Below are 115,343 nucleotides of genomic sequence, written 5' to 3' on the forward strand. Positions count from 1 at the left end.
AAGCGACTAAGATCCCAACATTCACACTCAGTTGATATAAAGAAGACATCAAGCCGCGGATATGTTTTGGTGCCAGTTCAGATAAATAGATCAAGCCATACATATTAGCGATTCCGGCGGCAATCCCTAAAACAAAACGGCCGATCATCAAAATGAGTGTATTCGGTGCCAATGCACACCAAATACTGCCGATGATGAAGATCAATCCCCCCAAAATCAAAACATTTCGACGTTCGATTTTTTTCTCAAGCGCGGTAAAAACGACGATCGACGGTAAAGCACCAAACAGCAAGAAACTTACAACAAGTCCCTTTTCAACGGAGTTCAATCCGAAAGCTGTCGTGATCGACGGCAAAGCCAATGAGATCGCACCAGAATCATAACCGTATAACAGACCAGCAAAACCGCCTAAAATCGCAAAGACATACACGATCGGTGCTGTTGCGGGTTTAGCTTCTTCAACATAGCTTTCGCCATTATTCATAATTGTGTCGCTTCCTTCCTCTAACAAGTCTCGGCGATTTTCTCAAAAGCAGCCGTCGTACTTGCGGCCTCCTTGGCAGCAAGCTGCGGTTGAATCGTCTGACTTTCAAATGAATTTTTCAAAACTGCTACGCGGTCTTTCTCTTCTAGTAATTTCAAAGTCATCAGCTGGCTGATAATATTGCCGGTAACACTCGCCTCTACTGGTCCAGTCTGAATCGTTTTTTGTGTATAGTCGGCCGTTAGTTGAACCAAAAGATCATTCTGAATCCCACCGCCGAACATGAAGATTCGCTGCAATATTTTTCCGGTATTTTCTTCCAGCAGACGGATCGTTTGCGTATAGCTGAGGGCTAAGCTTTCATAGATGATTCGCAGCAGTTCTCCGCGGTCTTTTGGCAATGCTTGACCCGTCAACAGCAAGAAGTCCTTGATTTTTTGCTCCATCTCACCGGGGTTCGCAAATGCGGCATAATTCGGGTTGATGTAGCTTTTTGCTGGACCGGCTGCGTCTGCCAATTCAGCCATTTTACCAAAATCCACCATCTCGCCTTGATAGGACCATTCTTTTTGTAATTCTTGGACGATCCAAAGACCTGTAATGTTTTTTAAGAGACGGTTTCCGCCGTCATAACAGCCCTCATTGGTCAAGCCCGCTTCGAAAGCTTTTTTCGTGACGATCGGCAAATCTGTTTGGGTACCAACGATCGACCATGTTCCGCAGCTGATAAAACCGCTTTCGAATTTTTCTTCTTCTTTGATCGGTAACGCCAAAACGGCCGCCGCTGTATCGTGTCCGACCCCTGAGATGACTTCGATCTCAGAATGAAGACCCAACTCTTTGCGGATCTGTGGCAAAAGATTGCCTAATATGCGACCTTTTTTTTGAATCTCACCGAACCAATGTGGTTCAAATGCTAATTTTTCAAAAAACTCCGAACTGAGCTCGCGTGTTTGACCATCTAGTAATCCGCTAGTCGATGCGATCGTGAATTCATTAACTTTTTCGTGGCTAAAAAAATATTCAATCAAATTCGGCATGAACAAGATCGAATCAATCTCATTTTTCAAATAAGGTCGCTCTTTGAAATCTGCGAATAATTGCATAACAGAATCGATAGTATCAGGCTGAACACCTGTTGCAAAGAAAAACTCTTCCGGAGGAAATTGTTGCTCGAATTCTTTTTGGTGACGCGTTGATCGTCCATCGCGATAACTATGAGGAGCATTGATCACCTTGCCAAGGTGATCAATGAATCCATAGTCTACGCCCCAAGTGTCAACACTTAAGCTTTCAATCGTCTGCAGATCTTTTTCAGCGATTGATAAACCATACTTGATCGATTGAAAAAGTTTCAGATGATCCCAGTATAAGGAATCCATTAAGTTGATCGGCTGGTTTGAGAAGCGGAATTGCTCTTTCAAAGCAATTTTTCCACCGTCAAAACTCCCAGAGATCAAGCGACCAGAACTAGCTCCTAGATCAATCGCTATGACATTTTTTTCAGGCATAGTGTTCACTCCTATTAGTTATACAAAGGTCCGAAGATTTTGCAGGCATTGAAGTCGGCCGCTTCAAGGTTTTCAGTTCCCAATGATGCCCAAGCTCGTGGACGGAAGATGTCTTCTTCAGGAACATTATGCATATTGACAGGGATTCGTAAAATTGAAGCTAACGTGATCAAATCCGCACCAATATGTCCATAGCTGATGGCACCATGGTTCGCGCCCCAATTATTCATAACATCATAAACAGATTTGAACGCGCCTTTGCCAGTTAGTTTTGGCACAAAGAAAGTAGATGGCCAACCTGGATCTGTCCGATCGTTGACAATATTGAAGACTTTTTCTGGAAGATCCACTGCATAACCTTCTGCGATCTGTAATTCAGGTCCAACGCCTTTAACTAAGTTCAAACGACACATGGTAACAGGCATTCCTTTTTCGCCACCTTTTGTCCGATAGTTGCTAGAGAAACCACCACCGCGGAAGTAGCCGATATTGGCTGGAATCCAACGTGTATTTTCAAGGTTGGCTTTCGCTTCGTCTTCTGATAATTCGTAGAAAGGTTTGATCACGGGTTGACCATCGACTGTTTCTTCCCCAGTCGCATCTAACGTTTGGGCACCTGAGTTACTCAAATGTAAGAAACCATCTTTCAAAAGACCTTCCATTTTCACACCAGAAGTCCGTTCAACTGCTTTCGCACTCCAAAAAGTTCGAACGTCAGCGAAGATTTGTGGTGTATTCGTTAATAAATGATTGAACAACATAGATGCTCCGTTCAAGGCATCATTCTCTGTTGCTAGGATGTTCGCAGAACGCAAGCCGTTCCAATCATATTGTGAATTCAACATGGCTTCCATGTAGTCGCCGTTAGGAAAATGGTCAGTCCATTGACGTTGTCCTTGGAAACCAGCTGCGATTGCGTAATGACCTTCTGCTTCTTCTTTGAAGCCTAATTCAGCTAATTTTTCGTTGCCTTCCATCAAATCGCGAGCGATCATCGCCATCAAGACACATTTTTTCAATTGTTCTGCTTTTTCTTCATCAGAGAATTTTTCTGGATTGTCTTCGTTATAGATATCTGGGCCCACTGGAGTATATTGTTTTGCCCATTCGTAAGCCTTTTCAAATTCTTCCGGATCGTAAATGCCTTCGTCCCAACGACGAACGATTTCTGTCATATCAACATATTCATTTCGCATACCTAAGTAGTCTTGGAAGAAATCAGAGTCTACGATCGAACCGCCGATTCCCATCGCAACGCTACCGATTGAAAGATAGGCTTTGTTCCGCATGATCCCTGTTGCAAAAGCAGCTTTTGCGTAACGAATGATCTTCACTTTAACATCTTCAGGAATCGAAGTATCGTCCGCATCTTGAACATCTTGACCATAAATTCCAAAAGCCGGAATCCCTTTTTGGGTATGTGCTGCTAAAACAGCTGCTAAGTAAACAGCACCTGGACGTTCTGTTCCATTGAATCCCCAGATTGCATGCGGGATATCCGCCGTCATATCCATTGTTTCACTGCCATAGCACCAGCATGGTGTAACAGTCAACGTACCGCAGACATTTTCTTTATCAAATTTTTCTTTAGCAAGGGCCGCTTCGTGAACGCCGCCGATTGTCGTATCTGCGATCACCGTTTTTACTGGTGTACCATCAGGGTATTTTAAAGTGCTTTCAATTAATGCTGCTGCAGATTTTGCCATTTGCATCGTTTGTTCTTCTAATGATTCGCGGATTCCTCTGCGACGTCCATCGATTGTTGGACGGATACCTAATTTTGGATATTCAAATTTCAACATGTGTAAAACCCTCCATATAATGAATTTTTTGTTCTGTCCTTTACTACACACGAAGTATAGAACGATTTCACAATCAAGTTCAATAGTGTTCAAAGTTGATGAACGATTAACATGTTTCCGCTTTCTTTTGGTTCAAAAAAAACCAATGTTATTCATCTCGCAAAAAAATAAGCTGCTATTAGACTATTAATAAAGAACTTCTACATCTTTCGCTTCTAATACTCGTTGTATCTCTTCCGGCAATGGTGCATTTGTGATTAGTGTATCAATGCTTTCATGCCCACACATTCTAAAATAATCTTTCTTATTGACTTTTGAAGTATCACACAGCAAAACAACATGTTCAGACAGCTCGATCATTTTGCGTTTGATAAAGGTTTGTTCTTCACTGGCCATATAGACGCCATGCTCATCGACTCCTGTACAGGATAAAAAGGTAATATCTGCATGGAAGTTATTTAGATACCCTACTGCTTCGCCGCCTAAGATCGAACCAGATAAACTTTTTACATGACCGCCGCAGATAAATGTCTCGATATTGGGATGTTCCGTTAAAACAGCTGCTAAGTGAATCCCATTGGTGATCACGATCAAATTATTCTGGTTTTGTAGATACGGTGCTAGATGGATACATGTACTGCTGGAGTCAATAAACAACGCTTGACTACTGCCGATGAAATCGCCGGCAATCTCCGCCATTGCTTTTTTAGCGTCTTCATTTTCCCGCAATCGAATATTGTAACCGAACTCAATATTTGTGTCCCTGACAAGCTCAACCTGACCAAAGTGACGAATCAGTTTTTTTTCCTTCTCTAATTGGATCAAATCTCTTCTTAAAGTCGAACGGCTAACGAATGCCAACTGCTCCAACTCTTTGATATCGACGATCTTTTTCTTGCTGATAATCGTCATCAACTTGGATAGTCTTTCTTTTTGATACATAGGATCACGCTCCAAAATGAACTTTTTTAAATAATACTGAACACATTGTAACTTAATCTGTGAAACAGTTTCAATCTTTTTGATAGTGCTTTAATTTAATCGCTAGCTTCGTATAATGTGAAGTGTCAAAACAATTGTCCTGCACTACACAAAATAAGAAATCGAGGTTTTACACTATGAGAATGATGTTCGAGACAGAACGTGCTGATTTAGCACATACCGTCAAAAAAATGTTCGACCGTAAAGACACAAATGTTGCTGGCGGTAATATGTCCGTCAAAGTATTTGATGCAGATGGCCATCCTTATATCCTATTAACACCAAGTTTTATGTCAGAAACTTACTATTCTGAGATTCATCCGGCGCAAATTTTAGTGGTAGATTTTGAAACGCTAGAAAAAGTCGACGGTGTCGGTAAAGTCACTCGCGAAGTGAACATGCATGAACAAGCTTATAAAGCACACCCCGGTATTCGCTGTGTGTACCACTCTCACGCACCAGCTTCGATGTTCTGGGCAACGATTGGGCAAGATATGCCGAATGTAACAGAAGTTACCCGCGAACTAGGCGAAATCAAATGCTTACCCTTCGCTCCTGCTTGTACCCAAGAACTAGCGGATACTGTTTATGACGCATTGCTGAAACTTGGTGATAAAGCGATGGAAAACGTCTTCTTACTAAACAGTCACGGCATCTTAGTCACTGCAACTGATCTGCACATCGCCGTCCGTGTGATGGAAACATTAGAATGGAACGCGCAGATCGCTTATCAACAAACAATCTTCATCAAATTAGGTTTATTAGATGATTACAAATCTTGCGGACAATCTTATAAGAAACCCCTGGGTGCTGGCGTCGTACCGCCAATTGCGCTACCAGAGTTCAATAAGTTCAATGTACCGCAACCTTTCCCGGAAAATATTAAACGTCCAAACGAAGAGTTGTATTAAAGAATAGAAGAGGCTGTGGCATAAGTCATCGTCGTTAATTTGAAAAAGTTGGCTCCCAGAAATCATTTACTGATTTCTGAGAGCCAACTTCTTTATGTATTCAAAGTGCCTATACGTTTCGTTGCAACTAATTTTCTCATATTTAATGCCATGATGAGAATGCCCGTTTCTTTTTTCAATTTTCTTTGTGCGTAGATTTTTCCATTGTCAGTTCTGAAAGCAAGGTACGTTGTTTTGCTTTAAAGTATTCTAATACAAAGAACTGAGTCCTCTATCAATCATAGGACTCAGTTCTCTACTTTTTTGAAAATAATCGTTGCTATTCTTTCCGATAATGCTTCTCCAAAAATTCCTCCATCGTCTCGGGATCGTGTCCGGTAATCTTTCGAAAATCCTCCGACACGTCACTTAACAAGCCCATCGCACCACCACGATACATCGATGAGAGTTCTTCGCTATCGCCATCGGATTCGTAGATTTCGGAGAATTCTTCCAATGTGACGGGTTCATAACCGATTTTTTCACCGGTCACATTCGTCATGAGCTCTCCCAACCGATCCATTGTATAAGGTTCTTTTTGGCTTAGTAGATAGGTTTGACCTTGGTCTCTCAGTGCTGGGTTGAGAGCCAGCTGTACGATTGCTTCGGCGCTATTGTCTAAGGAGATGAAGCTCAGGGCTTCTTTGCCAACGGGATAGATCAGCTTTTCTCGTTGGATCAATTCAGGCAAATAAGGAATCAACGGATCGGCGTACAATGCGTTTTTTACTACGGCATATTCTAAGCCCGACGAAGCCAACCGGCGGGGCGCATAGCCGTAATAAGGCGACATCACAAATGGGTTGTTCTCTTGATCCGCGAAGAAACTGACAAAAATAGTTTTTTTGACCTTGGCTTGTTTGACTGCCTTCAAGGTATTTTCCAGTTCATGAACCCGCTGTTCCACAAGGTAAGTCTTACTAGGTACGTAGATCAGCAGATCGGTTCCTTCCAAAGCAGCGGTCATGCTGGCAACATCTAGATAATCGCCTTGGCGAAGCTCGATCCCTTGTTTTTTTAAAGGGGTGGCTTTGCTGAGAGTATGCACAATCGCGCGCAATTCATCTGTTGCGACTTGTTGGGATAGTTGGGTGATGATCCGACTGCCTAGATTCCCGGTAGCGCCTGTCACAGTGTATTTCATAGATCTTCCTCCATTCACGTTTTACTTACAAAATCAGTCTAATGACCTTTTGCAACAAGCGCAACTATCTGGTTTGCGGAGGAACAACCGTCGGTGGTCTCGTTTCAAATCAGATTATTTCCCTCCCATATACGCTTCTCTCATGAACTTTAATTAACAAAACGCACAAAAAAAAGCAAGGGATTCCTGTTTGGCTCACGCCAGTCCATTGCTTACTTTCGCTTTTTAGGCTGATAATCGAAAGCCTTCACTGTGTGGTGTCTCGAACTCGAAGGGATGTGCTTCGACCAATGAGACTTCATCTTCCGGGCTTTGATAAATTTTGTAGACCGTCAGCACTTCCTCGCCCTTTGTTTCAGGAACTTCAACTCTGCAAAGAATCCAAAAATTGGTTCCGACGACTTCTTCAGTTCCCAATAAAGCCAAAGGAATTGCCTTTCCTTTTCCTAATAAAGTCGCTCGTGCGGCTTCGACTAATTTTTTGTGTTCCGCAGTTATCGTAGGCACTGCTGGAATCGCGATATCTTCCATTCTCATCATAAATGTTCTCCTCCTTAGAATTTAATTGCAAAACGATTAGAATCAATACTATAAGATTATAACAATTCTAAAGAAACATCAATCAAAACGTTAGTTATAAAAAAACATTTTTTATAAGAACATATTTTCTACCTGAAAATAAGGCTATTCCCAATAAAATCCTATCGTTGTTAGTATTTATTAAACATCATGAAACACCTAGATTAATCAAAACCTCAGTTATAAATAACATAAGTGTTTTAACTTCTTACCTTACTGGATACAATTTAGGAAGCAGATTTTGGCAATGATTTAAAGCAAACAATTTTTCCAGTACTAGTAAAAAATGCTGATATTCTTTCTATACATACTTCAAATAGCGAATAGACACAAAATGCCGATCCAACTTATTCAAATTGGATCGGTTAGTACAAGAGAAAGACCATTGCCTCGTCTTTCTTCAATTTGTGAAACTGAAGCTATCGTTATTTATTTTCCATAAGAGCTTTGACCCCTAAAAGAAGTCCATAACAACTATCGCTGCCAGAAGTATGCCCTATCGCTAAAATGGCTTCCACTAACTGATTTAATTCGTTATAAGGGAGCTCCTCCTCTAATCCATTCCGCAACTCAATAAATGGTGAGCTAACATAACCAAGAAGCAACGCTGATAGATAGTTCCAGCTAACATCAGTTGTAAAACGGTTCATTTTATGCAACTGCAATTCTAATACTTGATAACATTTATGCTGGTATAGCTTAAGTATAAACAAATAGCCCATTAATAGATCATCTCCGCTAGGGGTTAAACCCTTGCCTCGTCCTACAAAATATTCTACTAACGCCAGCCACTTCTCGTCGTCCATTTCAGGATTCTGCAAGAAATCAAAATACATTCGTTCTCTATTTCCACCAGGTAAACCTAGTCGCTTCTCTAATTGTTTCGTAGTCAAAATCTCTTTTAGCATCATGACTGTCACCATGTTAGTTTCAATGGCTCCTATGTTTAATGGTACTATTTGGATATCAGAAAATGATAACCGTTTGATTCCCACCTGACTGTATATCACCAGTGATTGTTGAGTGAGTCTTACTACATTTCCTTGCTGACAAAATGGGCGAATTTCTTGAAAAACAGGTGGTGACAACTGTACACCGAAACTAGACAAAAAATTCCCAGATGCTGATAAATTTATCAAATGTTCATTGACCATCAAGTTGAGTGACTGTTTAAAGACACTATGAATTTTTCCCATCTTCCCAAAATGATCCAATGTTGAAAGATAGGAGCTTATTCTGGCTTTTTTTTTGTCCATAAACTTTTCTCCCGATTGTTTCAATCTTTTTACCTAATCTTAAGCAAAGTCAGATTAAATCTGCCTTTATCAAAAATTATTTTAAAATACTCACATGATGGTCTACTTTTACTGTAATCCGGCCATTCTTAATAACATACAAGCGTTCTGGTATATCAATGACAGCATCTGCCTTAACTTTGGTGTCCAATAAAACCAAGTCAGCCTTTTTGCCTACACTGATGCCATAATCAGTTAATCCCAATGCTTTTGCAGGATTTTCTGTAATCATTGGAAGAACCGTCGGCAAATCATCCGCTCCACCTAAATGGCCTACTGGCACAGCTAGCATCGCAATTTGGAACAAATCGCCATTTCCATAGGGTGTGAAGGCATTTCGAATATTATTCGTTGCTAAACAAATATTGACTCCACCATCTCTTAACTTGCGAATCGGTGTAACTGCGCGTCGAACATTATACTCATCGTTGCGGGCACCTAAGTGCAGATCAGTTGCAGGCAGCGGCATCACATTGATTTTTGCTTCTGCCATTTTTTTAATCACACGATCCAATTGTTCTTTTGGCATCGCATGCAATGCGGTCAAATGTCCTACCGATACACGTCCTTGATAGCCTTCTTCAATCGTTTTTTCACATAAATATTCGATTGAAGTATTGTCCGCCTCATCTGCAAAATCTTGATGCAAGTCAATATCTTTGTCATATTTCTTCGCGATTTCGAAAATCAAATCAATATGATCATTCGCCGGCGCGTCATTGTAAGGTATACCGCCAACAACATCGGCACCCATCTCCATCGCCTCATACATCATTTTATCAGTACCAGGTGCTTTAAAAATTCCTTCTTGCGGAAATGCGACCACCTGCATATCAATCAAATCTTTGTATTCTTCTTTTAATTTCATAATCATATTGAAGCCAGTGAAACCTTGTGCCGGATCAAATTCAGAATGGGTTCTTACGGTCGTTGCTCCACGGCGGATAATCATTTCCAAAGCTTGCTTCGCCCGAGTATAGACATCTTCTTCTGTGAAAGTCGGCTTCAGCTTTGCGGTTACTTGAATCGCTTCTTTTAATGTTCCCGACTTGTTCGGTTCACGATCGGCAATCAGTGCTTTATCTAAATGAATATGACTTTCTACCAACCCAGGAATCAATACTCGTCCATTCGCTTCAATCACTTCTTTCGCTGAACCATTGATTTCAGGGGCGATCTCGACAATTTTTCCTTGATCGATTGCGATATCCTGTAAGGCTTCACCATCATTTAATCTTGCTTGTTTGATCAATAAATCCATTCTTTCCACTCCTTATTCAACTTAATGTATTCATTTCTATACTGTATAACAGCAATTTTGACGATTCGTTTATTCAGACTTTAACAGATGTTTACTTAACCAAAGAATAGGCCGATTACTAAAAGTAAAACAGAGGCCAAACTTAACCATTTTACGTTTCCTTTTACTACATCCAAAATTGGAATTTGGAAACCTGATGACAATGCCTGCATTGTAATATTTACGAAGCTCATTTGACTTCCTAAGCCAACGCCCATCGTAACAAAACCTAAAGCTATTGGTGGGAATCCTAGTGAAACAGCTACCGGTAAGACTAAGGTTAGGACTGAGCCGACATAAGCTCCCGCGGGAACGCCAATCAATACGCCGGTTAAAATGGCTACAGGAACAACAACAAATTCAGGCGCATTTTGGGCAACTCCTGCAATAACCGCAAAAGTTCCCGTTTGGGCAATGACATTAATGAAGGCTAAGAAAATCCCTACTTGGAACAAGCGCGTTAGGATATACGTTGAGCCATCTACCATCGCTTCGACGGATTGGTTCATCGTAAAATCGGTACAGATGAAGACCAGCGCCAAAGTTAGGATCATATAGACCAAAGGTGTAAAAAAGGCAAAGCCGATTAAATCATTAATGATCGGTCCAAAGATTACGGCAAAGAGTAAAAAGATTGCTGGTAACGTCAGCTTGAATAATTCCCCATTTGTTTTCTTATCAAACTCATCATCTGTAGTCTCTTTGAAACCAATCTTCCGACGCTTTGTCCCCCAGAATGCCAGAACAATAGCCAAAACAACAAAAATCAACCAATAAGGACGCATGATTGAAACATAGTTGCCAACACTTACATCTCCCAGTTTAGAAACAATACTTGATTCTAATGAAGCCGGAGAAGTCGTAAAAGAGACTGCTGCGGAAAGTGACATAGCCGCAATTAACTCCGGTACTACCCCAACTGCAGCAAAAGCTAATGGTGCAATAACCATGGCACTCCCGCCACCGATTCCTGACATATAAGTTGCCGCCGCTAATAAGATAACAATGAAGGCTGATACATACTCAACCTTCCCTTTTGTTCCTCGCTTTGCCAGAGTTAGAGCAGCCGTATAACTGCCGGCTTTAAAAACTGCCATGGCAACAGCAGAATTAATGATCGGAACGGTAATGCTCAACATAGATGGAATTGTTTCCAACAACTGTGCATTCGCATCCATCAGACTGACACCGCCAATCAGCATCGCTAAAACCCCCGCGACTAATCCGGCGATAATCATATCTACTTTCAAAAATAATAGAACCAACACTAAGATCAGTGGAACAATTACTAATAGTGCTTGAAAACCGGTCGGCGCCGTCACTTTATCTAGTGCCTCTGCGGCATATGCGTTGATTCCTGATGTTGCACCTACCAGCAACATCAGGAAAAAAAGCGTAATTTTTCGTTTCATCATTAGACCCCTCTCTCATTTTTATCAGCAAACAATTCTTGTGCCAAAGCCTTCTACGATATTACTTAAGTTTTCAATTGAGGTAATCACAGCTTCACGTTTGCGACTTTCTTGAACAAAATCAATAGCAGATTCAACTTTTGGCAGCATGCTTCCAGGAGGAAATTGATCCTCCTGAATATATTGCTTCGCTTCACCGATGGTTAACTTTTCTAATTTCTTCTGGTTCGGCTGATTGTAGTTAATGTAAATATTATCAACCCCGGTTAAAATAATTAAACGATCTGCATTAATTTCTTTGGCTAAGTGATTCGCAGATAAATCCTTATCAATCACCGCTTCAACCCCTTCAAATTCTCCTAGTGCATTTTTCGCAACAGGAATCCCGCCACCACCAACACAAATCGTAATAATACCTGCATTCACTAATGAAAGAATCGCTTCTTTTTCAATGATTCGTTTAGGTTTCGGTGAAGCAATCACTTTCCGATATCCTCGGCCAGAATCTTCTTGATAAAGACCATCACCATTAGCCATTTTTCTTTTGGCTTCTTCACTAGTATAGAAGGGGCCGATTGGTTTCGTCGGTGTCTCAAATGACGGATCCTTTGCATCCACTTCTACTTGTGTGATGACACTAACCACATTTTTGTGCATATTTCGTTTTTGTAGTTCATTCTGAATCGCTTGTTGAATCCAGTAGCCAATGCTGCCTTCAGTCATTGCCACATTTGAATCCAGCTTCATCATGGGCGTTTTTTCGGAATCCCCGGCTTTTTGCTGGATCAGCAAATTACCGACCTGAGGCCCATTTCCATGGCAAATGACCACTTGCTCTCCCAAGTCAATAAACTCAATAATGTCTGACGCCACTTTTCGTACGACCTCCTTTTGTCCTTCGTCAGTTGGAATTTTATCTAAAATGGCGTTTCCGCCTAAAGCAATCACATTTAATCCCATTGATTCGATCCTTTCTTAGTTGGTCTCAATACCTAATGATTGGGCATAAGCTTCTAATGCTTTTTCAAAACAAGCTAAAGGAGCTCGCACAGTTCCTGCTCCGATTTGGCCAATACCCGCTTCTTTATGTGCAATTCCGGTGTTAATCAATGGTGTAATCCCCGTCTCTACAACTTTTCGAATATCGATTCCTAAACAAGTTCCTCGGAAATCCCACGTCGGAATCGTCCAAGTTGGATTTTGACCTGCACTGATTTCTGCCATTTCATTCGAAATAGCTAAAGCATCTTGGAATCCCCCTGCGCCAACAAAACGGGTTACTCCAGGAGCAGCTACCATTGCCATTCCGCCAACACCGATTGTTTCGGTAATTGCACTATCGCCCATATCCGGATTACCATCTTCCTCTGAGAACCCAGTAAAATATAACCCTTTAGGAACATTAACTGGTGCGGTATACCACTCATCCGCTGACTCTGCGATACGAACACCAAAATCTACACCATTTCTAGTTAATGTAGTAACGATGGTTCCTTTAGCGTCTTTTCTCGCACCATCAACAATTGATTTTCCGGCGGCCATCATGATATTCAAGAAAAATTGATCTGTATCCGCTAAAAACTTCATAACGTCCTGTTTATCTTGTTCATCCATTGATAGAGGGACTATCAAGGGGGCAATTTCTCTTAGGAAATTCAATGATGCCGCAAAATTGCGTTGATGGAATTCATCGCCCATCGTAATCGAACGTGCAATCAATACGCTCAAATTCAAACCATTTTTATTTTGCTTTAGGGCACCTGATAGAGTCGGACCTAAAATATCTCTCATCCAATTCAACCGATCAATGACCTCTTGCGAGAAAGCACCAAAGCGTAAGACTTTTCCAATCCCTTCATTCATTGTGCAGTATCCTTTTGAGCCATCTAAACGATTTTCAACGACAAAAACCGGCATATTAGCAGAAGTTATTCCTCCCATCGGGCCAACTGCATGGACATGGTGACAAGGAATAAAGCGGATTTGATTGGATTCAATCAATGCGACAACTTCTTTTTCACTAGTTGCCCAGCCTTCAAAGATCGCCGCTCCGACTACTGACCCTTTCATCGGTCCCGTCATTTCTTTCCAAGTAATTGGTGGACCAGCGTGCAGCAAAGTCTTCGTTGATTCATTTAACTCTGGAATCACTCTTTTTGCTGGTACAACATCGGTTAGAAACGGTTGGGCATTTTTGATTTTGTTCATTACTTTTTGATTCTCTGTATCGATCTGTTCTGCGTATTCTTCCAATGCGTTTAAAATCTTGATCATTTTTTTGTTTCCACTAGCTCGCGGTTTCCAATTAAATTGAGTAGATTTTCCATCAAACGCTTGGACTGATTGATTAAAGCTTTGTAATCCAACATTTATAATTCGTGGCTTAGAATTTAATAATTCCATCACTTTAGAACTTGCTTTAGGTACTTCAATTGTTGTTCCCTGATACGGCACAACAACCTTATCTTCTTCAGTCAACGCGATCCCTTTTAAACTTAGTGCCAATTGAACAGCTTTTGCGTTACTCTCGGCAACTAATATTTGATTTTCTTGTAAACGTTGAACCGCCTTCTGATAACTTTGCGGATCTTTGTCCGTTCCAACCACTGTTGCTACGAATTGCAAATCAGGTCTAGATTCACGAACTTTTTTTATCGTTGGCAGCAAAGCTCCCACCATATCTTCATGCGCGCCATAGCCTAATACAATATCTAACAAAATTACACCCGTGGATTCATCGGCGGCACTTTCTTGAATCTTTTTAATTCGAACTTCTGGATCAATCATTGGATGAGGCTTCCCTTGAGTATAGATGTCATCACCCAAATCAATCACATCATAGCCATGCGATTTTAAAACATACCCTTCCTTTTTCACCAATCCTTCTAAGCCTAAAGCTTCTGAGATCAACATTCCTGCTTCTGCAGCTAAAGTGCCACCTGAATAAAGACCTTTGATAACCTTGTCTTCGGAAAGAGTTGTAGTTGATTTAGCCACCGCTTCAAAATAATTCTTTTTAACAGCAGTTTCATTCGCTAAATCCACCGCAATTTTGGCGGTCTCTTCTAGTGTATGTGCCAGATATACTTTACCTTCATGGGCTGTTGGTTTTTCTCCTAGGAAAATAGCGACTACTGGCTTAGTAATGCTTTGTAAAAGTTGAACAACCTCATCACGAACCTCTTTTGCTGGTGGCTTTGAAATCACACAAATCACATCTGTTGGTTCATGATTCTCTAAAGCCACAATGGCATCTTTCATCGTAGTTGCCCCAACTTTATCGCTTAAGTCACGGCCGCCTGTTCCAATGGCATGAACCACACCATTTCCCAAACGATCGATAATCGTTGTTACTTCTTGAATTCCAGTTCCAGAGGCACCTACAACACCAATATTTCCAGGTGCCACAACATTCGTAAAAGCAATCGGGATACTAGAAATAATCCCCGTCCCACAATCAGGGCCCATCATCAGCAAACCTTTTTCATGGGCCATTTGTTTTAATCGCACTTCATCTTCTATCGGAATATTGTCAGTAAAAGAGAAAACATGTAGGCCTTTTTTTAAAGCGGTTTCCATTTCTGCCGCACCATATTCTCCAGGAATACTAAAAAGTGCCATGTTCGCTTCTGGTAAATGATCCAACGCTTCTTTCCATGAAGTTGCCGCTTTTGCTTTTTCTTCGGAGCCTGTTGACGATAGATCCTCCAAAAATTGTTCAATTTCAGGTAAAACTTGATCCATAATATCTGGTTGGTCACTATCGACGACAATCATTAAATCGTTTGGTGAAGCCGCTTTCGCTTCATCCGTTAGAAGTTTTGTATTGTCTAGGATATCCTTATTAGCATTTGTGCCCATCATAATTTGACTCATTGTAACGGCCTGCAGATCATTGATCCGATTTGTCAGCAGCATCAAATTAATAGAGTCTTGATAATTATTTTTTAAAATAACAGTTTTCAACATTTAATTACGCCTTCCTTTCCTCTACAGAAACAGTTTAAAACGAAAAGATGGCGTTTACATCGGATAATATTCTAAAAAAGTGGTATAATTTTTATCCAAATAGAGGAAAAAGGAGAATTCGATGAAATTAAAAGAGTTGTTATCGCTAAGTCAATTAGAAACAAGTAAAATCCTTACAAAAGAAATTGGATTAGAGAATGAAGTAGAGTCAGCGATGGTATTAGAGGCTCTCGATATTGAACACTGGAGTAAAAAAAATCAATTAATTTTAACCTCCTTCTATGCCTTTGATGGACTTACAGAAGTTGATCTAGAAGAGTTCTTCCATAAAATGCAGCAAATTGGTGTGAGTGGATTAGTCATTAAAATGGAACGCTTGATTAAAATCATTCCCGATTGGGTAATCGAACTATCCTTCAAATATCAAATTCCTTTGATTAAAATTGCGCAGGATGTTAGCTATGAAAAAATTTTGCTAGCCATTTACGAACCATTATTGAATCATCAGACTCATATTTTGCGTGCTTATTACGATGTTCGTCAACGTTTTACCAGATTGGAGCGCCAACATCCTTCCTTAAAAGAAATTATGGAAGAATTTTATCATTTGATTGGAGCGCCCTGCAGCTTGAAAATGATCGATCAGCAAGTAGAAATAGCTTTTGGTGCAACGCCTAAGGACTATGTTGTCCTTGAACGAAAAAATTTATCTAGTGGAGAATTTACTAAGAACGACTATAACTTGCTGACACTTTTTTCACAGCAAAATGGTCCAAGCCAGTCTGCTTTGGAAGTAAATTTATTTAATCCTTATTCTAGTCACTGTCTATTGTTGGTTTATTTGAATCAAACGGAGGTTAAAGAAACTGATTTGGTTATTATTGAAAATACGATCGACGTTTTGCAAGAGAGACTGAATACTGAATACTTATTAAAGAAGGAACGCTACGAGCGATTAAACAATTTAGCCGATGCTATTTTGCAAAACACACCGAAGAATCTTGATGAGTTGGAAAGTCTCTTGCAAGAGGCACATATGAATCAGCATGCGTATTACCAAGCGGTAGCCTTCTCAACAAAAACACCTGCGTCAAAATTACTGAAAGACAAAGCAATCACTCTTCTGAAGAGCTTGAAGACTGATTCAATCTTTTTTGACCATCATAACTATTCACTGATTCTTTTTAATTTTAGTCAGAACAAGAGTATTTCAAAATTGCAGATGAAGCATCTGTTAACCGAAGTATTAGAATCAAACCCAACGATGACTTTTGTTATCAGCAGTCTAAAACAACGTGATGATTTAAAGGAGATTTTGATGGAATGTTTGGACATTTTAAGATTTAACGAGGAATTCTATCAAGATAACGTCGTGGAATTAGCAGATATAGGTATTTTTCGACACTTTATTCGCAGCGAACAAGTTCAAGCACTCAATGAACTTGTTCCCGCAAAATTACTGAATCTGTCTCAAACTAATTTTGACCTTTTCGAAACCTTCTACCAATTCTTACGAAATAATCGAAACTATAAACAAACCTCAGAGGCGATGTTTTTACATTCAAAAACCATTCGCTACCGTCTAAATAAGATCGAAAAAATCCTAGCAATCGATCTTGCCGATTCTTTGCAAGTAATGAATCATGAAATTGGTACTTATATTATAAAAATGAGGAGAACCGCTCTTGAAAAAAACAATGACATTAGCAAACCAAGCGAGCTATGATCTATATGGATCAACTCAAAACGATAAATTTGTTCTCTATCTCCATGGCGGAGGTCTGGTCTACGGATCAAAAAACGATCTTCCCCGTGACCTGATAGATTGCTTCTTAAAAAGAGGTTATTCTGTACTGGCCTTGGATTACCGCTTAGCGCCTAACAGTTCTTTGGCTGAAATTATAGATGACTTAGAGACAAGTGTTGAGCTTCTGTATAATACTATTATTAAAGGGGGCCACTTTGGTATCTGTGGGCGATCAGCCGGGGCTTTTCTAATGCTGCAATTGACTAAACGGCTCAAAGAAAAAAATCAGACTCCCGATTTCTTAGTCAACTTCTACGGATACACTGAATTGACATTTATCAATGAGGAACGAACATTACTACCACAGAAAATTTCTTCAAAACAAATTGAAGGAATTGAGTTGAAAAAGCCGATCTGGGATGACCCTCTCATGTCGCGTTACTTACTTTACCATTATGCTGTACAACAAAATTTACTTCCTTCATTTTACGGTGTCGATTTTCCTAGTGAATTCGCCTTATCAAAAGAAATTTTACACTCTTTTCCAAAAACATTTAGTAGCGCTAGCTCCACCGATGAAGAAGTCCCCTTTCGCTATAGCAAAATGATTGGGCGTAGTATCCCAGATAGCCTTTTTGTTCCGGTTTATTATTTACCTCATGACTATTTGAAAGAGAGTAACAAATCAGAAGTTCAAGTTGTTTTAGACAAACTAACAAATTGGTTACCATAGGTTTTCAAGAGTTTGGCACTTTTTAATTTTTCATACTAAAACTTAGTTATTGATGAAAATGAATAAGCGGTGCACAGAAACGCACCGCTTATCGACGAACCTTTATTCAAATTTTTATCCACATCTTTTTAAAGACTTATTTCTTTGCAGACACTCTCTGTTTGATTAAAAAAGTAATAAAGGACAATAGAGCGTCAAATGTCAGGTGATCAAATTGAATCGAGTTGTCTGGCGCTCTCTGATTGGAATTAGTTTTTGGCTTTTTTATAACAAAGACTGCCAACCCATTGAACGATTTGTACAAAGACAATCAGTAAGACAACCGTACTATACATAATCGTATTATCGAAGTTTTGATAGCCGTATGTGATAGCTACGGCACCTAATCCTCCCGCACCTACAGTTCCCGCCATAGCAGTATAGCCTAATACCGAGATGATCGCCAAGGTCAGACTGGATATCATACTTGGAAAAGCTTCTACCAGCATCACTTTGAAAATTATCTGTATATGGGTCGCACCGATTGATTTTGCCGCATCTAAGGTATAAGGATTGATCTCCAATAAATTATTTTCAAATAATCGTGCCACGTAGGGAGTCATAGCAAAAGTTAACGGCACGATAGCCGCTGAGGTACCGATCGTCGTCCCCACCAATGAACGCGTAACGGGCATGAGCGCAACCATCAAAATAATAAAAGGAAAAGATCGAATAATGTTCACCACAAAATCCAATAGGCGATACATCTTTGAATTAGGTGATAGCCCCTTTTTATTCGTAATCACTAAAATAACTGCCAAAGCAAAGCCGATGATTGTTGCGATTAGTGAAGAAACCAATACCATAATTACTGTGCTGACCAAGTTCGGTAACAGCACTTGTGTAATCAACACCGTATTACTCACGATCCTTCACCTCCTGGCAAACAAAGTGACCTTGTTCCGCGAGCGCTAGTAATTTTGTGACATCTTCATTAGGCACAGACAATAGCAACGTGGTCAGACTCTCTTCCTTAAATTGCTCGGTCGTTGCCTTCAACAGATGTGGCGTTTCTACTCCTGATTGGCGCAATAACGCTAAAACGTCCGTTTCTAGCTGCGTCACCAATTTCACTATACGATGACCTATTTTCATTTCACCGAAGTTGGTTTGCTGTTCCCCTGTGATCGTCTGTAATATTTCTGAGTTGTTTAGAAAAACCTGCTGAACCGTATCTTCTTCAACGATTTTTCCTTGTTGTAAAATAGCAACACGGTCACAAATCTTCTTCACCACTTCCATTTGATGAGTGACCACCACGATCGTTAATCCCATTCTTTGATTTAATTTCAACAGAAGTTCCAAAATACCGTTCGTGATATTCGGATCTAGTGCCGAAGTCGCCTCATCACAAAGCAGAATCTCGGGATTCATCGTCAAGGCTCTGGCGATTGCGGCTCGTTGTTTTTGCCCACCCGATAATTGTCGTGGCTTCATGTTCGCCTTATCCGCAATTCCGACCTCTGATAGAAGTTCTTCTACCCGTTCTTTGATTGCTTCTTTAGCATATCCGCTGCACTCTAGCGGCAACGCGACATTTTTATAAATCGTTTTTTGTTCAATCAAAGAATTCCCTTGAAAGATCATCCCGATTTTTTTTTTCATCTCCCGCAATTGCTTTTCTGATAGTTTCTCCAGTGCCTGCGTACCGATTCTGATACTGCCGGATTGGCTTTGTTCCAAACCATTGATACACCGCAGTAACGTTGATTTTCCGGCACCGCTGATTCCTAGGATTCCCATGATAGAACCGGTGGGGATCGTCAAAGAAATATCTTCTAGGATTGTTTGTTCTCCATAACTTTTATTGACCTGATCGATGACTATTTCCATCTACTCAACACCTAACGTTTCACGCCCTGATAAGCGCCTCTAAAATAATTGTCCCGTTTCCGAACATCATAAAAATCCGGTACATCGTCTTCCGCCATTTTCTTGATAACTTTGCGTTTCTTTTCTAATAACTCCATTGGATTTAATGTTTCTTCTAGACCCTCGATCATGACTTCAAACTTCTCATAGGGAATACCAACACAAAGCTCTTCATCTTTCCAACGTGCAACATATCGTGTTCCTGAACACATCATTGAAATATTGATTAAGCCGGTTTCATAAGGATAAGAGGTTCCTTCCTGACAGATCGCTTGCATACCCGTCATCTTGATATTTTTCGCTTGTCCGTTAAAATACGCATTGCCCTGCAAGATTCGCATCGCATTAAACGGCGTTGTAATGATCAAAATAACATCGGGGGCATTTCTCCACGCTTCAATCGGTTCCACCGCAATCCCATAAGAAGATTCCCGACAATAAACCATATCATCCGCGATTGCCTTACTCACTTCGATATCCTTATAAACACCCATTTTTGCATGCTTTTGTCCACTAGCACTATAATCATCGTTTTCAATCAGACCTAGGGCTACGGCAGATGCCGGGCAACCGAAATTATCAATCGACATCTTCACACTGACACCTTCCGTTGCCTGTTGAACAGCACGGCAATAAGGAACCACTTTTTTGGTCGCTGGTGCATCGTAGGCTTCAAAATCCTCTTTATTTCGCAAAAAACTGATTCCTACTACCTTACGCTCCAATTCTAATAAATAGTTCAATCGCCGATTCAGCTCTTGGAATTTACTCATAGAAAGTAAACACTCCCTTGAAGTGATCATTGATGCCTTTTTTGCTCTCTTTTGTAGTAAAAGACTCATTGATTGCTTTCGCCCAATCAGTACCTTTATTCTTATCTTTTACAATCAAGCTGATTGGAAAATCTTTAGCATGCTGGTCACGAATCAAATAGTCTTTGTAATTTTCACCTGAGTTAAACATAAAGGTAAAGAAGCAAGTCGCCGCATCCAAATCTTCCAAACTGCGGACTGTTTGTGCTTGTTCAATTTCAACAAATTTAAAGTTTTTTGGATTATCAACGATATCCAATGCCGTATAACCTGATTTCTTCTCATCGCTTAATTTGATCAAGCCGGCATCTTGCATCATCAATAAAGAATTGTCACGATTCATCGCATCATTCATGATAGCGATCTGCGCACCGTCTGGTAATTCATCGACCTTATCATATTTAGTCGAATACAAACCGATTCCAGTGTAGTAAACATGAGGCGTCATCATTGCTAAGTCACCGCCTTTTTGCTCATTGAAGGATTTCATAAACGGCTCATGTTGCGCAAATGAAGCATCTACATTGCCATCTTGAACCGCTTGTAAAGCTTCGATATTATTTGAAAATACTACAAACTCTGGATTATAGCCTTCCGCTTCCATTGATTCTTTCGCCGCTTTTAACGAATTCTCGGAAACTTGATTACAGGCAATTTTGATATCCTTTTTCTCTTCTTTATCCGCCGAAGCTTCTTTTTTCGATCCGCATGCTCCCAATACTAAAACTACCGCCAATAGTGCAAAAGCTAATTTGAATTTTTTCATCCTGATTCTCCTAATTGTTTTTTTTTTTGATGCAAATTATATGTGTTTAAGCGCACAAAAAAGAAACATACAAACCTGTATGCTCCCCCGATCCATGGTTAATAGACATGACCATCACGTACTAAAGAAAGGAGGGGAATTTTTGTTTACTCGCTGACTTAGATACTCTAAGTCCACATTTAACTCAAACTCATAGTTGATAAGTAAGCAAAATTCCCACCTCCCGAATAATTAAAAACATTATCATTAAGAGTATAGCCGAAAGGGAAAAACTTCACAATGGCTCTTCTAAAAAAGCAAAAAAACGGACAAAAATTAAACGAGCTGGTGTTAGTATCATATCTTAGACAACTTTTCGTAGAGACAAAAATACATTAACCTTATCTACTAGAGGATTAATTCCATAACCAGAATGGATTTACACCCGAAAAAAATTATTAGCTATACATTTTCAAAACGAATAACTGTCGAATGTGTCATTCAAATGTTCAATAGAGCAAAAATACATTATCACATTCCAGAAGGAATGCTTCTACTCACTGATTTGGGCAGCCAGTATATGGCAATCGAAGTATAAAAATAGCCTAAAACCAACAAAATAAGGCATTCCTATAGTCGAAAAGGAACGCCTTATGATAATGCAGGAATCGAATCTTCTCCTGCTTCCTTGAAAAAGGAAGAAGTATATACAACAAATTACTCAGATTTTGAAGAAGCAAATCGGACACTATTTAGCTACATTGAAGGGTTCTATAATCGGAACCGAATTTCATAGCTTGATTAACTATCTAACTCCATGGGAGTTTGAGAACCTATCAAAAAGAAAACGGGGCAACCATCTCTACTAAAATGTGTTCAAGATATTGACTCAAATCAAAAAAAAGAATTTTAAATATTATAGACACTTGATTGACATAATTTATGTTAGTCTGTCGCTTCTATTTTACACAGTGGTCAAGGGGCAACTTATACATCGAAACGATACTGTGAGTTAGTCAAACAAAAAAACGTTACCCAAAGCATGTCCAGTAAAGGAACACCTTCAGATAACGCACCGACAGAATCGTTTCATACCTCACTAAAGTCTGAAACGTTCTACATACTAAAAGAACCAATTGGTTCTAATGACAGAGTAATTGATATTGTAGAAAACTAAATCAATTTTTGTAATAATCAACGAATTTTAGCAAAATTAGACTATTATTCTCCAATTGACTATCGTATTAAACCAACAACTTGAGTTGCTCTTTCTATTTTGTATCAGAAAATAGTTGCACTTACTCCGCCACTAGTACACCTTTTTTTCCAATAAATATTCTGCTAAAACATCAGTCAGCGTGATACAGTTAATTATTTTTGATTCAATAGCGGTAAATAGAACATCTCTTTTCTCATCCTCAAAACAAATCGCGCATACCTTCTCAATATTACGAATATCATGTAAACTTATTCCGATAACATTCTCATTTATTCTGCAATTAACTTCATTCCCATTAATGTCAAAAAATCTTGAGTTCACATCTCCGACTACGTTAACGCTGGCCAAATCATCAATATCTTTTTGATCAATGTATCCAATCTCAGCCATCGTATTGCTTTTTGAAAAGGGCGAAGCAATACCTACTAAAGCAAAATCGACTTTTTTACCATCCTCAAGCACATCTTTGACGGTAACATTTTCAACTAAGTTTTCCTTAATATCCTTACTATCTACCAGTGCAGGAACATACAAGTACTTACATTTTGCTCGCATTTTTCTAGATAGATCATGGGCTATTTGATTTGAATGAACATCCACTTGATCAGAGCCCATTCCACCAATAAGCGGCACAATCGTTGAATCTGGTTGATTGACATACGGGTATTCATCAACTAACCTTCTCAACATCCTTCCCCAAGAAACACCGATTTTATTAGCTTTTGCAATATCCTTTTTAAAAGCTGAGATGGACGTTTGAACAATTAATTGCTCAATTTCTTGTGGTTGCAAGTAACTGGTATCTAGTACAGCCGCCCTTTTAAGACCAAACGTTTTCTGCAATTTTAATTCCAATTGAACAGAATAGGCACTGGAACTATTAATATGAATGTCAACAATCCCCTTGTTTCGAGCATCAACTAAGTATTTGGAGACTAATTGTCTTGATATGCCTAACTGCTTAGCAATATCGGATTGTTTCATATCCTCTTTGTAATACATTGTCGCTACCCTTACCAAGTCGCGATCAGCTTGATCATCCATTTTTACCCTCCTATTAAAAAACCTCCCCTTGAAGGGAGGTTTTTCTGTTAAACAAACTCTATTTCGTCCCCAACTTCAAATGGTGGAAATTCCCCAGGGCTTACAATAATCGCTCCTGGTAAAATTTCGCCAACTTCATTACGGAAATAAATCGAGACGTGGCCTAATTCATCAAAATTAGGATTTGCTTGAGAACCAACTTCTTCTATATTATACACTTTATCGCCGACTTTTAGCTTGCCGCCGACTTTAATTGAATTAGCAGGCTGCTCTTGGACCTCATGAATCACTGAAATATCTCGTAATTCTGGTGTCGCTTTTGGTCCAAACAGAATAATCAATCGTTCTTCTTCAAATGCTGGGACCATGGATCCGATTTCAATAATTTTTGTTTTTACCATTCATTCTCTCTCCTCAATTAAGATACTAGTACATACCAAAGCTGGCAAAGTAAGCCAGAATAACCGCGGTGAAACCCGTAAGCATTCGACTGTATAAAATAGCTGGTACCCCGACCTGAACCGTCTCAGGTTTTGCTTCACCTAGCGACAACCCTACCGGAATAAAATCACAACCTACATGAGCATTAATGGCAAACAACGCGGGCAGTGCATATTGCACTGGAATTGACCCATTTGCAATTTGAGTCCCAATTAAGACACCGATTACTTGAGAGATAACTGCCCCTGGTCCAAGAATCGGAGACAAAATCGGAATACTACAAATTAATGCTAACACAATCATACCTGGAAGGGAACCTGCTAGCGGTGATAATACTTTCGCAATTAGATCACCGATCCCGGTATAGTTGATGATCCCGATCATCATACTGATAAAGGCCATAAATGGGATAATGTTTTTTAGCAGCATATCTACTGCATCTCGACCCGACTGATAGAAAACGCCCATCACGCCGCCGATCCCCCGTGAAAAACGAACCAAGAAACCGTCTTTTTTCGCGTTTTCTTTTGCATGTTCTTCTTTCGCCTTCGCATACTTATCTTCAAATTTTTCTTCTTGATGAGTGACGATTTTCTCTGTTTCTGCCGCAGACTCGGCATCTGCCTTATGTGCATACTCCGCCCCTGCAATCTCTCTTTCACCTAATGATTCAGTAAGTTTAATATTTTCAGGTTTTACTCCAGAAACGAAGATATCTTCTGTAATATGCTTTGATAAAGGTCCTGAAGGAGATGATGGTAAAACATCTACCGTTGGAATTCGTTTCATCGGATACACACCGATCCGGGCAGTTCCGCCGCAATCAATGATAGCACAAAGCATTTCATCTTCCGGAACTTGGTTTTTGAAACCATCCCAAGCCTCAGCGCCGGTGAGATCCGCAATTTTTTGTGCAACAGGATGAATTCCCCCTCCTGTCACTGATACAACTTTATTTTTTTTATCTGATGGCGTAAGTTTTAATCCGACACCCCAACCGCTGCTTCCTGGTTCTACAAAAACTGATTTATACATTTGTTTACCTCCTATTTAGAGTATTCCCATTTCATTTTTAAGCTTTCACTTGTTTTGCTTCCTTCGCAATTAAAAACTTCGTTAATCTTTCAGTCACAATTCCTCTAAATAGAATGACGACTATTCCTACCAAAAAGTAACGAACAGCTAAACTTGATTGGCTATAACCTGCTTTCATCACACCATTTGCGATCCCTAAATAAACAAATAGTTCCCCAGCATTTGCATATGGGAATAATCCGGTAACCGGATGTAGAAACGAAACAACAGAATCATAGAAGGCTGGTTTTTCTTCTTCTTTGACAAATTTTCCAAATGTATAGGCCATCGGATTCGTTAACATCATGACCGATAACATCGGCATAATCGAATAGCGAAGAATCATATATTTTGAACAATAGCGAATTGCCCGGTCGACCCGTTCTTCTCCAATAAATGCAATGACTGAATAAGTGAAAGTCAATAATACAATAAGCAACGGCACGATTCCGGTCATAAAACTCATGAATTGTTCTCCACCGGCTTCAAATAAACCAATAAAGTTTTTACCAAACCACTCAATATACTTCATTTAAAAATCCTCCTAATCCGCGGTAACCGCTTCCAGTTTTCTCGAGTAAACCTTTGCGAGAGTATCTTCTACTTGAGACATCCGATTTTTTTCACCTTTTTTAAGATGGAACGCTTCTAATACCAAACCATGATATTCTTGCGCCTCCTTAAAACGAGCGAATACCGTAAATCCTTTACAGACATGGCAACTGATAATTCTTCCATCTGAATCCACGACTACTGCCACAATTGTTTTTAGTATCTTTCCTTTTGAAACGTCTGTATAGAACTCGTACGATGAATTTCCCTGATATTTATTCGTAATGCCGTTAACAAATTTTTGATAATATTTCACTTGAATAATACTAGTCATACTTTGTGCGATCATCAAAAAGAAAAGAACAATCAGTAGGATCTGCATCTATTACCCTCTTTTCTACCAAAGGTCCAGATAGAGCAACGCTCTATCTGCGACCGCTTATACTTTTTATGCGAATGTTTCATCCTGTAATTTACGCAGTTTGTATACAGTTGTTGATTCATCTAATTCCACATCATCCATGGTTAAGAATGCGCCGTCTTTGATATCTTTCTTTGCCACCGCGCCAGCGATCAACCCAATTGGGATATTGGCATTCTTCACCATGTCTTCATGCGTTTCTAGAACTCCGCGTACGCAGAAGCCACCGATACCGTCAATTTTTTCGCCTGCTTTAATATCCTTCTTAGCTACACAGACTGTTTCTGATACAGGTGCTCCCATTGGAACAATCGCTGTATCTTGTTCTAAAACAGCTCGAGCAATCGTGATTGGTGTTTCTAATGAACATAAGTGGAATGGGCGATAAAGGATATGGTGGTCACGATCGCCTTTCTTCATTAGGTAGTTCATTTCGTGGGCAACACCTTCGTTTTGTCCCTTCACGATACAGAAGATTCCTGGTGCGATGCCATCAACGTATTCAACAACACCGAACTTACTTAGAATCCCGCCATTTTCTTTCAAGTCTAAGTTTTTAACAGTGCCATCTAAATCAGCTGAAATCCCGTGCATTCCTACTACATCTGGAACAAATCCCATGGCATTAGATAGTAAATTCATTTCACCCATTGTCTTCGTTCCATCTTGAAATGAAGCTAGAATTTTAGGACTCATTACTTGCGCTTTGGCTTTCTCAGCCGCGGTATCAGGATTTGCATGAACCATCAACTTATTATTTTTTCCTTTACCAGCAACCAAGACTTCCATCCCCATGCTCTTAGCAAATTCATACATTTGCATCGTTGCCGCAGGCTCGTCACCATCTGAACCTGTATAAATCAAATCAGTCGCATCGTACATTTTTTTCATTAGGGGGCCAATAGTAATGTCGATTTCAACGTTTAGTAGGACTAAATGTTTTTTGGCCATCAATGATTCTAAAGAAATTTGAGCACCTGCTTCTGGAACACCTGTTGCATCAACAATGATTTCAACTTTATCAGAATGAATAATGTCTTTGAAGTTTTGGCTGATTAAAATATCTACCTTCTTGTCAGCGCTTGCATTGTAGGCATCTGCGGCTCGATTTGCAGCATCTAAATTAATATCACTGATTCCTGCGACGATCATACCTGGGATTGTCGAAATTTGAGAAATCATACCAAACCCCATTTGTCCTGCACCAATTACTCCAACCTTGATTGGAGCACCATTTTTTTCTCTTTCTAACAGCTTGCCATATAACGTCATTTTGAACCCTCCATTTATTTTGTCATATGCTAATGTCTTTGGCATATGTTTAACAATTCCTAGTATAGCATCTAAAAGTCTTTTGTCAACGCTTTCTTTTGACTTTTTTTCCACTTTATGAAATATGCTCTTTTTTGATATAACTCAAACGCCAATATATTTTCACTTGATAGTCTTTATTAAATAACAATTGTCAAATGAAATTTTTTTATTCCAAATTCATAATTTATGAAATAAATCAATTTTAAAACTAGACAAAAAAAGAAAGCTCCTGAAAGCAAATTACTTCCAGGAACTTTCTTTTTTATCATTTTTAATTATTCAAAGCTACTTTACAAACGCCATCACGTTTTTGTAATCATTCACCGCATGCAGCATTTCTTCTCTTTTTTCGGTGGTGGTCCGATAGCAATTTATTTCGCCGAAGCCATCCAAGCCCATAATCAAACTATTCAATACTAGGTTACTTGAAATATTCTCCTTCGCCCCGTAGATCAGTGCGATATGGGGATTTTCTTGTTTAAATTCTTTTATAGCATTTTTATGTTCGGTAGTTAAATTTGAAATAGTAAATTCTCCATTTTCATCCTTGATTTTCCACTTAATCAGATCAATATCTTTTAGAACAGCCTTCGGGATCTCAAACGGTTTTTCCGTTCTGACCAGTACCAAATAGCCTAGCTCTTTCACAATATCGAGAATATTTTCGATATTGAAAATTTCTTCAAGGTCATCAAAAATAATGACTTCGGCACCGGCTTCTTTCAAACGCTCTAAATTGTTAGGCTTGGCATCGTTAAAATCAATCGCGATGCGTAAGCGTTTTACAACTTTTCCGATCTTAGCGACATCCTCACTAGCTGCTGTGAAGATCGCATCTAATTCCAATTGATTAATTTTATCATCGACTAAAACAGCATTTTTGACAGCTTCTTCGTCTTTCCAAAGGACTTGAGAATTCACACAATAAAAAGGGGCACGCACTTTCTTTTTCTCCATACTTTTCCATCCTCTCTTAAAAAATAGTGAACAAAATCACAAATAACTTTAAAAAAAAATTCTACTAACTTTCTCTTACCATCACTCGCTCAACCGCTTAATTTAATTCAGTATTATTCCACATTCTATTTTTCAAGTCAAGCTATTTGTGACAAACAAAACAAACAGTTGTTTTTTATCTATTCGTTTACGAGCTCATCATGGATAAATTGAGAAAGTTTTTTTAATTCAATATTTTCAGCTTTAGATTTTTCTTAGGAGATACCATTTATAAATTGAAAACCTTATTAGAACGGTAAATAACTATTAATTTCATTCTTTTGAAATGGATAATCCCTTAGTATCAAAAACGTTTTTTGTTTCTCCCCACAGCACTTATTGTATAACTTGGACGCTTTTGAAATGAATCATTTTAAAAGAAAAGTGGTTTTTTTGCAAAAAATAGTTTACAAATTCACAAGTTAAAGGTATATTGTACTAGAAATATAAAAGTAAAATTTACTACAAAGGAGTTTGTTTATGACAACCGAATTCGATTCTAAAAATTACTTAGACAAAGTAGATGCTTGGTGGAGAGCCGCAAATTATATCTCAGTCGCTCAAATGTATTTGAAGGACAATCCTTTATTGAGACGCCCGCTTCAAAAAGAGCATCTTAAAACGCATCCGATCGGACATTGGGGCACGATTTCAGGACAGAACTTCCTATACGCTCATCTAAATCGTGCAATTAACAAATACGATTTGAATATGTTCTATATCGAAGGTCCTGGTCATGGTGGCCAAGTGATGGTTTCTAACTCATACATTGACGGTAGCTATACTGAAATCTACCCTGAGATTGGCGAAAACGAAGCTGGTTTAAAACAGTTGTGCAAAATGTTTTCATTCCCAGGCGGAATTGCTTCTCATGCGGCCCCAGAAACACCTGGGTCAATTCATGAAGGCGGCGAGCTTGGTTATGCTTTGTCCCATGCTACAGGTGCGATTCTTGATAATCCAGAAGTGATCGCTGCCACCGTGGTTGGAGACGGTGAGGCGGAGACTGGTCCACTAGCAGCTGGCTGGTTTTCGAATGTTTTCATCAATCCGGTTAACGACGGTGCGGTACTCCCTATTCTGTATCTGAATGGCGGTAAAATTTCTAACCCAACGATTTTGGCTCGCAAAAGTAACGAAGAATTGGCTAGTTACTTTGAAGGTTTAGGTTGGAATCCTTATTTTGTTGAAGGAACGGATCCGCAAGAAGTCCATGAAATGATGGCAAAAACCTTGGATGCGGTGATCGAGGAAATCAAAGCGATTCAAGCAGACGCTCGAAAAGGCAATGCTGCTGACGCAACAATGCCAAATTGGCCAGTCATTTTATTCCGTACGCCAAAAGGTTGGACCGGTCCGGAAACGTGGGATGGAGAGCAAATCTCTGGAACGTTCCGGGCACACCAAGTTCCGATCCCAGTGGATTCAGAGCATATGGAACACGTTGACAAACTAACGAACTGGTTAAAATCTTATCGTCCAGAAGAATTATTTGATGAAAATGGAAAAATCGTTGATGAACTAAAAGCGATCTCACCAAAAGGCGACCAGCGTATGGCCAAAAATCCAATCACAAATGGCGGGATTGATCCTAAACCAATCAAGATGCCTGACTGGAAACAGCATGCGATCGATACGTCTACTCCAGGAGCAGTTACCGCTCAGGATATGATTGTCTTCGGTCAGCAAGCTCGTGATATGATTTCCGAAAATCCAACAAATTTCCGTATTTTTGGGCCAGATGAAACAAAATCGAATCGCTTGAACAAGGTCTTTGAAGTGACGGATCGTCAATGGTTAGAAGCGAAAGACAGTACCGACGAGTGGCAATCTTCTGTTGGTCGTGTCATTGATGGGCAACTATCTGAACACCAAGCGGAAGGCTTTTTAGAAGGCTACGTGCTGACTGGTCGTCATGGCTTCTTCGCTAGTTACGAATCATTTTTACGAGTTGTAGACTCCATGTTGACCCAACATTTCAAATGGATGCGCAAGGCCAGTGCACACTCATGGCGCAAAAAATATCCAGCTTTGAATGTCATTGCGACTTCTACTGTTTTCCAACAAGATCATAACGGCTATACGCACCAAGATCCTGGTATCTTGACCCATTTGGCTGAGAAGAAACCTGAATTCATTCGGGAATATTTGCCAGCTGATGCCAATAGTTTGATGGCTGTTATGGATAAGGCGATGCAAGACGAACAAGTGATTAACTTGATCGTTTCCAGCAAGCACCCCCGGCCACAGTTCTATTCAGCAGCCGAAGCAGAAGAATTAGTCGAAAATGGCTTAAAAGTCATTGATTGGGCAAGTACAGACAATGGTGAAGAACCAGATGTCGTGATTGCTGCAGCAGGAACCGAGCCTAACTTGGAAGCCCTAGCGGCGGTCTCCATTTTGAATAAAGATTTCCCAGAATTAAAAATCCGCTTCGTCAACGTGGTTGATATTTTGAAATTACGCCACCCAGAGATTGATCCAAGAGGCTTATCAGATGAAGAATTCGATGCGATCTTCACGGCGGATAAACCAATCGTCTTTGCTTTCCATGGGTATGAAGGCATGGTTCGCGATATCTTCTTTGAACGTCATAACCATAATATCCATATCCACGGCTACCGTGAAAACGGCGATATCACTACCCCATTTGATATGCGTGTATTTAGTGAGATGGACCGTTTCCACTTAGCTCAAGACGCAGCAAACGCGGTCTATGATTTGAAAGCAAAAGAATTTTCAGCTAAAATGGATGAAACCCTTCAGTTCCACCACGACTTTATTCGTTCTGAAGGAACAGATATTCCAGAGGTTGAAAACTGGAAATGGGAAACCCTTAAAAATCTACAACACCAAAGATAGTCCACAGGTAAAAAAAGCTTTCGCGAACTAGCTTTTGTTTATTGCTGATAAAGCTAGTTTGTGAAACCAGACATGGATATGCTTGCTGTAGAGCGATTTATTCATGTGAAAAATTTATAATTTCTTTACAAACCAAAAAGCCTTGATTTTGAGATCAAGGCTTTTTGATTAAAATTTTACGAAGAGGTGAGAAAATTGGAACAAACGTTAGTGATCATCAAACCAGATGGTGTGAAGCGAAAACTCGTAGGAAAGATCATTCAGCGCTTTGAAGAACGCGGACTGATCATTAAAAGGATGCAGCAAAAAACATTGGAACAATCCCTGATTAGGGAACATTATGCCCACTTAAAGGACAAACCCTTCTTTGACGAACTTGTAGACTACATGACTTCCGGACCAGCGATCGTGATCATTCTAGAGCAGAAAAATGTTATCCAAATCGTTCGAAAAATGATTGGTGCCACCAATGCTTCAGAGGCCGAACCTGGCACGATCCGCGGGGATTTTGCGATCGGTACCACTGAGAACGTTGTCCATGCTTCTGATTCTCTTGAATCGGCAGAGATTGAGCTCCGTCGCTTTTTCTCCATTTAAACAAAGAAGGACAATCTGAGCTAGCTCAGATTGTCCTTCTTTTTGTTTTTCACGATTTTGGACCTTATAATAAGTAGCACTGGCCGAAAAGGATACTAGGTAGCTTTCTTGTTGTCTCTAATTTACCAATTAACGATAGTTGCTTTGCCATCAAGATACAACGCCAACTAATCTACTCGTTTTTTTGGAATCGCTAGTCGCAACTGGATCGCCTTTAAGCAAACGACTTTAGCCATGGCTTACTTTTCTGATCTCCGCTAATTTTTCAACATATTGTTGGGCGATCTCAGTGACTTCAGTAAAGTTGCCTTCCGCGGCTGGTGCAACAAGGTTGCCGCCGACACCGACGGCCACTACCCCCGCCTTGAACCAAGTGGCCATATTATCAAGACTGACACCGCCTGTCGGCATCAAATTGATCTGTGGCAACGGTGCTTTAACTGCTGACACCATACTTGGCCCATAAACACTGCCAGGAAACAACTTAATAATATCCGCTCCGCTTTTTAAAGCCGTCTGCATTTCTGTGATCGTCATACAGCCGGGTAAATAAGGAATTTGGTATAAATTACACAGCTCCGCGGTCGCTGGATCAAAGCTAGGACTGACAATAAATTCCGCCCCCGCCATGATCGCCAAGCGTGCAGTTGTCACATCTAAAACCGTTCCGGCTCCAATCACGACAGCTTGATCCGTTGATTGTTCGACTAGGTCTTGAATCACCGCTTGAGCATTTGGAACCGTAAACGTTACTTCGATTCCTTTGATACCACCGGCGATGACTGCTTGGCTCGTCTGCAAGGCTTCGACTTGATCTTTTCCTCTTACTACCGCAATCACGCCGGCTGTTTCTAAGCGTGCCAAAATATTCATTCGTTTCATATTAAACACTCCCGTCTGCTAATTCAAAACGGCTCTTTCTAATAAAGCCCCTACTTGATGACGTCCTTCTAAATCCCGCATACCTGAAAAAGATAACACGCGATCCATATTCGTGATGACCACGATGATCATTGTTTCTTTGGCTTGACTCTGGATATAAGCCAAATCCATTTCTGCGATTTTGGTTTCGGCTGAAACTTTATCGCCAGCTTTGACAAACACTTCGAAGCCCTTACCGTCTAATGAGACCGTATCGATCCCCATATGGACTAGTACTTCTACGCCATTATCAGTCTTGATGCCGATCGCATGTTTAGAAGGAAAAACCGTTGTGACTGTTCCGCTAACTGGCGAAAAGACTTTCCCATCAACGGAATCAATCGCAAAACCGTCACCCATCATTTTACTTGAAAAGACTTCATCCGGTACATCTTCTAATGGCAAATAAGCTCCTTCTGCTACCGCGTGCAAATCAACCTCATTGGTCAATTCATCACTTTCATCCGCCTGTTTTGGTACTAACATATAGCTTAAAACAAACGATAAGACAAGAGCGATAATGATCCCTAAAACAGCAAAGATAAAATACTGACCGATATAAGCCGGCAAACTAAAGATACTTGATAAAATGTAGCCGTAGATCCGAACACCGAAGAAACTGATAAACGCTGAAGCGACAGAACTGCCGACAGTTGCGGCAATAAACGCTTTTTTGTATTTCGATAAAATCCCAAAGAGTGCTGGTTCAGTAATTCCAAGTAAACCTGAAATTGCAGAAGAGATAATGATTGATTTTTCTTCCTTTGTTTTGACCTTCAGATAAATCGCGGCAGTCGCACCAGTGATCGCCATATTCGCCATAAACATCATTGGCATCAGCATATCATAGCCTTGGTTGGCAAAGTTTTGCAGGGCGATTGGTGTCATAGCGTGGTGCAAACCAGTAAAGATCGCAATTGGCCGAATCGCACCTACGACAATCCCCGCTATGACTGGCGAAATCGCGAAGAGCGCTGCCACCCCAGCTGCTAATAAGTTTCCTAAATGGATACTGATTGGACCGATGATGATCAATGTTACTAGTCCTGCTACAAATAACGAAATGGTCGGCGTAAAGACCGTACGCAGGACTTGCGGTAAAACTTTATCTACCCAGCGATAAATATAACTTAACGCTAACACCGCAAAGATGATCGGAATGACTGTGCCGGCATAATTGAAGACTGGTACAGGGATGACGCCGAATAAGTGGAAGGCTGAGATTTTGCCTTCTGCCACTGCGGCAGTCATCGTTGGAAATTGCAGCATCGCTGCGATCGCAATCGCCAAATACTGATTGGTTTTAAAGATTCGTGCTGCTGAAGCTGCTACGAAGAATGGTAAGAAGGTGAAGACTCCGCTGGCGATCATATCGATGATCAAATAGGTGTCTGTTTGGTTAGAGATCACATTTAACGCGACCAGCCCAGCCATTAATCCTTTGATCATTCCAGCTCCGGCAATCGCCGGTACGATTGGACCGAAAACACCAGAAACAGTATCCATAAATAAAGAAACGGCACCCTTCTTTTCACCGCTTTCTGTTTGGCTGTTTTCATCTAAGCCTAGCTCTTTTGCCAAAGGTGCAAAATAATCGGCTACATCTGTGCCGATCACAACTTGCAGCTGATCGCTTTGATACTTTGTGCCCACGACTTTAGGAATTTTATCTAGCGCCGCATAATCGACTTTCTTTTCATCCTTTAAATTGAAACGTAGACGCGTCATGCAATGCCATGCGTTGTTAATGTTTTCCGCACCGCCAACGTCTTTAATAATCTGTTTCACAATATCCTCGTGTTTCATTGTTTTCCCTCCTTATTTTTTACGGATCAGAATTCGTTTTCCAAAAATGATGAATAATGCCAAATTTTTCTGATTCCGTTTTCACACCCACATAGTAGCATGGGTCAGGCAAGTTGTAAAACCAGTCCTTTTACACAAAAATCATTTAAAAACAGCTATAAATAAACGATTATGAATCATTAACGTAAAAATTGGACTGGTTTTTAACTACCTTAACCTATATTTATTAGACCAAATTGACACTGCCGCTGGCGGCATGTTTCAATGAGTGTGGAAATAATTCGCAGAATAAAAATTGGAGTGAACAAAATGACACCAACAATTATTACTAATATAAAAAGCTTCGCTATCAAACCCGATCGCCACAACCTACTCGTAGTGAAGGTGGAAACAAATAAAGGCGTGTCCGGTCTCGGCTGCGGCACCTTTCAATTCCGGCCACTTGCCGTGCAAACAGTCGTGGAAGAATATTTAAAACCACTATTGATTGGCCGTGACGCGAATCAAATCGAAGATATCTGGCAAGTAATGAACGTCAACTCCTATTGGCGCAACGGGCCGATCACCAATAATGCCATCTCCGGCGTCGATATGGCTCTCTGGGATATCAAAGGCAAATTAGCAGACATGCCGCTGTATCAATTGCTAGGGGGCAAAGCCCGAACAGCGATCCCAGCCTACACCCACGCGGTCGCTGATAATATGGAGGAGCTTTATTCTGAGATCGACAAATTCTTAGCAGAGGGCTACCGTCATATTCGTTGTCAGCTGGGGTTTTATGGTGGGAATCCAGAAAATCTTCAGACCCCTGAACAACCGATCAACGGTTCGTATTTTGATCAAAATGATTATATGCAGACAACGCTGAAAATGTTTGATGCGATCCAAACAAAATATGGCCATCAATTCCAAATGCTCCACGATGTTCATGAACGCCTGCATCCTAATCAAGCGATTCAATTTGCCAAGTCCGCGGAACCTTACAATCTATTCTTCTTAGAAGATATCTTACCGCCTAATCAAAATGAATGGTTAGCGCAATTACGCAATCAGTCAGCCACACCGATTGCTACTGGCGAATTGTTCAACAATCCAATGGAATGGAAGGAATTAGTCCGCAATCGTCAAATTGATTTCATGCGGGCTCATGTTTCTCAGCTTGGCGGGATTACTCCTGCACTAAAATTGGCCCATTTTTGCGAAGCTATGGGGGTGCGCATCGCCTGGCATACACCATCCGATATCAGCCCGGTTGGTTTGGCGGTGAATACGCATTTGAATATCCACCTGCATAATGCAGCCATCCAAGAAAATATCGATATTCCCGAAAATACGAAGAACCTCTTTGGTAACATTCCTTCACCTGAAAAAGGCTTCTTCTACCCGATCGAAGAAAGCGGGATCGGCGTGACCTTCGATGAAGAGCTAGCTGAACAATACCCCGTCGTTTATCGCCCTCATGAATGGACCCAAAGCCGAACACCAGATGGTACGATCGTAACACCCTGATAGTTAAATAAATAGCTGAAGCCACTCGTGAAAACGAGTGGCTTCAGCTATTTATATCATTAGAATCGATTAGAGATTACATATAACCGTATTTTGGAGACGGTATCCCCCCTTTAATCAATCCTAGATTGATGGATCTCTCGGTCGAAGGGGCGAATGTAGGTAACCGAATAATCAATCGCGATGATGCTACTGTATTCGTAGACCTGACCATCTTCTAAGATCGCTCGGTTCGAGATCTGCATCGCCGGCGTCCCACGTTTACACAGCAGCACATTGGATTGTTCTTTCGATGTAGTGATAGGATCATAGCTGGTAATATAATGGGAAATACGGTAGCCCTTTTTTTCAACATAATTTTGAATCGAATGTTCTACGATCTCTTGAGACAAATCCGGGAACAACGCCACAGGCATTTTGGATATCTCCAGCTGTTCGATCTTATAATTAACGATCCGCACCCGTTCAAAAGTCCAGACTTCTTCCGACCCACTCATTTGAAAAATCTTCTGCTCCTCCAAAGTTGCGGGAGCTTTTTTCAACTTCAACATCTTTGAATCGATCCGATCATATGGTGTACGGGTCAAAGAATTAAAAATCAGCGGGTTTTTGACCCATTCCTCGTGAACAAAAATTCCCGAACCTTGAACCACCCGAACGATTCCAATTTCTTCCAAATTTTTTATCGCTTGTTGAATCGTAAAACGAGAAACACCATAGATTTTCGCCAGTTCTCGCTGATTTGGCAGCTTGCCAGCTTCAAATTCCTCTTGATAGATTTTGCTCAATAAGTCTTGCACAATGAATTCTCTTTTTTTCATAAAAACTCCTTGATTGAAATCGATACTCTAACTATACACGGATTTCCTTTGAAAGTTAATTGGATTTTTAGTTGAAACCAGATTGAATGCTTATGACTAGCTTTATTCCCCTCACTTCCAATTTTCCAAAAAATTTGCTGCCTTTGGAGTCAAAGTCAAACTTTCAGAAAAATTCACGATTCTTGTCCGTTGAATACAAACTTTTATAGCGTTTACACTTTCTTTACAAAAAAAAGACCTTCATTCAAAAGGTCTTCAATCCTTACAAGTCGTACAACTCATGGTATTTCTGATAATTCACGATTCCTAGCGAGGTGGTGAACAACCGGGATTTGGCCTCCAGTTCGATCCGTAATTTCTCAAATTCTTTGACTGTGTGTTTCTTGGCGTTTTCAGTTCTTTTTGGGTCGAATAGCTCCTTCGTAATAAATTCCTCCTTCAGTATTGCTTCCTGAGAGACGGACAAATGCTGCATTAGTTCTCCGAAAAAACGGGGACTTCCACTGCGGGCAATCCCTTCGTCAGCCAAAGAAATTCGATTTCATGTTTTTTAAAGGCAAACAGCAAACGATGATACTCACGCTTTTGATAAAACCGTTGCGCTGACTTGCGGACAGTTAAAATGATTCGATAATGCCCCTGCTCTTGCGCATATTCTTCGACTCGATTCATTAATTGATCGCCAATACCTTGCCCCTGATGTTCCGGTGAAACTGCTACTTGGCGAATCCGGGCGATACCCAAAGGATAGAGCTGGATCGCCGCGGTCCCAACGACTTCACCAGCTTCAATCGCAACAAAGACCGCGAGCTTTTTTTCGTTGCTTAAATCTAATTTTCCACCTAAGACTTGTTTACGCAATTTTAGTGCGCCAGTGTGTTCTTTACTAAATAATTCAGCCATTTCAATTTTCATTGCCAACGACCTCCACTTCTATTGCAAAATGAATGGATCATTTGTAACACTTTCTTACCAGTTCTCCCAATCGCTGTCCCGAGGACCTTTTCTCCGCGGATCAGCGTCTGGGTCATTCATTTCAGGCCCAAATGGACCCGGTCTAAAGCCACGGCCGCCGAACTGGTTGCGCATCTGTTCTTTCCACGCCCGTTTCATTTGGCGTCGTTCAGCTGGCGTCATTTTCCCAAATTTTTCCATGTGAGGATCAAACTGCATCTTCATCGCCTTTAAGGCTTCGATCGCTTCAAAGGGATCATTAGGAAATTCAGGCCGTCCGCCAAAATCCTCGCTCCAGCCGTCAATGACTTTATTCAGCAACTGATCGAGCGTCTGCTGTTCCTCAGCGGTCAAGCCTGCAAAAAATTCTTCAGAACGTTCTTGCGGTTGACTTTGATTGGCCTTCTTACGCCCAGTTTCCGTAATATAGATTCGTTTGATACGCTTGTCTTGTTCATCTTCTCGCCGCTCGATTTCGCCGCGACTCTCTAACTTATTCAAAATTTCTGTCAGCGAGCTAGGACGCATGTCCAAAATCTCGGCTAAAACCCCCGACGTCACTGCATCCTCTTCCGCTAAGATGTCTAAAACCAACTGTTGCGTAGGCGCGCCCTTTTGACAATTGCCAACATCCATTATTCGACGACTGGCACTACCGACATAAGACAGGCGTTTCAGTAATTCCTTGGTATATTCACTCATATAAATGCCCTCCTTCATAGTTTGCATTTTATTTCGGTACCTATTTTTTAGGTACCTAACATTTATTGATTTCAGTATACTTCGGTACCTAATCATTGTCAACCGATAAAACCAAAGATTTTTTATAAAAAATGATAAAATCCTGATTACTCTCTTTATCAAAAGTCAAAACTAAACGTTCCCAAGCTCCATAGCAGGGTAATTCGGAATCCAATAAACATACAAACAAAAAAAAGAAGCTGGGAATTAATATAATCCCAACTTCTTTTTCTAATCCCCGCTGCCTTCATCTGACCATGGCAGTTCAGTCGATAATAAAGTCGCGAAGCGTTTGTATTCATCCCGCTCTTGCAGGCGTGCAGTCCGACGTTTTTCATAGCCATCGCAAACCATCTTTTCTTCCTGCGTTTCAGGTATTACTTGTGGCACGGTAAATTCCGTTTCTCGATTCATATGAGAAGGCACCGCCACAAAGGTCGTAAAGCAAGTCGCGGCCAAATACCGTTCTCCGGTAGAAAGATTTTCACCAATCACCTTAACGAAGACTTCCATTGATTTATTATGACTGCCAGAAACATAGGACTTCACACAGACAGAATCATTGGCGTGCAAAGGTTTTAAAAAATTCAAGTTGTCTAACGAGGCGGTCACCGCCCCTCTGCGGCAATGACGAGAAATCGAGATCGACGCCGCATCGTCGATCAAAGTCATAAGCTTACCTCCAAATAAATAACCAAAAGGGTTTAAGTCAAAGGGAAAAATCCGGTGTGTCTGGATTACCCGGGAATCGCGACACGTTTTAGAATCAGTCATGAGCATACTCCTTATTCATTTTAATGTATTTATTTTTCTTGCAGAAAAATAAGTTTGATCTTCATGCCGTATACCATTCTACTACTCTTGCTTATGCAAGAAGGAGAACTGGCATCCTTATTCATTTTAATGTATTTATTTTTCTTGTAGAAAAATAAGTTTGATCTTCATGCCGTATACCATTCTACTACTCTTGCTTAGGCAAGAAGAAGAACTGGCATCCTTATTCATTTTAATGTATTTATTTTTTCCAAGCGAAAAAAATTAAGTTGATTCGAAGGGCATAGATTCTTCTGTTACTATCCCCCCATTTATCTTATCCTATCATTTTTTCGCAGAAATTCGCAAAGGTATACAGTCTTACGGACATTCGGTATACTAAAAATATAGCGGGATCTCTCACGGATCAGCTAGCAACACATTTTTTCAGAATGAACGGAAGAAAGAAGGTTCACCCGATGGAAAAAGAAAAACCCTCAAAACTGATTCAGTTTTTTGGCGGTAAAACGTCCTACTACTTGATTGGTCTGGTTATTTTAAGTGCTTTAGCCATTTATTTATTGAATACTGTCTCCTTTATTTTCAGACCTTTGGTAGTCATTATTAGTACCGTACTGCCACCTATGATCTTTGCGCTGCTTTTATATTATTTACTGAATCCGATCGTGAATTTCTTAAGTAAAAAAGGTCTGTCACGGACCATCAGCATCGTTCTGACCTATGTCGTGATCTTCGGCCTGCTGTTTTTCGGCGGTGCCCGGCTCGTGCCCGTGATCCAAGATCAAGCGCAAGATTTGATCAAACAATTTCCGAAATATGTCGATGATTTCCAACAAGCCATCAAAAATCTGTTAAACGCGACACCGTTTGCGGCCTCCTCAGATGAAGCTTTGAACTCATTGGATAAGCTCTCAAAAGATGCCCTTTCGTACCTGGGAGAGAATTGGCAAGATGGCGCGAAAGGCCTCGGCACGCTTTTCTCTGCCGTTTCAAGCACCGCTATCACTTTGTTTACCGGACCGATCATCGCCTTCTTTTTGATCCAGAGTCCCCACAAATTGTACAAAACCTTTATGGATCTTGTTCCACCACGTTTTCGGATGGATGTCAGCTCCTTGGTCAAGATTGCCAATCAACAACTAGGTGCCTTTTTAAAAGGCCAAGTCATCGCGTCATTGTTGCTGGGCTTGATCTATTGGGTCGTTTTCTTGGTTCTTGGGTTACAATTTGCTACCGTCATCGCATTAGCGGCCGGCATCTTGAGCATCATCCCGTATATCGGCTCATTCTTAGCCTTTTTGCCGGGACTTTTCATCGCCTTTCAAGATTCAACCTTCATGGTCGTCAAATTCGTGATTGCTTGGTTCGTGGTGCAATTACTCCATGGCGATCTAGTAGTCCCACGAGTGATGGGGGACAAATTAAAGATCCATCCCATTACGATTTTGGTGGTTTTATTAGTCATGGGCGACTTGTTGGGCTTAGTCGGTGTGATCTTCGGTATTCCGATCTACTCCATGATCAAGCTTTTCGTCGTATTCACCTTCCGCAAATTCAAACAGCGCTACAATAAATTTTTCGCGGACGAAGGTGCCTACCGTAATACTGGCTTTTCCGAAGATGATTATTTATAAGACAAGAAGTTACAGCTAGGATCATTAATGGTCCTAGCTTTTTTAGTAGGGTTAATAATCTTTACAAAAAAATTTACAGAATATTCTTGTAAAATTTTCAACTTCTGCTATGATAGTAAAAAATCAAACATAGCAAAACGTTGAAGGAAACAGTAAAAGTAGCTTAGGGTTTTCAGAGAGCTGTTATTGGTGAGAGACAGCAATCCTATTTATTTTGAACATCATTCCTGAGTTGATGTCGATACGTAGAACATCATGGCTGCCACCATTATCTGGCTAGCGGATCGCTGTCATCGTCCGTGAAATAAGTTTTAAAAAGGTGGTACCGTTCGATTATTCGAGCCCTTTTCCCGTTGTCTCTCGGGAAAAGGGCTTTTTTTTATTGAGAGGGGGGATAATTTTTGGAAGTTGACATTAGTGAGATTCATCAGCAACAGCTCAGATCAGACATGTATATTTTAGGAGGAATTATTAATGGAAGTAACTACAAGAACACCCTCAACACGGGAATTAGTCGTATTAAGCTCTATGATCTTCGGAATGTTTTTTGGGTCTGGGAATCTCATCTTCCCTGTTCATTTAGGTCAATTAGCCGGAAGGCATTGGTTTTCCGCCAGTCTGGGGTTTGCGATCTCCGGCGCACTCTTCCCCTTATTGGCAATTTTGGCCGTGGTGGTAACCAATAGCGATGGCTTGTACGATCTTGCTCGACCCGTTGGCAAAAAATTCGCTGCGTTGTTTCTCGTCCTCGTTCATTTAACGATCGGTCCTTTTTTTGGAACGCCGAGAACCGCAGCCACCGCCTTTGAAATTGGCCTAAAACCCTTCTTGCCTAGTCACTATTTTGGGATCGGCATGCTCTTATTTACAGCTCTATTTTTTGGCTTAGCTTACTTCTTAACCCTTCATCAAAACAAGCTCGTAGCGTATATCGGAAAATATTTGAATACTATTTTTCTCGTATTATTGGCCGTTGTATTCCTAATTGCCTTTTTAAAACCCATGGGGAATTTAAATCATCATCCAACCGACGCTTATTTGACTCATGCTTTAACCAATGGCATCTTACAAGGATACAATACCGTTGATGCCGTTGCTTTACTTGCGTTGAGTGTGACTTTCGTGCGGGCAGTCAAAGCGATGGGCTTCAAGAAAAATACCGCCGCCGTCACTGCCAAAGCCGGAACTCTCAGTGTCTTATTAGAAGTTATCCTCTATTTTGGTTTGGTTCTAGTTGGCGCAATGAGTTTGAGTCGTTTTCCGCTTTCTGATAATGGTGGTGTCGCTTTGTCTCAACTGATTCGTTATTATTTATCCACTTTCGGCGGTGTGTTCTTAGGCGTCTTAGTGACACTAGGTGTTTTTACGACCGCGATGGGCTTACTCGTTTCTTTTGCTCAAGACTTCCATAAACTGTTTCCTAAGATCAGTTATAAAAGCTGGCTGCGGCTCACTGCAATTACATCATTTGTGATTGCCAACGCCGGTTTAGATAACATTATCCAATGGTCGTTGCCTGTCTTGATGTTACTATATCCATTATCTTTGGCATTGATCTTATTATCTTTGACTCATAACTATTTCAATAAACAATCGTTTGTTTATCAAGTAACCATGGTCTTTACTGTTGTCCCAGCCGTTTTAGACATGCTAGCCAACTCACCCAAAGTTGTCGCTTCTCAACCAGTCGTTGCCAGTCTGCTGCAGCTCTATCATAGCTATGTCCCCTTTGCCGCTTTAGGCCTAGGGTGGGTGTTGCCAACTCTGATCGGCTTTACTTTCGGAATGATATACGTAAAAGCTGTCCCAAGAGTAGTATTGGACTCAAAATAAGAACGGCTTTCACGAATCCGGACATGGATATAGCTGCTGTATAGCGATTTATTCATATGAAGATTTTATACTTGCTTTCAAGAGTTAAAAATAAGGACTATGACAAGTTGTCATAGTCCTTATTTTTAATGGCTTTTCACTTACAAATAAATCGAAAAGAACATCAGCAAAGCCCCCAGCATCACAAATAAATGCCAAACTACATGCATGAAGCGTTTGTTTTTCATACTATAAAAGACCGAACCGACTGTATAGGCCACCCCGCCGCCAACCAATAGCAGCAAACCCTTTAGGCCGACATTTTGATACAAACTTGGTAGGGCGATCACAACTGCCCAGCCCATTACATTATAAAGAATTGTCGAAAGCTTCGAGACCGATTTTACTTTGCTCAAGGTCAAACTCTTGTAGACGATCCCCACGATCGCCGCCAGCCAAATGATACTTAATAGCACGATCCCGATTGTCCCTTTGATATACAGCAGACAATATGGCGTATAGGTTCCCGCGATCAGTAAGTATATCGAACAATGATCGAAGACTTGAAATACTTTTTTCGCTTTCGTAAAGATCAAACTGTGGTATAAGGTCGATGCTAAAAACAACAGCAGCAGCGAGACCCCGTAAATCGTAAAGGAAACATAATCCAGCCCCGTCTCGGCCTTTCTTAACAGAAAAACAAACCCAACAACACTCAACATCACACCCACACCGTGAGTCACCGCATTCAACACTTCATTTGTGATCTGATACTTTCGGCTAAATTTCATTTCCATTTACCTGTCACCTCGCACTCATTTATTAAAGATAATATATCACGGTTAGCAAGATAATTCAATCTAGTTTTCAAAACTATTTGTTAAATTATCCTAAAACAATCCCCTCTTCAATCAAACGATAACCAAAGACCAATTCCTCGTTAAAGTAAATATCCGCCTCTTTTGACTCATTCAAGACTTTGACGAATTGATTCAAGGTCAAGCGAGTGTTGGCTTGCTGCTTTAAGACAATCTTGTTCGTCTCTACCTGTACCAATAACTGGTTGGTTTCCTTTTCTCCCTCGCGGACGAAAACATAGGCATAAGTCGATAACTTTTTCATCTCACCCGCAGCATCTACTTGAATCGCCGTCAATAAATCCTTTGCTTTCACATTTTCCCCTCCTGCATCCAGAATTCTCTTTCTATTATACCCGCCTCGAAGAAAAAAAAGCTAAAAAGGAACCTTAGCTCAACGAATCAAGCTAAGATTCCCTATTTTCATTATAACGATGATCCAGCAATCAGATAGTCTAACGTCCATGACGTTTGGGAACGACTTTCAGCAACAACAGATACTAACTCCGATCCAAGCTTTTGGCAAGTTGATTGCCTAAGGATTGAACAATCTGGACTAAAACAATCAGTAAAAGAATCGTCGTATACATCACCGCGGGTTCATTTCGCAAAAAGCCATATTGATAGGCGATGCTGCCGAGGCCGCCAGCCCCCACCAGTCCTGCCATCGCCGTCGCACCAATCAGCCCGATCATCGCGATCGTCAAACCGCGAATGATCCCGCCCCGCGCCTCTCTTAACAAGACACTGCGGATAATACGAAACTGACTGATTCCCATCGCTTGATATGCCTCGATCACCCCACCATCAACTTCCAGTAGCGACGTCTCCACCAGCCGGGCTAAATACGGCGCCGTATAAATGATCAGCGGCAGCAACACCCCCTGCACACCAATCGTGGTTCCTACAATCAACTTCGTCAAAGGTAAAATCAAAAACAATAAAATAATAAATGGCAATGACCGCAAAACATTAATGACGCTGTTCAGCACCGAATACAACGCGAAATTGCTGTTCAAGCCGCCAGGGCGTGCGATCACTAACAGCACTCCTAAAGGAATCCCGATCACAATTGACAAGCCCAGTGCAACACAGACCATTACTAGCGTCTGCCCCAATCCTTCCACCACCACTGAACCCCACTGACTCCAAAATTCACTCATTGAACACCCTCACTTTCTCTCAATTTTATCAGCAAACCTCTTCAATCAAGACTCCCTGACTCTTGATATAGTCCTTGGCGGCTAGAAAATCCGCTTCCTCACCGCCAGAAAACTGGACTAATAATTGTCCGTGACGTTTCTCTTTCAAATAACCGATCGTGCCGCTTAAAACATTCGGTGACAACGCAAAATCCTTCGCGACCCGCGATAAGACGGGTTCCGTTGCTTCATCCCCGATAAATTGTAGTTGGACTAGCCGGCCAGTACCCTTATAGGCCGCTAAAACGTCTTCTGGGACGCCGTAGCTGTCATTTGCGCCAATGAATCGTTTCGTTGTTTCTTCTTTAGGACGGGTAAACAGATCGATCACAGGCCCAGCCTCCACAATCCTTCCTTCTTCCATCACCGCTACTCGGTCACAAATTTTCTGGACCACTTCGATTTCATGGGTAATCAGAAAAATTGTGATCCCCAGCTCTTGATTGATCTTCATCAGCAAACGTAAAATCGATTCCGTCGTTTCCGGATCAAGGGCACTCGTCGCCTCATCAGACAATAAAATCTCCGGCTCATGAGCCAATGCCCGTGCGATCGCCACCCGCTGTCGTTGTCCGCCTGATAGTTGAGCGGGATAATTATCCTTACGGTCCGTCAATCCCACAAGGGCCAAATACTTAGCCACTCGCTCAGCGATCACGTCCTTGGCCACACCTTCAAGCTTCAATGGCTTCGCGATATTTTCATAGACCGTCGCCGTCGATAGTAAATTATAGCCTTGAAAGATCATCCCAATCTTCCGTCTAGTTAACAATAATTCCTTTTTGTTAAGTTCTCGTAAATTCTGATCATTAATCAAAATATCCCCACTCGTCGGCGGCTCCAAAAAATTAATCATCCGGATCAAAGTGGATTTACCCGCACCAGAATAACCGACTACGCCGAAAATCTCTCCCGCTTCTATGTTTAAACTGACCTCTTTAACCGCTTCAATCTGGCGCTTTTTCTGTTGATAAACTTTGGAGACATTTCTAAGCTCGATCATATGCATCCTCCTTCTTTTTCACTAAAATGCCGGAACAACCGAACCTTTGAATGTTTCCTCGATAAATTTCTTCGTTTCAGCCGAATGATAATATTTTTCGATTTCTTTAATGACTTTGTCGTCTTTGTTCTTCGTCCGTACCGCAAAAACATTGTAGTTTGGATTATTTTCTAACGGTTCATGATAGATCGCATCGTCATTGATCGTCAGCCCCGCCCCAAAGGCAAAGTTTGTATTGATTGCAGCAGCTGCTAATTCGCCAAGCTGTGAAGGGATCTGAGAAGCTTCCAATTCAACGATCTCGATGTTTTTAGGGTTCTCAGCGATATCATTTTTGGTCGCTTTCACCTCTACCCCAGCTTTCAATTTCAACACACCGGCTTTTTCCAAAAGTTTCAACGCGCGAAACTCATTGGTTGGGTCATTCGGTACCCCTACCTTGTCTCCCGATTGAAGTTTACTTAAATTAGAAATCTTTTTAGAGTAAACCCCTAATGGGAAAGCCACTGTTTTAAAAGCAGAGCTGATCTGATAGTCTTTATCCTTCACTTGTTGCTCTAAGAAAGAGAGTGTTTGGTAGCTATTGCCGTCCAAATCACCATCATTTAACGCGGTGTTAGGCGTATTATAATCGTCAAAATTTTTTACGGTTAACTCTATTCCATCCTTCTTCGCTTGCTTGGCAACTTCTTCCATGATTTCCTGATGGGGACCCGAAGTCACCCCGATCGTCACTTTTTTCTGATCTAACGGCTTGGCCTCCCCTTTACTGCCACATCCCGCCAATAATCCACTCACCGCAAACAACGCCACACTCAATACAATCCCTCTACCAAATCTTTTCATTCGTCATTCCTCCATTTTTTCATTCGAATCTCAATTTGCTAACAACTCACTACAGTAGGTGGACGAACCCGCAATCAACTCTCATCGATTGTTCTACCCTGCTGAAACAGGAAGAACAATTCACAAAAAAAGCCCGCCCTTTTCCACACATTTTGTGCTGGAAAAGGACGAGCTTACTCGTGTTACCACCTTCATTTGCAACAGTCTCGCGACTATCACCTCAACAAGTACAATCATACTTGAGCGTTGTTAACGAGCGCTGCCCCGTCACCGTCTACTTATCGACGCTGCCATTCAGAGACCATTTTCTAAATTCTTCCACATATCCGCTCTCACCTGCCCGGACTCTCTTTGATGCTTTGTCATTTATACTTTTCTCTTCATCACGTTTTTGTTTTGCAAATTGATAAATCGTATCTTACACGTCTAAATGAATACTGTCAACTCTTTTTATCATCAAAAACACAATTGACTTTCATTTAAATTAGGCATAAACTAGTTGAAATTTAATTTTAGGAGCTGATCATTATGGATATCACTACCGAAGTTCGACCTGGCGCGAATCGCTATGTCAGTGGAGACAATATTTTGCAAAGCTTACCCAGCTATTTAGCTGATTTTGAAAAGATTTCCATCGTTACTGGAGAAAAATCTTCAGAGGCCTTTAGAAAATTTTACCATAAAGAGCTCCATTATCCGACGTACCGCTATGATGGCAGTTCTAGTCATGAGAACGCCGTAGAAATCGCGAAAAAAATTCAGCAATCAGACTTGATTCTGGCTATCGGTGCAGGACGCGTGATTGATACCGCCAAAATGGTTGCCGAAGAACTAAACGCTGAGCTGATAGTGATCCCAACCTTGATTTCCAACTGTGCACCCTTCACGCCGATTGTCGCTGTTTACCACCCAAATCGAACCTTTAAAGCCATAGGGTACATGAAGCGTGCGCCCTTTTTAACATTAGTTGATTGGAAATTTTTATTAGCCACCCCTAAAGAATATTTTGTCGCCGGTATTGGCGATACCTTAGCAAAATGGTACGAGATCGAAGGTATTACGAGAAATTTGGCAGCAGATGAGAAAACTGCCTACGTCCGACTAGGAATTGCTAGTGCAAAAGCTATTCAAGAACTTCTGCTCACCGATGCGATCCCTGCCATTCAGGATTTGGAAAATCGTCATGCCTCCCCCGCCTTTAGTCGCGTGACCGATACGATCATTGGCTTAGCCGGTGAAACAGGCGGCTTCGCAGCAGGTTTTGGTCGTTCAGCCGGGGCCCATGCCGTTCATGACGGCTTATCCTACCTTGAAAACACTCACGATCAACTCCATGGTAAAAAAGTTGCCTACGGTATCTTAGTCCAATTAGCTCATACGAATAATTTAGCAGAAATCGAAAATCTAAAGCCCTTCTACCAAGCGGCCGGTCTGCCCTTAAAGCTAGCTGAGTTAAATGTTTTTGATCTATCAGAAGAAGCATTGACACCGGTTGTCAACCACGCAGCTTCTTTGAATGAAACCTTTAATATGGTTGACCCAACAATTACACCTCAAAAAATCTACCAAGCAATTCAAAAAGTCGAATCTTTATAAAGTTTACTCTAACCCAATGAGGTCTACCTCATTGGGTTTTTGTTATATTAAAGTTTACCTCAATATTTATTCTAACAGTAAACTCTAAATAATATTGATATAAAAGGATTTAAAATAAAGTATACTCATTTTGAAATAGGTTTACCTTAAATATAATTTAACGGTTTACTTTAAAAACTTAGTTGAATTTCTTCATTTCAATCATAAAAAAGTAAACTCTAATTATATAATTAAAGTTTACCTCAAACTAACTTTATAGAACACAAATAGAACACAAAAGAAGTAAACCTTTGTTAAATAGAGTTTACTTCTTTTTATATTTTTGTAGTTTACTTTATTTTAGTTTTCCAAAAGGTTTACTACAAATAACCGAAATAACGTTTACCTCAAATTTATACAGTTTACTTATTAATGAATTATTCGGTTTACTTTATATAATTAATGTTTACTTTTTTAAATAACTTAGAAGTTTACTTTAATTATTGATGTTTACTTTAAATTTAATTAATTTGGGTAAATTTAAATATCATAAGTTTACTTTTATTTTTTAACAGTTGACCTTTTTAACTTTAAAAGTTTACTCTATTCAATAAATGGTTTACTTTTTAAGTGTATAAATACTTTAATAAAGGTATTTATGTCTTTATATAGTTTACTTTAATAAATATGTAGTAAACTTCAAACTTTAATTAAGTATACTTCATATTATTAATAGAGTAAACTTTTATTTTAAAAAGTTTACTCTATTAATAATAATTAAGGTAAACTATTTTAAGCCGTAATTCTAAATTCATTTCATTTTTAAGTTTACCTCTATTTTAGATTTGAAGTATACTTTTATTTAAATTTTTTGAAGATTACTTCAATATAGTTTGTTTTTATAGTTTACCTCATTAAAATAATTGTAGTAAACTTTATTGCTCTTTCAATCGTTTTATAGTAAACTTTAAAAGAGAACTAATGATTGGAGAATCTTTATGCCAAAAAAAGCTGAAACGTATGTAGTAGGAAATTTTAAGGGCGGCGTCGGTAAATCAACGACGGTTCAAATGCTGTCTTTCGAGAGTGCTTTTCGTAAGAATCGCAAAACCTTAGTAATCGATTTAGACCCGCAGGGAAATACGAGTGATGTTTTGTCTCTGACCGCGGAAAATTTTGGGAACGATACACTGCCGGAGGAATTTGATGCAACTATTTGGGAAGCGGTCCGCTCAGGGGACATCCAGTCTTCGATTTATCAAATCATTCCTAATTTGGATTTAATTCCTGCAAATATTTCATTTTCAGATTTTCCAGATTATATGATTGAAAAATATCCTGGTGATAAATTATTGCAATTTAAATATATAGAAGAGTTGATCGAACCGTTAAAAAGTATCTATGATGTCATCTATATCGACGTTCCGCCGACGATCAGCACGTATTCAAATGCGGCCATGTATGTAGCAGAATATGTTATTGTGATCCTACAAACGCAGGTTAAATCACTAAAAGGCGCGCAGAACTACATTGATTACATGAATTTCTTCATTGAACAATACAACACCGACCTGGAAGTCGTGGGAATCGTTCCTTTTATGATGCAAAAACGTGATTCGGTAGACCAAGAGATCTATACCGCAGCAAAGGACATCTATGGGGCACACCTTTTAGATACCGTTGTTTTAAGTCAAAGCCGGTTAAAACGCTATGATGGCTCAGGAATTACTTATGAGATCAATAAAAATGGCAAAGTGGAGCAGTGGGATAAACGTGCACATGAAGTTTTCGTCAATATTTTAGATGAAATTGACGAACATCGTCTTATATTAAGTGGAGAAGAGTAGGGGAGACGTTAAATGGCGAAAAAAATGAAGCTAGATTCGCTTTTAACGGCGAACAAGAAGAATAAGGGCATTGAAAAAATGTCCGAATATTCTAATCAGGACAAAGAGGAGAAGAAACCAAGTTCTCAGGATCTGTTAGCAAACCGAACCTTAAGTCAGGAAACTGATTTTCGGCGTTCCGCCGCCCATGAAGAAACGCGGCACTTCAGCGAACGTCATCATCCCCAAGAAAATCCCACTCAATCTTCTGAAAATGAAGCAGGGAAGAGGGGGAGAAAGCGTCAATACTATGATCCTCGTTTAAAAGCGTTAGAAATGCAAAAAATTTCAGCACGAACTAAAATTCGTATGCAGAACTTGATCAACGCTAAGTTTGATGGCTATACTCCTGATAAGATGATTGATTATCTTTACGATTATTATTTAGAAAAAGGCTTGTCGCGAGACGACCGAAACTTCCTAAATCAGCTTGAAGAAGCCTCTATGGAGGAGTATAAAGGCAAGCCGAAATACCAAAAATTATTCAAAGAATTAGAAAACGATGAGAATTAGAGCTAAAAAAAGTAAACCTCAATGCTGATTATATCCTGCATTGAGGTTTACTTTTTTTAATGTTATCTTGTAATTCAGTTTACCTTTATTAACCTTAATTTTCTTTAAAAAGTTTACTTTTGTAGAAGAGCGAGTCTTTTTTTCTCTCCTGTGGATAACTAATAGAGTCCTTATCAAGCATACTTTTTATCCACAGCTTTGATAGAAGGGGAGAGAATGTTTCGTTAAAATGAAGTTTACCGAAACAGATTTTGTATCCTTTAATAAAGTAAACCCTATTTATTTTTAATTCGATATTCAGGTAAACCACAATTGCTTTTATAAACAAATAAAAAGTTTACTCTAAAAAAAGATGCTCAGGAATCGCTTTACAATAGGGTTTCAATCTATTATTCTAGACATGTAGAAAAAAGCGAAAAAAAGAGTTTAAAGATTTGGCGATCTTTAAACTCAAAGGTTTGAGCTAATTTTGGCGAATTAGCATGTCACATACAAATAAATCTTTAAAGAGTTAGAAAAATTGGTGTTTGCCTAACCTTTATTAAGTGTACCATATTTGGGACATTTTCTCAATTAGTTAATGTGACAGTAAGCATTCCTTTAAAAACTTTCGTTAATAAATATGAAAGACTAAATAAGGAGGTTTTTTGTCATGTCCACAAACTTACAAAACATCATGACCGCAACGAACTTACCCAACGGAAATTATATCCCAATTGATTTGAATTTGATCAATAATCCCCGCTATGAACAGCTTTCCATTGAAGCAATGATGCTTCATGCTTTATATACCATGCGTATGACTTGCAGTATTTACAATTCCCAAAAAGAGGGGAGTTGGCTGGATGAAGCTGGACTGCCATACATTTATTTTTCTAATGAAGAGGCCGCTGAATTGCTGCGAGTATCACAAAGAAAAATAACTAATTTGAAAACTGCCTTGATTGACGCTGAGTTGATTCAAGTTCTTCGTCATGGATTGAAGAACTATCGAATTTATGTAGCTAATCCTTTAGCACCTGAAAAGGGCATTTTACCGAAACTAGCCTTTAAAAACTATACAACCACTAAATCTTTAGTCCCTGTGGAAAATAAAACAGAAGAGCCCGTAAAGTTATCCACTGTGGATAGAGAAGCAGAATCTGCGGCTGGGAACAAGCAAAATTTGCTTACAAGTACACAAAAACATTTAGCAAAACCAATAACAAATGCAACAAATGTAACAGTTTCTACCTCGACTCAAACTATTTCTCAGGATCAAACGTTGATTCAGGCCCTAAGTGCTCGCTATGCCCATTTGATTCCGGAACAAGCGTTTCAACGGTTCCTGCCTTTTTGTGAAGGAAATTATCAAAAAGCACGCTGGTATGTGGACACAATTTTTAAAGCAAAATATGCAAGTACCAAACAGTTTATTCAAGCTGGCTTACCGGCAGAGTCTGATGTTTTAACGTTTGAACATAATGAGTACTTCCGTGGGGACCTGGCGGATGCGATTGCCAAAGCGATCGAACAAATGTATCGTTACAAAACCGTCAAAAATCCAGAAGCCTTTTTCTTTGCCTTTATGAAGGGGTTCTTTACCGAAAAAACGAGACAGTATTTAGTGGACCATTATCAGCTGACACCGGAGCTAAAGCAAACCCTTTCAGGCGTACAAATGCTGATTCAACAGAAAAAAACGCAAAAAGTCGCTAAAAAGGCCTCCTAAGAAGCAAAACCTTTGTTATAATGTAGCGGAGTCTAACAGAGAAAGGTTAATTTTATGAATAAGTTTAAACTAACGTTTTTTGGCTACAGTGGTGCTTTAGGCTTTGCTGTCGGAGCGATTGTAGCCTTGTTTATGGGATTGTCGGAATTGGGCCATCAGCTTTTATGGCAGCTATTGCCGCAAGCTGTTGGCAATCCGCGGTTTTATCCTTTGATTGTCTGTACTATCGGAGGTGTGGCGATTGGATTCTTTGTAAAAATATTTGGTCGTTATCCCCGAACCTTGCAAGAATCACTGAAAGAGTATCAAGAAACGCAGCGAATCGATTATCATGGCGGGAAGCTGGTCAAAAACTTGCTGGGGGCCTTGATCGTCTTGCTGTTTGGAGCCAGTTTAGGGCCGGAAGCAGCTTTAGTCGCAATCATTGGCGGCTTAGTCACGTATGTGGCGGATCGTCGCAAGATTGCGGAGGCGCAACGGGCAGATTTGGTAGAGTTTGGCGTCGGGACTTCTCTAGGAGTCATTTTTATGACACCACTGTTTGGAGTTGGTCGTTCACTTGAAGGGGATGACTGGCAGGTAGTGACGGAAAGCAAGATCAAGAAATACGTCTTGTATATCTTCGCAACCTTTACGGGTTTTATTGGCTATTTGTTAATTTACAACGTTTTTCCAAATCAAGAGCAGGTCTTTGCGATTCGCAGAATGGAGAGCAGTTTTACTTGGCAAGGATTATTACTAGTGATCCCAATCATTCTGCTAGGGGCGCTTTTTGGAAAATTCTTTTTAGTTTTACAGGAACAAAGTGATAAATTGAATCAACGGATTCGTAACCCGTTGCCGTTGGCGATTGCAGCGGGGATCATTTTAGGTGTATTAGGTATTATTTCGCCGTATTTCCTTTTTTCCGGAGAGCATAATTTATTGTCCTTTACTCGCCAAGCAGAAACGATGAATTTCTTTTTGCTATTAGTGATTGGTTTTGGAAAAGTCGCGATTACGATGTTTTGCTTAGCCTGTAATTGGCGGGGCGGAACAATCTTTCCAATGATTTTTTCCAGTATTGCCGTAGGCTTAGCCTTTGCGAACCTTTTACCTTATTCTCCAGGCCTTTTGGTGGCCGTATTTACAGCGAGTGCCTGTGCGGTCGTCATGAAAAAACCGTTTGCTACAGCGTGTCTGTTTTTGCTGCTGTTTCCAGTGGAATTGTTTTTATGGATTTGGTTGGCAGGTTACTTAGGAAATCTATTTTTACAACGGGTACCGTTTTTCCAAGAGGAGCAAACGATCAAGTCCTTCAAATTTCCTGAATTGCCGAAACGTCCAGTAAAAGCGAATGTTCAAACCGAGGAAAAACCGTCTGCCACTGAAGTTGCGGAGTTGAGAAAGGCTGCGGAGCGTAAAAAAGCTGCTAAGCTTGATGCCCAGCCAAGAGTGGAAGCACCGAAAAAGGAACTTTTAACGCGTGAAGCAAAACGTCCACGAGTGACAGAAAGAAAGACCGAGACGCCTTCAAAACCGTCAGCAGCTGAACAACCGCTGACTCGAATGAGCCGTCATCGTCGAAAATAAAAAAAAAGAAGCAGCGATCAATTTTGATCACTGCTTCTTTTTTTTACGAGGGGTCAATTTTTTTGAAAGCGTTGACCAAAGTTCTGCCGACTGCTACTCTAGTTAGGAGAAGGCTAGAACTTCAAAATAGAAAGGAACGTGTGACAATGTTAAACGAAGAAAAGATTCGTGGGTATTTGGAAAAAGAAAAACTGGATGCTTTTTTTATTGCCAAAAGAGTGAATGTTCGTTTTACTAGCGGTTGGACTGGAGACGATTCATTTATTTTGCTCACACAAGAGGGCCAGTATTTTTTAACGGACCCACGTTATACGGAACAAGCTGATATTGAAGTTTCCGATTATGAAATCATCAACTGGCGGTTGCCGGGGAAAACAGTTGGAGACACGGTGGCCCGCTTAGCTGCTGAAAAAAATATAAAAACAATCGCTTTTGAAGCGGATTATTTAACTTATGATATGTATTCCGACTTTACGACGAAAACGAAGGCGGAATTTGTCCAAGCCGGCGGTGTGATTGATCGCATGCGGGCGATCAAATCGCCACAGGAAATCCAATACATGCGCAATGCTTGTGAAATTTCTTGCCGGGCTTTAGAACGGCTGCTGCCTGAAATTCGAGTTGGCGTGACCGAAAAAGATTTGGCTGCGAAGCTTTCAATGTACATGGTCCAAGAAGGAGCCGATACACAACCATACGGCAATATTTTGATTTCTGGAGCCAATACGTCGTTATTACATGGAATTCCTTCGAAAAAAGCCATCGAATATGGCGATTTTGTGTTGATGGATTTCGGTTGTCAGTATGAAGGGTATATGTCTGATATGACCCGGACGGTTGTTGTCGGCAAGGCTTCAGACAAGCAACGGGAAGTATACGAACTTGAAAAACAAAGTTTAGAAGCTTCAATGGCTGTGATGAAAAATGGTGCCGCGGTAAAAGATATTTATCAAGCCTCTTTGAAACCGTTGGAAGGCACGGACTATCCGCAATACACCTACCGCAATATTGGCCACAGTATCGGCTTATTCGTGCACGAATTACCATATATCGATGAACAATACGATGATGTGTTAGAGACGGGCATGGTAATGACCATCGAACCGGGTATTTACATTCCTGATTGGGGTGGCGTACGAATCGAAGACCAAGTCTTGATCACCGACGACGGCTACGAAAATATGATCAGTATTTCTCATGATTTGATTGAATTATAAGTATTAGATACGCTATACTATTGACGACGACAGCAAAAAAGCTGTCGTCGTTTTTGCGAGTCGGACTTTTCACAAAATAAAAATTCGTAGGCCAGTTTTGTTTATGTAGTCAGAATATTGTAAGAACAGTTTAGTCCGATCGTACGCGTGACGAAGATTAGAATCATTTTTCGTGTTTTTCGAAAAATAAATTCCTTAAATTGAGCTATCGGTTAGTTGCGCTTTTTGCAGAATTAAAAATTCGTAGGCCAGTTTTGTGTATGTAGTCAGAATATTGTAAGAGCAGTTTAGTCCGATCGTATAGGTGATGAGGATTAGTATAATTTTTCATGTATTTCGCAAAATAAATTTATATTAGCTGAGGCAGCTACAAATTGGATTTTTAACAGAATTAAAAACGCATAGATACGTTTAGTCTTTTTCTCCGAAATAGTTTACGTAAAGTTCAGTCAGAAAAGGGCATTTATTTTTCATTTAGAGAGGGGGAGGCCGATGAAAGAGCAGGAAGCTTTTGATTTTGTTTATGATATAGGCGAGACCTTATTAAAAAATGGGGCGGAGATCAAGCGAATCGAGACGACGATTCGCCATATTGCCGAAGCGTTGGAATTGAAGGAATTTGATAGTTTTGTCTTGATTAATGGAATCTTTATGACCGCACGTTTGAAAGACCAAACGGTGCAAGCACGAGTACGAGACATTCCTATTTCGCCGATTAATTTGGGGCGGATCGAACAAATCAATACGTTATCCAGACGATTAACAGAAAAACGGCTGAGTCCAGAAGATGCTCGTGATTGGCTACAAGATATTAAGCGTGAGTCCTTTGCTTCAAATCCATTGAAAATTTTCGCGTATGCCTTTGGCAGTGCTAGTTTTTGTTTTATTTTTGGGGGTAGTTTGTGGGATACCGTCGGGGCATTGTTCTTAGGGGTTTTGCTGGCCTGTTTTTCGATGTATTTACTGCCAAAATTCAATATGTCAGACATCATTTCAACCATTACCAGCAGTGCGTTTGTCAGTATCTTGGCCTGTTTATTCGTCCAGTTTATTCCGGCTTTACAGTTGACTAGCTTGGTGACTGGCGGGATCATTTCCCTTTTGCCAGGGGTGGCGATCGTCAATGGGATTCGCTATTTATTTGACGGGGATTACAGCTCTGGCTGGGGTCAGATGATCAATGCACTGATCACAGCTTTGTGTGTGTCAGTCGGTGTGGGACTCGTCTTGCAAATTTTTAACACACTATAAAAAAAGAGGAGGTAAGGTCGATGATCAATTTATTATTTCAAATTTTGGCGGGTTTTTTAGGTACGATTTCTTTTGCAATCCTATTTGAAGTCCCGCGTCGCTACTATGTTCATTGCGGAGCGATCGGCGCTTGCGGCTGGTTCATCTATTTATTGATCATGCGCTTTTGGGTGGCACCGGTGGGAGCGACCTTTATCGCTTCGTTAGTCTTAATCTATCTTTCTCGCGAAGCTTCCTTTGCCTTGAAAGCACCGGTGACGATTTTTTTAATTTGCGGGATCTTTTGTTTAGTCCCAGGGATGGGTATCTATAACTTTACCTATAATTTTTTCATCGGAGACTCCCTCAAAGCGGCGCAAATTGGTGTCCAAGTGTTGAAAATCGCGATCGCAATCGCAGTGGGGATTACCGCAGGCTATGAATTATCCCCGAAATTTTTTTATTCCTATCATAAAATGAAACGAGGCTAATTTCAGCTACGTAAACAAAAAGAGGAGGCGAACTGTTACACAACAGTCCGTCTTTTCTTTTGGTTTTAATGCTTTGATAGAGAATTTTTTTTGTGAATAAAGTGTTATTGATAATCCCGACTTTTTAATAAAAAAGAAAGTTAATGAGAAATAGATAACAAAATGATTATAACGGCGATAGGGACGATTTGTTGATATGCTTGAGAAAATAATGGTTAGATAGCGATTTACCAGAAAAAAGTTTTAAGAAATGTTTAAACCTCGCGGAAATTATAGTAGAATACTGGAAGCGGATACGAATTTTGAAAAATGGTTTTTTTGCAATTAATCCTTGAAATGTACATGGTTTTATGGTTATTTTAAAACTAGTGGTAGGTGAATAGTTGCACATTTTTCTATTATGAGTATTTATCTGTTACATAGCAGCTGAATTTCCGCGAATGATGATTATTGACAGCCGAGTGAAATGTCGAGCTGTTTTTAATAATGCCTACGGGCGAATACTATTTAAAGGAGTGAAAGATTTTGAAAGAAAGTCGCGTTGAAAGAGTAATTGAAAAAATGAATGAACAAGGTTATGGCCAACTGTTAGTTTCAGATCCAACAACTATTTTCTATCTAACTGGTCGCTGGATTCATCCTGGTGAACGGTTGTTAGTGTTAGTGATTACGCCTGAAAACAAAAACACATTGATCGTCAACAAATTATTCCCGATCGAAGAAGATTTGGGCGTGGAAAAAGTATTTATTGATGATACCGACGACGCTGTGAAAAAAGTTTTAGAGTATGTTGATACGGACAAAAAAATCGGTATCGATAAGAACTGGCCAGCACATTTCTTATTGCACTTGTTAGAACTTGTGCCAAATGCCAAATTAGGCAATGGTTCAGAAATTACCGACGCTGTACGCGCCATCAAAGATGAAGAAGAAAAACAATTGATGCGTGACGCCCAAGCGGATAACGAAATTGCAATCGATCGCTTGAAAAAATTACTGCCGCAAGAATTAACTGAAGCAGAAATGGCGGACAAATTAGGTGAGATTTATAAAGAGCTAGGCAACACTGGCTTCTCATTTGATCCAATCGTCGGCTACGGTGCCAATGCGGCAGATCCTCACCACGAAACGGATGATTCAAAAGTTAAAGTTGGTGACTCAGTCATCTTGGACATTGGCGGAATCAAAAACTCTTATGCCTCTGATATGACACGGACGTTCTTCTATAAGGAAGTTTCGGACAAAGGTCGCGAAGTGTATGAAATCGTCAAAGAAGCGGCGCAGCGTGCGATCGACCTTGTAAAACCAGGCGTAAAATTCTCAGAACTTGACGCAGCGGCTCGTGATTACATCACAGAAAAAGGCTATGGCGAATACTTTACTCACCGTTTAGGCCATTTCATTGGTATCGATTGCCATGAAACGGGTGATGTTTCCGGCGCTAACGACAATGTTGCGGAAGTCGGCAATGTCTTTTCGATCGAACCAGGGATCTATATTCCAGGCGAAGTCGGTGTGCGGATTGAAGACTTGGTGATTGTGACCGAGGACGGTTGCGAAAACTTGAATCATTATCCGAAAGATTTAGAAATAATCGGTTAGGAGGCCGCGCAACGTATGAAAATCGAAGAAGGCTACATGCCCTATTTAGGGCATCAGACTTATTATCGGATTGTCGGCGAACAAGCTGACAATAAGAAACCATTGATTGTCATGCATGGCGGACCCGGATCAACCCATAATTATTTTGAAGTACTTGATGAAATGGCGGTCGATGGCCGTCAGATCATCATGTATGATCAATTAGGTTGCGGGAAGTCCGCGGTGCCATCTCAGCCAGAGCTTTGGACAAAAGAAACGTGGGTCAATGAATTGATCGCGTTGAGAGAACATTTAGGCTTGGATGAAGTTCATTTATTAGGTCAATCTTGGGGCGGAATGTTAGAGATTATCTATGTTTGTGATTATGCTCCTAAAGGCGTAAAAAGTATGGTACTTTCAAGTACTTTGCCATCTGCGAAACTTTGGGCCCAAGAACAGCATCGGATGATCAAATTCATGTCTGAAGAAGACCAAGCGGCGATCGCGAAAGCGGAAGAAACAGGTGTTTATGATGATCCAGCCTATTTGGCAGCCAATGATCGTTATATGGTTCGCCATGCGGCACCCATTTTTACCAAAAATGATCCTGAGCCGTTATGGCGGGAGAAAGTTCCGGGAACCGAAAGCTATGTCGTAGCTTGGGGGCCGAATGAGTATTCACCTGAAGGAACGTTACATGACTATGATTACACTGAAAAATTACGTGATGTGACGATCCCAACACTTGTAACTAGCGGCACCAATGATTTATGTACGCCGCTTGTCGCAAAAACGATGTATGACGCGATTCCAGAAGCAAAATGGGAGCTGTTTGCCTACAGCCGACATATGCCATTTGTTGAGGAACGGGAAAAATACATGAAGCTGTTGACGGAATGGTTAGCAGCAAACGATTAAACTAGTTGAAGAAAGAAGGAATGATAGTGGAAACAACTCCAGTAAAAAATAAAAAGCCTTTTGGGTTTTATGTCTGTGCGCTCGGCTTTACTTTTGAACGCTGTGCCTTTTATACGGCAAAGTACTTATTGACGATTTGGATTGCAACAACGGCTGCAGCTGGTGGCTTAGGGATGACTAGTGCCCAAGGGGTATCGATGTCAGCTTTCTTCGTTGCTGCGACTTATATCACACCGACCTTCGGTGGATACATCGCTGACTATTGGCTAAGTCCGAGACTTTGCGTGGCTGCCGGAATGATTATGATGGGGGCCGGCTATTTAGTCGCTTGGCAAGCCCATTCGCTACCAATGGTTTGGGTGATGATCATCTTAGTCGCTCTTGGAACCGGTTTGTTCAAAGGAAACTTATCTGGTGTAAATGCCTTGCTTTTCAGTGATGAAAAAGAATTGAATGAAGCCTTTTCAGTTCAGTATTCTTTTGTTAACATCGGTTCATTTATCGGAACGACCTTCTTAGTATTATTATTAAAAGGTTTTGGCTTTAACTTCTTATTTATGATTTGTGGTATTTTATTATTGATTGATGCACTTTGGTTCCTTGGAAACAGCCGTTCATTAGGCGAAGCTGGGAAAAAACCATTTAAAGTTGATCAACGACAATATGAAACAGCCGCTACAAAAGATGATGCGGCAAACACAAAATTGACATCTGGGGATAAAAAACGTATCCTTGCTATTATTTTGGTTACTTTATTCTCTGTCGTTTTCTGGACAGTGTGGTACTTAGCGTATATGCCTGCGTACTTCTACTTTGGTTATGGTGATGGTGCTGGCTTTATTGAACGTGCTAACTGGGTCGTTGGAAGCTTCAAGATCCCTACTTCTTACTTTGACTCAATGAACGCTTTGACTTGTATTGTGTTAGGTCCAGTCTTAGGTCGTTTATGGACGAAGTTAGCAGCTCGCCCTAAAGGGGATATGAGTATGTTTAAGAAAACAGCACTAGGTATGATGTTAGTAGGTATTTCTTACGTGGTCATGGTCATTGCGGATATGATTGGTAATGGTCATACTGGAATCCTTTGGTTGGCATTAGTCAGCCTATTGATGTCAGTCGGTGAAATGGTCTTCTCTCCACTTGGAAACTCATTTATCGCCAAATTAGCACCAGCAAAAATGATGGGACTATTATTAGGTGTTTGGACGATTGCGGTCTTCTTCTCCCAAATGATCTATCCGGTCATTTATGCGATTCTAGAAACTGCGGACCCAGCGAAATTCCAAATGGGTTATGGCATTCTAGCAGCTGTTGTTATCGTATTAGGCTTGATTTTATGGTTCTTTAGTAAATCATTGGACAAATTAGAAACAGCTGAATAATTTTAAACTAAGTCGGCTCTACCCTTCAATGGGTGGAGCTTTTTTTGTAGCTTGACCTCAAAGAGTGCACGTTTTAAAAAGGAATAAAAAGTTGGCTAGTAGCGAGTCATGCAAAACTATTAAAAGAAACGATATGTGTACAAATATACATATGAAAAAGAAGCATAATAAATTATTTATCGATAGATTCAGTTTATAGGATGGTTATTTAATTGATAATAGCTCTCAGTTAAATAACGAGAAACCCAAAATATTAAATCTGTGAAATAACAAATTATATTTTTAAGTGTAAGTTTATTTTTCTACTCATATCCATTTGTGATATGGGATAAATCACTTAATTTACAACAGATGTAATCGCTTTTTAAAAGCGCGAGATTCTTCATTAATTTTTAATTAGAGAATCCAAAAAAATGTGTGATTTGTAAAACTATTCGTCAGAAAATATCAAAAATATCGGCAAACAGCCTTTTATCGCCGATACGAGTGTGCTATCATTTACTTGAACTACGGGTGGCTGATTTGCTCAAGTTCGAACAAATGTAAAAGTGAGGAGGTGAACTAATTTGACACAAATTCTAATACCATTAAAACAACATGTCGGTGCTCCTTGTAAGGGAATCGTCAAAGCTGGTGACCACGTGGATCGCGGACAACTAATTGCTGAACCAAATGGTCTGGGAGCAAACATTCATGCGAGTTTTTCTGGAAATGTCGTTGATGTAAATGGTGAAAATATTGTTTTGGTGATTGATGAAGAACAAGATTTTTCAACGTATGTACCGATTCCTGAAGTGGAATCACACGCAAAAGCGATTGAATCTGCTGGAATTGTCGGTGCCGGTGGTGCAGGCTTTCCAACTTTTTTGAAGCTTGCCTGTGAGATTCCTGAAGGTCTTTTTATTGCCAACGGTGCAGAATGTGAAGCGTTGTTAGCTCATAATGTCAAACAAATGAGTGAACACATTGATCAACTGATTCGCGGAATGAAATATTGTATGGAGATGACTAAAGCGCCAAAAGGTGTGATCGCAGTCAAAGGCAAGCATCGTTTGCTAGTGACACGCCTATTGAAGGCTGTTTCTGAAGATGCAACCTTAGATGTTTATCAATTGCCGGATATCTATCCAGCAGGTGATGAACGAATGATCGTTCGTGAAGTCATGGACGTTGTCTTAGAACCTGGTCAGCTTCCAACAGAAGTCGGTGCGGTAATTGACAATGTTGAAACAATTAAGCGTATCGCGGAAGCAATCGAGGATCGTAAGCCTTTTATTGATAAAGATGTCACTGTTTCTGGACGTGTGAAGCAAAAAGAAACGGTCTTTGTAGATGTGCCAATCGGTACACCGGTCAAAACACTGATCAACAATGTTGGCGGCTATGTCGAACCTCATGGTGAGATCGTCATTGGCGGACCAATGACGGGAAGAAGCGGCGATGAGATGACACCAATCACCAAAACAAGTGGTGGTGTGCTAGTCGCAATGCCGTTCCCACAAGAAAGCCGGAAAGTCGGTCTTTTAATCTGTGAATGCGGAGGCTCCGCTGAACGGATGACTGAAATCGCGAACAATATGGGCGCTGAAGTTGTCGCTGCAGAACGCTGCAAGCGAATGGTAGAAGTAAATGGAAGATATAGGTGTGCCTTACCAGGTATATGCCCAGGTCAAGCCGCGACTGTCATGTCCTTGAAAAAACAAGGCGCAGAAGTAGTAATGACCGGGTCCTGTTCCGATTGAACAAACACCGTCATGGGTGTAGCTCCTAGGTTAGGAGTTCCGGTTTATCATCATACAGATCATGTACTGCGGGCTGATGGGCACAGACTATATCGTAAATTACCTACAAATTAAGAAAAACAATTTAGGAGGAATTAACGAATGTCTATTACAGCAGAAACTGCTAAAGAACATGCCAAAGATCCTGCAGTATTATGTTGCCGTGCAGAAGCGGGCAAAGTGATCGCAGCAGATGATTTAGAAGATCCAGCGATCTTTCCAGATTTAGAGGATTCAGGCTTACTAGAATTAGCTGAGGATACTCTAACAATCGAACAAGTACTTGGTACTACTTTAAAAGAAACAACAGATGCACTGATTCCATTAACAAGAGAATTATTAGATGGTGTTTCTGAGGACACTAAAGAAGAAGCGCCAGCAGCTCCTGCTGAAGACGCAGCTCCGGCTGCTCCAATGGCTCCAGTACCACCAGTTGCGCCAGTCGCACCAGTGGGCGGGCAAACAATTAGAATCCATATCGCTGAAGGACGCGGCATTGATTTAGAAGTACCAATGTCTGTTGCCGGTCAAATGGGTGTCGCTCCAGTAGCAGCACCGCCAGCGCAACCAGTTGAAGGGGCTCCTGCTCCAACACCTGAGGCAGCAGCTCCAGAAGCAAAAGTGGAAGAAAAGGTTGTTCGTTCTGTTCGTCGTGACCATATGAAGATTGAAAAAGTTATCTTCGGCGACGAAACAAAAATCGACGGTACAACGTTAGTCTTACGCAAAATGGAAGATTTGTGCGAAGAAGCAGCAGAGATGGAAGAGCTAGTTGAAAGTGTTACTTTTGAAATCATTACACCAGATAAATACAACGAATATAGTGAAACGATCATGGACGTACAGCCAATCGCTGCTAAAGTTGATGGTGCCGATATCGGCCATGGCGTTACTCGTGTCTTAGACGGCGTTGTCATGGTGCTTACAGGGACCGATGCCAATGGTGTACAAATCGGAGAATTCGGTTCATCAGAAGGCGAATTAGACCGTAACATCATGTGGGGACGTCCTGGTGCACCAGATAAAGGCGAAATCTTCATTAAGACACAAGTGACCATCAAAGAAGGCGCGAATATGGAACGTCCTGGACCATTAGCCGCTCATAAAGCATCAGACTACATTACTCAAGAAATTCGTGAAGCTGTTAAAAAAGCAGACGAATCATTGGTTGTGGAACATGATGAAATCGTACAAACACGCCGGATTGGTAATAAACGCGTGGTCATCGTTAAAGAGATCATGGGTCAAGGTGCGATGCACGATAACTTGATTATGCCAATCGAACCAGTTGGGACATTAGGAGCGAAACCTAACGTCGATCTTGGTAACTTACCAATCATTTTAGCACCAACAGAAGTATTAGATGGCGGGATCCACGCCTTAACATGTATTGGACCAGCGTCAAAAGAAACTTCTCGCCACTACTGGAGAGAACCTTTAGTGCGTGAAGCGATGGAAGATGAAGAAATTGACTTAGTCGGTGTTATGTTTGTTGGTTCTCCACAAGCGAATACAGAAAAGTACTATGTTTCTAAACGTTTAGGAATGACGATCGAAGCAATGGATGTTGACGGTGCAATCGTTACAACCGAAGGATTTGGGAATAACCATATCGACTTTGCTTCTCATATCGAAGAAATCGGCAAACGCGGTATTAAAGTTGTCGGCGACTCTTATTCAGCTGTCCAAGGTGCGTTAGTTGTTGGAAATCCAGAAATGATTGCGATGGTGGACAACAATAAATCAATGCAAGGGATCGAAAACGAAATCTTGTCAAATAACACACTATGTAAAGAAGACGCAATTCGTGATTTAGCAATGCTGAAGACATTAATGGGCGGTGGCACAATCAAGGCTGCTGAACGTAAATGGAACCCAAGCGTAAAAGCCAACAACATTGAAATCATCGAAAAAACCACAGGTAAGAAAATCGACTTAGTCGACAATGAACAAGTCTTACCTAAGAGTAAAAAACGTCAAGAAATTTACGAAGTAGAATAAGGTGAAGTAATGGATGGAATGAACAAACTCAAATATATTTCGACGGAACAGATGTTTGAAGGGATTATCGTGGAACTCCACGATGCCAGTGTGACGATCGATTTGAAAGGTCGTTTGGGCCAACTTAAAATACCACGTCGAATGATCATTTCTGAATATGATTTAGAAATTGGTCAAGAAGTTGGGTTTTTAATGACCTATCCAGAAGTTTTGGCCGAAGAACCTGATGAACATTATAAAACAGCTATTTACGAGCATGAACGTCGTCGGGCCGAGGCCAGAAAAAAACGTGAAGAAGCAAGAGAGGAGAATTAACACATGGGCTTAACAGTCTTTGAAGGGTTACAGTCAGAAATTTTTGTGCCGATTACGCCAAAATCTGTCTTTACCCCTGTAAAAAAAGAGCTTAAAGAAATGCGTGTGGCTTTAGCAACAGCAGCCGGCGTACATTTAAAAACAGATAAACGGTTTAACTTAGCAGGTGATACATCATACCGTGAAGTTCCAGATACTGCAAAAACGGATGAATTAATGGTTTCTCACGGTGGGTACGATAATGCCGATGCGAACCGTGACATCAATTCAATGTTTCCATTGGATCGTTTACACGAGTTAGCAAAAGAAGGATTCATTAAAGAATCTGCACCAGTACACTACGCATTTATGGGTGGAGGTGGGGACCAAGACGCCTTCCACGATGTGACTGGACCTGAAATTGCTCAAAAATTAGTCGAAGAAGAAGTTGACGCAGTCATCTTAACCGCTGGCTGAGGAACCTGTCATAGAACTGCCGTGATCGTGCAGAGAGCTATCGAGGAAGCCGGGATTCCTACTATTTTAATTGCAGCATTACCGCCAGTTGTTCGTCAAAATGGAACACCGCGTGCCGTTGCGCCGCGTGTACCAATGGGTGCTAACGCTGGAGAACCACATAACATTGAAATGCAGACAGGTATCATGAAAGATACACTGGAAGCACTAGTATCAATCGAAACGCCAGGGAAAATTGTTCCATTACCTTATGAATACATTGCCCACGTCTAAATCAAGCAGGTGAATTAAAAAAGTAGCGACTTTTCGTGAGTCGCTTCTTGCTTAATCACCATTTACTTTGAAAGTAGGTGTGTTGATGCGAGGCGAAACATTAAAGATCAAAGTTTTCCATATGGAAGAAGTTACAGTCGGTAACGACTTCCGAATGGAACCCACTCGCTTGCAAATCAAGCAAGACTTTGATTGCGAGGACGCCGCTATTCAGAAGCTGACGATTCGATTGCTCCAACCACATCAGCATAATGTTGAGACCAACACCATCATGGATATCATTCCGATATCCACGAAGGTGCTGGGTGCGTTGGGTTCTGGGATCACGCATACACTTACCGGTGTTTCCGTTGTAATGACGGGAGCAATCGAAGAAGGAGAACAAATGCATGAATTTGGTTCTTCTGAAGGCGTATTGCGTGATCATTTAGTATTGAATCGAGCAGGGACGCCTAACGCAGAGGATTATATCATTTTGATTGATCTTTTAGCGAAAAAGGGGACCCCTTTTAATCGTGAGCTTTGTCTTAAAATGTTTGCAATCGTGGATGAGTTTATGCAAGAAATTCGCGAACGAATGAAAATGCTGGAAGGCAGATCTGCCTGTGAGACCCATGTTTATGAAGAAAAAACGAACCCAGGAAAGCCGAAGGTCGCTTTAGTTAAACAAGTGGCTGGACAAGGAGCAATGTACGACATGCTGCTCTTTCCCAATGAACCAAGCGGCTTCAAAGGCGGAAATTCAATTATCGACATGAACAATATGCCGGTCTTTTTATCAGCTAATGAGTATCGTGATGGCGCAATTCGTTCTATGGTCTAACGTAAATAAGGGATAGGTGGTGGCGTTATGGGTATTGGCCCATCGACAAAAGAAACATCGCTGCATCATTTCCAAGATCCGTTAGTGGACCTTTTAGGAAAGGACCCTGATATTGATTTTCAAGGAGTCGTAGTTGTCGGGACACCGCAGAGTAATGCGATGAAATACTTAGTCGGGCAGCGAACGGCTGCATGGCTGGAGGGTATGCGCACCAATGGTGTGATTGCGTCAACTGATGGCTGGGGCAACTCAGACGTGGACTTTGCGAACACCTTGGAAGAAATCGGTCGGCGAGATATTAGCGTGATTGGCCTTAAGTTCATTGGTACACAAGCGAAATTTGTGGTGGAAAATGACTTTACGAAGCACGTTTTAGATTTTAATAAATCTGAAGCCGGTATCGAAACCGAGGTTGTTGGTGAAAATACGATCAATCAGCGGGATGCAGTAAAAGCGCTTGCGTCAATCAAATTAAAAATGCGAAAAGATAATCAGCAAATCAGATAAACCATCAGTGTCTTTGTTGATACGGATGTAAAAGAACCAAACTGAGTCGCTCTAAAGTTAGAGTTAGTTCCTACTTGGGGCTGCGACTTTTGCTTAATGATACGCGACTCGAAAATCAGATTTATTTTTCCCGAACATGGAAAAATAAATACTTTATGATGAATACGAGGAGGAACATCATGAAAGTATCAAAAATGATCTCAGCAATCGATACCCATACAGCGGGTGAAGCTGCACGTTTAATCATCGGTGGCATTCCCAAATTTCCTGGTGAAACAATGGCAGACAAACGCGCGTATTTAGAAACAGAAGCAGATGATATCCGCAGAATGTTGATGCTTGAACCTCGCGGACACCGTGATATGTTTGGTGCGTTTATTACCGAGCCTGTTCACGAAGAAGCGGATTACGGGATCATCTTCATGGATTCAGGTGGCTACTTGAATATGTGTGGACACAATACGATTGCGGCAATGACTTCAGCGGTTGAACAAGGCTGGGTCGAAGTAAAAGAAGGCGAACGGGAAGTCAAAGTTGTCCAAGATACACCAGCAGGAATCGTTCGCGGAACAGTCCATTTAGATGAAGACTACTCAGCAGAGTCAGTGTCATTTGAAAACGTGGAATCATTCCTTTATAAAGAAAATGTCACCGTGAATGTTCCTGAAATCGGTGAGTTAACAATGGACATTTCCTTTGGCGGTAGCTTCTTCGCAATCTTGCCAGCTGCGTCAATCAATTTAGAGATCAAACCAGAAAACGCGTCTAAATTTAATGAAATCGGTATGATTATTCGTGACGCGGTTAATGAACAAATCGAAATCCAACATCCAACGTTGGAACACATCAAAGAAGTAGACTTGGTTGAATTCTACGGACCAGCGACAAGTCCAGATGCGACCTATCAAAACGTGGTTGTCTTTGGTGATGGTCAAGTCGATCGTTCACCATGTGGAACAGGTACTAGCGCCAAACTTGCCACATTGTATGGCAAGGGTGAAATGAAGGTTGGCGATACCTTTGTTTATGAAAGTATTTTATGTACTAAATTCAAAGGTGAAATTGTTGAAGAGGCTGAAGTAGGCGGCTATAAAGCAATTATTCCGCGAGTATCTGGCTCAGCTTATGTCACTGGATACAACTCATTCTTAGTTGATCCGAAAGATTCATTGAAAGAAGGATTCCTATTAGGGTAGAAATGAAGGAGGGGTAATATGGTAACAGTATTATTAGCGATTTATGTAGTATTAATCTTGCTGCAAACAGTCGTTATGGGGAAAGACTTACTGAAAAATAAAAATAATTTGGGCCATGGAAACTGGTTTGTTTCTGGGGCAATTGGTTTTGTAACCGACTTTTTAGATACCTTAGGAATCGGAAGTTTTGCACCAACAGCGATGTTGTTAGACTTTACCAAACAGTTGGGCCATGACCGTCTATTGCCAGGGACATTGAATGTTGCCCACGCAATTCCAGTATTGGTAGAAGCATTTATCTTTACAACAGTAGTAAAAGTTTCACCAGTTACACTATTTGCCCTAATCATTGCGGCAACCGTCGGATCATTTATCGGATCAAAATTTGTTACAAAACTGCCTGAGAAAAAAGTTCAATTCTGGATGGGCTGGGCTTTGATCATTACAGCTGTCTTAATGGGACTTCGACAAACTGGTATGTTGAATATGCTAGGTGAAGGAAATACCGCAACCGCTTTGACGGGAATAAAATTAGTTATTGGAGTGGTAGTTAACTTCATTTTAGGTGCTTTGATGACGATTGGTGTAGGTTTATACGCGCCGTGTATGGCAATGGTTTATATGCTAGGACTGAGTCCGTTAGTAGCCTTCCCAGTAATGATGGGTTCTTGTGCCGGCTTGATGCCAGTTGCCAGTTTAAACTTTGTCAAAGAAGGCGATTATGCTCGTAAAGTTAGCTTGGCGATTACCATCGGAGGGATTATCGGGGTAATCATTGCTGCGAAATTTGTAACAGGGTTGAATTTGGATATTCTAACATGGATCATTATTTGTGTAATTGTTTACACAGGTGTGACTTATATCCTAAAGAGCCGCAAACCAGCAACTACAGTGGAATAGAAAATAAGTTGGAAACTACTTGCTCGATCTGAGCAAGTAGTTTTTTTGTGCTTAAACCAATTCGTTGTTAAGAAAATCATGAAAATTTAAGTGATTTAAAATTATTTTAGATACTTTGTGCTAGGATGATCAAAGTGATGAAGAAAGTTAAGTTTCTCAATGAGTTAGAACGCTTCCAAGTCACTAGTAGATGACTAAATATACATAGAGAAATAACAATCAAACTGCTATAATAGAACACGTGAAGGATGGTGGAATGCATGGAGTCAGTTCAACAATTAATTGTCTGCGGCGGTTGCAACGCGAAGATCGGACCGGGCAATCTGGGTGAATTATTAGCGGATCTGCCTAAGGCGACCCACGAGGATTTATTAGTGGGATTTGATTCAACCGATGACGCGGCTGTTATTAAACTGCGGGAAGACCTAGCAATTATCCAAACCTTGGATTTTTTTCCGACGATGGTGACAGACCCGTACCTGTTTGGCAAGATCGCGGCAGCGAATGCGCTGAGTGATGTTTACGCGATGGGGGGCGAAGTGTTATCAGCTTTGAATATCGTCGCTTTCCCGGAAGAAAAAGATTTAACGATCTTAAAAGAAATTTTACGCGGCGGTGCGGAAAAAGTACAAGAAGCCGGCGCGATTTTGGCGGGGGGACACTCGATCCATGACCAGTCGGTAAAATACGGCTTGTCGGTGACTGGGACGATCGATCCGAATAATATTTATCAAAACAACACCTGCCAGCTAGGGGATCATTTGATTTTGACCAAGCCTCTAGGTGTCAGCATCATTACGGTGGGCTATAGCGCGGAGGAGATCAGTGAAGAAGCTTTTGTGAAAGCCACCACGAGTATGGAAACGTTAAACAAATATGCGATGACGATCATTCGTAAATATCCCATTACTAGCTGTACTGACGTAACCGGCTTCGGTTTAGCCGGACATTTGCATGAGATGCTGAACGAGCAGTTTAGCGCAGAGCTTGATTCTCAGAAGCTACCGTATTTTGAAGAGGCCTATCAAGGAGCAAAGGAATTTATTTTAACTGCTGGCGGCCAGCGGAATCGTAATTATATGGAAGCTAAAATGGATTTTCAAATCGAAGACTTTGGGATTGAGGAATTATTGTTTGACCCGCAAACTTCGGGCGGTCTTTTGGTTAGCGTCCCGGCAGAAAAGGTTGCGGCCTTAGTAGCAGAGCTGCAAGCAGCGGACATTCCCGCGCAAGATTTTGGAACAGTTGTTGAAAAACAAGAGAAAGAAATAATTGTGCATTAGAGAGGCGGAGAGAGATGTTTAAAATTGATGCGTTAGGCAAGGCTTGTCCCTTACCGGTAATTGAAACGAAAAAGGCATTACGGGAACATGAAGTGGTTGAGACGATCGTGGATAACGAGATCGCGACGCAAAATTTAAAAAAAATGGCGGAGCAACTAGGCTATATTTATCAAATGGATCAAGATCGGCCGGGACATTATACGGTGGTGATTTCTAAAGGAAATGCGGATTTGACTGAGACGGCGCCGCAAGTCGCTGAACCTGTTACGACAGTTGATGATTATATCGTGGTGGTGGATACTAATGTGATGGGTCGCGGCTCGGATGAATTAGGGAAAAATCTTTTGAAGGGCTTCATTTATTCACTGACGGAACAAGATGTATTGCCACAAAAAGTGATTTTTTATAATGGCGGGGTGCAATCGGTAGCAGCTGGTGCAGATTCTTTGGAGGACTTGCAGGGCTTAGCCGAACAAGGCGTGGAAATCTATGCTTGCGGCGCTTGCTTGAACTTTTATGAATTGACTGCCGCAGTCGGTGAAGTAACCAATATGTACCGGATCGTGGAAATGATGCGCCAAGCACCGAAGATCGTGAAGCCGTAAAAATATGTCCTAAAAGGATAAATGAATATTAGTACAAAAAAGGATGCCAGTTTGCCAGTTCCTCTTCACGCTTTAGCGTGATTAGAGGAATGGTATGCGCTATGACAATCGAACTCATTTTTCGATATTTTTGAAAAATGATTTCTTAAATAGGATTTAGCCCTATTATGGTGAAATAGCTGAATGGTATACGGCTTGAGAATCGAACTCATTTTTCTTGAAAAATGAATCCATTAGTACGAAAAAGGAGCAGTTTTTATGCAGACATTTGGGATTGCCTTGTTTTATTCAACAAGGGAGGCCATGAAAGCGGAGGAACTTGCGAAGGAAGCCCAACTTGCGGTTCGAATCATTCCCACACCGGAAAAGATTCATGCTAGTTGCGGCTTTTCTTTAAAATATCCGTTGACCGAAGAAGCACAGCTGCAGACTTTGCTGCAGGAGCAGAAAATCGCGTCAGAAGGCTTTTACCATGGGACACAAGCGGGTTTGAAAACCGAGTACCAATTAAGAGAGGATAAATAAATGGCAAATATTGTGATTGGAACGGCGGGGCATATTGATCATGGGAAAACCACCTTGATCAAGGCACTGACGGGGATCGAGACAGATACGACGAAAGAAGAAAAAAAACGAGGCATGTCGATCAATCTTGGCTTTGCTTATTTGGATCTGCCGAATGACAAACGAGTCGGGATCGTAGATGTGCCAGGACATGAGAAGTTTATCAAAAATATGGTAGCCGGTTTGCCGGGAATCAATCTTGTTTTACTCGTCATTGATGCGGCAGAAGGCATCATGCCGCAAACGAAAGAACACATTGATATTTTGACCTTATTGGGGATTCGCGACTTTTTGATTGTCTTGACGAAGGTGGATACCGTCGATCCTGATTTGAAGGAACTGGTGGTAGAGGATATTCGCGAGCAACTAGCGGACACACCTCTAGCCGAAGCGGATCTGATCGAGACAGATGCAGTTAGCGGAACAGGGATCAAAGAATTGTTGGCAAAAATCCAAGAGCATTCGGAAGAAGCACAAGAACGCTCAGCGACTGGCTCCGCTCGTCTGAATGTCGATCGGGTCTTTAGCGTTAAAGGCTTCGGTACGGTAATTACCGGGACGTTATTGGATGGTGTGATCAATGTCGGTGATGAACTGTATGTCTATCCCAGCGGTAAAAAAACACGAGTACGAAATATCCAAGTTCATGAGACCGATGTGAAAAGTGCCCAGCCTGGTCAACGAACGGCTTTAAACTTAGCGAATCTTTCCACCGATGAGATTCAGCGGGGGGATGTTCTGTCTATCTCGGAAAAATTAGAGGCAACGTGGATGCTGGATGTCAAAGTGAGTTGCTTGCCAGAAGTTGAAGGCGGAATTGGTTTGTGGGATCGGGTTCGTCTGTTAGTCGGTACGCGAGAAGTCATGGCTCGTACGGTTCCTATCGGTGTAGATTGGATTGGACCAGGAGATGAAGGCTTTTTACAGTTGCGCTTGGAAGAACAAGTAGCGGTCAAAGAGCGGGATCATTTCATTTTACGGGCGTATTCGCCAATGCAGACGATCGCCGGCGGAGAAGTCTTGGATGCGGCACCGCATAAGCATCGCCGCTTCAAAACTGAGATCATTGAAAGCCTGAAAGCCAAAGAAGAAGGCAGCTTGGACGAATTGATCACTGATTTTCTGATTAACAAGAAACAGCCGTTTACTAAAGCGAAAGAATTGCAGGAATATTTAGGCACAGATCAGGAAGAGTTGCAGCAAGTGCTGACTGAAATGATCAGTGAAAATCGGGTGCTTGAAACGAAAGCTGGTTATTTAGCACAGGCCAGTTATCAAAAATTAGCGGCGCAGGCGACAGAAATTTTATCCGCTTATCACAAACAATACCGTTTGCGTTTTGGCATGCCGCTAGAAGAATTCCGCTCCCGGATGCGGGAAAATTTAGCGGAAAAAGAAATCTCCGCGTTGATCGGGTTGTTAAAGCAGGGAACCGTCAAAGAAGCCAACGATAAATTGGCTTTGCAGGAGTTTGAGGTTTCCTTTAATAAATACCAGCAAGCTGCCAAAGAAAAAATTGAACAGACGTTAGCCAAAAGTGGCTATACGCCAGTCAAAAAAGAAGAACTGGCGGAGTTAGATAAAAATGCGGAAGAAGTTTTGGAAGCTCTGAATGGCGAAAGCGTCGTTTTCTTAACCCATGAATACGTCTTGCTAGGGAAAGTTTTTGCTCAAGCGGTCAAAGCGATCCAAGACTATATCGGTGAACATGGACAGATGACTTTAGGCGATTTTCGCGATGTGACAGATTCCAGCCGTAAATCATCGATGCTGATTTTAGAATACATGGACAAGCAAGGCATCACGAAACGTGTAGAAAATTATCGAGTCTTAGGCTAAGCCGGTTTGCGAAAATCGTTCTTCAGAGGGGGAGAAGCAGTGAGTATTTATTTAGACAATGCGGCAACAACGGCTCAAAAGCCAAAAGTGGTGGCAAATACGGTAGCAGAAATTCTCAGCGGTCAATATGGCAATCCGGCACGGGGAGCCCACGGGTATTCCTTAGCGGGCTTTCGTGTAGTGGAGAATAGCCGTCAGCAGGTCAAAGAATTATTCAAAGCGGGCTCAGAGTATGAAGTGGCCTTCACCAACAACGCTACCGTCGCCTTAAATGAAGTCTTAAAAGGCTTGATCCAAGCCGGCGACCATGTGCTGACGACGGATTGGGAGCATAATTCAGTTTTACGGCCTTTGTATCAACTGGAAAAACTGGGAGCGACCTTTGATGTGGTTACTAGTGAAGCCGTGACTGGACGCTTGCATTATGAAGCGTTCGCTGAAAAATTGCGACCTGAAACAAAAGTTGTTGTCTGCAATCATGCCAGCAATGTTACCGGGAATCTTTTGAAGTTGGAATGGGTCAAAACTTTTTGTCAAAAGCACGATTTGTATTTAGTGATTGATGCCTCTCAGACTGCCGGTGTCGTCCCGATCGATCTTAGTGACGGCAAGATCGCCGCAGTCTGCTTTACCGGCCACAAATCGCTTTATGGGCCACAAGGGACTGGCGGCGTCTGTGTTAGGCAGGATCTGCCGTTAGAGCCGCTATTAACAGGTGGCGATGGGATGCAATCTTTTTCCAAAGTTCAACCGAAGGAGCTGCCAACGTTATTAGAAGCCGGGACATTAAACGTTCCCGGAATCGCAGGTTTAACCGCCGGCATTGAATGGGTGCTGGAAAAAGAAAAAAAACTTAGCTTAGGCACGTATTTTTATCAAGCATTAAAAGAAATCGATGGTCTGACGCTCTATGGCGACTTTACTGAACCACGGGTGGATGTGTTTTCCATCAATCTCCCTGACGCCGAATCGGCGGTAGTCAGTGAGCTTTTGTGGGAAGAATACCAAATCGCCACGCGCCCCGGCTATCACTGCGCCCCTTTGATGCATCAGGCATTAGGGACGGCGGATCGCGGAACAGTCCGCTTGTCGTTATCCAGCTTTACGACAAAAACGGAGCTTGAGCTGACCCTAAACGCATTACAAAATTTAGCGCAACGTTAATTAGGAGGAACTTTATGTCAAAAGAAATCCAGCATATTTTAGCGAGTTTGCCGTCCGTGGATGTGCTATTAAAGCAACTAGGTAGCGACTACCCCCAAGGTGCCGCAAAGGAAGCCATTCAAAAAGTCTTGGCCAGCATTCGCAAAGAAGTAATCGATGGCACGCAAAAAAACGTGATCGATCAAGTAGAAGTTCTGACAATAATCAAAAAAGAATTAACTGAAAAGCAATTTTCCTTACGTCGAGTCATTAATGGGACAGGAACGGTGATTCATACCAACTTAGGTCGCTCTTCGTTGAGTCAAAAAATTCAGGAACAATTAGTTGCTACTAGCTTCCATTATTCAAATTTGGAATTTGATTTAGCAAGTGGCAAGCGAGGGTCCCGTTACAGTCATTTAGTGGCGATCGTCAAAAAACTGACCGGGGCGGAGGATGTTTTAGTCGTCAATAATAACGCGGCGGCCGTCCTACTAGTCCTTAGCACGTTGACGCAAGAAAAGGAAGTCCTAGTCTCACGGGGCGAATTAGTCGAAATCGGCGGAGCCTTTCGGATTCCTGATGTCATCACTTCCAGTGGCGGAACGATCAAGGAAGTCGGTACGACAAATAAAACCCATTTAGCCGATTATGAAACGGCTTTGACTGAAGAAACTGGAGCAGTTTTGAAAGTCCATACGAGCAATTATCGGATCGTCGGCTTTACCGAAACGCCAGAGTTAAGTGAATTAGCCGAGTTGGCCCATGCCAATGATCTGCCGTTAATCAATGACCTAGGCAGCGGACTGTTGTTGGATATGCGTCCGTTTGGCTTGCCCTATGAGCCAACGGTCAAAGAAGTTCTGGAACAAGGCTGCGATGTCGTCACCTTTAGCGGCGATAAATTATTAGGTGGACCACAGGCGGGAATTATCGTTGGTAAGCGAGAATACATCGAAAAAATGAAAAAAAATCAATTGCTGCGGGCCTTGCGGATCGATAAAATGACCCTCAGCGCATTAGAAGCAACGTTAGCCCTGTATCTCAATGAAAAGGAAGCTTTACAAGCGATCCCGGCGTTGCAGATGATCGGATTAAGTGAAGCGGATTGTCTGGCGAAAGCTACGGAGTTAGCTGCTATGTTAAAACCAATCAGCGGTCTCAGCGCCGCAGTAGAAAAAGACAGCAGCAAAATCGGCGGTGGTTCTTATCCGGAACATTTATTGCCGACCTATGCAGTCGTGTTGAATGGCCAACAATATTCAGCTGTTGAGTTGCAGGGAAAATTGCGCGAAGGGGCAGCACCGATCATTAGTCGGATCAAAAATGAAGCCAATCTCTTAGACGTGCGAACCATTGCGTCGGATGAATTTTCTTTGATTCAAAAGAGTTTACAAGCGATTTTTAAAGAAGGAAAGGAGGAAAAATAATTCAACCACAGAAACAATTAGTTGCGGTGTCTCATTGTATTTTGAATCAGAATGCGGTGATTCACGGCTGGGAGCGAGCACGAGGAGCTTTCCCCTTTGCCATCGAGCTGTTAAGCCGAGGGATCGCATTGATTCAGTTGCCCTGTCCAGAATTTTTAGTGTTAGGCGGCGATCGACCTCCAATGAGTTATCAAGAATATCTGACGCTTCCGGATTATCGTCAAACGTGTCAAAAGATGCTTCAGCCCATCATTCAACAGATTCAAGCGTATCAGGTAGAAGACTATCAGTATTTAGGTGTGATTGGGATCAACGAAAGCCCTAATTGCTCCATCAGTGACCAACGGGGTGTCTTAATGGAAGAATTTTTCGCCGCTTGTCAGGCGGCCGAGATTCAAGCACCTTATTTGGAAGTTCCAACTTGGTATAGTGAGGCTGAGCAGCAGGATTTTTCGAAGGAGTTGCAACGGTTTTTAGCAAAAGGAGGAAGAAATGAATAATAAAGCAAAAATTATCGCAATGTGTGCCATTGCGGTCGCGTTGAATGTTGTCTTAGGTGAAGCAGTCGCACTACTGCATATCCCATTACTGTTTTTAGATACGATGGGAACGATTTTTATCGCCGCGAATTTTGGTATGGGTTATGGTATCTTAACCGGCGTTTCAACGAATTTATTGATGGGAATGATCAGCGGTCCGTTGTCGATCCCGTTTGCGTTAGTCAATGTAGCGGTGGCAGTGGTTGTGGCGTTGTTGGCTAAGAAAGGCTTTAGTTATAAGAAAGCGTTGTTGGCGGGGATTTTATTGGCGTTTATTTGTCCAATGATCGGCGCACCGATTCGTTTAGCATTGTTCGGTGGATTCACCGGTTCAGGTACCGATGTCGTGATTATGGCGTTAAGGGCATCCGGCAAGGAAATGATCAGCTCGGTTTATTGGGGCGCGGTCACAGGAAATTTTGTTGATAAGATCGTTTCTTGTCTTTTAGTCTCGTGGTTTATCAAACTGCCACAAATGAGACGCTTTGCCGTAAAATGAGTATGAAACACTTCTAAAGCTAACGTGCTTAGCTTAGAAAAATTTAAGTGAGCTAGTGTCAACACAGAATGGTTGAGACTAGCTTATTTTTTTGTCTATTTTTCAAAATGACAAAACTGTTAGGTGATGGACAGTGGATTCAATGGTTGGATTTATAGGGATTTTGTATAGTTAACGTAGAAATTGAAAAAAGGAGCAAATTAATATGAAAAAAATCTTGATTGGTTTAGTGAGTCTTATCGTAATCGGTTTTGTCGGTTTGCAGATCGCAGACAAAGTGATGTCCAGCGGCGATGCGTACTATGTTCAAATCACTAATGACGGAGAAAAATATAATGGAGAAGACAGCAATGGAAATCCTTATGTCGATTATAAATATGCGTTGCCTGGCTATGATGAAGAAGGCCACGAAAAGAAATTAGACTTTAACGCGTCGAAGGATCGTCCGCTACGCCGTGAAGCGTTCCTCAAAGTGACGTGGAATAAAAACAAAGGCGTGACTTCCTATGAAGAGGTCCAACAAAAACAACTGCCGAAAAAAGCGGCGGAAAAATTAGGAGTGTAACGTAGGATGGAAAAAATCGTAACAGTTAATGAAGTGAGAAAAACCTATGGTAAAGGGAACCAGAAAAAAACGGAAGCTTTAAAAGGACTGTCCTTTGAAGTAGAAAAAGGTGAATTTGTCGGCATCATGGGTGCATCAGGCTCTGGTAAATCAACCTTGTTGAATTTACTAGCGACCCTCGACAAACCGACGGCTGGCAAGATTGCCATCAATCAAGCGGATGTTACGAAATTATCCGGCAATCAGCTAGCAGACTTTCGTAGTCGTGAGATTGGTTTTATTTTCCAAGATTTCAATCTATTAGAAAATTTAACAGCAGCAGAAAATATCGCCGTGCCTTTGTCCCTTCAAGGAGTCAAGCCGAAAGAAATCAAACAACGGGTCAAAGTGATTGCTGAACGTTTGTCGATCAGTGAGATTTTAAGCAGTTATCCCGCTCAAATCTCCGGTGGGCAAAAGCAGCGGGTCGCAGCGGCGCGGGCCTTGATTACCCAACCAACGATTCTTTTAGGCGATGAGCCGACGGGAGCCTTGGACTCAAATAGTGCTCGCGACTTGTTAGATACAATGGAAGAATTGAATCAACAGGATCAAGTTTCGATTCTATTAGTCACGCATGATCCTTTTTCAGCAAGTTATTGCCAACGAATTTTATTTATTAAAGACGGCGTGATCTATCAAGAGGTCAAACGCGAAGATCAAACACGGGAAGCTTTTTATCGTCAGATTTTAAGCATTCTCGGAAATCTGGAACAGTAGGGGGAATTCGATGCTTTTAAAATTATCACTTACTGGGATCAAAGGCCGTTTGCGTGACTATATCGTGCTCTTCTCAGGTCTAGTCATGGCTTCGGCGATCTTTTATATGTTTGAATCGTTAGCAACGAATGAAGTCTTTCTGCAACAAAATTCGATGGTCAGTTCCGTCGTCTTTATTTTTCACTTAGGGACGGTACTACTATCGATCATTACTTTTGTCTATATTTTATACGCCAATTCCTTTTTAATGACGATGCGTCAGAAGGACTACGGCATGTTCATGATGCTGGGAGCAAAAGGCCGGAAGATTGCTCAACTGATCTTCGTGGAAACTTTTGTCGTCGGTGTCGCAGCAACAATTGTCGGTATTTTAATAGGTTTAGGTCTGACAACGATCGTGGAAAAACTGTTGACGAAGCAGTTAGAAATCGCCATCACGCATTTTTCAGCAGTCAATAGCAAGGCTATAGTGATCACCTTGATCTTTTTTGCCATCATCTTTTTATTGGCGGCGATCGTCAATGCAGTTATGATCGTGAAAAAACCAGTCCTTTCAATCTTGAAAGCCAGTGAAACACCGGCACCAGCAAAACGCAAAAAAGTCACATTATTCTTGGAAGCCGTGTTTGGTATCGCCTTATTGGCAGTTGGCTATGTCATGATGACCTTAGTCATGAAGCTAGCGTTTGCGGCGTTGGTGATTGCGTTGATCACGATCGTGGCAGGAACGTATTTTGTCTTCCACGCTGTGCTGATCTTCATTTTAAATTTATTGAAACAAACTGATTCGTTAGCCTTGAAGGGTTTGAATAATTTTACCTTCTCACAATTAAGCTTCCGTATTCAGGATTACACGCGCATCTTGTCGTTAGTGGCAATGTTGTTTGCCTTGGCGTTAGGAGCGATCACAGTCGGACTTGGCTTTAGAAATGAAATTCCTAAAATGACCAATCAAACGACTGCTTACGATTTAGTACTAAACGATAGCCAAAAAATCGCGGAGGATAAAATCGAAGCATTGAAGCCGACCTTAAATGCGACTTATCAACAAAAAGAAACTGATACGACCGTCTATTATGACAAGACGGAGTTTGATCGGACACCTTTAGAAAACAAGGAATTTGTTGATAATCACAGCACCAAAACGGTACGCTACTCGGGAGAAGAATTAGCCAAAGACGTCACTAAACAAGACGCGTTGCGGCAATTAGAATTGCCGGAACAAAAAACCAAAGAGCATCAATTGGTTTCACCGGAAGCTTTCGCCGCAGTTCAAGGCAAAGCAAGTACGTTGCAAGTGGTTCAGGTCAAAGATTTTATAACTGAGAAAAAGGCTTTGCAAAAACTAGCGGCACAAAATCTTAAAAATAATCCAGCTTTAGAGCAAGAAGTCGGCTTTACGCAGAAGTCATCAGTTTATGAAGTCTTTAACTCATTATTCTCCGGCTTTGAATTTATGGGCTTCTTCTTAGGAATCGCCTTTTTGACGATGCTGGCCAGCTGTTTAATGTTCAAAATCCTTTCAGGTGCTAAAAGCGACGTTCGACGCTATACTATGCTAGAAAAAATTGGGACGCGGCGCCAGCTGTTAACTGCTTCAATCCGGAAAGAAATTGGTATCCTCTTCTTAGTCCCAGGTTTATTGGGAGTGATCCACGTTTTGTTCGGGCTACAAATGTTTACAACGCTGTTAAGTGAACCCTATAGTAATATCTGGGTACCATTCTTGATTTTCTTTGTTTTATACTTTGTTTATTACTTGCTGACGATTTGGATTTATACCGGAATCGTTATGAAGCGAGAAGCTTAAGCGAATGTGACAGAAGCAACTTGTTTATCCATAAAAGGAGAACGACACCGGTATCCGGTGTCGTTTTTTTGTTATTTTATAGCAAATTCTTAAGAATGTGAATTTTTTATGTCTAAGAAAAATTTTAGTTGACCTGAAGAAGCAACGCCGGGCGCGGATTTTCGATTAAATTTTGAAAGTAAATCCGGTATTTTTCTGAAATTTATAAAATTGCGCCGGAATCACCTATTCTGACGGTATTTTTTTTAAAATCTGCTATAGTAGATACGGACAATTTAATAAAGAAAGAAGTGTTCCGGATGGACCGGGTAAAAAAAACTTTTACGAATCGTTGGCTGATTCTGTTAACGGTCAGCGTATTATTTTGGGCAAAAACAATCTTCGCGTATTACGTCGATTTTTCATTAGGCGTGCAAGGATCGGTGCAATATTTTATTTTGTGGATCAATCCGATCGCCACGACTTTGTTGATCTTTGGTCTGTTTCTTTATGTTAAAAAGATCAAGCCAGCCCTAATTTTCTTATTTTTACTAGACCTGCTGAATACGGTGATCTTGTATTTGAACGTGATTTTCTATCGTGAGTTCACTGATTTTGTGACAATCAAATCGGTCTTAGGTTTCTCAAAGGTCTCGCAGGGAATCTCCGGCAGCTCCTTTGCCTTGATGAAGGTGCATGATGTGTTATATTGGATTGATCTGTTGGTATTTTTAGGCATCTTGATCTACATTTTCGCGAAAAGAAAAGAAATCGTCAGCAAACCGGTCAAAAAGACCTTCGCGATTGCGATCAGCTGTTTGTCGGCCTTGATTTTTTCCGTGAATTTATCCATGAGTGAAGCCAATCGGCCGCAATTATTACAACGGACCTTTGACCGCTCGTATATCGTTAAATACCTCGGTTTAGACGCCTTTACAATTTATGACGGGGTCAAGACAGAACAGACCAACAGTGTGCGGGCTCACGCCTCAAGCAACGGTCTAACGGATATTTTGAAATATACGAAGCAACATTACGCGGCGCCTGATCCAAGTAAATACGGCATCGCTAAAGGTAAAAATATCATCGTGATCCACTTGGAAAGCTTCCAACAATTTTTGATCAATATGAAGGTAGATGGTCAAGAGGTCACGCCATTCTTAAACAGTATTGAGAATGACAATAAGCAAACCTTAGCTTTTGATAACTTTTTCCACGAAGTTGGCCAAGGGAAGACCAGTGACGCCGAAAACATGCTAGAAACCGGAACATTCGGTTTGCCACAAGGTTCACTGTTCACGCAACTAGGTAATGACAACACCTTCCAAGGGGCACCAGCCATCTTGAACCAGCAAGCCGGTTATTCAAGCGCCGTGTTCCACGGAAATGTCGGCAGCTTCTGGAATCGTGACCACGTTTATAAAAATTTAGGCTATCAAAATTTCTTTGACCGTTCGTATTTCAACGCTTCGGATGAAAGCCTAGGCTACGGTATCTTGGATAAAGATATGCTGAAGGAAACCGTGGGACACTTAGAACATTTGCAACAGCCTTTTTACTCAAAATTCTTAACGGTCACCAATCATACGCCTTATCTAACCGATGATAAGAACTTTAATTTCCCATCATTGAAGACCGGCGACAGTACCGTCGATGATTATGTGCGGACGGCTCATTATTTGGATGAATCTTTGCGTCAGTTCTTTGATTATTTGAAAGCTTCTGGCGTGTACCAAAATTCGATCTTTATGATTTACGGCGACCACTTCGGGATCTCCGACAGCAACAATAAAGATCTAGCAACAGCCTTAGGCAAAGACCCAACGACTTGGAGTAAATTTGATGACGCGCAAATGCAGCGGGTGCCATTGATGTTCCATATCCCTGGTTATACCGGTGGCGGAATCCAGCACCAATACGGCGGTGAGATCGATGTCTTGCCAACCTTGTTACATTTAGTCGGCGTAGATAGTCAAAAATATATCCAGTTCGGGACCGATCTGTTTTCACCAAAACACGACCAAACCGTCGCCTTTAGAAATGGTGATTTCGTTTCGCCAAACTATACTGAGCTAGGTGGTCAAACATATGATAATAAGACCGGCCAAGTCGTTGATCCGAAAGCCCTTGGCATCGCGCCAACGATCGACGCGGAACAAAAACAAGTCAAGCAAGCCTTGAGCCTGTCAGATAAGTTGAACCAAGAGAATCTCTTGCGGTTCTACACACCAGCAGGCTTCACGCCGGTTGATCCGAAGAAATACGATTATCATGATTTAGACCAGAAAAACGCCGCCATCGAAAAGCAAAAAGGCGCGCAATCAACCAGCATTTACTCGAAGAATGGCAATAAGACCACAGCAGCCTTGTATCCGCCAATTCAGTAAGCCAAAAGCAATCTCGTTTTTACGGGATTGCTTTTTGTTTGGCGTCGACCACAGCGAATTAATTGCCTTCAAGGAATTTTCTTCGTATGATTGATTTATCAAGGAAGTAGGTGAGAGGCGATGGCAATGATCGAAAATATGATCCAACATTTTTTTCAACCAATCGTATTATTGTTAGACGTTCTGTCGATCGGGATCATTATCGTAGGGGCGTTTCTTGCCTTTATCAAACTTATTCCTCGCAAAAACGGCAAAGCTTTTCCATCGATCTTGCAGAAGAATAAATATATCAAAGCTTACTTAGGCAGCTATATCTTATTGAGCTTGGAATTTCTGATCGTGGCCGATATTATTGAAACGATCGTCAATCCAACCTTCCAAGACATTCTCAAATTGGCCCTGATCGTCTTGATCCGAACGGTGATCTCGTATTTCTTGAATAAAGAAATCAACGAAGTAACGGATGAGCAATAGGAGTTTACAACAGTAATTTTAAAAAGGAGAGAAGAACCCAATCAACGGGAATTTCTCTCCTTTTTTTGCAGAAAATTGTTATTGATTACTAAGTAAAGTAATGGTATGATTATCTTGTTTCGGGAGTGGATGGGTTCTGGTGTTCCCTCTGGTCTTCAAAACCAGTATGAGGAGTTAAGAGCTTCTTGGGTAGGTTCGATTCCTACACATTCCCGCCAATATGAAATGTATATCCGCTAAACGTTGATGTGATGCCAATCATGACAATGTTTAGCGGATTTTTGTTTACGCTTATAAAATGAAGAGTTGAAACTTGAGATTAAACTTTTCTATTCAAACCACAATTTCATGAGGATCATAATGAAATTCATATAAGGAGCTAAGCTATGATGGTGATTTAATGATTGAAAGTTCGGTAAATTGGAGCAATTGTGTAACTAATGACTATAAAAATAAGGCTGCTTTTTTTTTTTATCCAAACAGAACGCTCGAATAATTTAAAATTGCATGGATTAAGATTGGGACAAACAAGGTTCCGCTCTTTTTATAAACCAGAGCAAATAATCCACCGCCAATAATCCCTTGACCCAATAAATTACTTGAAATGTTAGTAAACAAATCTGCTAGGGAACCGTTTGTAACAATTGTTGGCAGTAGTCCGTGCATAGCTCCGAATAGCAAGCCACTAATGATTATTCCTGTTCCAAAACCATATTCTTGATTTATTTGTGTGAACAAGAACCCTCTGAAAATAAATTCTTCAGAGAAGGCGACGATCACTAAATAGAAGAAAGCTAAATAGTAACCTCTTACTGTGAAGTCTCCGTGAGACAAAAACATAATTAAATAGACACCTAATAGTAGTATACTCGCCAATCGAGAATTTTTCGTAAAGCCCATTTCGCTTAATGATCTGTTTTTTAAAAAGAGCAAGGTAAAAATTAGGATGACAAATAATAGATTAATTATAGTGTCTGATAAAAACTTAATCCAAATATTTTGTGAGGTGATGTCGTTTAACGAAATTAGCCAGCCTTTGTTCCATAAAAATGAAGTAGAGAAGTAAAAAAATACCCCATAGAGAAAAGTCAGGCTTACAGCCACTAATACATTTTTACTAATTTTCATCATTTTTTCCTCCGTCATATGCTTATACAATCTGTCGCTTCTTCTAAAAAAGAATAGGATTTTTGAATCTATAAGTCAATATAAATTCCACTAACGGACGGACTGACCGACAAAAAGGTCGGTCAGTTAATATTTTTGTGTCCCTCAAAAATGCGGGACGCAAACAGAGAAATACGCAACGTTTTCCAAAATGGAAACAGTTCATTTTAATAATAAAAACCACCGACACTTCAGCCTCGGTGGAATATAAAGATATTGCCTTTATGCTGAGGGAAATACTGCAGCAAGCACTACAAGTAGTCCGCTATCACTTTCCTTTATTAATATAAGGAAACAAAACTTGGGTACCAGACGCAATTTATAGATTTAAATAATTTTGACGTTTTTAGGGACAAACATTGATTTAATGCAGTAAAAAGCACACAAAGAGAAAGATAGTTATTTAACGAAGGCAATCAAGAAAGTAGAAGTTAAAAAAAGCGCTGAGTCATACCGTGATCGTCACTAAATTGGATTAGATCCCATAGATTTCCATACAGATCTTTAAATACGGCAACTTTTCCATAATCGGCCTTTTTTGGAGGGCGGACAAATTCAATTCCTTTTGCAACGTAATTGCGATAATCACGATCAAAATCATCGGTTGCCAAAAATAGAAAAACTCTGCCGCCAGCTTGGTTTCCAATGAATTTTTTTTGTATGGGCTTGGAAGCTTTTGCTAACAAGATAGTTGTTCCGGTTGAATTGGGCGGGGAGATTACCACCCAACGTTTCTCTTGCTCTGGCTGATAGGTGTCTTCGATTAATGCGAAGTCCAATTTACTTGTGTAAAAAGCAATCGCTTCATCGTAATCATTTACGACTAAGGCGATGTGAGCAATAGTTTGTTTCATAGTGAGGCTCCTTCAAAAAATTTTATCAAACGAATAATAGCATAGCCGGCTAATCATATTTACAGTGAAAAATCCCGCTTATTTATATACAATCATTGCGCCTAGATAAAATAGAGAACCAGTAAATTGTATTTCAATAACTTCTATATCGGTTGAAGCCAAGAATGCAGCGATTTTGTTGTCTAACCCATTTTCTGTGAATGACGTAAATGTTTTTGTTTTCATATGAGACCTCCGAATCGTTTACTTTAACTATACGCGCCTGAATAAAAATACGAAACAAATTTTAAAGTTTATTTACTCAACCTATCAAAAAATACAAGAGATTGCTCTCTTGTATCATCCGTTCTAGTTATGCGCAAAATAATCATCGAGGTACGTTTTTATGGCCGTGAAATCTTTCGTCATAAACAATCTTGCGGGTACCTTGATGATTGGTAACTCATTTTCGTTCTCGAAAGGCGTGAATGGGTCGGGAACAACTAAATAATCCACCGTGTCTTTGTCACGAATGTAATTGATGGAGACATCATAATCGTTTGAAAAGTATTCTTTTAAATCCTCGTTATTTTTAAGTAGTGGAGCAGCAGAAATGGAACCATAGTTTATTCCAGTACTGACAGTCAATACAAAACATATTTTCTTCATAATAAATCCCCCCTATAACTAATCATAAGGTTATGTAAGCGTTTTGTAAACAATAGATTTGATAGCTAAAAAAACAGCTATGATTAGCTGTCGAAATTGGCTGAAGTTTTAAAGAATGAGGGCAAGAGCAATAAGCAGATAGCTTTTTTTAAAGTCCTTTTTGACTAATACAAAGAGTGTTCCTGTTAGTAAAGAAAAGAAAATCGTGAATAAGCCGCCGGAAAAGCCTTGAAGCAGAAAATGGATCAGTCCCCACGTTAACGCTAGAAAAATTCCTCCACTGGGAAGATACGAGGGGAGTGAGAATTGGCCTTCAAAAAAAGCTTGACCAAAACAAATCGTTAGTAGGATCAGCTCGCTCTCGGCAAGGTAATAGATGATTCTCATGATCAAGGCCAACACACTCTTTTGAAGATCACCGTGAAACTCAACTAGCGGTTTGAACCCTTGGAAGAGGATCGAAGTAACAAGGATCAAAAGTATAAAAATTGCTCCAATCATGATTAAACGTCTTTTATCTAAGTGAACGCGGACGTTTACTGGGTCAAATGAAAATTTTTTTATTGGCATAATGCAATATCAAATAACTAGCGATGAACCACAAAGCAGCCGTCAATCCCGCATGTAAAGGAATCGAAGGGCTTACGTTGAAGATATTCAAGAGGACTATCAGGATCAATTCTAAACTAAAGCCGGCAAAACTATACAACCCTAACCACAAGAATTCGATTGGAGCCGCTTTTTTATTATTCAACAGAGCACCCACCCTTTCAAAGAATCAGTATAGCATAAATTTAACAGATTAATGATAAAATAATTAAAAAAAGATGTGTAAATCAATTGTGTAGGGATTATTCTTCAGCTGAGGAAGGGTCGTTTAAGATGAAAAAAAAGAGAGTCCTCCCTTACTCCATTTTAGGTAATTATCAAATAATCAGCGATAGCAGCCTTGATCGTCGCAAAATCTTTCATCGGAAAAAACTTATGGGTATTTTGATTACGGGAGGCTTATTTTGATTGAAAAAAGGGGGAAGTAGTTCGGTCACGGTTAAAATCGACCCACTTGCCTTTGTCTCTGATGTAATTAAGTGAACATCGTAGCAGTTGAGAAAATTTTTTTAAATCCTGATTCCTTCTGATACCGGGTCTAGAGAAGAGTGAGGCATCGTTTCTTTCTGATAGCTTAGTATTAAAAAAAGTTTCAACAGAGCTTTTCAAACAAAAAAAGAGGCTAGGCCTCTTAAAAATCCTAAAATTGAAAGATAAAGAAACAACTGTAGGCGACATATAGACAACAAAGTGCAAATGCCAAACTGCCTTAGAGACCCAGCATGATAAAGCCCGACGTGCTTTCATTTCCTTTTTGTCTGATCGTTGTGAAGGTCCGTTTCGTTATGAAGAACTGCCAACCACTTAGTAATAAAAAAAGCCACCAATCGCGTAACTCATCTCAATCACTCCTTTAGATAATTATACTACTTAGTGATAGCGCTATCAACAGAATCTCTTACATCTGTCGATAGTAAAAAGAGCGTAATTCGTCGATTAGTTTGAAAGAAATCCTTCAATCATTCCCAAGAGCATCGGCATCAATCCACTGATAGAAACTAAGATAAGAGCAATCTTTTGAAGTAAGGTTAGTTTTTTAAAATCGCGATAAAAAGCGTAGACCATAATTAAAATCCCTACACTCGTTAGGAAACTGAACAAAATATACAATGTTTGCATGTTTTTGTACCTCCGTCATCATAAATTCTAGCAAAAAAAGGCGGGGAGGGGAAGACTATTAATGAAGACGAAGGGTTAAATGACTTTTTTATGGAAGGCGTTTTGATCATTTAGCTATGGACTTTGTAAGTTTTATTAAAGGAAAGCGCTTGCTTTTTAACTGTTGCTACTAATTAACCAATTTAGGTAGCAATTCGTTCGAAGGCATGTTAAAGTAACAAAGTAATCGATTTTGAAATGTGATTTGAGCCTAGATATTTAACCGTATTAATCTCCTTTTACTATCAACAATTAATTGCAAATAAGAACGTACTTTGATACGTATCAGGAGGAAATATTTATGAATAACGGTACTGTAAAATGGTTTAACTCAGACAAAGGTTTTGGCTTTATCACTGGTGAAGATGGAAATGACGTATTTGCACATTTCTCAGCTATCCAAGGCGACGGCTTCAAAACTTTAGAAGAAGGTCAAGCAGTAACTTATGATGTTGAAGAAGGCCAACGTGGACCTCAAGCAACTAACATCGTTAAAGCTTAATTAGATAAACTATAAACCGTCTCCTCCTAGGGACGGTTTTTTATTGTCCGGGGAAGGTACTTCTGGACCACTGTTTATTCGCAAAAAGGAGCTGGGACATTTTTATAGTCCCAGCTCCTTTTTGGCTTATTCGGTAGCTTTATTCTTAGCTAACGCATCATATTTCTCAGCTTTTTCTTTCAAGTCTTCCATATATTTTTCAAATTCTTCGATTGAATCGAAACCATATTTCTTTTTGATATAAGTGATGACAGGCATTCCTTTATCAAAATCCTTTTTTAAATTTTCTAACATTCAATCAGCTCCTTTTTTTGATTTAAATAGCGATTCATCGGCGGAGGAGTAATAATCAGGATTCAATTCACCTTCATCACTCACACCCAATAGTGAAACTAGCATCGGACTAAAACCTAAAATGCCTAACAAGATGGCGAGGGGAATAAAGAAGCGCTTTTTTTGAAATAATGCTTGTTTGTTCTTCATTGTTAGTACTCCTTCTAAAGTTGTATTAATGAAGAGTCTTAGCAATTGAATCATGTCTCATAAAGAAATCTATCTTTAAAACTAGCGGGACTCACCTTTCTTTTTGAATCAGCCGATAAGGCGACTATTTGATCTATTAAAGAAAAATTTTCGCAGAGCGAAGTGCCGGGTGTTTAAGCTTGATTCTTCTCCGCCTTTACAATCAGCATCATCGGGCGGCGCATTTCGTCTTTCATGCCAGGGATATCCCACATATTCTTCGGTGGTGTGGGTTCTACGATCCGTTTGAGCTGAAAGCCATTTGTTAATAGGCTATCCAGATAAGTAGTCAATGTACGATGATATTTGGTGACATTCGCGCCTAAAAAATGGGCGGTCCGTTTTCCTTCATAAAAATAATTATCCACTGGAAAGTGAGCAATCGCTCCTTTTTGATCGTAAATCCAATCTTGGGTTCCTTCTGCAGTAAAAATAGGATGTTCTACTGAGAAGATTAATTGCCCAGTTGGAGCCAACCATTTGGCGATGTTTTTCGCTAGTGCAGTGAAGTCCTCAATATAATGAATCGCTAATGAACTGAGAACAATATCAAAACTTCCAGCTTCAAAGTCCACTGTATCGATACTATCGTGGAGATAGACCACGTTTGCGAAGCTATTTTTTTGACGAGCGACCGCCAACATTTTTTCTGAAAGATCAACTCCGACGACAGATGCTGCACCATGCTCGGCAGCATATAGACAGTGCCAACCATAACCACAGCCAAGATCCAAAACTCGTTTGTCTTTAAAATCGGGTAGTAAGGCTTTCAAAGTCTGCCACTCACCGGCACCTGCCAGCCCTTGTTGGCTGCGAGCCATTTGACTATAGCTTTCAAAAAAAGCATTATTATCATAAATATTTTTCATTGTATTTTCCTCCATGTAATTGATAGTTGTTTTTAAATTACATGGAGACAGTCTCTTTTATGAGCAATCATAGAGTGACCCCGCTTTCATTATATTTCATTCATCCAATACGTTCGATCAATCGGTTCAACAAAAATTTCTAAATCGACACTTTCGTTTTCCGCCAAATAGGTGATGCCGTGGATCAATAGAAATTTATTTGGTTCTTTGATTTGTAATGTGTCGCCGACATGAGGAATTAAGGAAAGAGCAATCGTTTTTTCCTCTTTACTATTGATGATATTTTTTAAATTGGCTTTATACATACTGCTGCCTCCGATCACTTTGTAAACACTTTAAGTTTAACACAGGATACGGAAGTAGAACGGAAAAATAAAAAAAAGACCGTCATGGAATGAACGGTCAACAAGTGAAAAAAACAAATTATATAAAGGAAGGGCATTGCCCATACTTGTACTATAATGGGAAAGGGCTTTCGGTGCAATTATTTTGCTTAGCAGTCAAATATAAAAGCCGTCGCAGGGCAACGACGGCTGGAGTCCTGGGAAGGAACTCGGATAAACAAATGAACTACTGTTACCTTAACGGATTGAAAAAAAAGATTCAAGAATAATGCTCAAAAAATCTCAGTATAAAAGCGGATTATGGCAAATTTTGTATAGCATAGTTCGCTTCTGTCGCAGTGAATTTTTCACCGTATTCCGAGGTTAGCTGGTCATAAATGCTTGCTTTTGACATGTGCATCCTATCAGAATAACTTTCGGCGCTTCTTAAGGCGGAACAATAGTCCGAGGGAACGTCTGAAGCAGATTCATTCGCGGGTTGAGAGGACTCGATCGTCTCCAATTCTACTAGTGTATCTGCCGGTGTTTCCGCTTTAGCCGGAACGGCCTTGGGAGCGTTTTAATTTCAGCTGCTTCATGTTGTATATCTGGTAAAACCGAACTTTGAGTCGTGTCCTCAGCAAGATTTTCCTGTTCTTCAGCACCCAGACCAGCTGCCAGCCCACTAACGATTAAGAGTAAGACAACTCAAAAACTGACTTGCTTGTAAAAAGGCTTCTTCATTTTTCGCTGATAATTTTGTCGATTGTTAGCCGAAAATTTCTTTTTTATCCTGACGCCTCTTTTATTTTATCATTCAGTCTTAGCAAATAATAATTATTTTTAATTTTAAGAACGCTTGTTATTAGCAGATAATATGATATTTATTTAGAAATAATTGTTATCGAATTTTTTTATGAAAAGGTGATTTCGTTTCACAGATTCTTGCTTTTCCTTTATAATTTAATTAAGGAGGCGGTTACAATGATTAGTAAATACAAAAATATTCTAGTGGCAATCGACGGGTCTGACCATTCTGAACGGGCCTTTGATGAAGCAGTTGAAGCGGCCAAACGTGATGATGCAAAACTGAATGTTATTTCAATCATTAACGACAGTGAACTCTCCACCAGCGCTTTTTCTTTCAGTAAGCTGTATGCAGCGGAAAAAGAGCAAATAGAAAAAGATTTATTGAAAAAAATTCAAGACGCGTCTTGCAGAGAATTAGAGAATGTAGAACCTTTTGTAGAGCTAGGAAGTCCAAAAGAAAAGATCATTGATTTTGCAAAAAACAATGAGATCGATCTGATTTTTTTAGGTGCTACCGGAAAAGGTGAGATTCGTTTGTCACGGATCGGCTCTACAGCGGCGTATGTGGTGAACCATGCACCTTGCAGTGTAACAGTCATTCGATGAAAGAAGGGGAAAAGATGAACAGTCGGTACAAAAATATTATGGTGGCGGTAGATGGCTCAGATCAATCTGAAGGAGCTTTTTTTGAAGCAATCGGAGCTGCTAGAAGAAATGAAGCAAAACTGTATGTGGTCCAAGTCATTGATGATTCGAGTATTTTAATGAGCTCTGCCCAACCAATGGACGATATTTTGTCCGAAGAAACCAAGCGGGCCAAACAATATTTAGCAAAGCTGGCAGAACGCGGCCGCTATCAAAATATGGAACTAGTTCAATACATCGGCAATCCCAAACGGGCCTTAACAGAAGAACTGCCTCAGCAATATGACATTGATTTGATCTACGTCGGTGCCACCGGTAAAGGCCGCTTCCAACGTTTATTAGTTGGTTCAACCACTGGATATATTGTGAATCATGCCCCTTGTAATGTGATGGTTGTGAGATAGAGAGACATTGACGAAAATTTTTTTCGTCAATGTCTTTTTGTGAGGTGAAAAAAACAATCTAGGAATGACCTAGCTACTTTTCTTGTAATTATCTAGGTCATGAGAAAGTGTTTTAGACACAAAAAGGCACCTACCGTGGATTCACAGCAGGTGCTTTTAACGCACATTCGCGTCTATCATTGATCAGTCACTCCTAATTCGTATTAAAGGAATTCATTTTTTCCCAAAATGGATTCTATTCTCATCACGCATACCATCCAGCTGAAGGTTATCAATAGGGCTAACTCCTAGATGAGTAAGTATTTTTCCAAAAGCATGAAATATACACCTATTGTCGTTTCTCATACGATTCAACTAATCGCATTGAAATACGAAATTGAATTCGCAAAGTTGGACTGGTATCCTAATTCGCATTAAGGGATTCATTTTTGGCAGACAAGGATTCTAGTCTTATCCTGTCTGTCTTTTCCGCTTAGCAAAAGATACGGAGTAAATGAAAGTCCGAATTAATTTTTTTGTAATTCTTGGACGGCTTGTTCAATTGTTACGCCAGTTGCCACATGATTTCTGTCTTTTTTATCAAAAACGATAAAAAGATTTAAATCCGTGTCTAGAGTGACGCGATATTGTACTTCTGTGTTATAGAATGTCATAATTCATTCTCCTTTCTTGTAGTGACGAAAGGCAACTATCACGTTGATAACGAAATTCCACCTATTAATATAACACAAACTTCAAGTTTTCACTAACAAAAAGTTTGTAAAAAAAGGTTAAATTGGAAGCGGAATAGGTTAAGATAGGCTAAAATTTCTTGCCACGAGGTCGTTTTCTTTGTCCATTTGCCGATTTCCACTTACACTTCTCTTTTGATAATAATTTTTAATTAGGTGGAAATGATGAAAAAGATTTTACGCACACTGGTGGTGCTGCTGATTCTGGCAGGTGCCGGCTATTTTCTTGTTAAAGCAAGCACCAACGGTTTTGAAGAATTAGAACAGACTCAGCAAAAAGAAAAAATCAAATTAGATGTCCCATTGGAAGATCAATTTGATGGAGATGCTTTAGATAATGGTTGTGAAGTCACAGCGCTTTCGATGTTGCTGCGTTACTATGGCTATCACACGACAAAAAATGAACTGGCGAATGAGTTAGATTATCAACCGCTATACACCGAATCAGGCAATCACGGTGATCCTCATTTGGGATTTGTTGGTGATATTACTGGCGGCGATGAAGCGATGGGTGTGGCGGTGGAGCCAATCGCGAAATTAGCCAAAAAATATGTTGGCGACGAGTATCAAGTGATTGCCAATGAAAAAACGTCCTTTAATAAAGTGATGGATATCGTTGCCAGCGGAAAGCCCGTTTGGATCATTGCAACGGTTGATTTCCAAGTACCGACGAACAATGATTTTCTGCTTTGGGAGACGGACCAAGGCAGCAGCTACGTGACGCCCTTGATCCATTCAGCAGTTATCACCGGCTTTCATCGCGAAAAAAAAGTGGTGTATGTCAACGATCCCTATGGTTACAAAAATCGCAAAGTCCCTTGGTCTGAGATGAAAAAGGTCTATCAAGAGACCGATCAGCAATCGCTATACTTGAAAAAAGCCTAATAAGACTGATCGTCAAAAAAAGGCTTACAAAAAGTCGCTGGCTTGTTATACTAGAATTAAAGGGGGAAGGCAGAATGAAAGAACGCTATGATAATATTCTTGTTGCGATTGACGGTTCTCCGCAAGCCCACCAGGCTATGATGGAGGCGGTTGAAGCCGCAAGACGAAACAATGCTCGTCTGTATCTCGCGCAAATTGTAAATGACAGTGGTTTATTAGTAAATAGTGCGACGCCTGTGTCCCAAATTATCTCCGAAGAAAAAAAGCTGCGTGTGAAGCGCTAGAACGAGAAGCCGCGGCAATTGATTATTACAACAAACAAATCATTACCGCTGTTGGCAACCCCAAAAGGTTAATCGCTTTTGACCTGCCAAAAACGTACAAAATTGATCTGATCTATATGGGTGCCACCGGAAAAGGCGCACTTGAACGAATTCTAGTGGGTTCTACGACGACCTATGTAGTCAACAACGCGCTTTGCAATGTCATGGTAGTTAAGTAAATACAGTCACAGGAGCTGGGACATTAATTTGTCTCAGCTCCTATTTCCGTATAAACGGTGTGACAGAAGTAGCTTCTTCGGAAATAAGCCGAAATTTCTTGAAGCTGAACACTTCTTTCCCAACCTCTTTTTATTTCTCTTGACCTTCTCGTTACGTAAAGGTGTAAGATCAATGAGTCAGGCGGATGAAGCCGTTGAAATAAGTGATCAGATAGGATGGATAAGATAGATGAATTACACAATCAAGCAAATGGCGGAAATGTCAGGTGTCAGTGCACGGACCCTGCGATTTTATGACGAGCGGTCATTATTGAAGCCGGCCTTTTTAAGTGAAGCGGGCTATCGTATCTATACTGAAAAAGAAATTGATCGGCTGCAGCAGATTTTATTGTATCGTTCGCTGGGACTGTCCCTGAGAACAATCAAAGAAATGGTGGACCGCCCTGATGAAAAAATTCAAGCGACCCTAATCGAACAAAAAGTTCAATTAGAGCAGAAACGGCAAGAGCTGGATCAGCTATTAAATGTGCTTGAAGACACCCTACGTTATTATCAAGGAGAGATCAACATGACAAATGAAGAAAAATTTCAAACTTTTAAGGCAGAGAAACTAGCAGAAAATGAAGCGCAGTATGGCACTGAGATTCGCGAGCACTATGGTACAGAAGCGGTCGCAGCCTCCAACGAAAAATGGCAAGGTATGCGTGAAGCGGACTACCAAAAAATGCAAGGGATCGAAGCGGAATTACTGGAAAAACTGTCGGACTATTTAGCCACACCCAATCAACAGCTAGGCAAAGAAATCGCAGCGCTACACAAGGCATGGCTGCTATTCAGCTGGAAGGAATACTCTAGCGCCGCCCACAAAGGATTAAGCGAAATGTATCTAGCAGATGAACGTTTTACGCGCTACTATGATGAAAAAAGTGGCATCGGCGCAACGGAAGCTTTGTATCAAATCATTCAACGATATGCTTAATCAGCAAATAAACCGACCTCATTAATCATTAATGAGGTCGGTTTATTTTTTAGCAAGCGAACGTAATGACCGTCGTGCTTCAGGTGCAAATTCTTTTTCGTTTAATAGTAATTCTTTGCTTTGCGGAAATGCCGAAAAACAAATCACTAATTTCCACTGAATCAATGGCTGATCAATCATCGTCTTTCTGACTTTTAGTAGTCGTTGATAAGTTTCTGTGGTGGCTAAGGACGGCTGATAAAAAGCCATATAGCCAATCGCATCCAGGATTTCACTTAACTGCAAAACAGAAAGGTTTTCTAGTGCAGCTAACAGGGTGCTAAAAATTGCCGGCTGCATCCGGCCTAGCGAACGAGCAATCAAATCGCGTGGTAAGGGAAACGATTGCTTTTTTGACGGCGGGATCGGCTGGCGATGTTGGTTGTTGCCGATCCGTGCTAGGTAGGCGATCATTTTTTTCGCGGTTTCTTGATCACCGCTTTCCAGCTTTTTGGTAATCGCTAAACGGGTGTATAAGGCTTTTTCAACTTGTAACTTTTTTAACAAGATATCTGTAGTTTTAGGTGTCAGTAGCAGCAGTTCAGCGGCAACAGAACGCTGCCAAGCTTCTTCTGAATAGAGGAGTTCTAGCAATTCATTTTCTGATTTGCTTTGGTAAACTGCTGCATAGTCATCGTTTATCTGGCCTCGTATTTTTCGTTGTAAATCCTTTTTCATTTGATCACCTCAAAAAAAAGTATAGCAGATTTTAAGTAGCATGGATAAAGCATTTTTGTGTTTTAGTTCACAAAATCGTTGCTTTATTAGATTGGCTATGCTATCATCAAAAAAAAGAAGAGGTGATGGGAATGAAAAAAGTAGTTGCGAATCCTGTTGAATTAAGAGATGCTATTCGTTGTGAGAAGAAGACTATTTCAATCACGAGTGGCTTTGCAAAAATGATTGAACCATTGATTGCGTCTCAAACCAAAAGCACTCAGCAAGCCAAAGAGTTACCGACCTTTGTTAAGCTGGCTTTAGATCCGCAAACAATGAATACTCTTTTTACTTCATATCAAGTAGAGCAGCAAGATGAAGTCAAAGGCTTAGAATTAAAATACGTAGGAGTTTAATTTTTTTACTCGTGTTTGTGAAAAAAATATCGAAGTGTTTAAGCAAGCTTGCGACGAAAAAGTTGTGAGCTTGTTTTATTTAGCCTTTTTTATTTAAAAATAACCATTTATATTATGTTTAAATGAGATAAAAAGAAAAATATCTGAGATGATATAGCGAAAAAATTTAGTAACATCGTGAATAAATTTAAAAATGTTAAAAAAACAATTTCTAAAATCGCCAAAAATAGAAAGAAATCTGGTAAAATATGATTATGAGGAAGACCTCTCTCAATCTTTCTTAGCTAGTCGAATGACTAGCATCCCCTTTAAGTGCCTTGGTCCCCAAGGTACTTTTTTTATTTGCCTTTTGATCAAAGGGCAGACATCTGTTTGGAAAGCGCTTTATAATTTCTGTACAAATGAACCGTTTTATGGATACAATGGAGTAAAGGGAGGTCTTATTATGAAAGAAGCATACAAAAATATTTTAGTTGCAGTTGATTCATCTGATCAGGCCCGAAGAGCATTTCAAGAGGCAATCGAGGTAACTCGTCGGAACGAAGCGCATTTGCATATTTTAATTGTCGCAGATACCAATCGACTTGGTGCGGAGCCCTATGCGGTGGACCATATTATGAAAAACGTTAATAAAGCCGCAAACGCTGTAGTCGAGTCACTAGAAGAATTGCTTCCGCCAGATATCACTCATACTTCAGTTATTGATGAAGGCAATCCCAAAGCGACTATCGTTGCTTATGCTGAACAAGAAAAAATTGATTTGATTATTATGGGGGCCACGGGGACGGGAACTTTTTCACGTTTATTGCTAGGATCCACTACCGCTTATGTTGTCAATAATGCTCCTTGTAATGTCATGGTTGTCCGTTAAAAAAAAGAATAAAAGAAAGGACACGCCAAGTGTGTTGGCGTGTCCTTTTAGCTGACAGATTGATAGCGTTCAAAATCAATCATTAATTTTGTTTTTCCTAAAACAGCGTACTTAGCAACAATTAATTGTCCTCGTTTGTTCCGCGTACCCGTTATTATAAGTTTCATCCCATCTTCTACATCGGCCAAAAAATTCAACGAATGACTAGCGATCAAGCAGTTGGTCTCTGCCAAACGAAAATAGACTAATGGGTGTTGAGAATACTGGATGATTTTCAATTTTGAGACGGTTCCTTTAAGTGTGTCCATCGGCCTTCCTCCTCGTGTGAATCCCTTTAAAAACGAGTTCGTCGTCAATCCGTTCAAATTGAAAACAAATATCTTTTTTGCGACCGGACTTTTTGGCAGGCATGATGAAATAATCACGCTCTTCGGCATCCATTTTTTCAGTTATTTGATTTAGAAACAGTGCTAAAGGAAGAGAGTCTTTGGCTAAAGAATCATAAGTTCGATAAAATAATTCAACAGAATCTGGACTAATCATAGACATGCTTATCACCTCAAAATCATTATACGAACATTTGTTCGAAAAGTAAAGACGTACTGCTTAAAAGTTTGTCATCTTAAGATACGCAAAATTCACTCAAAACAAAAAAAGAAACCTTTGGCTTAACAAAGATTTCTTCACGGTTATCGTATCAGAATAAAGAAATACTAAGTCTAATAGGAAGCTAAAAAGGCAGTCAAAAGACGCTAAACGGTACGACTTGGCTGGCGGGAAGACCAGCTGTAAAATTTTTGGTGAGGTCGTCGAGTTCTCCATTTTTTTATAATGTTACATGAAGCAATAACTTTATTTATAGACTGTACCATTCACCTATTTTTGAAATGAGAGTCAAGGTCTCGATACTTTTTTTGTCCGATAGGTGTTAAACCGTCGAGTTTACCAATGATTCTCCGATTTTTTTTGGGAGGGTAAGCAAACCCTGAATCAAGCTGTCTAATAGTTGCAAATTCTGAGTCAAAATAAATAGTGTTCTGTCTGATAAAATTTTTATCAATTTCCAACAAGATGTAGCTCAGCGGTCCATATTTTTAATAAACGCGCTTTTGCATCACTAGCATTTAGATGCTCAAGCGCTCAGCTCAACAGAAGGTCTGAAATTAAATCCATATCCAATCTAGGACATGTAGCATATCAATTTTTCCCGGAATAAAAAAAGAGGGCCTCAGCCTCCTTAACCACGAAATAATTTCCTTAAAATTACCTAACCCGCTTTATACCGACGTTTTCGGCATGTCTTTGAACCACGAAATAGCCACGAAAATACTTAAACCACGTAAAAACCACGAAATTTTTGTATTCTAAACTACTTCGTAATCCGCTTTAAATCAATGTTTCAAATATTTTGTCATTCCTTGTATACACAAATTCTTTGTTAAAACGTGGACGGCTGGAATCGAACCAGCACCTCTGTCTTAAATGCGGACTACATCATTGAACGAGTAAAACACCAAGTTTGAAAAATAAGGTTTATGGCGTTTCATTGCTTGTCAGTGAAGTAGTTAAAACACTGATATAATAGGTTTTTTATCATTATTCAAATTTTCAACTCATCAATCAATTTCAATGTTTTTCAAAAAAAACTAAACATTTTTCTAAACACTTTTTTTATTGATAATATTTGCCAGCAGCTTGATTGTGCTGGTTTTTTCTGTTTCATAGACTCCCGTATAAATATCTAAAGTAAATGCAACGGATGAGTGTCCTAGTAATTCTGAAACGGTTTTTGGATTCACGCCTTCACTTATTAAAAGAGTGGCGAAAGTATGACGCAAAGAATGAGGTGTAAGAACAGGAATGTTGATCCTCTTGCAAATTCGTCCCATCCAGCGGTTGGGAATATCCATATTGATAAACTCATTAAGTGGTGAGCTGAAAACAAGCTGCTTTGAACTCATTGTATTAACTCCGACTTGCAACATCGTTTCTCTTTGAATTTTTCGCCACGATTTTAAAACAGCGATAGTTTTATCTTCAAGAGGAATCGTTCTAAGAGAATGGGAGGTCTTAGGTTCCTCAAGATATAGCCGTCTGTTTTCCCCTCTGGCGAGTGTTTGCCGAATCTCCAGTGAATTACTGTCAAAGTCGATACAGTCCCATTGCAACCCTAAAATCTCGCCTTTGCGACAGCCCGTATTAGCCATTAAGTAAAGGAAGGCATAAATCTTATATGGCTCATTCTCTTTTGCGTCACTAAGTAAGAGATTTAGCTCATTTTTTGTAAAATACTTAATCTTTTTCTTTTCGAGATTGGCTTTCTTTTTGGGAGTCGTGACCATTCTTATAGGATTGGTCGTGATAATTCCTTGCTTGATTGCAAACTCAAAAATTCGCGAAATGTTGGATAACTGCAATCGGTACTCTTGAATCTGTTCACTCTTTTCATTCGCATACTGCTGTAAATCCACTGGCTTGATAGCTTTTATTTTTTGATCGCCAAAAGCTGGGAGTATATGTTTCTTGAACTGCAATTTTAAGCGGTTATAACTGGATTCCTTCACTGTGAGTTTATAGGTCACTAGCCACAATTCATAAACTTCTTTGAAGGTATCGGCACACTGTTTTTTAAAACCGTTTTTCTCAACTTCAACAATTTTACGATTATAAAATAGTTGGGCTTCTTTTTTATTAGAGAAGCCTTTTTTTTGTAAATTTACTTGCTTGTTTGTAGCGGGATCAATACCTAAGTAGGCTTTGACCATCCAGCGTTTCTCACCCTTTTTGGTTGTATAACTTGAAAAGGTTGCCATGATTTTCCCTCCTGGTGCAAGCCGTGGGGGCGGTGGGAGGAGGTTAGTCTAATGAACTTTGAATCAGTCTAATTTGATCCTGAGATAGTTTCAAACTATCTTGGATAATTTTGTTATCTTCTGAGACCCAAATTTTTTCATGGTCAGAGTTTTCAAAGGCAACAATTTTGATGACTTCTTTGCTGTCTTGATCTGGAAACAAAGGCAATAGTTTTTCGATTCTACTTTTAGTATCTCTTAATATCTCTGACAATTCATCTATTAAGTTAATTGAAACTCCCAATTCTATTTTAGTTGGAATTACGGTTATATCATTTGGAATAGAAAATTGTTGTAAGTCTGAAAGGATGCGATAACTACTTAAATCATTTTCGTTTTCTAAAGAGTCTAAGACTTTGTTTATCAAGTTTTGGTTTGTTTTCACATTTTTTTCATATTCTGAAAAAACTGTACTTTCGATAATGGATGAAAGTAAAAAATAGGAATCATTGTCATTATCGATTAGAAAGGGAGAAGTAAGATAACTACTTAAAGCTTTTTGTATTATTGTTTGTCGGTGTCTACTGGCATAGTTATAAGCTCTTTTTTCTTGTGTAGAATTACCATTTTTTTGTTTTTGGTACTCGATATGCTTTGTTAATATTTTTTCAGAAATTTTAATTAAAGAATCATCCATAACTAAATACGAAGAAGAAACACCAAGTTTTTCAGAAATTTTATTTATAGTTTCAATGCTTGGAGATTTTCTATTATTTTCTAAATCACTTAGGTAGCTTCTTGATATACCGATAAGTTTAGAAAAATCTGATTGATTAAGTTTTTTACTAAGTCTTAAAGATTTTATATTTTCACCTAAAGACATTAAAACACCTCCAAATATATTTAGTGACGCCGATGGTTGACATTGCGTTGTGTATTGAGATATACTTACATCATAATCAATGACGCCGATAGAAGCAATAATAAATTATTATTTTTTTAAGCTTTAGTGACGCCGATAGATTACAAAAAACTTTTTAGGTGGTGAGAAAAAATGCAATCAATGGAAGAAACACTAGCAACATGGCGTAAAGACGAGTTTAATCAAGCATTACAGATGATGAAGCAAGCAATCGAAGTTTTATCCGCCGACAAAGATATTGTTAAACAAGGTGAAGCAGCAAAACATTTTTCTGTTTCGGTGAATACGTTAAAAGATTGGGTATTACAAGGTGCGCCAGAAATTCGATTAGATTCAGGCATGCCGATGTATTCAAAGAAAGCTATCACAGAATGGTTATTATCAAAACAAAAATAATTGCAAGCCGTGGGGGCGGTGGAGTCGCAGAAGTCAAATGTAAGTCGCTAAAATTTATTTATATAGGAGGAATCAAGATGAATGAAGAACCAACAGTTAAATCAGTTTTACAAGAATTGTACGAGCTAACGCAAGCGGAGAATATCACGACAGACGGTGAACCGATCACATTGGCAGATTATCAGGATTTAATTTATCAGCAAGTGGATCAGTTAGCAGATATTCTGGGAATTGAATTAAAGGAGTAACAACCATGAAGGGCAAAAGAAAAAGCCTTAACTCAAACGCCGACCAAAGCACGAGTTAAAGGCACACAAAACGGCTACAGAGCCATATTCTTTTGTCCTTCCATTATACAAAATCAGGGAGGAAATCACAATGAAGAAGCAAACAAATTTAATGTTGTTTAGCATTTTAATCGGTGGATCAGTCACTTTTTTACCAACACCATTAAAAATAGCCATTTTAGTCAGCACGATAGTCGTTCTGTTTATGAGGTATGATTTTTACGATTACAGCCAAAGAAATGAGGGTAAGAGTAAGTGAATAAAGGTTTAGATGAAATAGAAATGGAAGCAATCCATTTGGGAAATGCTCTAAAAGGTTTGGAATTATTCGTTGATGATCGCTTTGGTGTAGTATCCGGGATTACTACAGATGATTTAAGTGCCCTAGATGGTTTAACAGCGGCGGTATCAAAATTTGCTAAACTGCACTCTGATAACGTGAAAAAGTTTAATGATGATGGGGATGATGATGATTGACCGATAACTACCAAGCAGCAATAGATTTACAGAAATCTGGATGGTCAATCTATCCACTTACACCAAAAACAAAAATACCACTAAAAGAGTCCAGCGGTTGGAATGATGCAACAAACGATTTTAATCAGATTAATGAATGGTGGGCAGAAGATCCAGCTAGGAATATCGGATTAATGCTGGAAGACCATAACATGATCGTAGTTGATTTAGATAAACATTCTGAAAATAAGAATGGTGTTGAAAACTATAAAAAACTCGCTTCAATGTATGATCCCTTTCCTACTACTTATACAGAAATCACACCAGGTAAAGGAATCCATTTTTTCTTTAAAAATCCTGATGGTGTCATCATTCAACAAGAAACGGGAGCTTTTGCGGATATTTTCGGTCGTGACGATAAAGGGAAAAGCCTTAGTGGGATTGATATTGTCACTAAAGGAGTACCGATAGCCCCAACAATGGTTGTTTCTGGAAACGTAAGGCGAGCTTATGAACCTATTGAGAATGTTTCTTTAGATAATGTCGCACTAGCTCCCGATTGGTTAGTAAATCTATTGCTAAAAAAACCGCAAGAAATAAAAACTCAATACAGACCGGTAACGAAAACAGGAACAGCCAAAAAATTGGATATGATCGTTCAAGGTGCTAATGAAGGTAGTCGAAACGATCACTTAACCAAGTTGTGTGGCTGGTTACTATGGCATGGTGTAGATAATCAAACATTAGCAGAATTGATTTATACAGCGAATGCATACAATGAACCACCATTAGAAGACAAAGAAGTGAATCAAATTATTCGATCGATGATAAAAAAAGATTTGAGGGGGAAAGTGCATGGCACATAAACATAAGCTAGATGGTGTTTTAGACTTTCCCGAAGCCAATGAACGTGAAGACAATATCATTGAACTGAAAGCCTGGATGTCACGATTGAGGTGCAATAAAGACGATCAGATTAAAAGTAACAGTGTTGTAAATGCAGAACTGATTTTGGCCAATGATAGTAATTTAGCTGGAACGATCGCATACAACGAGTTTAGCGGGTATATCCATCTATTAAAAGATTCTCCTTGGATTAATCGTGGTGCTGGTGAATGGGAAGACAGCTTTGAGGACGCCTTAACAGCTTACATTGAAGAAAACTACAATGTGGTCTTTGATGATAATAAAATCCACAAAGCAGTGGTAAATGTAGCTCGGAAGAATGTTTTCAATCCTGTAAAAGATCGTATCGAAAAAGTTAAATGGGATCGCAAACAAAGACTTGAAACGATGTTCATTGATTTGCTGGGAGTAGAAGATAACCTTTATACACGAGAAGTTACTAAACGTTGGGTAGTTGGATCGGTAGCACGAATCTATCAACCAGGGATAAAGTTTGAAATTGTTCCAGTTTTAGACGGGCCACAGGGGATTGGTAAGAGTACCGTTCCAGCGTTACTTTATACAGATGACTTTTTCACCGATTCGCTAGATTCACTCGGTGAGAAGAAAGACGATTATATGCAGCTTCAAGGTAACGTCATTATTGAACTAGGTGAACTATCCTCGATGGGTAAAACCAAAATCGAACAAATAAAAAACTTCATTAGTGCCAAGATAGATAAAATCAGACCGCCATACGGTCGGAATGTTATAGCTTGGGCAAGACAATGCGTATTTATCGGAACATCTAATGATGGCCAGTATTTAAAAGACGACACAGGTAACCGCAGATTTTATCCGTTACCTTGTAAAAATAAGCCGAAGATGAACCCGTTCAAAACGAAAGATGGATACTTTTTACAAGTATTAGCCGAAGCAAAAGTACTTTTTGATAAGGGACAACGAATTTATTTTATTCCTGATGAAGATGCAGACGTTTTAGAAATTGCGAAACAGTATCAAGCGGATGCTAAAATAGAAAACCCGATTAAAGAAGCAATCGAGAAATATCTTGGAATGGAAATTCCATATAAATGGGAAGAAGCCCCAGCATGGGCAAGACGTTCATATTATCAGAACTATCCAGATAGTAAGTGTAACGAGAAGAACTTGCAGCATTTCTACAATGGAGCTACCATGCGACAAGAACTTTATCTAGTGGATAGTGTACTGACTGCTGATATTTTAGAAGCTGTTTTTGATAAACAAGCTAAAGATTTATTAAATGGTCGATCAGATGCCGAAGCTAAGAGGATTGCTTTAATTATCACTAGTATTCCCGGGTGGGAACGGAAACAGCTATATAGTAGAGGAATGCGCCGAGGATTTTACAATAGAAGAAACGCTGGAATGAATAAAGCGAAAAGAAACGGAAAAACTTAACAGGTCTTAACGGGTACTTAACACCTAGCCCGTTAAGTGATAAACCCTACTGCCCCAAGGTATACGAAGATTTCTTAACGGGTTAACACCTAATTTCTTTAAAACTTTGGAGAGAACTATTTTATTATGCAGTAAGCAACTGACCGTAATGTTATCGGGTTTTACCCGTTAACCTGTTAAGAAAATGCTGGAACCCTTGTGCCCGTTGGGTTTGATTCTTAACGGGTACCTGTTAAGTGGGGTGTTAAGTAGGTGTTAAGTTTTAATAAGCACTCAAAGAAAAGTGTAGCATTTAATGATTTTAGAAAAGGTAGCTCAAAGTTAATCGTATCAAGGGACACAGCGATTTTGTAGCACTTGCGATTACAGTACATATTCGCAAATGGAGGGAGAGCAATTATGTTTAAAGAAAGCATTCGATACTTTAATGGTGAATCACTTAAAGAATACTCAAATGATCAAGAGGAAGTTGAATATATTAGTTATAAAGAAGATAAACAAGTTGTTGTTGCTTTTAAAGATGGAACAAGTTTAAAGATTCGTTCACCGTTTATGGAGTATAAATCTAAGTGGATTCACGATGAGTCTGACGAACTGCCGGGATTCGGGTGGTAATTTATTCCTCCCTCCCCCCTACTAGGGTCCAACTAATATACAAACCAAATTGTAAAGCATTGAACAAAAAGGGAGAAGGATATCATCAAACCGCAGAAGCAATGCAACAAACCAAATTGTAAAGCATTGATTGACTATGACAAGAAGTATTGTGAAAAGCATGAGAAGGTTCAAGCATCAAATCAGCGGTTAGATAGAAAGCGCAATGAAGGGAAGTATTTCCAATTCTATCAAAGTCGTACATGGCGGAAAGCATCATATCTATATCGGTTGAATCATCCGACTTGTGAGGATTGTCTACAAGAAGGTGTTGTAAGAAAAGCGGATGTTGTCGATCATATTGTTGAAATAAAAGACGATTGGGATAAGCGACTAGATGAAACGAATTTCCGGTCATTATGCCACGCACACCATAATTCTAAGACAGCCAGTGAAAGGCAGAGACGAGAAAAGGACACCCTTTGAAGTAAGGGGGCACTGTTTGAAATCTGCTGACAATCGATGCCCTCTCAATCTCGTATAAAAAACCATTAGGGAAAGCGTCATGGCAGTAATCTTGTTTCGTTTACAGTTGTAATTACAACTAAACTGATTTATAATGAAAGTAGGAGATTTAATGGAAAATAAAGCAGTAATCACTGATAAAACTGGGAAGCAGCGAACCATAACATTACCAGAATTTGGTCAAGTGACCATCCAAATGCAAAACGGGAAAATCATTTATATAGATAAATTAGACAAAGAAAAATTCTGATCGAAAAACGAAGGAATGTGAGCTTAATTGCTTACGTTCCTTTTTCTTTTGTCCAGAAAGGAGAGATATAATGGGGCACCCAAAATTATTAGATGAAACTACCGGAAATCTTTCAAATGAAGAAAAAGCAGTTCGTGAAGATGCCAGAGAAGAATTGTTTAAGCAGCAACCACTAGTGACTACTGCACCCCCCGCATGGATGGCGCAAAGCGCAAGATCAGAGTGGGAACGAATTGTACCTGTCCTAAAAATGGATTATCCACTAAGTGAAACTGACTACGGCTCATTGGTTGCCTATTGCTTGGCGTTTGCTCGGATCAAAACGGCAGAAGCCGAGATCAGAAAGCTAGGTACTTATATCACTGGTGAGAATGGCAGCAAAAAAATCAATCCAGCGGTACGTGTTCAATCTCAAGCTATGAGTGATTTAAAGAAACAAGCAACGTCACTAGGTATGACCTTAGAATCACGATCCAAGTTAGCTTTGAATAAGATGAAGCAAAATGAACCCGAAGATCCGTTTAAAGAGTTGATGGGATCATGAACGAATATATTCAAAAAGTTTTATCTGGTGAAATACTCGCACCTAAGAAGATTATTCAAGCGTGTGAGCGCCATAGAAGCGATTTAGAACGTTCTAAGTCAGATAGTTTTCCTTACATATTTGACGAGTCACAAGCTGTTAAGGCAATCAAATTTATTGAATTATTACCGTCAACAGATGGGAAAGCAATCAAGATGCTAGGTTTTCAGAAGTTTATCATTGGTAGTCTTTACGGTTGGCGGACTAAAGAGGGAAATTATCGGCGATTCAATCGGGCATTTATCAGTAAGTCACGAAAGAATGGGAAAACATATATTGCCAGCGGTATGGCCGCCAATGCGTTGATTATGGAACAGGAACCGGCAGAAAGCCGCCAAGTCTTATTCGTATCAAACGCCTTGAAACAAGCAAAGCTGGGCTATGATATGCTTTCCAACTCATTGAGAAACGTAGTCAAAACAAGTAAATTTTTGAGACCACAACTAAAAATTATGAACGCTAAAATCCAGCATTTACCCAGCAACTCTTTTGCAATGGCGTTGGCCAGTGAGACTAGTACGCTTGATGGCTTTGCACCAACAACCGCAATTCTTGATGAGTGGCACGAAGCGAAAACACGCAAGACTTATAACGTCATTAAATCAGGTATGACTCAACAAAAGAACGGTTTACTGTGTGTTATCAGTACCGCTGGGCTTGATTTAAACGTTCCGATGTATGAGGAATATCTATTGTTAGATCGAGTGCTTAAAGGGGAAGAGCAGGCAGATAGGTACTTTATAGCGATATGGGAGCTAGACGATCCAGAGGAAATTCACAACCGAGATACGTGGATCAAAGCGAATCCGATTTTTGAAAGTGAAGAAATCAAAAAAGTAATGATTCCAACCATTCAAGATGATGTGAACCTAGCGTTAAAGCAGAATAATCTTAATTCTGTATTAGTCAAAAACTTTAATCTATGGCGGCAAGCCAGCGAAAACAGCTATATGGCTGTGGAAGACTGGCAAGCTGTGGAAGTATCTCCGCAAGATATAACTGGTAAACCCGTGTATATCGGAGTGGATTTATCCAAGACGGACGATTTAACTAGTGTTTCGTGGATCGTTCCCTTAGATGATGGCAAGTTATATTGTGATTCTCATTCATTCGTAGCTACAAAATATGGCTTACAGGACAAAGAAAAGCGTGACGGGTTACCTTATCGTGAGTTAGAAAAGGTTGGCGAGTGTTCCATTACTCAATTAGAAAGCGGGATCGTGGACTATGACCAGGTATTCGATTTTATTCAAGGCCTAATTGAAATGAATGATTTAGAGTGTATGGGAATTTGTTACGACCCGTATAATGCCAATTCACTAATCAGTAAAGCTGAAAAAGCGAATTATTCCATGCTGGAAGTTCGGCAAGGCACATTGACTCTAAATGTACCAACAAGGACTTTTAGAGAACAAGTCTATGAAGGCAATCTTATTCATCCGAAAAATACGATCCTTTCTCATGCGGTCAACAATGCAATCTTGAAGGAAGACAATAATGGGATTCAAATCAATAAATCAAAAAACAGCAACAAAATTGATCCGATAGCAGCACTCATAAATGCCTATGTTTTTGCAATGGATTATTTCACCACAACGGAGGGAGCGAAAGCAGACAATGAATTTTACGCAAGTGAAGAATTTTCTTTTTAATAATGTTCACACTGTGCTCTTGCTTCTGGGGCTGGTATTGATCCTTACGGCAATCACTTTACTAACAAATGCCTACTATGGCTTGTTAGCGCTGGGCATTGTGCTTATTGGGATAGCAATCATGCTAAATACAGAACAGAAGGGAGGTTAAAAGATGGCATTCTTTAAAGCAAGACAAACAACCACTGGTGATCCCTTTTTAGATCATGTGGTTTCGATACAATCAGATGACTATACAACTAGCTTTATCAGTGTTCGGGCATTAAGGAATAGTGATGTGTTTGCAGCAGTGCGGATCATTGCTAGTGATATTGCTTCTAGTCCAATTCAATTAATGAAGGATAGTATGCCACAAGCGGATAATGACCTAGTGAAGCTACTAAATGAACGACCTAATTCAGAAATGGACGGTTGGCATTTCAAGTTTGCCTTAGCGGTGAATATGCTGCTAAATGGCAACAGCTTTGCGGAGATCAAGCAAGAAGGGGAAAAGGTTAAAGAACTTCACTTATTGCCTAATTCAAGCGTAACAGTCACACAAGCGGATAATGGCACGTTGTCTTATCAGATTGGTGATAAGAAAAGACGTGTGAAATCAGAAGATATTCTTCATTTCAAGTATTTCACCCAAGATGGTTTAACCGGATTACCGCCGTTGTATGCGTTACGTGATGAAATGAAGATTCAGCAAGCTGGCAATAGAACGCTGCACAATTTCTTTGCTCGTGGTGTCAGTGGATCGGGAATTTTAAAAGTCCATAAATCAGACTTAGACGGATCGGCTAAAAATGCGATTCGGGAAAAATTTGAGGAAGCCAATGGATCAAGTAGCGGTGACAATGCACTTAGAACGATCATTTTAGATGAAACGATGGATTATAAAGCGTTAGAAATCAATACGGACGTTCTAAAGCTGGTCAATTCAAGTGATTGGACTACAAAGCAGATTGCAAAGGCATTCGGTGTACCGATTGAGCGGCTAGGCGTTGAAAATGAACATTCCAGTACGATTCAAAGCAATTTGCAGTATATCCAAAGCACCTTGATTCATTACTTCAATGTATTTGTAAGTGAGTTTGATGCCAAAATTAAAAAAGATAATACAGATGTTTTTCGATTCAATTCGGAAGGTCTGCTAGAATCCGATCCAGAAACTAGAATCACTAACATTTTGGAACAAGTTAAAGGATCAATTCTTACAATCAATGAAGGACGTTCTAAATTAGGATTACCACCAGTAGATGGCGGCGATAGATTACTTGCAAGTTTGAATTTCACTTATCTTGATACATTGGAGAGATACCAGTTAGAGAAAATGGAGGGAACTATTACTGATGAATAATGAAGAAGAAAAAGAAAAGCGGCTGACAGAAGATGCTGATTTAGAAACTAAAAAACCAGCAGAGGAAAGTGACCAGTCAGAAGGAAAAACCATTTCAGGGTACGCCTTGAAGTTTGGGCAACCTTCAAAGGATTTAGGCGGATTTGTGGAAGTCATTACACCAGAAGCCTTGAAAGAGGTTGACCTATCAAATGTATTCCTATTACACAATCATGATTACAGTAAGCCATTAGCCAGCGTTAAAGCTGGCACGCTTAAATTAAATATTGATGATGTGGGTTTGCACTTTGAAGCAACCTTGAATGATACGAGTTATGCGAAAGATGTATATGAGAATGTAGAAAAAAAGTTATTGGACTCGATGAGTTTTGGTTTTGTGTTGGGGATCGATTCCTTCGACAAGAAAGAAGATGGTGAGGTTGTCCGATCCATTGACAAAATGAAAGCCTTGAATGAAATCAGCGTTGTGACCGTTCCCGCTTATGATTCATCAAACGTCCAAGTAAATAAGCGTTCTTACGAAACGTTTATGAGTAACTATCCAGCGAATAAAACAAACAAAGGCTTAGAATCCACTTCTAAAGCACAAAAGGAGAGTAAAAACATGGAAAAAACTTTAATTGATAATGAAAAAACAGAAATGCGTGGTTATGAAGATTATATCCGTTCACAGGGTGAAATTCGTGATGGTGTCACTACGGTGAATGCGGCTGCAGTTGTACCAGAAGAAGTAATTGGCGAAGTGTTTGACCTGAAACGATCCAATTATAACTTGGCTCAATATGCGACTGTTAAAACAGTATCGAATGGGCAAGGGAAATATCCAGTTGCTACAAATCAGCAAGCCGTCCTAGCCACTAAAGAAGAACTAGCAGAAATTGGTGATATTGATGCCGATATGTTTACACAGGTTGAATATAAGGCAGAAACACGTGCCGGAAAAATTGCTTTGTCTAATGAAGTTGTAGAAGATTCAGCGGTGAATATCGTTCAAGAAGTAAAAGAACAGCTGGCTAAGTTGGTTGAAAATACAGACAATAAACATATTATTGACTTGCTAAAAACCTTCACTAAAAAGACCGCTGCTACCTTAGATGATTTAAAACAACTTTACAACGTGGCGCTTGATCCAGCGTTAGATAAAATGGTTATCTTAAACCAAAGCGGATATAACCACCTAGATACTTTAAAAGATTCAGATGGCCGCTATATCCTACAACCAGATGTAACGGCACCAAGCGGCAAATCATTGTTCGGTATGCCAGTAGTATTGATTGCAGATACATTGTTTGCCAATCCAAAAGCTGGAACATTCCCAATGATTATGGGAGATATTGCTCAATCAGTGTTTGTCGCTCGTAGAAACCAAGTAACGACCCAATGGGAAAAATTTGATTATTACTCACAAGGTCTTGCGGTTATTGTCCGTAACGATTACAAAATGATTGATCCAAACGCTTCAGTTTATATCGAATTTACACCAGTAGTCACACCAGAAGGGTAATAAAAATAATTGGCGGCGGTTAATCCGCTGCCTTTTTCATTAGGAGGAATAGCATGGTACAAGTAAGTGACTTAAAAACCAGTATGCGGATTGATCACACGATGGATGATGATTTTATTCAGCAACTACTAGACACAGCCACACAATACATTATAAGCGCCATTGACTCAAAAGCAGGGACGGGCGTTATAGCTGCATACGAGCAGTTTGATTTAGCGGTCTCACTGCTTACGCAGCATTGGTATTTAAACAGACAAGAAGCAAGTAGCGACCGTATGCCAGTAACGGTGCAATCCTTGATCCAGCAAATGAGGGGGGCGTATTATGCCGATCATTAAAAATGTGAATGAATTGACCGAACGGATCGCCTTTAAAAAAATTGAGCGGATTAAAGATGAAAATGGTCAAGTGGTGGAAAAGGAAGTCACTGTTTTTGAGTGCTGGGCCAGTGCACGATCGCAAATGTTAAAAGATGTGGTTGCAAGTGTGGGAACAGTTCTCGAAGGTACGCTAACCTTTATTATCCGGTACGATCAGGATCATGATTTAGATAATACTATGAAGGTCGTATGGAAAAACAGACGGTATAAAATCATTTCAATCAATGAGGGAACAGCGTTTAAAGACTATACAACGATTATTGCTAAGTTGATTGCATAGACTGATTACAGTTGTAATTACAACTATTTTAAAGTATAATTAAGATAGTAAATGAAGGGAGTAGCTACCCAGATTTTACAGATAAATTTATCGAAATCTATTGTCGGACTGAAAATTGTAGGTGTGGTTGCAAGCATACTGGACTAAGGAAGATGATAGATCATGAACGTTCAAATTATTACTAGTGCGTTGGGACTGTTTAGACGGTTCTAGTAGCTGTTTGTGTAGAAATCAAAGAACACGTCTTTAAAGGACGTGTTTTTTTGTTGTTTTGATAGTAATCACCGGTGCGAGCACGCCATAATAATGGTGTAATTAACTTGTCGGATTTATTAATCAGCATAGGAAAATCCTAGCGCGGCCCATCTTTTGGTGGGCTTTTTTGGTATACTAAATTAAATAAAAAGAATGGAGGAAGCTGTTATGAATGGGAATCCACAAGGTATGGAATTATTACTGAAATGGTTTCAGTTTTTTGCCGTTGTAGTTGGTGGCATATTTGCTTTTTTGAGATATAATCATACGAAAAAATTAGAATATACTCAGAGCGAGCGAAAAGAATGGAGAATTAAGTTAAGAGAGTGCCTTGAAAAACTGATTATTTTGGATTTAAAAGGCAAATTTAAAGCAGATGATGAGACGATTGCTACAGTAAGAGCTTGTTTAAATCCGGATCAAAATAAAGATACATTGGATGGGTTAGTAATGGAAGAATTTTTAAACAATGGTAACTTGAAAAATCAAATATATTGTTTGCAATATTTATTGAAGTTCGATTGGGAAAGAGCAAAAATTGAAAATGAACTATTTAACTCGGATAAAGCTAAATTGGAAGAAAAATATAAAAAAGAATTGAGAACAAAAATTAAATAATTCCCCCACGGCTTATTGAAGTTTTTAAATCTAAACACATATCTAAACACTTTTTTAATTGACTGATTTTTTCAAAGATTTATCTTGAAGTAAAGAAGTGATTTAATTGTCAATCACAAATTGTTTTCTTGTAATAAAAAACACTATTAGACCAAATAATCGTTGGTTTAACAGTGTTTTTTCTTTGTTATCGCATTTGTAATTGTTATACGTGGACGGCTGGAATCGAACCAGCACCTCTGTCTTAAATGCGGACTACATCATTGAACGAGTAAAACACCAAGTTCATCCACGCTTAACAGTATAACGAACGAGAAATATTTTTGAAAGAAAAGTCGCGGACAATTAAAAAAATATTATCATTTGAGCATTTTTTTCTCGTATTCTTGCGCGAATTCATTCGCAATCATCCAGCCGTAAGATTCAGTAATCACCGCGGCTGTTGAACTGTTGAGGATATTACCGGCAACGGGAATTTTCCCAATTAAAAAACGAGAGGTCATTTGTCCGGCTTTTTGGGCTAAGAATTGAGTGGCCAGTGCTTTGGCAGCACCTTCGTCCAACTTAACGTGGAAAACTTTCCCTAACGCGATTACCATCGCGGTTTGAATCGGTACTAAAACTGCAGCATCTGAAAGTGGCAATTGGGCCATGCCCGCGCCAACGCCGGCAGCTGCAGAGGCCGCACTGTGAATAATCAAGTGGCTTTTTTTTCGTTGTTTTTTGTTCATCCTGGATGCTCCTTTAGGTTATTGATGAAAGTGTAGCATCAGAAGAACAAAAGAACAATTTTTCCGGCCGTTGTTTAAGCCGTTTTAATGAATCAAAAGTAAAAAAATAAATAGAAATGATTCTTTCTAATTTTCCTAACTTTGATGGAATGATACACTAAAGGAAAAAGGGGGCGAGCGTTATGCTTGATGAGTATAGAAATATTTTAGTTCCGGTGGATGGGTCGGCGCAATCTAAGAAGACCTTCGATGAAGCGATCAACATCGCTAAAAGAAATAAAGGCAACTTAACGTTGGTGACGGTGATTGATACAGCCAGCTTTAGTGGCACGACAGGCGGAAACTCGATCCCATTGATGCACGAGGCGAAGAAGAACGCGCAGGCGATCATAGATGAATTGGAACATCACCGTATGAAAGAAGAACAAGAAGTTCATCTGACTTCGCAAATCGTCGCTGGCAATCCTAAACGAGAAATCGTGGAATTAGCGGAGAAATTAGATACGGATCTGATCGTTATGGGAGCAACTGGTTTAGGAGCATTATCGCTGCTGCTGGTTGGTTCAACGACGGCATATGTAGTGAATCAAGCTCCTTGTAATGTGATGGTCGTCAAATAAAATAAGCGTCTGATTTTTATCAGACGCTTGTTTTATTAAGGGTCATCAATAATTCGTCGCCATCATCGTAAACGTACATAATGGTGGGGAATTTAATGGCTTCGTAGGCTTCGACGTATGGAGCGCTAATACTGTCGGAAAAATAGGGTTCTTCTTGCGAATGAACGACGCTTAAGGTATGATCCATTCGGTTTTTGAAAAAATGAAAGCGCTGTGGTGAAGTCAAGGCTAGACCTTTCATAGGTCGCATGAAAATCATGTGCCAAATTTCCTGCTGCATTTCTTCAGGTACAACGTCAAAGGGCACGTCGCTGTGCCGCGTTTTTGCTGATTCAAACATTCTACTCATCCCTCTCTTTAGTTAATCATATCAGGTTTCGAAAAGTAAAAAAGTAAAAATGCTCACATTGCCGTAAATTAGTTCGTCGGAGGAGTCTTTTTGCTAGAAAAATGATAAGGTTAAGTAGGATAGAAATAGTTTTTTTGTAAGCTTCAAGCAAAAAATATGATGGATGAACGAAGGTGAAAAAGATGCGTTATGGAATTTTTTTTAATCCGAATGCAGGCGATGGGGACGCCGAAGAATCAGCGAAAAAAATGCGAGAAAAATTTGAAAAAGCCAACCATACAGCAGATTTTTTGACCGCTCCCGATCCAGAAAAGGCGATCGAAAAAATCAAAGCAAGTCTTAATGAGTACGATGGGCTGGTAGCGATTGGCGGAGACGGGTCTTTGAATATTGTTGGGACAGCTTTTGTGCAAGCCGGAAAAACCTTGCCCCTTGGAATTATTCCAGGAGGGACAGTCAATAATTTTGCGAAGCGTTGGCACTTACCGATGGATGAAGAAGAGGCGATGGACCTGATTATCGCAGGGCACCAGCGAAAAGTCGGGATCGCAGCTTGTCAAGATCGACAAAAAGCGATCATCAGCTCCTTTACCTTTGGGTCGTTTGCGGATATTTCTAATGAAGTTCGGCAAAGTGAGAAACGAAAATTCGGCTTGATCGTATATCCGCTGAAAGCAATCAAACAAATTGGCAAAGATACGTCTTATCCGGTGGAAATCAAAGCGGAGAACTATCATGAAAAATTGAAGGTCTGGTTCGCTTTAGCCACCACTACCCATTCAATTGGCGGGCGGGAATATGTCGATTCAGATTATGACAAGCTCCATGTCAGTATTTTACACAATATGCGCTTACGAAAATTATTTCAATTATTGCGGTTTATTTTTACCGGTCGTCTGAAGGATTCAGACGCTATGACTTATTTAGAAACGGATAAATTAGAATTGAACCCACTGACCGACAAAACAATCTATTCTCGGATTGATGGCGATAAGGGTCCAGCTTTACCGTTAACTGTTGAATTTTTGGATGATTATGTACCGATTTTTGTACCAGAGAAACCAGAAAATAAAAACTAGGAGGCTTTAAAATGGATCGAAATATGGAGGAATTATTAGCCAGAGCGGATACTTTTACGTTGACTACGATTGATAGTCGCGGCTTTCCGCATCCAATTGCAGTATCCGCGCCGCTTGAGCGCAATGGGTTTTATTATTTCAAGTTTTATATCAATGGAGAGGGCCGGACGGCGGAAAATATTCGTCAGAATCGCTCAGGCAGCTTGTTTTGTTTCAATAAGGAAACTCACGAAAGCATCGCGTTAAAAGGCTACTTCTTAATTGAAGAGCTGGTGGAGTATAAGTTATTAGCGGCTCAATTGAATGAATTTCAAAAAGGCTTGAATTATGAACATCCAGTGATCGCTATTTTTGAAACTCTTAGTGCAAAACACTACGAAAATATGCACGGTGAATTTGTGGACGTGCCGGATAAATAGAAAAGATTCCATCCCGAGGATTATGGGATGGAATTCTTTTTGTTTTAGGCAGTTTTTCTATTTTATTTCTGAGAATTTAAAGAAAATTCCGCTTTGACACTGTCACTGAAATCGAATCCTGATATAATGGGAAAAATATTTAAAAAGGGGGCAAAATTAGTGAAGAAACAGGCATTAAAACAATTGATCGATGTAGCGGCAGGTCGAGAACCAGCGGACTTAGTCTTGAAAAACGCCCAAGTGATTGATGTCTATCAAGGTGAGATCATTAAAGGCGATGTCGCCCTTGTCGGTGGAAAGATCGCCGGTGTGGCAGATACGTATCAAGGAAAAGAAGTCGTGGACCTAAAAGGGAAATACGTGGCGCCAGGCTTCATTGATCCCCATATTCACGTGGAATCTTCCTATGTG

125 protein-coding genes, 1 tRNA gene and 1 other annotated feature (2 of these 127 cut by a window edge) are annotated in these 115,343 nt (G+C 40.3%); of the genes, 72 read left to right on the top strand and 54 right to left on the bottom strand.

Features of this window, described 5'->3' with window-relative positions; genetic code table 11:
* From IGI54_RS14390 to IGI54_RS14405, 4 genes are all read right to left on the bottom strand, one after another.
* Positions 1-484: the start of a sugar porter family MFS transporter gene (locus tag IGI54_RS14390; RefSeq protein WP_430621618.1), read on the bottom strand. It extends 863 nt beyond the left edge of the window; only the first 484 of its 1,347 coding nucleotides appear in the window; its start codon is at positions 482-484; its stop codon lies off the left edge, out of view.
* A gap of 20 nt (positions 485-504) precedes the next feature.
* Positions 505-1,995, bottom strand: a complete 1,491-nt coding sequence (locus IGI54_RS14395; protein WP_430621619.1) for a rhamnulokinase — start codon at positions 1,993-1,995, stop codon at positions 505-507.
* 14 nt (positions 1,996-2,009) lie between these two features.
* Positions 2,010-3,797, bottom strand: a complete 1,788-nt coding sequence (locus tag IGI54_RS14400; RefSeq protein WP_430621620.1) for an L-fucose isomerase — start codon at positions 3,795-3,797, stop codon at positions 2,010-2,012.
* 186 nt (positions 3,798-3,983) lie between these two features.
* Positions 3,984-4,739, bottom strand: a complete 756-nt coding sequence (locus tag IGI54_RS14405) for a DeoR/GlpR family DNA-binding transcription regulator (protein ID WP_430621621.1) — start codon at positions 4,737-4,739, stop codon at positions 3,984-3,986.
* A 176-nt stretch (positions 4,740-4,915) separates the two neighbouring features.
* Between IGI54_RS14405 and IGI54_RS14410 the strand changes: the two genes are divergently transcribed.
* Positions 4,916-5,689 (top strand): class II aldolase/adducin family protein, encoded by a 774-nt coding sequence (locus tag IGI54_RS14410; protein WP_430621622.1) that lies wholly within the window; start codon positions 4,916-4,918, stop codon positions 5,687-5,689.
* A gap of 319 nt (positions 5,690-6,008) precedes the next feature.
* Here the strand turns inward: IGI54_RS14410 and IGI54_RS14415 are convergent, their stop codons facing one another.
* The 7 genes from IGI54_RS14415 to fdrA all read right to left on the bottom strand — a co-directional run bounded on the left by IGI54_RS14415 (position 6,009) and on the right by fdrA (position 15,427).
* A complete protein-coding gene (locus IGI54_RS14415) occupies positions 6,009-6,872 on the bottom strand; it encodes an NAD(P)H-binding protein (RefSeq protein WP_430621623.1) in 864 nt (287 codons plus the stop codon).
* A 225-nt stretch (positions 6,873-7,097) separates the two neighbouring features.
* On the bottom strand, positions 7,098-7,412 hold the full coding sequence (locus IGI54_RS14420; protein ID WP_430621624.1) for a hypothetical protein: 315 nt from the start codon (positions 7,410-7,412) through the stop codon (positions 7,098-7,100).
* A gap of 464 nt (positions 7,413-7,876) precedes the next feature.
* Positions 7,877-8,707: a DUF2877 domain-containing protein gene (locus IGI54_RS14425; RefSeq protein ID WP_430621625.1), complete on the bottom strand. Its 831-nt coding sequence runs from the start codon at positions 8,705-8,707 to the stop codon at positions 7,877-7,879.
* A 76-nt stretch (positions 8,708-8,783) separates the two neighbouring features.
* A complete protein-coding gene (locus tag IGI54_RS14430) occupies positions 8,784-10,007 on the bottom strand; it encodes an amidohydrolase family protein (protein ID WP_430621626.1) in 1,224 nt (407 codons plus the stop codon).
* 95 nt (positions 10,008-10,102) lie between these two features.
* Positions 10,103-11,458 carry a citrate transporter gene (locus IGI54_RS14435; protein ID WP_430621627.1) on the bottom strand — a complete coding sequence of 452 codons (1,356 nt, stop codon included), beginning with the start codon at positions 11,456-11,458 and terminating at the stop codon, positions 10,103-10,105.
* 24 nt (positions 11,459-11,482) lie between these two features.
* Entirely contained in the window at positions 11,483-12,418 is a 936-nt protein-coding gene (gene arcC, locus IGI54_RS14440; protein WP_430621628.1) for a carbamate kinase, read from the bottom strand.
* A 15-nt stretch (positions 12,419-12,433) separates the two neighbouring features.
* The gene (fdrA, locus tag IGI54_RS14445; protein ID WP_430621629.1) at positions 12,434-15,427 is read right to left on the bottom strand and encodes an acyl-CoA synthetase FdrA; all 2,994 of its coding nucleotides are present in this window, start codon (positions 15,425-15,427) and stop codon (positions 12,434-12,436) included.
* 121 nt (positions 15,428-15,548) lie between these two features.
* Here fdrA and IGI54_RS14450 point away from each other — a divergent pair, with 121 nt between their 5' ends.
* Entirely contained in the window at positions 15,549-17,153 is a 1,605-nt protein-coding gene (locus IGI54_RS14450; protein WP_430621630.1) for a PucR family transcriptional regulator, read from the top strand.
* Entirely contained in the window at positions 17,113-17,907 is a 795-nt protein-coding gene (locus tag IGI54_RS14455) for an alpha/beta hydrolase (RefSeq protein WP_430621631.1), read from the top strand. The genes IGI54_RS14450 and IGI54_RS14455 overlap by 41 nt, the downstream gene beginning before the upstream one ends.
* 248 nt (positions 17,908-18,155) lie before the next feature.
* On the opposite strand, the gene IGI54_RS14460 is transcribed toward IGI54_RS14455, so the two are convergent.
* From IGI54_RS14460 to IGI54_RS14475, 4 genes are read right to left on the bottom strand one after another with little or no spacing between them, the layout of a single operon-like run.
* Positions 18,156-18,812, bottom strand: a complete 657-nt coding sequence (locus tag IGI54_RS14460) for a methionine ABC transporter permease (RefSeq protein ID WP_071863253.1) — start codon at positions 18,810-18,812, stop codon at positions 18,156-18,158.
* Entirely contained in the window at positions 18,805-19,779 is a 975-nt protein-coding gene (locus tag IGI54_RS14465) for a methionine ABC transporter ATP-binding protein (RefSeq protein WP_430621632.1), read from the bottom strand. Before IGI54_RS14465 ends, IGI54_RS14460 begins: the two co-directional genes overlap by 8 nt.
* A gap of 11 nt (positions 19,780-19,790) precedes the next feature.
* Positions 19,791-20,591, bottom strand: a complete 801-nt coding sequence (locus tag IGI54_RS14470) for a DUF169 domain-containing protein (RefSeq protein WP_430621633.1) — start codon at positions 20,589-20,591, stop codon at positions 19,791-19,793.
* On the bottom strand, positions 20,584-21,396 hold the full coding sequence (locus IGI54_RS14475) for a MetQ/NlpA family ABC transporter substrate-binding protein (protein WP_430621634.1): 813 nt from the start codon (positions 21,394-21,396) through the stop codon (positions 20,584-20,586). Before IGI54_RS14475 ends, IGI54_RS14470 begins: the two co-directional genes overlap by 8 nt.
* Before the next feature lie 646 nt (positions 21,397-22,042).
* Here IGI54_RS14475 and IGI54_RS14480 point away from each other — a divergent pair.
* On the top strand, positions 22,043-22,171 hold the full coding sequence (locus IGI54_RS14480; protein ID WP_430621998.1) for an IS3 family transposase: 129 nt from the start codon (positions 22,043-22,045) through the stop codon (positions 22,169-22,171).
* A gap of 513 nt (positions 22,172-22,684) precedes the next feature.
* On the opposite strand, the gene IGI54_RS14485 is transcribed toward IGI54_RS14480, so the two are convergent.
* The 7 genes from IGI54_RS14485 to IGI54_RS14515 all read right to left on the bottom strand — a co-directional run bounded on the left by IGI54_RS14485 (position 22,685) and on the right by IGI54_RS14515 (position 28,397).
* Positions 22,685-23,638, bottom strand: a complete 954-nt coding sequence (locus IGI54_RS14485; protein ID WP_430621635.1) for a sugar-binding transcriptional regulator — start codon at positions 23,636-23,638, stop codon at positions 22,685-22,687.
* A gap of 47 nt (positions 23,639-23,685) precedes the next feature.
* On the bottom strand, positions 23,686-24,039 hold the full coding sequence (locus tag IGI54_RS14490; protein WP_071863266.1) for a PTS glucitol/sorbitol transporter subunit IIA: 354 nt from the start codon (positions 24,037-24,039) through the stop codon (positions 23,686-23,688).
* Positions 24,040-24,064: 25 nt separating this feature from the next.
* Complete coding sequence (gene srlE, locus IGI54_RS14495; protein WP_430621636.1) at positions 24,065-25,114, bottom strand: PTS glucitol/sorbitol transporter subunit IIB; 1,050 nt, start codon at positions 25,112-25,114, stop codon at positions 24,065-24,067.
* Positions 25,115-25,151: 37 nt separating this feature from the next.
* Positions 25,152-25,685: a PTS glucitol/sorbitol transporter subunit IIC gene (gene srlA / locus IGI54_RS14500; protein ID WP_071863269.1), complete on the bottom strand. Its 534-nt coding sequence runs from the start codon at positions 25,683-25,685 to the stop codon at positions 25,152-25,154.
* A gap of 12 nt (positions 25,686-25,697) precedes the next feature.
* Complete coding sequence (locus IGI54_RS14505; RefSeq protein WP_313631465.1) at positions 25,698-26,087, bottom strand: transcriptional regulator GutM; 390 nt, start codon at positions 26,085-26,087, stop codon at positions 25,698-25,700.
* Positions 26,088-26,153: 66 nt separating this feature from the next.
* A complete protein-coding gene (locus tag IGI54_RS14510) occupies positions 26,154-27,398 on the bottom strand; it encodes an NAD(P)H-dependent oxidoreductase (protein ID WP_071863271.1) in 1,245 nt (414 codons plus the stop codon).
* A 327-nt stretch (positions 27,399-27,725) separates the two neighbouring features.
* Complete coding sequence (locus IGI54_RS14515; protein ID WP_430621637.1) at positions 27,726-28,397, bottom strand: hypothetical protein; 672 nt, start codon at positions 28,395-28,397, stop codon at positions 27,726-27,728.
* A gap of 519 nt (positions 28,398-28,916) precedes the next feature.
* On the opposite strand from IGI54_RS14515, the gene IGI54_RS14520 reads away from it, so the two are divergent.
* The gene (locus IGI54_RS14520; protein WP_430621638.1) at positions 28,917-31,298 is read left to right on the top strand and encodes a phosphoketolase family protein; all 2,382 of its coding nucleotides are present in this window, start codon (positions 28,917-28,919) and stop codon (positions 31,296-31,298) included.
* 195 nt (positions 31,299-31,493) lie between these two features.
* A complete protein-coding gene (ndk, locus tag IGI54_RS14525; protein ID WP_430621639.1) occupies positions 31,494-31,895 on the top strand; it encodes a nucleoside-diphosphate kinase in 402 nt (133 codons plus the stop codon).
* A gap of 228 nt (positions 31,896-32,123) precedes the next feature.
* On the opposite strand, the gene IGI54_RS14530 is transcribed toward ndk, so the two are convergent.
* Together IGI54_RS14530 and IGI54_RS14535 are read right to left on the bottom strand one after the other, a co-directional pair.
* Complete coding sequence (locus IGI54_RS14530; protein WP_430621640.1) at positions 32,124-32,777, bottom strand: bifunctional 2-keto-4-hydroxyglutarate aldolase/2-keto-3-deoxy-6-phosphogluconate aldolase; 654 nt, start codon at positions 32,775-32,777, stop codon at positions 32,124-32,126.
* 18 nt (positions 32,778-32,795) lie between these two features.
* Positions 32,796-34,622 carry a glucose PTS transporter subunit IIA gene (locus IGI54_RS14535; RefSeq protein ID WP_430621641.1) on the bottom strand — a complete coding sequence of 609 codons (1,827 nt, stop codon included), beginning with the start codon at positions 34,620-34,622 and terminating at the stop codon, positions 32,796-32,798.
* Between the two features lie 309 nt (positions 34,623-34,931).
* Between IGI54_RS14535 and IGI54_RS14540 the strand changes: the two genes are divergently transcribed.
* Positions 34,932-36,131 carry an enolase C-terminal domain-like protein gene (locus IGI54_RS14540; RefSeq protein WP_430621642.1) on the top strand — a complete coding sequence of 400 codons (1,200 nt, stop codon included), beginning with the start codon at positions 34,932-34,934 and terminating at the stop codon, positions 36,129-36,131.
* A gap of 113 nt (positions 36,132-36,244) precedes the next feature.
* Here the strand turns inward: IGI54_RS14540 and IGI54_RS14545 are convergent, their stop codons facing one another.
* The 5 genes from IGI54_RS14545 to IGI54_RS14565 all read right to left on the bottom strand — a co-directional run bounded on the left by IGI54_RS14545 (position 36,245) and on the right by IGI54_RS14565 (position 39,421).
* Positions 36,245-36,952, bottom strand: coding sequence for a GntR family transcriptional regulator (locus tag IGI54_RS14545; RefSeq protein WP_430621643.1), 708 nt, complete (start codon positions 36,950-36,952; stop codon positions 36,245-36,247).
* Between the two features lie 262 nt (positions 36,953-37,214).
* The gene (locus tag IGI54_RS14550) at positions 37,215-37,427 is read right to left on the bottom strand and encodes a hypothetical protein (protein ID WP_430621644.1); all 213 of its coding nucleotides are present in this window, start codon (positions 37,425-37,427) and stop codon (positions 37,215-37,217) included.
* Positions 37,427-37,867, bottom strand: coding sequence for a GNAT family N-acetyltransferase (locus tag IGI54_RS14555; RefSeq protein WP_430621645.1), 441 nt, complete (start codon positions 37,865-37,867; stop codon positions 37,427-37,429). Before IGI54_RS14555 ends, IGI54_RS14550 begins: the two co-directional genes overlap by 1 nt.
* 54 nt (positions 37,868-37,921) lie before the next feature.
* Positions 37,922-38,608, bottom strand: coding sequence for a MarR family winged helix-turn-helix transcriptional regulator (locus IGI54_RS14560; protein ID WP_071863281.1), 687 nt, complete (start codon positions 38,606-38,608; stop codon positions 37,922-37,924).
* Positions 38,609-38,878: 270 nt separating this feature from the next.
* Positions 38,879-39,421 carry an acyl-CoA thioesterase gene (locus IGI54_RS14565; RefSeq protein WP_430621646.1) on the bottom strand — a complete coding sequence of 181 codons (543 nt, stop codon included), beginning with the start codon at positions 39,419-39,421 and terminating at the stop codon, positions 38,879-38,881.
* 458 nt (positions 39,422-39,879) lie between these two features.
* Between IGI54_RS14565 and IGI54_RS14570 the strand changes: the two genes are divergently transcribed.
* Positions 39,880-41,055 carry an AI-2E family transporter gene (locus IGI54_RS14570; protein ID WP_071863283.1) on the top strand — a complete coding sequence of 392 codons (1,176 nt, stop codon included), beginning with the start codon at positions 39,880-39,882 and terminating at the stop codon, positions 41,053-41,055.
* Positions 41,056-41,529: 474 nt separating this feature from the next.
* Positions 41,530-42,888 (top strand): branched-chain amino acid transport system II carrier protein, encoded by a 1,359-nt coding sequence (brnQ, locus tag IGI54_RS14575; protein ID WP_430621647.1) that lies wholly within the window; start codon positions 41,530-41,532, stop codon positions 42,886-42,888.
* 140 nt (positions 42,889-43,028) lie between these two features.
* Here the strand turns inward: brnQ and trhA are convergent, their stop codons facing one another.
* The 5 genes from trhA to IGI54_RS14600 form a co-directional block, all read right to left on the bottom strand.
* Positions 43,029-43,664: a PAQR family membrane homeostasis protein TrhA gene (gene trhA / locus IGI54_RS14580; RefSeq protein ID WP_430621648.1), complete on the bottom strand. Its 636-nt coding sequence runs from the start codon at positions 43,662-43,664 to the stop codon at positions 43,029-43,031.
* Between the two features lie 88 nt (positions 43,665-43,752).
* Entirely contained in the window at positions 43,753-44,040 is a 288-nt protein-coding gene (locus IGI54_RS14585) for a hypothetical protein (RefSeq protein ID WP_071862142.1), read from the bottom strand.
* Positions 44,041-44,224: 184 nt separating this feature from the next.
* Complete coding sequence (locus IGI54_RS14590; protein WP_430621649.1) at positions 44,225-44,887, bottom strand: methionine ABC transporter permease; 663 nt, start codon at positions 44,885-44,887, stop codon at positions 44,225-44,227.
* Positions 44,888-44,915: 28 nt separating this feature from the next.
* Entirely contained in the window at positions 44,916-45,929 is a 1,014-nt protein-coding gene (locus tag IGI54_RS14595; protein ID WP_430621650.1) for a methionine ABC transporter ATP-binding protein, read from the bottom strand.
* A 21-nt stretch (positions 45,930-45,950) separates the two neighbouring features.
* The gene (locus IGI54_RS14600) at positions 45,951-46,775 is read right to left on the bottom strand and encodes a MetQ/NlpA family ABC transporter substrate-binding protein (protein ID WP_430621651.1); all 825 of its coding nucleotides are present in this window, start codon (positions 46,773-46,775) and stop codon (positions 45,951-45,953) included.
* A gap of 160 nt (positions 46,776-46,935) precedes the next feature.
* Positions 46,936-47,168, bottom strand: a binding site (T-box leader).
* Between the two features lie 135 nt (positions 47,169-47,303).
* Between IGI54_RS14600 and IGI54_RS14605 the strand changes: the two genes are divergently transcribed.
* The 33 genes from IGI54_RS14605 to IGI54_RS14765 all read left to right on the top strand — a co-directional run bounded on the left by IGI54_RS14605 (position 47,304) and on the right by IGI54_RS14765 (position 83,197).
* Positions 47,304-48,371, top strand: a complete 1,068-nt coding sequence (locus IGI54_RS14605) for an iron-containing alcohol dehydrogenase family protein (RefSeq protein ID WP_430621652.1) — start codon at positions 47,304-47,306, stop codon at positions 48,369-48,371.
* Positions 48,372-49,348: 977 nt separating this feature from the next.
* Complete coding sequence (locus tag IGI54_RS14610; RefSeq protein WP_071862136.1) at positions 49,349-50,197, top strand: ParA family protein; 849 nt, start codon at positions 49,349-49,351, stop codon at positions 50,195-50,197.
* 12 nt (positions 50,198-50,209) lie between these two features.
* On the top strand, positions 50,210-50,749 hold the full coding sequence (locus tag IGI54_RS14615) for a hypothetical protein (RefSeq protein WP_216430418.1): 540 nt from the start codon (positions 50,210-50,212) through the stop codon (positions 50,747-50,749).
* Positions 50,750-51,401: 652 nt separating this feature from the next.
* A complete protein-coding gene (locus tag IGI54_RS14620; protein ID WP_430621653.1) occupies positions 51,402-52,460 on the top strand; it encodes a replication initiator protein A in 1,059 nt (352 codons plus the stop codon).
* Positions 52,461-52,514: 54 nt separating this feature from the next.
* Positions 52,515-54,032 (top strand): chloride channel protein, encoded by a 1,518-nt coding sequence (locus IGI54_RS14625; RefSeq protein WP_311901149.1) that lies wholly within the window; start codon positions 52,515-52,517, stop codon positions 54,030-54,032.
* 146 nt (positions 54,033-54,178) lie between these two features.
* On the top strand, positions 54,179-55,249 hold the full coding sequence (locus tag IGI54_RS14630) for a M24 family metallopeptidase (RefSeq protein WP_311901147.1): 1,071 nt from the start codon (positions 54,179-54,181) through the stop codon (positions 55,247-55,249).
* Between the two features lie 492 nt (positions 55,250-55,741).
* Positions 55,742-56,500 (top strand): threonine/serine ThrE exporter family protein, encoded by a 759-nt coding sequence (locus tag IGI54_RS14635; RefSeq protein WP_430621654.1) that lies wholly within the window; start codon positions 55,742-55,744, stop codon positions 56,498-56,500.
* A 20-nt stretch (positions 56,501-56,520) separates the two neighbouring features.
* Positions 56,521-56,970: a threonine/serine exporter family protein gene (locus IGI54_RS14640; protein ID WP_071862130.1), complete on the top strand. Its 450-nt coding sequence runs from the start codon at positions 56,521-56,523 to the stop codon at positions 56,968-56,970.
* 525 nt (positions 56,971-57,495) lie between these two features.
* Positions 57,496-58,572, top strand: a complete 1,077-nt coding sequence (locus IGI54_RS14645) for a M24 family metallopeptidase (RefSeq protein WP_216430414.1) — start codon at positions 57,496-57,498, stop codon at positions 58,570-58,572.
* 15 nt (positions 58,573-58,587) lie between these two features.
* Positions 58,588-59,469, top strand: a complete 882-nt coding sequence (gene pepI / locus IGI54_RS14650) for a proline iminopeptidase (RefSeq protein WP_071862128.1) — start codon at positions 58,588-58,590, stop codon at positions 59,467-59,469.
* A gap of 26 nt (positions 59,470-59,495) precedes the next feature.
* Positions 59,496-60,851, top strand: a complete 1,356-nt coding sequence (locus IGI54_RS14655; protein ID WP_071862127.1) for a peptide MFS transporter — start codon at positions 59,496-59,498, stop codon at positions 60,849-60,851.
* Between the two features lie 566 nt (positions 60,852-61,417).
* Positions 61,418-62,707, top strand: a complete 1,290-nt coding sequence (gene prdC / locus IGI54_RS14660) for a proline reductase-associated electron transfer protein PrdC (protein WP_276327096.1) — start codon at positions 61,418-61,420, stop codon at positions 62,705-62,707.
* A gap of 27 nt (positions 62,708-62,734) precedes the next feature.
* Positions 62,735-64,633, top strand: coding sequence for a D-proline reductase (dithiol) proprotein PrdA (prdA, locus tag IGI54_RS14665; RefSeq protein ID WP_071862125.1), 1,899 nt, complete (start codon positions 62,735-62,737; stop codon positions 64,631-64,633).
* 9 nt (positions 64,634-64,642) lie between these two features.
* A complete protein-coding gene (locus IGI54_RS14670) occupies positions 64,643-64,948 on the top strand; it encodes a CBO2463/CBO2479 domain-containing protein (protein WP_071862124.1) in 306 nt (101 codons plus the stop codon).
* 3 nt (positions 64,949-64,951) lie between these two features.
* A complete protein-coding gene (gene prdB / locus IGI54_RS14675) occupies positions 64,952-65,677 on the top strand; it encodes a D-proline reductase (dithiol) protein PrdB (RefSeq protein WP_311901140.1) in 726 nt (241 codons plus the stop codon).
* An 85-nt stretch (positions 65,678-65,762) separates the two neighbouring features.
* Entirely contained in the window at positions 65,763-66,500 is a 738-nt protein-coding gene (gene prdD, locus IGI54_RS14680) for a proline reductase cluster protein PrdD (RefSeq protein ID WP_379947141.1), read from the top strand.
* Between the two features lie 27 nt (positions 66,501-66,527).
* A complete protein-coding gene (locus IGI54_RS14685; RefSeq protein ID WP_071862120.1) occupies positions 66,528-67,007 on the top strand; it encodes a glycine/sarcosine/betaine reductase component B subunit in 480 nt (159 codons plus the stop codon).
* A gap of 179 nt (positions 67,008-67,186) precedes the next feature.
* Positions 67,187-68,203 carry a proline racemase family protein gene (locus tag IGI54_RS14690; RefSeq protein WP_071862119.1) on the top strand — a complete coding sequence of 339 codons (1,017 nt, stop codon included), beginning with the start codon at positions 67,187-67,189 and terminating at the stop codon, positions 68,201-68,203.
* 18 nt (positions 68,204-68,221) lie between these two features.
* A complete protein-coding gene (locus IGI54_RS14695; protein ID WP_311901134.1) occupies positions 68,222-69,103 on the top strand; it encodes a TSUP family transporter in 882 nt (293 codons plus the stop codon).
* Between the two features lie 260 nt (positions 69,104-69,363).
* A complete protein-coding gene (gene selD / locus IGI54_RS14700) occupies positions 69,364-70,386 on the top strand; it encodes a selenide, water dikinase SelD (protein ID WP_430621655.1) in 1,023 nt (340 codons plus the stop codon).
* Positions 70,387-70,400: 14 nt separating this feature from the next.
* Complete coding sequence (yedF, locus tag IGI54_RS14705) at positions 70,401-70,991, top strand: sulfurtransferase-like selenium metabolism protein YedF (protein ID WP_430621656.1); 591 nt, start codon at positions 70,401-70,403, stop codon at positions 70,989-70,991.
* A 258-nt stretch (positions 70,992-71,249) separates the two neighbouring features.
* Entirely contained in the window at positions 71,250-71,516 is a 267-nt protein-coding gene (locus tag IGI54_RS14710; RefSeq protein ID WP_071862115.1) for a DUF3343 domain-containing protein, read from the top strand.
* Positions 71,517-73,394 carry a selenocysteine-specific translation elongation factor gene (gene selB / locus IGI54_RS14715; RefSeq protein ID WP_379947139.1) on the top strand — a complete coding sequence of 626 codons (1,878 nt, stop codon included), beginning with the start codon at positions 71,517-71,519 and terminating at the stop codon, positions 73,392-73,394.
* 39 nt (positions 73,395-73,433) lie between these two features.
* A complete protein-coding gene (locus tag IGI54_RS14720) occupies positions 73,434-74,558 on the top strand; it encodes an aminotransferase class V-fold PLP-dependent enzyme (protein WP_430621657.1) in 1,125 nt (374 codons plus the stop codon).
* A gap of 14 nt (positions 74,559-74,572) precedes the next feature.
* Positions 74,573-75,967 (top strand): L-seryl-tRNA(Sec) selenium transferase, encoded by a 1,395-nt coding sequence (gene selA / locus IGI54_RS14725; RefSeq protein WP_430621658.1) that lies wholly within the window; start codon positions 74,573-74,575, stop codon positions 75,965-75,967.
* A gap of 26 nt (positions 75,968-75,993) precedes the next feature.
* The gene (locus IGI54_RS14730; RefSeq protein WP_430621659.1) at positions 75,994-76,467 is read left to right on the top strand and encodes a CD3072 family TudS-related putative desulfidase; all 474 of its coding nucleotides are present in this window, start codon (positions 75,994-75,996) and stop codon (positions 76,465-76,467) included.
* Positions 76,460-77,005 (top strand): CD3073 family putative ECF transporter S component, encoded by a 546-nt coding sequence (locus tag IGI54_RS14735; RefSeq protein WP_430621660.1) that lies wholly within the window; start codon positions 76,460-76,462, stop codon positions 77,003-77,005. Before IGI54_RS14730 ends, IGI54_RS14735 begins: the two co-directional genes overlap by 8 nt.
* A 205-nt stretch (positions 77,006-77,210) precedes the next feature.
* Positions 77,211-77,570: a YxeA family protein gene (locus IGI54_RS14740; protein WP_430621661.1), complete on the top strand. Its 360-nt coding sequence runs from the start codon at positions 77,211-77,213 to the stop codon at positions 77,568-77,570.
* Positions 77,571-77,576: 6 nt separating this feature from the next.
* A complete protein-coding gene (locus tag IGI54_RS14745; protein WP_379947134.1) occupies positions 77,577-78,329 on the top strand; it encodes an ABC transporter ATP-binding protein in 753 nt (250 codons plus the stop codon).
* A 10-nt stretch (positions 78,330-78,339) separates the two neighbouring features.
* A complete protein-coding gene (locus IGI54_RS14750; protein WP_430621662.1) occupies positions 78,340-80,139 on the top strand; it encodes an FtsX-like permease family protein in 1,800 nt (599 codons plus the stop codon).
* Between the two features lie 299 nt (positions 80,140-80,438).
* Positions 80,439-82,505, top strand: a complete 2,067-nt coding sequence (locus IGI54_RS14755; protein ID WP_430621663.1) for an LTA synthase family protein — start codon at positions 80,439-80,441, stop codon at positions 82,503-82,505.
* 120 nt (positions 82,506-82,625) lie between these two features.
* Positions 82,626-82,979: a DUF1622 domain-containing protein gene (locus IGI54_RS14760; protein ID WP_216430398.1), complete on the top strand. Its 354-nt coding sequence runs from the start codon at positions 82,626-82,628 to the stop codon at positions 82,977-82,979.
* 121 nt (positions 82,980-83,100) lie between these two features.
* Positions 83,101-83,197 (top strand) — tRNA-Sec (locus IGI54_RS14765).
* A 253-nt stretch (positions 83,198-83,450) separates the two neighbouring features.
* On the opposite strand, the gene IGI54_RS14770 is transcribed toward IGI54_RS14765, so the two are convergent.
* From IGI54_RS14770 to IGI54_RS14800, 7 genes are all read right to left on the bottom strand, one after another.
* Positions 83,451-84,107, bottom strand: coding sequence for a CPBP family intramembrane glutamic endopeptidase (locus tag IGI54_RS14770; RefSeq protein WP_430621664.1), 657 nt, complete (start codon positions 84,105-84,107; stop codon positions 83,451-83,453).
* A 470-nt stretch (positions 84,108-84,577) separates the two neighbouring features.
* Positions 84,578-85,000 carry a VOC family protein gene (locus tag IGI54_RS14775; protein WP_430621665.1) on the bottom strand — a complete coding sequence of 141 codons (423 nt, stop codon included), beginning with the start codon at positions 84,998-85,000 and terminating at the stop codon, positions 84,578-84,580.
* Between the two features lie 78 nt (positions 85,001-85,078).
* Positions 85,079-85,225 (bottom strand): hypothetical protein, encoded by a 147-nt coding sequence (locus IGI54_RS14780; protein ID WP_169818938.1) that lies wholly within the window; start codon positions 85,223-85,225, stop codon positions 85,079-85,081.
* A 123-nt stretch (positions 85,226-85,348) separates the two neighbouring features.
* On the bottom strand, positions 85,349-85,648 hold the full coding sequence (locus IGI54_RS14785) for a hypothetical protein (protein ID WP_430621666.1): 300 nt from the start codon (positions 85,646-85,648) through the stop codon (positions 85,349-85,351).
* Positions 85,649-85,756: 108 nt separating this feature from the next.
* Positions 85,757-86,149 carry a hypothetical protein gene (locus tag IGI54_RS14790; protein WP_430621667.1) on the bottom strand — a complete coding sequence of 131 codons (393 nt, stop codon included), beginning with the start codon at positions 86,147-86,149 and terminating at the stop codon, positions 85,757-85,759.
* Positions 86,150-86,192: 43 nt separating this feature from the next.
* Positions 86,193-86,402, bottom strand: a complete 210-nt coding sequence (locus IGI54_RS14795) for a hypothetical protein (protein ID WP_430621668.1) — start codon at positions 86,400-86,402, stop codon at positions 86,193-86,195.
* Positions 86,403-87,193: 791 nt separating this feature from the next.
* Entirely contained in the window at positions 87,194-87,376 is a 183-nt protein-coding gene (locus tag IGI54_RS14800) for a hypothetical protein (RefSeq protein ID WP_071862101.1), read from the bottom strand.
* Between the two features lie 340 nt (positions 87,377-87,716).
* Here IGI54_RS14800 and IGI54_RS14805 point away from each other — a divergent pair, with 340 nt between their 5' ends.
* Entirely contained in the window at positions 87,717-87,917 is a 201-nt protein-coding gene (locus IGI54_RS14805) for a cold-shock protein (protein ID WP_071862100.1), read from the top strand.
* A gap of 126 nt (positions 87,918-88,043) precedes the next feature.
* On the opposite strand, the gene IGI54_RS14810 is transcribed toward IGI54_RS14805, so the two are convergent.
* From IGI54_RS14810 to IGI54_RS14830, 5 genes are all read right to left on the bottom strand, one after another.
* A complete protein-coding gene (locus IGI54_RS14810) occupies positions 88,044-88,211 on the bottom strand; it encodes a hypothetical protein (RefSeq protein ID WP_169818937.1) in 168 nt (55 codons plus the stop codon).
* Positions 88,212-88,400, bottom strand: coding sequence for a hypothetical protein (locus IGI54_RS14815; RefSeq protein WP_430621669.1), 189 nt, complete (start codon positions 88,398-88,400; stop codon positions 88,212-88,214). It lies immediately after the preceding gene.
* A 173-nt stretch (positions 88,401-88,573) separates the two neighbouring features.
* A complete protein-coding gene (locus IGI54_RS14820) occupies positions 88,574-89,308 on the bottom strand; it encodes a class I SAM-dependent methyltransferase (RefSeq protein WP_430621670.1) in 735 nt (244 codons plus the stop codon).
* An 89-nt stretch (positions 89,309-89,397) separates the two neighbouring features.
* Complete coding sequence (locus IGI54_RS14825; RefSeq protein ID WP_071862092.1) at positions 89,398-89,613, bottom strand: hypothetical protein; 216 nt, start codon at positions 89,611-89,613, stop codon at positions 89,398-89,400.
* 337 nt (positions 89,614-89,950) lie between these two features.
* Positions 89,951-90,052 (bottom strand): Ltp family lipoprotein, encoded by a 102-nt coding sequence (locus IGI54_RS14830; RefSeq protein WP_430621999.1) that lies wholly within the window; start codon positions 90,050-90,052, stop codon positions 89,951-89,953.
* Positions 90,053-90,615: 563 nt separating this feature from the next.
* On the opposite strand from IGI54_RS14830, the gene IGI54_RS14835 reads away from it, so the two are divergent.
* Both IGI54_RS14835 and IGI54_RS14840 read left to right on the top strand, forming a co-directional pair.
* Positions 90,616-91,047 (top strand): universal stress protein, encoded by a 432-nt coding sequence (locus tag IGI54_RS14835; protein WP_430621671.1) that lies wholly within the window; start codon positions 90,616-90,618, stop codon positions 91,045-91,047.
* Between the two features lie 14 nt (positions 91,048-91,061).
* Positions 91,062-91,490 (top strand): universal stress protein, encoded by a 429-nt coding sequence (locus IGI54_RS14840; RefSeq protein WP_216430392.1) that lies wholly within the window; start codon positions 91,062-91,064, stop codon positions 91,488-91,490.
* 506 nt (positions 91,491-91,996) lie between these two features.
* Here the strand turns inward: IGI54_RS14840 and IGI54_RS14845 are convergent.
* The gene (locus IGI54_RS14845; RefSeq protein ID WP_169818936.1) at positions 91,997-92,143 is read right to left on the bottom strand and encodes a hypothetical protein; all 147 of its coding nucleotides are present in this window, start codon (positions 92,141-92,143) and stop codon (positions 91,997-91,999) included.
* A gap of 240 nt (positions 92,144-92,383) precedes the next feature.
* On the opposite strand from IGI54_RS14845, the gene IGI54_RS14850 reads away from it, so the two are divergent.
* From IGI54_RS14850 to IGI54_RS14865, 4 genes are all read left to right on the top strand, one after another.
* Positions 92,384-93,106, top strand: a complete 723-nt coding sequence (locus IGI54_RS14850) for a C39 family peptidase (RefSeq protein WP_430621672.1) — start codon at positions 92,384-92,386, stop codon at positions 93,104-93,106.
* Positions 93,107-93,180: 74 nt separating this feature from the next.
* Positions 93,181-93,390 (top strand): universal stress protein, encoded by a 210-nt coding sequence (locus tag IGI54_RS14855; RefSeq protein ID WP_430621673.1) that lies wholly within the window; start codon positions 93,181-93,183, stop codon positions 93,388-93,390.
* A gap of 41 nt (positions 93,391-93,431) precedes the next feature.
* Positions 93,432-93,608, top strand: a complete 177-nt coding sequence (locus IGI54_RS14860) for a universal stress protein (protein ID WP_430622000.1) — start codon at positions 93,432-93,434, stop codon at positions 93,606-93,608.
* 229 nt (positions 93,609-93,837) lie between these two features.
* Positions 93,838-94,587 carry a MerR family transcriptional regulator gene (locus tag IGI54_RS14865; protein ID WP_430621674.1) on the top strand — a complete coding sequence of 250 codons (750 nt, stop codon included), beginning with the start codon at positions 93,838-93,840 and terminating at the stop codon, positions 94,585-94,587.
* Positions 94,588-94,629: 42 nt separating this feature from the next.
* Here IGI54_RS14865 and IGI54_RS14870 read toward each other — a convergent pair whose 3' ends face one another.
* Positions 94,630-95,304 carry a hypothetical protein gene (locus IGI54_RS14870; protein ID WP_430621675.1) on the bottom strand — a complete coding sequence of 225 codons (675 nt, stop codon included), beginning with the start codon at positions 95,302-95,304 and terminating at the stop codon, positions 94,630-94,632.
* 131 nt (positions 95,305-95,435) lie between these two features.
* On the opposite strand from IGI54_RS14870, the gene IGI54_RS14875 reads away from it, so the two are divergent.
* Both IGI54_RS14875 and IGI54_RS14880 read left to right on the top strand, forming a co-directional pair.
* On the top strand, positions 95,436-95,699 hold the full coding sequence (locus IGI54_RS14875; protein ID WP_071862083.1) for a hypothetical protein: 264 nt from the start codon (positions 95,436-95,438) through the stop codon (positions 95,697-95,699).
* Between the two features lie 445 nt (positions 95,700-96,144).
* Positions 96,145-96,570: a universal stress protein gene (locus IGI54_RS14880; RefSeq protein WP_071862082.1), complete on the top strand. Its 426-nt coding sequence runs from the start codon at positions 96,145-96,147 to the stop codon at positions 96,568-96,570.
* Between the two features lie 47 nt (positions 96,571-96,617).
* On the opposite strand, the gene IGI54_RS14885 is transcribed toward IGI54_RS14880, so the two are convergent.
* From IGI54_RS14885 to IGI54_RS14900, 4 genes are all read right to left on the bottom strand, one after another.
* Positions 96,618-96,878, bottom strand: coding sequence for a hypothetical protein (locus tag IGI54_RS14885; RefSeq protein WP_430621676.1), 261 nt, complete (start codon positions 96,876-96,878; stop codon positions 96,618-96,620).
* Complete coding sequence (locus IGI54_RS14890; protein ID WP_071862080.1) at positions 96,865-97,119, bottom strand: DUF5960 family protein; 255 nt, start codon at positions 97,117-97,119, stop codon at positions 96,865-96,867. The genes IGI54_RS14885 and IGI54_RS14890 overlap by 14 nt, the downstream gene beginning before the upstream one ends.
* A 1,109-nt stretch (positions 97,120-98,228) precedes the next feature.
* Positions 98,229-99,383 (bottom strand): tyrosine-type recombinase/integrase, encoded by a 1,155-nt coding sequence (locus tag IGI54_RS14895; RefSeq protein ID WP_430621677.1) that lies wholly within the window; start codon positions 99,381-99,383, stop codon positions 98,229-98,231.
* Positions 99,384-99,426: 43 nt separating this feature from the next.
* Entirely contained in the window at positions 99,427-100,245 is an 819-nt protein-coding gene (locus IGI54_RS14900) for a helix-turn-helix domain-containing protein (RefSeq protein WP_430621678.1), read from the bottom strand.
* A gap of 171 nt (positions 100,246-100,416) precedes the next feature.
* Here IGI54_RS14900 and IGI54_RS14905 point away from each other — a divergent pair, with 171 nt between their 5' ends.
* The 17 genes from IGI54_RS14905 to IGI54_RS14985 all read left to right on the top strand — a co-directional run bounded on the left by IGI54_RS14905 (position 100,417) and on the right by IGI54_RS14985 (position 111,734).
* Positions 100,417-100,680, top strand: a complete 264-nt coding sequence (locus tag IGI54_RS14905) for a DNA-binding protein (protein ID WP_430621679.1) — start codon at positions 100,417-100,419, stop codon at positions 100,678-100,680.
* A gap of 77 nt (positions 100,681-100,757) precedes the next feature.
* Positions 100,758-100,928, top strand: a complete 171-nt coding sequence (locus tag IGI54_RS14910; RefSeq protein WP_430621680.1) for a hypothetical protein — start codon at positions 100,758-100,760, stop codon at positions 100,926-100,928.
* A gap of 130 nt (positions 100,929-101,058) precedes the next feature.
* Positions 101,059-101,226, top strand: coding sequence for a hypothetical protein (locus tag IGI54_RS14915; protein WP_430621681.1), 168 nt, complete (start codon positions 101,059-101,061; stop codon positions 101,224-101,226).
* Positions 101,223-101,444 carry a hypothetical protein gene (locus IGI54_RS14920; protein ID WP_430621682.1) on the top strand — a complete coding sequence of 74 codons (222 nt, stop codon included), beginning with the start codon at positions 101,223-101,225 and terminating at the stop codon, positions 101,442-101,444. The genes IGI54_RS14915 and IGI54_RS14920 overlap by 4 nt, the downstream gene beginning before the upstream one ends.
* Entirely contained in the window at positions 101,441-102,289 is an 849-nt protein-coding gene (locus IGI54_RS14925; protein ID WP_430621683.1) for a bifunctional DNA primase/polymerase, read from the top strand. The genes IGI54_RS14920 and IGI54_RS14925 overlap by 4 nt, the downstream gene beginning before the upstream one ends.
* A complete protein-coding gene (locus IGI54_RS14930; RefSeq protein ID WP_430621684.1) occupies positions 102,279-103,751 on the top strand; it encodes a VapE domain-containing protein in 1,473 nt (490 codons plus the stop codon). Before IGI54_RS14925 ends, IGI54_RS14930 begins: the two co-directional genes overlap by 11 nt.
* 399 nt (positions 103,752-104,150) lie before the next feature.
* The gene (locus IGI54_RS14935; RefSeq protein WP_430621685.1) at positions 104,151-104,366 is read left to right on the top strand and encodes a hypothetical protein; all 216 of its coding nucleotides are present in this window, start codon (positions 104,151-104,153) and stop codon (positions 104,364-104,366) included.
* An 84-nt stretch (positions 104,367-104,450) separates the two neighbouring features.
* Positions 104,451-104,831, top strand: coding sequence for an HNH endonuclease (locus IGI54_RS14940; RefSeq protein WP_430622001.1), 381 nt, complete (start codon positions 104,451-104,453; stop codon positions 104,829-104,831).
* Between the two features lie 133 nt (positions 104,832-104,964).
* Complete coding sequence (locus tag IGI54_RS14945) at positions 104,965-105,120, top strand: DUF2292 domain-containing protein (protein WP_430621686.1); 156 nt, start codon at positions 104,965-104,967, stop codon at positions 105,118-105,120.
* A gap of 70 nt (positions 105,121-105,190) precedes the next feature.
* A complete protein-coding gene (locus tag IGI54_RS14950; RefSeq protein WP_430621687.1) occupies positions 105,191-105,664 on the top strand; it encodes a phage terminase small subunit P27 family in 474 nt (157 codons plus the stop codon).
* Positions 105,661-107,355 (top strand): terminase large subunit, encoded by a 1,695-nt coding sequence (locus IGI54_RS14955; RefSeq protein ID WP_430621688.1) that lies wholly within the window; start codon positions 105,661-105,663, stop codon positions 107,353-107,355. The genes IGI54_RS14950 and IGI54_RS14955 overlap by 4 nt, the downstream gene beginning before the upstream one ends.
* Complete coding sequence (locus IGI54_RS14960) at positions 107,321-107,506, top strand: hypothetical protein (RefSeq protein ID WP_430621689.1); 186 nt, start codon at positions 107,321-107,323, stop codon at positions 107,504-107,506. The genes IGI54_RS14955 and IGI54_RS14960 overlap by 35 nt, the downstream gene beginning before the upstream one ends.
* A 3-nt stretch (positions 107,507-107,509) precedes the next feature.
* Positions 107,510-108,697 carry a phage portal protein gene (locus IGI54_RS14965; protein ID WP_430621690.1) on the top strand — a complete coding sequence of 396 codons (1,188 nt, stop codon included), beginning with the start codon at positions 107,510-107,512 and terminating at the stop codon, positions 108,695-108,697.
* Complete coding sequence (locus IGI54_RS14970) at positions 108,690-110,201, top strand: phage major capsid protein (RefSeq protein WP_430621691.1); 1,512 nt, start codon at positions 108,690-108,692, stop codon at positions 110,199-110,201. The genes IGI54_RS14965 and IGI54_RS14970 overlap by 8 nt, the downstream gene beginning before the upstream one ends.
* A gap of 53 nt (positions 110,202-110,254) precedes the next feature.
* Positions 110,255-110,539, top strand: coding sequence for a head-tail connector protein (locus IGI54_RS14975; protein ID WP_430621692.1), 285 nt, complete (start codon positions 110,255-110,257; stop codon positions 110,537-110,539).
* Positions 110,526-110,861 carry a phage head closure protein gene (locus IGI54_RS14980; RefSeq protein WP_430621693.1) on the top strand — a complete coding sequence of 112 codons (336 nt, stop codon included), beginning with the start codon at positions 110,526-110,528 and terminating at the stop codon, positions 110,859-110,861. Before IGI54_RS14975 ends, IGI54_RS14980 begins: the two co-directional genes overlap by 14 nt.
* Positions 110,862-111,269: 408 nt before the next feature.
* The gene (locus IGI54_RS14985; RefSeq protein WP_430621694.1) at positions 111,270-111,734 is read left to right on the top strand and encodes a hypothetical protein; all 465 of its coding nucleotides are present in this window, start codon (positions 111,270-111,272) and stop codon (positions 111,732-111,734) included.
* 359 nt (positions 111,735-112,093) lie between these two features.
* Here the strand turns inward: IGI54_RS14985 and IGI54_RS14990 are convergent, their stop codons facing one another.
* Positions 112,094-112,465 carry a hypothetical protein gene (locus IGI54_RS14990; RefSeq protein ID WP_071862066.1) on the bottom strand — a complete coding sequence of 124 codons (372 nt, stop codon included), beginning with the start codon at positions 112,463-112,465 and terminating at the stop codon, positions 112,094-112,096.
* A gap of 182 nt (positions 112,466-112,647) precedes the next feature.
* On the opposite strand from IGI54_RS14990, the gene IGI54_RS14995 reads away from it, so the two are divergent.
* The gene (locus IGI54_RS14995) at positions 112,648-113,085 is read left to right on the top strand and encodes a universal stress protein (RefSeq protein ID WP_216430382.1); all 438 of its coding nucleotides are present in this window, start codon (positions 112,648-112,650) and stop codon (positions 113,083-113,085) included.
* A 19-nt stretch (positions 113,086-113,104) separates the two neighbouring features.
* Here the strand turns inward: IGI54_RS14995 and IGI54_RS15000 are convergent, their stop codons facing one another.
* Positions 113,105-113,425, bottom strand: coding sequence for a DUF960 family protein (locus IGI54_RS15000; protein WP_379947114.1), 321 nt, complete (start codon positions 113,423-113,425; stop codon positions 113,105-113,107).
* A gap of 191 nt (positions 113,426-113,616) precedes the next feature.
* Between IGI54_RS15000 and IGI54_RS15005 the strand changes: the two genes are divergently transcribed.
* From IGI54_RS15005 to ade, 3 genes are all read left to right on the top strand, one after another.
* On the top strand, positions 113,617-114,513 hold the full coding sequence (locus IGI54_RS15005) for a diacylglycerol/lipid kinase family protein (protein ID WP_430621695.1): 897 nt from the start codon (positions 113,617-113,619) through the stop codon (positions 114,511-114,513).
* A gap of 11 nt (positions 114,514-114,524) precedes the next feature.
* The gene (locus IGI54_RS15010) at positions 114,525-114,932 is read left to right on the top strand and encodes a pyridoxamine 5'-phosphate oxidase family protein (protein ID WP_430621696.1); all 408 of its coding nucleotides are present in this window, start codon (positions 114,525-114,527) and stop codon (positions 114,930-114,932) included.
* 159 nt (positions 114,933-115,091) lie between these two features.
* Positions 115,092-115,343 carry the 5' portion of an adenine deaminase gene (gene ade, locus IGI54_RS15015; protein WP_430621697.1) on the top strand. 1,488 nt of this gene lie beyond the right edge of the window, so the window shows 252 of its 1,740 coding nt (coding positions 1-252); the start codon lies at positions 115,092-115,094; the stop codon falls past the right edge of the window.

It is taken from the genome of Enterococcus sp. DIV0800 (assembly GCF_050559735.1).
In the GTDB taxonomy this organism is placed as follows: domain Bacteria; phylum Bacillota; class Bacilli; order Lactobacillales; family Enterococcaceae; genus Enterococcus_A; species Enterococcus_A devriesei.

What these genes read in the sequence shown, in the direction of transcription:
- IGI54_RS14395 (WP_430621619.1), bottom strand. Translation starts at nt 1,995, where the DNA reads ATGCCTGAAAAAAATGTCATAGCGATTGATCTAGGAGCTAGTTCTGGT.
- IGI54_RS14400 (WP_430621620.1), bottom strand. Translation starts at nt 3,797, where the DNA reads ATGTTGAAATTTGAATATCCAAAATTAGGTATCCGTCCAACAATCGAT.
- IGI54_RS14405 (WP_430621621.1), bottom strand. Translation starts at nt 4,739, where the DNA reads ATGTATCAAAAAGAAAGACTATCCAAGTTGATGACGATTATCAGCAAG.
- IGI54_RS14410 (WP_430621622.1), top strand. Translation starts at nt 4,916, where the DNA reads ATGAGAATGATGTTCGAGACAGAACGTGCTGATTTAGCACATACCGTC.
- IGI54_RS14415 (WP_430621623.1), bottom strand. Translation starts at nt 6,872, where the DNA reads ATGAAATACACTGTGACAGGCGCTACCGGGAATCTAGGCAGTCGGATC.
- IGI54_RS14420 (WP_430621624.1), bottom strand. Translation starts at nt 7,412, where the DNA reads ATGATGAGAATGGAAGATATCGCGATTCCAGCAGTGCCTACGATAACT.
- IGI54_RS14425 (WP_430621625.1), bottom strand. Translation starts at nt 8,707, where the DNA reads ATGGACAAAAAAAAAGCCAGAATAAGCTCCTATCTTTCAACATTGGAT.
- IGI54_RS14430 (WP_430621626.1), bottom strand. Translation starts at nt 10,007, where the DNA reads ATGGATTTATTGATCAAACAAGCAAGATTAAATGATGGTGAAGCCTTA.
- IGI54_RS14435 (WP_430621627.1), bottom strand. Translation starts at nt 11,458, where the DNA reads ATGAAACGAAAAATTACGCTTTTTTTCCTGATGTTGCTGGTAGGTGCA.
- arcC (WP_430621628.1), bottom strand. Translation starts at nt 12,418, where the DNA reads ATGGGATTAAATGTGATTGCTTTAGGCGGAAACGCCATTTTAGATAAA.
- fdrA (WP_430621629.1), bottom strand. Translation starts at nt 15,427, where the DNA reads ATGTTGAAAACTGTTATTTTAAAAAATAATTATCAAGACTCTATTAAT.
- IGI54_RS14450 (WP_430621630.1), top strand. Translation starts at nt 15,549, where the DNA reads ATGAAATTAAAAGAGTTGTTATCGCTAAGTCAATTAGAAACAAGTAAA.
- IGI54_RS14465 (WP_430621632.1), bottom strand. Translation starts at nt 19,779, where the DNA reads ATGGAAATAGTCATCGATCAGGTCAATAAAAGTTATGGAGAACAAACA.
- IGI54_RS14470 (WP_430621633.1), bottom strand. Translation starts at nt 20,591, where the DNA reads ATGAGTAAATTCCAAGAGCTGAATCGGCGATTGAACTATTTATTAGAA.
- IGI54_RS14475 (WP_430621634.1), bottom strand. Translation starts at nt 21,396, where the DNA reads ATGAAAAAATTCAAATTAGCTTTTGCACTATTGGCGGTAGTTTTAGTA.
- IGI54_RS14485 (WP_430621635.1), bottom strand. Translation starts at nt 23,638, where the DNA reads ATGGATGATCAAGCTGATCGCGACTTGGTAAGGGTAGCGACAATGTAT.
- IGI54_RS14490 (WP_071863266.1), bottom strand. Translation starts at nt 24,039, where the DNA reads ATGGTAAAAACAAAAATTATTGAAATCGGATCCATGGTCCCAGCATTT.
- srlE (WP_430621636.1), bottom strand. Translation starts at nt 25,114, where the DNA reads ATGTATAAATCAGTTTTTGTAGAACCAGGAAGCAGCGGTTGGGGTGTC.
- srlA (WP_071863269.1), bottom strand. Translation starts at nt 25,685, where the DNA reads ATGAAGTATATTGAGTGGTTTGGTAAAAACTTTATTGGTTTATTTGAA.
- IGI54_RS14505 (WP_313631465.1), bottom strand. Translation starts at nt 26,087, where the DNA reads ATGCAGATCCTACTGATTGTTCTTTTCTTTTTGATGATCGCACAAAGT.
- IGI54_RS14510 (WP_071863271.1), bottom strand. Translation starts at nt 27,398, where the DNA reads ATGACGTTATATGGCAAGCTGTTAGAAAGAGAAAAAAATGGTGCTCCA.
- IGI54_RS14515 (WP_430621637.1), bottom strand. Translation starts at nt 28,397, where the DNA reads ATGGAGAAAAAGAAAGTGCGTGCCCCTTTTTATTGTGTGAATTCTCAA.
- IGI54_RS14520 (WP_430621638.1), top strand. Translation starts at nt 28,917, where the DNA reads ATGACAACCGAATTCGATTCTAAAAATTACTTAGACAAAGTAGATGCT.
- IGI54_RS14530 (WP_430621640.1), bottom strand. Translation starts at nt 32,777, where the DNA reads ATGAAACGAATGAATATTTTGGCACGCTTAGAAACAGCCGGCGTGATT.
- IGI54_RS14535 (WP_430621641.1), bottom strand. Translation starts at nt 34,622, where the DNA reads ATGAAACACGAGGATATTGTGAAACAGATTATTAAAGACGTTGGCGGT.
- IGI54_RS14540 (WP_430621642.1), top strand. Translation starts at nt 34,932, where the DNA reads ATGACACCAACAATTATTACTAATATAAAAAGCTTCGCTATCAAACCC.
- IGI54_RS14545 (WP_430621643.1), bottom strand. Translation starts at nt 36,952, where the DNA reads ATGAAAAAAAGAGAATTCATTGTGCAAGACTTATTGAGCAAAATCTAT.
- IGI54_RS14550 (WP_430621644.1), bottom strand. Translation starts at nt 37,427, where the DNA reads ATGCAGCATTTGTCCGTCTCTCAGGAAGCAATACTGAAGGAGGAATTT.
- IGI54_RS14555 (WP_430621645.1), bottom strand. Translation starts at nt 37,867, where the DNA reads ATGAAAATTGAAATGGCTGAATTATTTAGTAAAGAACACACTGGCGCA.
- IGI54_RS14560 (WP_071863281.1), bottom strand. Translation starts at nt 38,608, where the DNA reads ATGAGTGAATATACCAAGGAATTACTGAAACGCCTGTCTTATGTCGGT.
- IGI54_RS14565 (WP_430621646.1), bottom strand. Translation starts at nt 39,421, where the DNA reads ATGACTGATTCTAAAACGTGTCGCGATTCCCGGGTAATCCAGACACAC.
- IGI54_RS14570 (WP_071863283.1), top strand. Translation starts at nt 39,880, where the DNA reads ATGGAAAAAGAAAAACCCTCAAAACTGATTCAGTTTTTTGGCGGTAAA.
- brnQ (WP_430621647.1), top strand. Translation starts at nt 41,530, where the DNA reads ATGGAAGTAACTACAAGAACACCCTCAACACGGGAATTAGTCGTATTA.
- trhA (WP_430621648.1), bottom strand. Translation starts at nt 43,664, where the DNA reads ATGGAAATGAAATTTAGCCGAAAGTATCAGATCACAAATGAAGTGTTG.
- IGI54_RS14590 (WP_430621649.1), bottom strand. Translation starts at nt 44,887, where the DNA reads ATGAGTGAATTTTGGAGTCAGTGGGGTTCAGTGGTGGTGGAAGGATTG.
- IGI54_RS14595 (WP_430621650.1), bottom strand. Translation starts at nt 45,929, where the DNA reads ATGATCGAGCTTAGAAATGTCTCCAAAGTTTATCAACAGAAAAAGCGC.
- IGI54_RS14600 (WP_430621651.1), bottom strand. Translation starts at nt 46,775, where the DNA reads ATGAAAAGATTTGGTAGAGGGATTGTATTGAGTGTGGCGTTGTTTGCG.
- IGI54_RS14605 (WP_430621652.1), top strand. Translation starts at nt 47,304, where the DNA reads ATGGATATCACTACCGAAGTTCGACCTGGCGCGAATCGCTATGTCAGT.
- IGI54_RS14610 (WP_071862136.1), top strand. Translation starts at nt 49,349, where the DNA reads ATGCCAAAAAAAGCTGAAACGTATGTAGTAGGAAATTTTAAGGGCGGC.
- IGI54_RS14615 (WP_216430418.1), top strand. Translation starts at nt 50,210, where the DNA reads ATGGCGAAAAAAATGAAGCTAGATTCGCTTTTAACGGCGAACAAGAAG.
- IGI54_RS14620 (WP_430621653.1), top strand. Translation starts at nt 51,402, where the DNA reads ATGTCCACAAACTTACAAAACATCATGACCGCAACGAACTTACCCAAC.
- IGI54_RS14625 (WP_311901149.1), top strand. Translation starts at nt 52,515, where the DNA reads ATGAATAAGTTTAAACTAACGTTTTTTGGCTACAGTGGTGCTTTAGGC.
- IGI54_RS14630 (WP_311901147.1), top strand. Translation starts at nt 54,179, where the DNA reads ATGTTAAACGAAGAAAAGATTCGTGGGTATTTGGAAAAAGAAAAACTG.
- IGI54_RS14635 (WP_430621654.1), top strand. Translation starts at nt 55,742, where the DNA reads ATGAAAGAGCAGGAAGCTTTTGATTTTGTTTATGATATAGGCGAGACC.
- IGI54_RS14640 (WP_071862130.1), top strand. Translation starts at nt 56,521, where the DNA reads ATGATCAATTTATTATTTCAAATTTTGGCGGGTTTTTTAGGTACGATT.
- pepI (WP_071862128.1), top strand. Translation starts at nt 58,588, where the DNA reads ATGAAAATCGAAGAAGGCTACATGCCCTATTTAGGGCATCAGACTTAT.
- prdA (WP_071862125.1), top strand. Translation starts at nt 62,735, where the DNA reads ATGTCTATTACAGCAGAAACTGCTAAAGAACATGCCAAAGATCCTGCA.
- IGI54_RS14670 (WP_071862124.1), top strand. Translation starts at nt 64,643, where the DNA reads ATGGATGGAATGAACAAACTCAAATATATTTCGACGGAACAGATGTTT.
- prdD (WP_379947141.1), top strand. Translation starts at nt 65,763, where the DNA reads ATGCGAGGCGAAACATTAAAGATCAAAGTTTTCCATATGGAAGAAGTT.
- IGI54_RS14685 (WP_071862120.1), top strand. Translation starts at nt 66,528, where the DNA reads ATGGGTATTGGCCCATCGACAAAAGAAACATCGCTGCATCATTTCCAA.
- IGI54_RS14690 (WP_071862119.1), top strand. Translation starts at nt 67,187, where the DNA reads ATGAAAGTATCAAAAATGATCTCAGCAATCGATACCCATACAGCGGGT.
- IGI54_RS14695 (WP_311901134.1), top strand. Translation starts at nt 68,222, where the DNA reads ATGGTAACAGTATTATTAGCGATTTATGTAGTATTAATCTTGCTGCAA.
- selD (WP_430621655.1), top strand. Translation starts at nt 69,364, where the DNA reads ATGGAGTCAGTTCAACAATTAATTGTCTGCGGCGGTTGCAACGCGAAG.
- yedF (WP_430621656.1), top strand. Translation starts at nt 70,401, where the DNA reads ATGTTTAAAATTGATGCGTTAGGCAAGGCTTGTCCCTTACCGGTAATT.
- IGI54_RS14710 (WP_071862115.1), top strand. Translation starts at nt 71,250, where the DNA reads ATGCAGACATTTGGGATTGCCTTGTTTTATTCAACAAGGGAGGCCATG.
- selB (WP_379947139.1), top strand. Translation starts at nt 71,517, where the DNA reads ATGGCAAATATTGTGATTGGAACGGCGGGGCATATTGATCATGGGAAA.
- selA (WP_430621658.1), top strand. Translation starts at nt 74,573, where the DNA reads ATGTCAAAAGAAATCCAGCATATTTTAGCGAGTTTGCCGTCCGTGGAT.
- IGI54_RS14735 (WP_430621660.1), top strand. Translation starts at nt 76,460, where the DNA reads ATGAATAATAAAGCAAAAATTATCGCAATGTGTGCCATTGCGGTCGCG.
- IGI54_RS14740 (WP_430621661.1), top strand. Translation starts at nt 77,211, where the DNA reads ATGAAAAAAATCTTGATTGGTTTAGTGAGTCTTATCGTAATCGGTTTT.
- IGI54_RS14745 (WP_379947134.1), top strand. Translation starts at nt 77,577, where the DNA reads ATGGAAAAAATCGTAACAGTTAATGAAGTGAGAAAAACCTATGGTAAA.
- IGI54_RS14750 (WP_430621662.1), top strand. Translation starts at nt 78,340, where the DNA reads ATGCTTTTAAAATTATCACTTACTGGGATCAAAGGCCGTTTGCGTGAC.
- IGI54_RS14755 (WP_430621663.1), top strand. Translation starts at nt 80,439, where the DNA reads ATGGACCGGGTAAAAAAAACTTTTACGAATCGTTGGCTGATTCTGTTA.
- IGI54_RS14760 (WP_216430398.1), top strand. Translation starts at nt 82,626, where the DNA reads ATGGCAATGATCGAAAATATGATCCAACATTTTTTTCAACCAATCGTA.
- IGI54_RS14770 (WP_430621664.1), bottom strand. Translation starts at nt 84,107, where the DNA reads ATGAAAATTAGTAAAAATGTATTAGTGGCTGTAAGCCTGACTTTTCTC.
- IGI54_RS14775 (WP_430621665.1), bottom strand. Translation starts at nt 85,000, where the DNA reads ATGAAACAAACTATTGCTCACATCGCCTTAGTCGTAAATGATTACGAT.
- IGI54_RS14780 (WP_169818938.1), bottom strand. Translation starts at nt 85,225, where the DNA reads ATGAAAACAAAAACATTTACGTCATTCACAGAAAATGGGTTAGACAAC.
- IGI54_RS14785 (WP_430621666.1), bottom strand. Translation starts at nt 85,648, where the DNA reads ATGAAGAAAATATGTTTTGTATTGACTGTCAGTACTGGAATAAACTAT.
- IGI54_RS14790 (WP_430621667.1), bottom strand. Translation starts at nt 86,149, where the DNA reads ATGATTGGAGCAATTTTTATACTTTTGATCCTTGTTACTTCGATCCTC.
- IGI54_RS14800 (WP_071862101.1), bottom strand. Translation starts at nt 87,376, where the DNA reads ATGCAAACATTGTATATTTTGTTCAGTTTCCTAACGAGTGTAGGGATT.
- IGI54_RS14805 (WP_071862100.1), top strand. Translation starts at nt 87,717, where the DNA reads ATGAATAACGGTACTGTAAAATGGTTTAACTCAGACAAAGGTTTTGGC.
- IGI54_RS14810 (WP_169818937.1), bottom strand. Translation starts at nt 88,211, where the DNA reads ATGTTAGAAAATTTAAAAAAGGATTTTGATAAAGGAATGCCTGTCATC.
- IGI54_RS14815 (WP_430621669.1), bottom strand. Translation starts at nt 88,400, where the DNA reads ATGAAGAACAAACAAGCATTATTTCAAAAAAAGCGCTTCTTTATTCCC.
- IGI54_RS14820 (WP_430621670.1), bottom strand. Translation starts at nt 89,308, where the DNA reads ATGAAAAATATTTATGATAATAATGCTTTTTTTGAAAGCTATAGTCAA.
- IGI54_RS14825 (WP_071862092.1), bottom strand. Translation starts at nt 89,613, where the DNA reads ATGTATAAAGCCAATTTAAAAAATATCATCAATAGTAAAGAGGAAAAA.
- IGI54_RS14830 (WP_430621999.1), bottom strand. Translation starts at nt 90,052, where the DNA reads ATGCACATGTCAAAAGCAAGCATTTATGACCAGCTAACCTCGGAATAC.
- IGI54_RS14835 (WP_430621671.1), top strand. Translation starts at nt 90,616, where the DNA reads ATGATTAGTAAATACAAAAATATTCTAGTGGCAATCGACGGGTCTGAC.
- IGI54_RS14840 (WP_216430392.1), top strand. Translation starts at nt 91,062, where the DNA reads ATGAACAGTCGGTACAAAAATATTATGGTGGCGGTAGATGGCTCAGAT.
- IGI54_RS14845 (WP_169818936.1), bottom strand. Translation starts at nt 92,143, where the DNA reads ATGACATTCTATAACACAGAAGTACAATATCGCGTCACTCTAGACACG.
- IGI54_RS14850 (WP_430621672.1), top strand. Translation starts at nt 92,384, where the DNA reads ATGATGAAAAAGATTTTACGCACACTGGTGGTGCTGCTGATTCTGGCA.
- IGI54_RS14855 (WP_430621673.1), top strand. Translation starts at nt 93,181, where the DNA reads ATGAAAGAACGCTATGATAATATTCTTGTTGCGATTGACGGTTCTCCG.
- IGI54_RS14865 (WP_430621674.1), top strand. Translation starts at nt 93,838, where the DNA reads ATGAATTACACAATCAAGCAAATGGCGGAAATGTCAGGTGTCAGTGCA.
- IGI54_RS14870 (WP_430621675.1), bottom strand. Translation starts at nt 95,304, where the DNA reads ATGAAAAAGGATTTACAACGAAAAATACGAGGCCAGATAAACGATGAC.
- IGI54_RS14875 (WP_071862083.1), top strand. Translation starts at nt 95,436, where the DNA reads ATGAAAAAAGTAGTTGCGAATCCTGTTGAATTAAGAGATGCTATTCGT.
- IGI54_RS14880 (WP_071862082.1), top strand. Translation starts at nt 96,145, where the DNA reads ATGAAAGAAGCATACAAAAATATTTTAGTTGCAGTTGATTCATCTGAT.
- IGI54_RS14885 (WP_430621676.1), bottom strand. Translation starts at nt 96,878, where the DNA reads ATGGACACACTTAAAGGAACCGTCTCAAAATTGAAAATCATCCAGTAT.
- IGI54_RS14890 (WP_071862080.1), bottom strand. Translation starts at nt 97,119, where the DNA reads ATGTCTATGATTAGTCCAGATTCTGTTGAATTATTTTATCGAACTTAT.
- IGI54_RS14895 (WP_430621677.1), bottom strand. Translation starts at nt 99,383, where the DNA reads ATGGCAACCTTTTCAAGTTATACAACCAAAAAGGGTGAGAAACGCTGG.
- IGI54_RS14900 (WP_430621678.1), bottom strand. Translation starts at nt 100,245, where the DNA reads ATGTCTTTAGGTGAAAATATAAAATCTTTAAGACTTAGTAAAAAACTT.
- IGI54_RS14905 (WP_430621679.1), top strand. Translation starts at nt 100,417, where the DNA reads ATGCAATCAATGGAAGAAACACTAGCAACATGGCGTAAAGACGAGTTT.
- IGI54_RS14910 (WP_430621680.1), top strand. Translation starts at nt 100,758, where the DNA reads ATGAATGAAGAACCAACAGTTAAATCAGTTTTACAAGAATTGTACGAG.
- IGI54_RS14915 (WP_430621681.1), top strand. Translation starts at nt 101,059, where the DNA reads ATGAAGAAGCAAACAAATTTAATGTTGTTTAGCATTTTAATCGGTGGA.
- IGI54_RS14930 (WP_430621684.1), top strand. Translation starts at nt 102,279, where the DNA reads ATGGCACATAAACATAAGCTAGATGGTGTTTTAGACTTTCCCGAAGCC.
- IGI54_RS14935 (WP_430621685.1), top strand. Translation starts at nt 104,151, where the DNA reads ATGTTTAAAGAAAGCATTCGATACTTTAATGGTGAATCACTTAAAGAA.
- IGI54_RS14945 (WP_430621686.1), top strand. Translation starts at nt 104,965, where the DNA reads ATGAAAGTAGGAGATTTAATGGAAAATAAAGCAGTAATCACTGATAAA.
- IGI54_RS14950 (WP_430621687.1), top strand. Translation starts at nt 105,191, where the DNA reads ATGGGGCACCCAAAATTATTAGATGAAACTACCGGAAATCTTTCAAAT.
- IGI54_RS14955 (WP_430621688.1), top strand. Translation starts at nt 105,661, where the DNA reads ATGAACGAATATATTCAAAAAGTTTTATCTGGTGAAATACTCGCACCT.
- IGI54_RS14960 (WP_430621689.1), top strand. Translation starts at nt 107,321, where the DNA reads ATGAATTTTACGCAAGTGAAGAATTTTCTTTTTAATAATGTTCACACT.
- IGI54_RS14965 (WP_430621690.1), top strand. Translation starts at nt 107,510, where the DNA reads ATGGCATTCTTTAAAGCAAGACAAACAACCACTGGTGATCCCTTTTTA.
- IGI54_RS14970 (WP_430621691.1), top strand. Translation starts at nt 108,690, where the DNA reads ATGAATAATGAAGAAGAAAAAGAAAAGCGGCTGACAGAAGATGCTGAT.
- IGI54_RS14975 (WP_430621692.1), top strand. Translation starts at nt 110,255, where the DNA reads ATGGTACAAGTAAGTGACTTAAAAACCAGTATGCGGATTGATCACACG.
- IGI54_RS14980 (WP_430621693.1), top strand. Translation starts at nt 110,526, where the DNA reads ATGCCGATCATTAAAAATGTGAATGAATTGACCGAACGGATCGCCTTT.
- IGI54_RS14985 (WP_430621694.1), top strand. Translation starts at nt 111,270, where the DNA reads ATGGAGGAAGCTGTTATGAATGGGAATCCACAAGGTATGGAATTATTA.
- IGI54_RS14990 (WP_071862066.1), bottom strand. Translation starts at nt 112,465, where the DNA reads ATGAACAAAAAACAACGAAAAAAAAGCCACTTGATTATTCACAGTGCG.
- IGI54_RS14995 (WP_216430382.1), top strand. Translation starts at nt 112,648, where the DNA reads ATGCTTGATGAGTATAGAAATATTTTAGTTCCGGTGGATGGGTCGGCG.
- IGI54_RS15000 (WP_379947114.1), bottom strand. Translation starts at nt 113,425, where the DNA reads ATGTTTGAATCAGCAAAAACGCGGCACAGCGACGTGCCCTTTGACGTT.
- IGI54_RS15005 (WP_430621695.1), top strand. Translation starts at nt 113,617, where the DNA reads ATGCGTTATGGAATTTTTTTTAATCCGAATGCAGGCGATGGGGACGCC.
- IGI54_RS15010 (WP_430621696.1), top strand. Translation starts at nt 114,525, where the DNA reads ATGGATCGAAATATGGAGGAATTATTAGCCAGAGCGGATACTTTTACG.